The 84,601-nt window shown below is 49.7% G+C and carries 60 protein-coding genes and 2 tRNA genes; 33 read left to right on the top strand and 29 right to left on the bottom strand.

The genetic code is table 11. From position 1 onward, the window contains the following. Positions 1-710 precede the first annotated feature (710 nt). The 4 genes from ACTS3T_RS10985 to ACTS3T_RS10970 all read left to right on the top strand — a co-directional run bounded on the left by ACTS3T_RS10985 (position 711) and on the right by ACTS3T_RS10970 (position 6,059). Entirely contained in the window at positions 711-1,697 is a 987-nt protein-coding gene (locus ACTS3T_RS10985; protein WP_377967187.1) for an AAA family ATPase, read from the top strand. Positions 1,698-1,743: 46 nt separating this feature from the next. Beyond that, entirely contained in the window at positions 1,744-4,251 is a 2,508-nt protein-coding gene (locus tag ACTS3T_RS10980; protein WP_377967184.1) for a S8 family peptidase, read from the top strand. Positions 4,252-4,979: 728 nt separating this feature from the next. Further along, a complete protein-coding gene (locus tag ACTS3T_RS10975) occupies positions 4,980-5,198 on the top strand; it encodes a hypothetical protein (protein ID WP_377967182.1) in 219 nt (72 codons plus the stop codon). Positions 5,199-5,546: 348 nt separating this feature from the next. Then, positions 5,547-6,059, top strand: coding sequence for a DUF1993 domain-containing protein (locus ACTS3T_RS10970; RefSeq protein ID WP_377967180.1), 513 nt, complete (start codon positions 5,547-5,549; stop codon positions 6,057-6,059). 82 nt (positions 6,060-6,141) lie between these two features. Here the strand turns inward: ACTS3T_RS10970 and ACTS3T_RS10965 are convergent, their stop codons facing one another. Then, positions 6,142-8,232 (bottom strand): cation:proton antiporter domain-containing protein, encoded by a 2,091-nt coding sequence (locus tag ACTS3T_RS10965; protein ID WP_377967195.1) that lies wholly within the window; start codon positions 8,230-8,232, stop codon positions 6,142-6,144. A 428-nt stretch (positions 8,233-8,660) separates the two neighbouring features. On the opposite strand from ACTS3T_RS10965, the gene ACTS3T_RS10960 reads away from it, so the two are divergent. The 7 genes from ACTS3T_RS10960 to ACTS3T_RS10930 all read left to right on the top strand — a co-directional run bounded on the left by ACTS3T_RS10960 (position 8,661) and on the right by ACTS3T_RS10930 (position 16,909). Continuing rightward, positions 8,661-8,864, top strand: coding sequence for a hypothetical protein (locus ACTS3T_RS10960; RefSeq protein ID WP_377967178.1), 204 nt, complete (start codon positions 8,661-8,663; stop codon positions 8,862-8,864). A 516-nt stretch (positions 8,865-9,380) separates the two neighbouring features. Then, a complete protein-coding gene (gene dps / locus ACTS3T_RS10955) occupies positions 9,381-9,914 on the top strand; it encodes a DNA starvation/stationary phase protection protein Dps (protein WP_377967176.1) in 534 nt (177 codons plus the stop codon). 171 nt (positions 9,915-10,085) lie between these two features. Beyond that, complete coding sequence (locus ACTS3T_RS10950) at positions 10,086-11,111, top strand: glycosyl hydrolase (RefSeq protein ID WP_377967174.1); 1,026 nt, start codon at positions 10,086-10,088, stop codon at positions 11,109-11,111. Between the two features lie 88 nt (positions 11,112-11,199). Beyond that, complete coding sequence (locus ACTS3T_RS10945; RefSeq protein WP_377967172.1) at positions 11,200-11,640, top strand: response regulator; 441 nt, start codon at positions 11,200-11,202, stop codon at positions 11,638-11,640. A 559-nt stretch (positions 11,641-12,199) separates the two neighbouring features. After that, positions 12,200-14,506, top strand: coding sequence for an ATP-binding protein (locus tag ACTS3T_RS10940; protein WP_377967170.1), 2,307 nt, complete (start codon positions 12,200-12,202; stop codon positions 14,504-14,506). Further along, on the top strand, positions 14,460-14,903 hold the full coding sequence (locus ACTS3T_RS10935) for a response regulator (RefSeq protein ID WP_377967167.1): 444 nt from the start codon (positions 14,460-14,462) through the stop codon (positions 14,901-14,903). Before ACTS3T_RS10940 ends, ACTS3T_RS10935 begins: the two co-directional genes overlap by 47 nt. After that, on the top strand, positions 14,867-16,909 hold the full coding sequence (locus ACTS3T_RS10930) for an ATP-binding response regulator (protein ID WP_377967165.1): 2,043 nt from the start codon (positions 14,867-14,869) through the stop codon (positions 16,907-16,909). Before ACTS3T_RS10935 ends, ACTS3T_RS10930 begins: the two co-directional genes overlap by 37 nt. Here the strand turns inward: ACTS3T_RS10930 and ACTS3T_RS10925 are convergent. After that, positions 16,901-18,523 (bottom strand): hypothetical protein, encoded by a 1,623-nt coding sequence (locus ACTS3T_RS10925; protein WP_377967163.1) that lies wholly within the window; start codon positions 18,521-18,523, stop codon positions 16,901-16,903. The genes ACTS3T_RS10930 and ACTS3T_RS10925 overlap by 9 nt on opposite strands. A 436-nt stretch (positions 18,524-18,959) precedes the next feature. Here ACTS3T_RS10925 and ACTS3T_RS10920 point away from each other — a divergent pair, with 436 nt between their 5' ends. Further along, positions 18,960-21,098: a glycoside hydrolase family 9 protein gene (locus tag ACTS3T_RS10920; protein ID WP_377967161.1), complete on the top strand. Its 2,139-nt coding sequence runs from the start codon at positions 18,960-18,962 to the stop codon at positions 21,096-21,098. A 132-nt stretch (positions 21,099-21,230) separates the two neighbouring features. Here the strand turns inward: ACTS3T_RS10920 and ACTS3T_RS10915 are convergent, their stop codons facing one another. Continuing rightward, on the bottom strand, positions 21,231-22,058 hold the full coding sequence (locus ACTS3T_RS10915; protein WP_377967159.1) for an SDR family NAD(P)-dependent oxidoreductase: 828 nt from the start codon (positions 22,056-22,058) through the stop codon (positions 21,231-21,233). A gap of 279 nt (positions 22,059-22,337) precedes the next feature. Here ACTS3T_RS10915 and ACTS3T_RS10910 point away from each other — a divergent pair, with 279 nt between their 5' ends. Next, on the top strand, positions 22,338-22,565 hold the full coding sequence (locus ACTS3T_RS10910) for a hypothetical protein (protein WP_377967157.1): 228 nt from the start codon (positions 22,338-22,340) through the stop codon (positions 22,563-22,565). 59 nt (positions 22,566-22,624) lie between these two features. Here ACTS3T_RS10910 and ACTS3T_RS10905 read toward each other — a convergent pair whose 3' ends face one another. Then, positions 22,625-23,377 (bottom strand): class I SAM-dependent methyltransferase, encoded by a 753-nt coding sequence (locus tag ACTS3T_RS10905; RefSeq protein WP_377967154.1) that lies wholly within the window; start codon positions 23,375-23,377, stop codon positions 22,625-22,627. 337 nt (positions 23,378-23,714) lie between these two features. On the opposite strand from ACTS3T_RS10905, the gene ACTS3T_RS10900 reads away from it, so the two are divergent. Further along, complete coding sequence (locus ACTS3T_RS10900) at positions 23,715-24,233, top strand: CAP domain-containing protein (RefSeq protein WP_377967152.1); 519 nt, start codon at positions 23,715-23,717, stop codon at positions 24,231-24,233. A 213-nt stretch (positions 24,234-24,446) separates the two neighbouring features. On the opposite strand, the gene ACTS3T_RS10895 is transcribed toward ACTS3T_RS10900, so the two are convergent. From ACTS3T_RS10895 to ACTS3T_RS10860, 8 genes are all read right to left on the bottom strand, one after another. After that, positions 24,447-24,517 (bottom strand) — tRNA-Cys (locus tag ACTS3T_RS10895). A gap of 79 nt (positions 24,518-24,596) precedes the next feature. Beyond that, the gene (locus ACTS3T_RS10890; protein WP_377967150.1) at positions 24,597-25,886 is read right to left on the bottom strand and encodes a DUF389 domain-containing protein; all 1,290 of its coding nucleotides are present in this window, start codon (positions 25,884-25,886) and stop codon (positions 24,597-24,599) included. Between the two features lie 90 nt (positions 25,887-25,976). After that, positions 25,977-27,242, bottom strand: coding sequence for a glucosylglycerol 3-phosphatase (gene stpA, locus ACTS3T_RS10885; protein WP_377967148.1), 1,266 nt, complete (start codon positions 27,240-27,242; stop codon positions 25,977-25,979). A gap of 89 nt (positions 27,243-27,331) precedes the next feature. Then, complete coding sequence (locus ACTS3T_RS10880; protein ID WP_462934940.1) at positions 27,332-28,891, bottom strand: glycosyltransferase family 39 protein; 1,560 nt, start codon at positions 28,889-28,891, stop codon at positions 27,332-27,334. Beyond that, the gene (locus tag ACTS3T_RS10875; RefSeq protein WP_377967144.1) at positions 28,878-29,021 is read right to left on the bottom strand and encodes a hypothetical protein; all 144 of its coding nucleotides are present in this window, start codon (positions 29,019-29,021) and stop codon (positions 28,878-28,880) included. The genes ACTS3T_RS10880 and ACTS3T_RS10875 overlap by 14 nt, the downstream gene beginning before the upstream one ends. Then, positions 29,014-30,099 carry an aromatic ring-hydroxylating dioxygenase subunit alpha gene (locus ACTS3T_RS10870; RefSeq protein WP_377967142.1) on the bottom strand — a complete coding sequence of 362 codons (1,086 nt, stop codon included), beginning with the start codon at positions 30,097-30,099 and terminating at the stop codon, positions 29,014-29,016. The genes ACTS3T_RS10875 and ACTS3T_RS10870 overlap by 8 nt, the downstream gene beginning before the upstream one ends. Before the next feature lie 10 nt (positions 30,100-30,109). Beyond that, entirely contained in the window at positions 30,110-32,065 is a 1,956-nt protein-coding gene (locus tag ACTS3T_RS10865) for an FAD-dependent oxidoreductase (RefSeq protein ID WP_377967140.1), read from the bottom strand. 424 nt (positions 32,066-32,489) lie between these two features. After that, positions 32,490-33,902 carry an aromatic ring-hydroxylating dioxygenase subunit alpha gene (locus ACTS3T_RS10860; RefSeq protein ID WP_377967138.1) on the bottom strand — a complete coding sequence of 471 codons (1,413 nt, stop codon included), beginning with the start codon at positions 33,900-33,902 and terminating at the stop codon, positions 32,490-32,492. Positions 33,903-34,311: 409 nt separating this feature from the next. On the opposite strand from ACTS3T_RS10860, the gene ACTS3T_RS10855 reads away from it, so the two are divergent. Next, positions 34,312-37,008 (top strand): ATP-binding protein, encoded by a 2,697-nt coding sequence (locus ACTS3T_RS10855; RefSeq protein ID WP_377967136.1) that lies wholly within the window; start codon positions 34,312-34,314, stop codon positions 37,006-37,008. 16 nt (positions 37,009-37,024) lie between these two features. Here the strand turns inward: ACTS3T_RS10855 and ACTS3T_RS10850 are convergent, their stop codons facing one another. Continuing rightward, a complete protein-coding gene (locus tag ACTS3T_RS10850) occupies positions 37,025-37,951 on the bottom strand; it encodes an FTR1 family iron permease (protein ID WP_462934939.1) in 927 nt (308 codons plus the stop codon). Between the two features lie 203 nt (positions 37,952-38,154). Between ACTS3T_RS10850 and glgP the strand changes: the two genes are divergently transcribed. Beyond that, positions 38,155-40,800: an alpha-glucan family phosphorylase gene (glgP, locus tag ACTS3T_RS10845; RefSeq protein ID WP_377967132.1), complete on the top strand. Its 2,646-nt coding sequence runs from the start codon at positions 38,155-38,157 to the stop codon at positions 40,798-40,800. A gap of 150 nt (positions 40,801-40,950) precedes the next feature. Here glgP and ACTS3T_RS10840 read toward each other — a convergent pair. Continuing rightward, positions 40,951-41,023 (bottom strand) — tRNA-His (locus tag ACTS3T_RS10840). 163 nt (positions 41,024-41,186) lie between these two features. On the opposite strand from ACTS3T_RS10840, the gene ACTS3T_RS10835 reads away from it, so the two are divergent. The 5 genes from ACTS3T_RS10835 to ACTS3T_RS10815 all read left to right on the top strand — a co-directional run bounded on the left by ACTS3T_RS10835 (position 41,187) and on the right by ACTS3T_RS10815 (position 45,796). Further along, the gene (locus ACTS3T_RS10835; protein WP_377967130.1) at positions 41,187-41,582 is read left to right on the top strand and encodes a DUF4359 domain-containing protein; all 396 of its coding nucleotides are present in this window, start codon (positions 41,187-41,189) and stop codon (positions 41,580-41,582) included. Between the two features lie 135 nt (positions 41,583-41,717). Further along, on the top strand, positions 41,718-42,602 hold the full coding sequence (locus ACTS3T_RS10830) for a sirohydrochlorin chelatase (RefSeq protein WP_377967128.1): 885 nt from the start codon (positions 41,718-41,720) through the stop codon (positions 42,600-42,602). An 11-nt stretch (positions 42,603-42,613) separates the two neighbouring features. Further along, complete coding sequence (cobA, locus tag ACTS3T_RS10825; protein ID WP_377967126.1) at positions 42,614-43,447, top strand: uroporphyrinogen-III C-methyltransferase; 834 nt, start codon at positions 42,614-42,616, stop codon at positions 43,445-43,447. A gap of 51 nt (positions 43,448-43,498) precedes the next feature. Continuing rightward, the gene (locus ACTS3T_RS10820) at positions 43,499-44,413 is read left to right on the top strand and encodes an RluA family pseudouridine synthase (protein WP_377967124.1); all 915 of its coding nucleotides are present in this window, start codon (positions 43,499-43,501) and stop codon (positions 44,411-44,413) included. Positions 44,414-44,677: 264 nt separating this feature from the next. Then, on the top strand, positions 44,678-45,796 hold the full coding sequence (locus ACTS3T_RS10815) for a TPM domain-containing protein (protein ID WP_377967122.1): 1,119 nt from the start codon (positions 44,678-44,680) through the stop codon (positions 45,794-45,796). 27 nt (positions 45,797-45,823) lie between these two features. Here the strand turns inward: ACTS3T_RS10815 and ACTS3T_RS10810 are convergent, their stop codons facing one another. Then, positions 45,824-46,561 (bottom strand): HAD family hydrolase, encoded by a 738-nt coding sequence (locus ACTS3T_RS10810; RefSeq protein WP_377967120.1) that lies wholly within the window; start codon positions 46,559-46,561, stop codon positions 45,824-45,826. Positions 46,562-46,655: 94 nt separating this feature from the next. Here ACTS3T_RS10810 and ACTS3T_RS10805 point away from each other — a divergent pair, with 94 nt between their 5' ends. Continuing rightward, positions 46,656-48,311 carry a peptidase M15A gene (locus ACTS3T_RS10805; protein WP_377967118.1) on the top strand — a complete coding sequence of 552 codons (1,656 nt, stop codon included), beginning with the start codon at positions 46,656-46,658 and terminating at the stop codon, positions 48,309-48,311. A gap of 101 nt (positions 48,312-48,412) precedes the next feature. Further along, on the top strand, positions 48,413-49,168 hold the full coding sequence (locus tag ACTS3T_RS10800) for a hypothetical protein (protein WP_377967116.1): 756 nt from the start codon (positions 48,413-48,415) through the stop codon (positions 49,166-49,168). 69 nt (positions 49,169-49,237) lie between these two features. On the opposite strand, the gene ACTS3T_RS10795 is transcribed toward ACTS3T_RS10800, so the two are convergent. Both ACTS3T_RS10795 and ACTS3T_RS10790 read right to left on the bottom strand, forming a co-directional pair. Beyond that, positions 49,238-50,518 carry a glycosyltransferase family protein gene (locus ACTS3T_RS10795; protein ID WP_377967114.1) on the bottom strand — a complete coding sequence of 427 codons (1,281 nt, stop codon included), beginning with the start codon at positions 50,516-50,518 and terminating at the stop codon, positions 49,238-49,240. A gap of 169 nt (positions 50,519-50,687) precedes the next feature. Then, positions 50,688-51,839, bottom strand: a complete 1,152-nt coding sequence (locus tag ACTS3T_RS10790) for an RpoD/SigA family RNA polymerase sigma factor (protein ID WP_377967111.1) — start codon at positions 51,837-51,839, stop codon at positions 50,688-50,690. A 548-nt stretch (positions 51,840-52,387) separates the two neighbouring features. Here ACTS3T_RS10790 and priA point away from each other — a divergent pair. From priA to ACTS3T_RS10765, 5 genes are all read left to right on the top strand, one after another. Continuing rightward, a complete protein-coding gene (priA, locus tag ACTS3T_RS10785; RefSeq protein ID WP_377967109.1) occupies positions 52,388-54,955 on the top strand; it encodes a primosomal protein N' in 2,568 nt (855 codons plus the stop codon). Between the two features lie 60 nt (positions 54,956-55,015). Then, on the top strand, positions 55,016-56,494 hold the full coding sequence (gene glcD / locus ACTS3T_RS10780; protein WP_377967107.1) for a glycolate oxidase subunit GlcD: 1,479 nt from the start codon (positions 55,016-55,018) through the stop codon (positions 56,492-56,494). 78 nt (positions 56,495-56,572) lie between these two features. Next, positions 56,573-58,159 carry a glycosyltransferase family 39 protein gene (locus ACTS3T_RS10775; protein WP_377967105.1) on the top strand — a complete coding sequence of 529 codons (1,587 nt, stop codon included), beginning with the start codon at positions 56,573-56,575 and terminating at the stop codon, positions 58,157-58,159. A 138-nt stretch (positions 58,160-58,297) separates the two neighbouring features. Then, positions 58,298-58,852, top strand: a complete 555-nt coding sequence (locus tag ACTS3T_RS10770; RefSeq protein ID WP_377967103.1) for a type IV pilin-like G/H family protein — start codon at positions 58,298-58,300, stop codon at positions 58,850-58,852. Positions 58,853-58,989: 137 nt separating this feature from the next. Further along, positions 58,990-59,775: a hypothetical protein gene (locus tag ACTS3T_RS10765; protein ID WP_377967100.1), complete on the top strand. Its 786-nt coding sequence runs from the start codon at positions 58,990-58,992 to the stop codon at positions 59,773-59,775. A gap of 4 nt (positions 59,776-59,779) precedes the next feature. Here ACTS3T_RS10765 and ACTS3T_RS10760 read toward each other — a convergent pair whose 3' ends face one another. From ACTS3T_RS10760 to ACTS3T_RS10750, 3 genes are read right to left on the bottom strand one after another with little or no spacing between them, the layout of a single operon-like run. Further along, positions 59,780-62,365, bottom strand: a complete 2,586-nt coding sequence (locus ACTS3T_RS10760) for an O-antigen ligase family protein (protein ID WP_462934938.1) — start codon at positions 62,363-62,365, stop codon at positions 59,780-59,782. An 8-nt stretch (positions 62,366-62,373) separates the two neighbouring features. Beyond that, positions 62,374-64,992, bottom strand: a complete 2,619-nt coding sequence (locus tag ACTS3T_RS10755; RefSeq protein ID WP_462934937.1) for an O-antigen ligase family protein — start codon at positions 64,990-64,992, stop codon at positions 62,374-62,376. Positions 64,993-64,997: 5 nt separating this feature from the next. Further along, positions 64,998-66,443 (bottom strand): sugar transferase, encoded by a 1,446-nt coding sequence (locus ACTS3T_RS10750; protein ID WP_377967094.1) that lies wholly within the window; start codon positions 66,441-66,443, stop codon positions 64,998-65,000. A 142-nt stretch (positions 66,444-66,585) separates the two neighbouring features. Between ACTS3T_RS10750 and ACTS3T_RS10745 the strand changes: the two genes are divergently transcribed. After that, complete coding sequence (locus ACTS3T_RS10745; protein ID WP_377967092.1) at positions 66,586-67,392, top strand: WecB/TagA/CpsF family glycosyltransferase; 807 nt, start codon at positions 66,586-66,588, stop codon at positions 67,390-67,392. Between the two features lie 45 nt (positions 67,393-67,437). On the opposite strand, the gene ACTS3T_RS10740 is transcribed toward ACTS3T_RS10745, so the two are convergent. The 6 genes from ACTS3T_RS10740 to ACTS3T_RS10715 all read right to left on the bottom strand — a co-directional run bounded on the left by ACTS3T_RS10740 (position 67,438) and on the right by ACTS3T_RS10715 (position 74,080). After that, entirely contained in the window at positions 67,438-68,616 is a 1,179-nt protein-coding gene (locus ACTS3T_RS10740) for a glycosyltransferase (RefSeq protein WP_377967090.1), read from the bottom strand. Positions 68,617-68,711: 95 nt separating this feature from the next. Further along, positions 68,712-69,386, bottom strand: a complete 675-nt coding sequence (locus ACTS3T_RS10735; protein WP_377967088.1) for a class I SAM-dependent methyltransferase — start codon at positions 69,384-69,386, stop codon at positions 68,712-68,714. A gap of 54 nt (positions 69,387-69,440) precedes the next feature. Further along, a complete protein-coding gene (locus ACTS3T_RS10730) occupies positions 69,441-70,403 on the bottom strand; it encodes a glycosyltransferase family 2 protein (RefSeq protein WP_377967086.1) in 963 nt (320 codons plus the stop codon). A gap of 23 nt (positions 70,404-70,426) precedes the next feature. Further along, positions 70,427-71,602, bottom strand: coding sequence for a polysaccharide pyruvyl transferase family protein (locus tag ACTS3T_RS10725; protein WP_377967084.1), 1,176 nt, complete (start codon positions 71,600-71,602; stop codon positions 70,427-70,429). Beyond that, positions 71,603-72,697, bottom strand: coding sequence for a nitroreductase family protein (locus ACTS3T_RS10720; RefSeq protein WP_377967082.1), 1,095 nt, complete (start codon positions 72,695-72,697; stop codon positions 71,603-71,605). Between the two features lie 33 nt (positions 72,698-72,730). After that, entirely contained in the window at positions 72,731-74,080 is a 1,350-nt protein-coding gene (locus tag ACTS3T_RS10715) for a flippase (RefSeq protein ID WP_377967080.1), read from the bottom strand. A gap of 796 nt (positions 74,081-74,876) precedes the next feature. On the opposite strand from ACTS3T_RS10715, the gene ACTS3T_RS10710 reads away from it, so the two are divergent. After that, positions 74,877-77,444: a GH116 family glycosyl hydrolase gene (locus tag ACTS3T_RS10710; RefSeq protein WP_377967078.1), complete on the top strand. Its 2,568-nt coding sequence runs from the start codon at positions 74,877-74,879 to the stop codon at positions 77,442-77,444. Between the two features lie 82 nt (positions 77,445-77,526). Further along, on the top strand, positions 77,527-78,729 hold the full coding sequence (locus tag ACTS3T_RS10705; RefSeq protein WP_377967076.1) for an NYN domain-containing protein: 1,203 nt from the start codon (positions 77,527-77,529) through the stop codon (positions 78,727-78,729). A 55-nt stretch (positions 78,730-78,784) separates the two neighbouring features. On the opposite strand, the gene arsN2 is transcribed toward ACTS3T_RS10705, so the two are convergent. The 3 genes from arsN2 to ACTS3T_RS10690 form a co-directional block, all read right to left on the bottom strand. Beyond that, complete coding sequence (gene arsN2 / locus ACTS3T_RS10700; protein ID WP_377967074.1) at positions 78,785-79,234, bottom strand: arsenic resistance N-acetyltransferase ArsN2; 450 nt, start codon at positions 79,232-79,234, stop codon at positions 78,785-78,787. 352 nt (positions 79,235-79,586) lie between these two features. Beyond that, on the bottom strand, positions 79,587-80,699 hold the full coding sequence (locus ACTS3T_RS10695) for an L-dopachrome tautomerase-related protein (RefSeq protein WP_377967071.1): 1,113 nt from the start codon (positions 80,697-80,699) through the stop codon (positions 79,587-79,589). Positions 80,700-80,803: 104 nt separating this feature from the next. Then, positions 80,804-82,213: an NCS2 family permease gene (locus ACTS3T_RS10690; protein ID WP_377967069.1), complete on the bottom strand. Its 1,410-nt coding sequence runs from the start codon at positions 82,211-82,213 to the stop codon at positions 80,804-80,806. 245 nt (positions 82,214-82,458) lie between these two features. Here ACTS3T_RS10690 and ACTS3T_RS10685 point away from each other — a divergent pair, with 245 nt between their 5' ends. Together ACTS3T_RS10685 and ACTS3T_RS10680 are read left to right on the top strand one after the other, a co-directional pair. Then, a complete protein-coding gene (locus ACTS3T_RS10685) occupies positions 82,459-83,730 on the top strand; it encodes a GTP cyclohydrolase II (protein WP_377967067.1) in 1,272 nt (423 codons plus the stop codon). Positions 83,731-83,747: 17 nt separating this feature from the next. Next, complete coding sequence (locus ACTS3T_RS10680) at positions 83,748-84,374, top strand: class I SAM-dependent methyltransferase (RefSeq protein WP_377967065.1); 627 nt, start codon at positions 83,748-83,750, stop codon at positions 84,372-84,374. Positions 84,375-84,601: the final 227 nt, after the last annotated feature.

Here is an 84,601-nt window from a genome sequence, read left to right as displayed (position 1 = left end):
CGCGTCAACTGGTTTGAGCGATCGCTTTTTTAATGTGAAGAAAAAGGGCGATCGCTTTTCTTGAAAATGGCATTACGCACGCAGCCAAGCTGACTTTTAGGACGAAATTTTGGTTGCAAAAGACGGCTTTTCTATAGAAATAATCAACAAACCTTAGCTAACCTAGGCAGCTAACTAAAAGGCTGGTTATACTGAGTCATTCCACCTAATTACCCCTCTAAAAAAGTTAAGCTGACACAGTTCTACCTAACTAAATATAGAAGATAGGTGAAAAGCTTTTCTCTAAATTAATAGCCAAATCGATGGCGAATTCAAAGGTTACTTGTACAAAAAACATATTGGCTATCTGTTAGCGCTTGAGAATCCTAAAAGAGGAATCTCTGCCCCAACCCAAAAACTCGCTGTAGCCGACAAACGCTGTTAGCCTAACGACACTGAATCAACAGCGTTCGCGGCTCAACTCAATCTTATACGGCTGTAGAGGTGGAGTTGGGCACCACTCAACAATGCTCCAATGTTGTAGTGCAAAACGCCTCACTTAGCAATCTCGGCTGTTTGCAGTCATTGTCCAAACAAGACAGCAATTAATGGAGCAAGTTCCTACAATCTCTATAGAGCCTTAGCTAATTATTTGTTACATTTTTTAACCGAGAGAGCCTTTCTAGGGCATCATTTAGAGAAAGGTTCTATTCAGGCGCTCATTCTACACCATGTCCACTGCTCGTCAAGTCATCGCTCTTTTGAAGAGCCATATAGAAGGTGAAGAACAGCAGTTTTTTACTGTTGCGATGCAGGTTGCTGCTCATGAAGCACGGCAAGGACATGGAAAAGTTGCTGAGGAGATTCGGAATTTAGTCGATCAAGCGAAAGACCAAAGATCTCGGTTTGTCAACAAGCAAGGTGGGCCAGTCCCTCTAATCCAGCCGAAGGGCGATTTACTTAACCTGCTGTCTGCCCGATATTCGGATTTGCGTCTAGCGGACATGGTACTTTCTGAGAAATTGTATGAAAGGTTGATGAGGGTCGTAACTGAACAAGCAAACTCAAACCTCTTGAAAGAACATAATCTGCCCCCCCGTCGTAAGCTGCTTTTGGTAGGGGCACCGGGAACAGGTAAATCGATGACAGCCGCAGCAATCGCTGGAGAACTGAAGCTCCCTCTCTTTACAGTGCTATATGAGGGACTATTCACAAGGTTCATGGGTGAAACAGCAACTCAACTAAAGCTAATCTTTGAGGCAATGTCGTCTACTCGCGGGGTTTATTTCTTCGATGAGTTTGATGCACTTGGATCACAGCGTTCTAGCAAAAACGATGTTGGTGAGATTCGACGTGTTTTAAACTCTTTTTTGCAATTTTTGGAGAATGATGATAGCGACAGTCTAATTATTGCTGCGACCAATCATCCTGATCTTTTAGATAAGGCTTTATATAGACGCTTTGATGATGTAATTCAATACGATTTGCCTAGTCCTGAAGTTACCAGAAAATTAGTTCAATCGCGTCTTATGACCTTTCGGTTGGACTGGAAAATTTGGGATGACATTCTGGCATCTGCAGCAGGTTTAAGTCAAGCCGAAATTATTCGAGCGAGTACAGAAGTCGCAAAGAATGCAGTTCTAGAAAAGAGGAAAGCGATTTTGGAAGATGAGCTAATTGCATCAATTGTAGAGCGTAAATCGATGACTGACTGGTAAATCAACTTATTGCTTGGAGTCAAAAAATCGACCTTTTCCCTTAGCTATGTCCGAATCGCCGCGTGACTTGTCTCATCTGAGGCTTCCTCATCATCCCTCTATTACAAGTAGACAAGCTTATACGTATCCTAAACCAATAGGTAGTGATCGAAGTAATCCTCCGCGAAATCGGGGAAGTCATGCCAGTAAACTTCGTTCTGATCTGAGTAACGTTCTTGGGGCTTTGGAACAGGAGAGAAATTCATCTGCTTCCGAAGTGGATGTAGTAGGTGAGCCTGGATTCTATTTGGATGTAGAGTTTAGCGTTTCAGAGAAGGACAAGGTGCTTCAAAGCATAGAAAATCTTAGGGGTAAGGCTAAGATTGAGTTGATGTCAGTTAGCGTTTCTCCAAATAGCAATGAATATTTAGAGGCTACACTATTTGTTCCTGATAGTAAGAAGAATGATTTTACGAAAAAAATTACTGCCTATGAGAATGAGGAAACAAAAACTGGCAAACCAAAAAATGAAACTCTAGTTAGCCGAATAGAGTCCTTTTTCTTAAGTTCTGTTACTTCATTGTTTACCGACGAGAAGTCACTATTTCCGCAGGATCAAAGTGTGTTAGTTTGGTGGGAGGTCTGGCTCAGAGGTGATCGAAAGGAGAGCTTTGATGAGATCACTGAGCGGCTAGATGTTCGGGTTCAGCCACATTCTGTTAAATTTGTCGAACGTGAAGTGGTTTTAGCGCTGGCTAATGTTGTTCAGCTTGGGCAAATTATCCGTAAGTGTGATGCGATCGCAGAACTCAGAATTGCGAAGGATCTGCCATCATTCTTTTTTGAGAATAACGAGCTTGAACAACAGGAGTGGATGAATGATCTACTGAATAAATGTGTATTTGAGAAATCTCCGAGTGTCTCTGTATGTTTGTTGGATGGTGGTGTGATGAGAACTCATCCATTGCTAGAACCTAGCCTCAGCGAAGATGATATGCATAGCTATGAGCCAATATGGGGGACTCACGACACTCGTGAAGGGCATGGCACAAATATGTCTGGGCTGTTGATCTACGGAGAACTATGTGAAGCTCTGGTTAGTAATCAAAAAATCGAGATTTCGCACTGCTTAGAATCAGTAAAAATACTTCCCCCGCAAGGAGAAAATGATCCTAATCTGTATGGATGGATCATGCAGCAAGGTATTAGCCGTGCTGAGATACAAGCTCCATTCCGAACACGAGTGATTTGTATGCCAGTGACCAGTGAGGGAGCAAATCGAGGAACGCCTTCCTCTTGGTCTGCGGCAATCGATGATCTATGCTTTGGTCGAGATAAAATCTCTGATGAACTGGTTCAACGGTTAATAATTTTGCCAGTTGGTAATATTCGTGATGCGATCAATCGTGAGGATTATATTGCCAATAATGATAGTGCATCCGCTGAGAATCCGGCACAGTCTTGGAATGCGTTAGTCGTTGGGGCTTTTACTGACAAGGTAAATATAGTTGATTCTAAATATCGTCATTGGAAGCCGATCGCGCCTGCTGGTGATCTGTCACCTCGAAGTAGAACGTCTTGTATCTGGAGCCGACATTGGCCTAATCGTCCGGATGTTGTATTTGAAGGGGGAAATCTTGCGACAGATGGATCTTGTGCAGGTGAAGTTTTGGATGATTTGAGCTTGCTTACAGTTCATCACAAAGTTAATCAACGCCTATTTACGCTATTTAGTGATACCAGTGCAGCGACTGCTTTCGCAGGATGTTTTGCGGCACAAATTCTGGTTCAAAATCCTGACTTTTGGCCTGAGACAGTGCGAGCTTTGATTGTTCACTCAGCGACTTGGACAGCAGCGATGCGAAAGCATTTGCCTGCTGCACCACAGCAAAAGGACAAAAGCATTCTGTTGAGGCGTTATGGGTATGGCGTGCCGAGTTTAGAAAAGGCACTTTGGAGTGCGAAGAATGATTTGACAATGATTGTTGAGGATGGGTTTCAGCCTTTTCAGAAGAAAGAAAATCAGTCCAACGTGACAACGAAGGATATGAATCTTCATACTCTTCCCTGGCCGAAAAAAGAACTGGAAGCTTTGGGTGAGAGGGATGTTGAGATGAGGGTGACACTTTCATACTTTATTGAGGCGAATCCAGGAGAACGAGGTTGGGTTCGCCGCTATTCTTATCCTTCCTATGGGCTAAGATTTGCCACTAAAGATGCAACTGAGACACTTTCAGCTTTCAAGAAACGGATTACTAAAGATGCTCATGAGGAAGGGGAAACAGTTTCCTTTAAAAAAGATAAAGGGTGGTTTTTAGGTACCGAATTGCGTAACCGAGGTTCCTTGCATTCAGACATTTGGACGGGAACTGCTGCGGATTTGGCAGCCAAGGATGCAATCGGTGTTCATCCAGTGGGAGGATGGTGGAAAGAGCGCCCTACACATAATCGATGGAATGAACAGATTAGGTATGCGCTGATTGTTTCGATTCGGGTAACAGGGGAAGGAGCTGATATTTATACACCTGTTAAAACGTTGGTTAAGCAAACGCTGGCGATCGAGCTTAAAACTTAAGTACCAGAGAGAGTAGATTGGGCAATGCCCACAACAATCATTCAGAGTTCCTAACCCAACTGGAAGTTAGGGAGCAATAAACTGCTATTGGGCAGTGGTGAGGTTACTGAGATAGGATTTGAAGGTAGCTTTCATGCGACTGTCTAGTGCTTTCTGTACTGATAGTCTATGTCATGGAAGCTTTTCTTGTTTTTCAAATGCCCTCTGAAGAACTTTAAAGTGGTGGGCTATTGCTGGAAAAACATAATCGATGTCTCACATATTCTAATGCAACCGAATATGTGAGCTATGGCAACCTACAAAATAGTAAAACTATTTTAGTGTAAATTTTTCAAGTTCATTGTAATGCTGTTCCAGTGCGCTTGCAGAGTACCCTTTGCTTTCTGCAATTTGATGGGTAAAGAAAGAAGGGATTTAGACCAAAAACCAGTTTGCGGACAGCAAGAGAGGTAATTCTTAAAGATGAGCCATTGGGTCTGTCATAGAAACTTTCACACGAATAACGAATAACAATTACCTGATCAGACTTGCTCATTAGGTCAGACAATTTTATTTTTGCTAGCCTACGCTTCTGTAATTTGTTCCAAGCTTCACTCATTGAAGAACCCGCAATACAAGCTTATTATCGACCAAAGCAAATTAGAGAGTATTTGAAAAACCAATGGTTGTGATTTTGGGCACTCATCGATTCCCCTAGCCACCCTCAAAAAGTAGGGCTAGTTCATTGTATGAGAGTAAAATCTTGTCGAGCCGATTGGCAAAATATGGAAGCTTTGTCAGAGTACACTATAGAAGAAAACCAAACAAATAGTTTTCAAGATGAAGAAAAAAGTGAAAAATATTCCATATGGAATTTGAAACGCTTTTCAATTTATGGGACTCCAATGCCAAACGAATTTTATATAGCGCTTCTCGCAGAAGTAGTCCCTCATTACAAACACAATTAAACAAGTCTAAATTCAAGGCAAAATCAAAAAGCCTTGGGGTAGTCCACTCAAGTAAAGAGCAGAGGAATAAAACTTATCCACTATTTGCAGAAGCAGAATAGTGATGGCAACAGAAATGCCCTGCTCCCCCTGCCGCTCTTAAGGCCTCTCAGAGAGCGGGACAAGGCGCGGGGCAAGCAAACCTAAAGTGCCGATTATCGGTAAGCAATGATAGCCTTCAAGAAGATGAAAAGTTTGAGGCGATCGCTGATCGTTTAGCTAACGAATTCTATAGGTATTTTGGAGCCACCGTACCTTTCGTGTCCGATTATTCTATTAGTCACGCGGAAATTTATAGGGAATCACCCAATGCTAAGTCAAAACATCGGCTCAATCCAAACCCTGTTTCAAACTCGTTTGACCACGCTTGAGCACCTTTTAAAAGTAGCTCAGACTCATTTTTCAGAAGATGAATCCTTTCTGGAAAAACGCATTGCCGCTGACATGCTTCCCTTCGGAACCCAGATTGCTTTCACCTGCAATCAACCCCGCAACTTTGCTTTGTGGTGTGCCGATCAACCTGCCAACAACCTCGATCCAACCGTCACCTCACTTGCCCAAGCAAACGAATACATCACCAACACCCAAGAGCTGCTTGCCAATATTGACGCCGCAGACGAAAAGTTTGCCGAAGTAACGCGGATTGATCTCGGCCAGAGCCTTTATTTAGAGTTGCCTGGTAGTGCTTACGTCAATGACTTTTTAATCCCCAACTTCTACTTTCATCTAGTAACGGCTTACGATATTTTGCGCATGGCTGGTGTTCCCATTGGCAAACAAGATTACATGATGTACCTAGCGCCGTTGGTGAAAAAGGCATAAAGCCAAGCAGGGCGATCGCTGCTGGCCGTGTGTTTGCCTGCGGTGGTGTTTGTAGGCATGGGTACGGTATTCAGGGCAAAGCCTAAAGGGGTAAGGGGTTTTGGGCTTCGGGGGTAACGGATGCGGCCGATTTTTCCGGCTCAGCGGGTTTGTAACCATAGGAGCCACTGACGCCGACAGGGGTGTAAACCACAATCATGGATGACTCCCAATGTTTATGGGCGATCGCCTCTGGCTCTCGATGCATAATCCACTTACCCTGTCGCTGCCGCCGTCGAGCAGGCAAAATCAGCAAATCCTTTTCAGAAAACGTCTCCGATACCTGACGCACAAAATTGCCCTGCCCTTCTTTAACCACAGCCGTTTCGGGCAGGCGATCGCGCCACTCCATCGACGGCTGGCGAGTTTGTGGCCCGCTTAGCACCAGCAAAATTTCCAGCGGTGCCTTTAATTCTTCAGCAAGCTGCTGAGCCACCACAATCGCAAGCTGACTCGCCGCCGAGAGCTTTCGCCTTGCCGGAACCGCTAGCAAAATGCGCTGTACAGTTTCGAGCGGCTGGGGAAACCGGGCAATCAGCACAGGCACCGCCGCATGGTTGATCACCTTATCAATCACATCGCCAAACAAACTATCGCGATAGGTGGAATACCCTTTCCAACCGCAAATAATCAAACTGGCCTGTCGTTCAGCCGCTGTGCGCAGCACCCCGCGATCGATACTGTCATCGACTCGGCCAATTGTCTCCACTGCCACCACCGCACCGTGGGCTAAATTTTCGGCAGTGGCCAATAGCTGTTGCTGTTTTAGCTGCTCTGCTGCCGAAATCGTGCCATAGCGGTCAGATAGCACATGCAAGGGCAGCAGCGTCCCCTTCATCCGTTTAGACAGCAAAATAGCCAAATTGAGCAAATTGTCTTCGGTACTGGGGTTGGCAACAGGAACCAAAATCCGCTTGCCCCATTCCAGCGCCTCTTGTCCTTGGCTAGTAGTTTCGGGGGCTACAGGCTGCACCTGACTGCCCCAGCGCTCCGTAATCCAGGGAGAAGCCACACAGCTCACCAAAATCATCGCAATGATGCCATTGACAGTGGCTTCGTCCACAATCTCCAGATTGAAAGCTACCGTAATAGCGGCCAGCGTCGAAGCAGCCTGCGCCACCGATAGGCCAAAAACCGTCATGCTACCCGGAAACGACCAGTTGAACAGTTTGCCCGATCCCCAAGCGGCTAAAAACTTGCTCAGCAACTCAGCCGCAATGATCACCGAGGCCACCAGCAGCGACTTCGGTTCTCGAAACAAAATCAGCGGGTCTACCAGCATCCCAACTGAAATGAGAAAAAACGGCACAAAGAGCGTATTGCCAATAAACTGAATCCGGTTCATCAGCGGGCTAAGGGTTGGAATTTGCTGCGTAATCGCCACCCCCACCAAAAAAGCGCCTACAATTGGCTCTACTTCAATCAACCCGGCAATATAAGAAACCACAAACAGCGCCGCTAGCACAAAGACAAACTCAGCCCCCTCATCGTGGCCAAATTTGCGGAAAAACCAGCGCCCCAAACGCGGCACACCCCACAGCGTTGTAAAGGTAAAAACCGCCAGCGATGGAATTAAAAATAGCCAAAAACTCAAGGTTAAGTCGCCTTCTTGAGCCTTTACAACCACCGCCAGCACAAGCAGAGCTAAAACGTTGGTAATTAACGTGCCGCCCAGCGTGGCTGTAATGGCGGGTAGCCGCATAATGCCGAGTTTGCTCAAAATCGGCAGCGAAACCAGCGTGTGAGAAGCCAAACACGATGCCACCAGTACAGCGGCTAAAGCGCCATACCCCATCAGCATCAGTGCCCCGGTGCCCATAGCCATGGGCACCAAAAAAGTTGCTAGCCCAAAGCCAATTGCAGGTTTAGCGTTGCGCTTAAGGTCATCTAGGCTGGTTTCTAAGCCACCTAAAAACATCAGAAACAGCAGGCCAACCGTACCCAAAAGCACAATCGTCTCATCGCGCTCTAGCAAATTTAGGCCATGAGGCCCAACAACCACCCCCGCCAGAATCAAACCAACAATTCCCGGTAGCCGCAATCGTTCAAAAATCAACGGTGCCACCAGCATAATGCCAACGATCACCAGAAAAACCGTGACCGGGTCTTGAATCGGCTGATTGAGAACGCCCAAAGCGGTTCCACTTCCTAAAGCGTAACGAAGTGACCAGCCGACAACCGCGTTCAAAGAAAGCAAAAGCACCACGATAAACCTCTACTAACGCATAAAACCATCGACGGACAAAGCTGGGATGCACTCAGGCATCAGTGCTTACCGAGTGAGGTAAGCGCCAGGGCGATCGCGGTTTTCCTTTGACTAAGCGAACCGCAGCAATCTGATTGCCAGCGGTCGGTCAGCTAGATAACGGCTCAGATGTCAGTCTAATCCTGAATCTTAAAGAAAAATGAACCCTCTATTCACTCTTTCTCGCGACATATCTGTTTTTAACCTATATAAAACAGCGTTAAAGTTTTTAACGCTAATAGAGTGACAACTTAAAAACTTGGGAGAATTGGGATAGGAGAAGGCACAGGTGCAAAGCACCGGAGCGGGAGGCAGCTATGAACGCTAGATGTATTGTGTTTTGTAGTGTGATGACCTGTTTAGTGGGTGCCATGCTGGGTTTAGGATTAGCAGAAATCAATCGCGGTAGCCACGAAACGGAACGGCATATTCAGTACGCGATCGTAGGGGCTGCGGGTGGCTTGCTTGTCGGTGCGGCTCAAGAGGCTCTGCGGCAAAAGGCTCACCAAGAGCTAGAATGAGCCGTTTCTATTTTGTTGCAAAGGCTACCTTTTTTAGCTTGAGAGAGCCGCCAAAAGCCTCAAGCCCGACAAAATATTAAACGCTGAGCCATCCAAAAAATTATCCCAAGACTGATAGCCTAGAAACCGTTGAGCAGGGCTGCGATCGCAGCGGTTACGGTATCCGGCTACAGATAGATGTTGCCAAGCGGCAAAAGTTTCAAATTTAGCTCATTGGCTCGCTGCTGTTGCCTATGATTAATACCAATTCTTCAAAAGCAGGGTACAGATGAGAATGACGAAACGCCTGCAGAGCCAAGACTGTTCAATTCAAAATCGAAAATCCAAAATCGAGAATTGATATAAGGCAAGCAAGCAGCGAATGAAAAGCGTTTATGAGTATTGACAAAGCGAACTCATAACGACTATGATTTAGAAGTTGGTTATGAAGCCGCAGTCGCCTCTTGAGAAAATGAGTCAGCACAGCTTCACGACTATTCGATATTGTTGACACAGCTATATGTAGGAGAACGCTTCATGGTTGCGACCCCAGCCCGCGAATCCAAAACCTCTCGCCGCTTTTATCCCACCCGAATTGACCTATCTGCAGACATTCGGGCGCAGGTGGTTGATGTTCTCAATCAAACCCTAGCGGCCACCCTCGATCTGAAAACCCAGACCAAACAAGCCCACTGGAATGTCAAGGGCATGGACTTCTATCAGCTACACGAGCTATTTGATGAAATGGCAGGTGAGCTAGAAGGATATGTCGATATGGTAGCTGAGCGAGCGACCGCCTTAGGCGGAACAGCAATGGGCACGGCTCGCATGGCTGCTAGCGGTTCAATTTTGCCGGAATATCCGGTTGATGCCATTCTGGGTGAGGAACATGTAACGGCTTTAGCAGAGCGCTATGCCGCCTATGCCAAGCATGTTCGCGAAGCCATTGATGCCACCGATGAAATGGGCGATGCCGATACCGCTGATCTGTATACCGAAATTTCTCGTACGGTAGATATGCGTCTGTGGTTCTTAGAAGCGCACCTGGTTAAAAAGTCTGATGTAAGTTAGTCACTGGCTGTCTCTCTAAGGCAAGGCTATCTCAGCGTCACGGCGCTTAGGTAAGCGCTCCGTCATTGATCAACTCCTTCCTGTTTAGGGAGGAGTTTTTTAGTCAGTTGGCGGAACAGTTGGTTTGGCTAGCAGGGGAAAACTGGGAAGGTTGTAAAATTCACGAGTCGAATGTCTAAAGTCTGGCGTGATGGCTGGTACCGCTGTTTGGCGGCGTTTTGGTCGGGTTTGCTGCTGGTGGTGGGGTTAGCATCCGGGCAGCCCGGTTTATCCGCTACGGCTGATCCCTCGCCCTCAATGGCATTGGGCATTTATACCTCAGGATTTGTGGGCGATCGCGCGGTGATGGCTCAATCGGTTTTAGCCTTAGATCGCTGGTCAGGCAAGCCGCTGTCGCTGGTTGGCCTGTTTTTGGATCTAGAATCTGCCAATCCGGCCTATGACATTCCAACTGCGCTCGAAAGGCTGTGGCAAGAGGGCAAAGTCGGCTTTGTTAACCTCAATACCACCCAATCGGCGACAGCAATTGCCACCGGTCGCCTAGACGCATCGCTGCGGCGGCTGGCGCGTGCCTATGCAGACTGGGTAGCGCAAGGGGAAAACCGCTTCGCCTTTGTTGCTCCCCTACCGGAAATGAACGGAGCCTGGGAACCTTACAGCCAATCGCCTGCCATCTTCCAGCAAGCTTACACTCGTTTGCAGCAGCATTTCGCTGCGGCTGGGGTAACGGCTGAGGCCATTCGCTGGGTATTTGCCCCTAATGGCTGGAGCGATCGCGATCGCGAGTTTGAGCGCTACTATCCTGGATCCGAGCAAGTCGATGTGGTGGCTTTTAGTGGTTATAACTGGGGCTACTGCGATCGCGCTGCTTGGCCGCAATGGCAGTCTCCGGCAGAGGTGTTTGGCCCCTATCTCGATCGGCTGCGGGCAATGGCTCCTGAAAAACCGATTTTTATTGCCCAAACCGCTTCTACCAGCATGCTAGCTCAGGGTTCTAGCCCCACCGCCAAGGCTCAGTGGCTAATGGATAGCTATGCTTATCTGGCTGAGGCAGGAGTCAAAGCCGTTCTTTACTTTAACCTAGACAAAGAATGTGATTGGGCTATTTTTCGGCCTGAGGGAGAATCGGTAGTCGCTTACCGTCAGGCGATCGCCCCTGATTCAATCGGTTATTTGCCACCCGCACAACTGCGGTAGGCGGCTGATCTTTATTTAATTAGCGGTTTCTGCGCAAAGGAGAGCGGCCTCATTAGGATAGAATCGCACTCCATTTTTGCAGCAACCAATGGACAGCCTGACTCCTAAGCGGCTCATTTTAGTCGTCGAAAACAATCCAGATCATCAGCGACTCATTGCTGCCGCTTTTCAAGACAGCCCGGTACAGCACGAAATTGTGGCGATCGCAGATGGTGAGCAAGCGCTGGACTTTCTCTATCGACGGGGTCGTTTTGCAACGGCTACCCGACCTGACCTGATTTTGCTAGATCTTGATCTGCCTTCTAAAGCAGGCCCCGACCTTTTGGCCGAAATTAAAGCGCAACCTCAGCTTAAGCGCATTCCCATTGTGATTTTGACGCTGCGCGATCGCCCGGAAGAAGTCTTAAGAGCCTATACCTTGCAAGGAAATTGCTACGTGCTCAAGTCGGCTGACTTTGATCAACTATTTCAAATTATTAAACGAATTGAAGAATTTTGGTTGGGAGTTGTGACGTTGCCACTGGAGTAAAGCTCCGGCAAAAGTAACCTTTCATAGACATAACCAGACTTTTGTAACCAAAAAAGAATATTTAAAGGGCGATCGCGCCCTCAAAATCGCCAACCTCAGGTTTCTAAAATTTTTAGCTTCTTTTAACAAAGGCTGAGAGTGACTTAATTTTCTCCGGCTGGTCGTCGGCACAAATAATAATTGTCCACGACAGCAAGCTCAGCACTTCAAGTTGCGAAATATAAAGCGGAACAGACTTTTTCTATTTAATGTTGCTTTCCTTAAAGCGCCATCCAAATGCAGCAATCGGTATAAGACCTGTCAAACTCAGACTCAAAAGCTCTGCTCTATAGTTGACTAAGCAAGCTGATAGTAATTAGGCGGTAGCCCGCTCATGCCTAACCGCTGCCCCTGATTGCTAACTTTGAGGATTTGCCAAATTCAATCAGTTTTTCCAGATTCATTGATACTTGCCAACAACGCTGGTTGCGATCCCAAAACTTGAAATTCCTATGCTGCGTTTAATTGTGTTTAGCTATTTGTTCTGTGAACTCTTCTTTCTGGTATACGGAGGTCAGTCATGAGTGAGCTTTTAGAAAATCAAGCCATTAACTTAAACCGCCTGAAGCAGCCTGAAATTCATACGCTCGCTCAAGTCCAACCCCACGGTATTTTGCTGGTTTTGCAAGAGCCTGACCTCAGCATTTTGCAGGTAAGCCGCAATGCTACAACCGCCTTTGGCCTAGCATTAGACGCCATCTTGCAAAAAAACCTGGAAGACCTGTTGGATCCCTTCCAGGTCGATCGCTTCAAAGCCGGATTAGCTTACGACAACTTAGAACTCATCAACCCCACTAAGGTTTGGGTACGCCGAGAAGGTGACGACTACCGGGTTTTTGATGCCATCTTTCACCGCAATGCCGATGGCTTTTTAATTCTGGAGTTAGAGCCAGCGCTCACCCAAGAAAACATTCCCTTCCTCAGCTTCTATCACCTCGCCAGAGCCTCAATCAATCAGCTAGCCGAAACCTCTAGCCTGCAAGATTTTTGTCAGGTGATCGTCCGCGAAGTCCGCAACGTCACTGGCTTCGATCGCGTCATGCTTTACAAGTTTGATCACGATGGGCACGGCGAAGTGATTGCTGAAGATCGCCACGCTGAGATGGAATCTTACCTGGGGCTGCATTACCCTGAGTCAGACATTCCCCAGGTGGCGCGGCAAATGTTTTTGTCTAACTGGATTCGCGTCATTCCTGATGCCACCGCCGAACCAACGGCTCTGTATCCGCAGCAGAACCCAGTGACCCAGCAGCCCACGGATCTGATGCTGTCAATTTTGCGCAGTGCCTATTCCTGCCACCTAGAATACTTGCACAACATGAAGGTGGGAGCCTCGCTAACCATTTCGCTGATGAAAGATGGGCAGCTTTGGGGGCTAATTGCCTGCCACCACCGCACACCTAAGCAAGTTCCCTACGAGCTACGCAAAGCTTGTGAATTTTTGGGTCGAGTTATCTTTGCTGAAATCTCTACCCGTGAAGAAGAAGCCGACTACGCCTATCGAATGAAGCTGGCTCAAGTACAGTCTGCCCTGATTGAGCGCATGTCAGAAGACGAGCACTTTATCAATGGCTTAGTTCACTATCAGCCGAATTTGCTAGCGCTGGCGGGCGCTCAAGGGGCGGCTATTTGCTTCAACGGTCAGTGGACGACCCTGGGTCGCACACCTGCTGAAGAAGAACTTAACTACCTGGTGCAGTGGTTAGCCAAAAACGTGGACGAAGAAGTGTTTTACACCGATTCTCTGCCGCTGGTTTACTCTGACGCTGAACGTTTTAAGGATGTAGCCAGCGGCTTATTGGCGATTCCCTTTTCCAAACGTAGCTATGTGCTGTGGTTCCGCCCTGAAGTTTTGCAGACTGTCAATTGGGGGGGTGATCCTAACAACGCCTACGAGCTAAAAAATGACGCTGGCAATCTGCGCCTCTGTCCGCGCCAGTCGTTTGAACTGTGGAAAGAAACCGTGCGGCTGAAGTCGCTACCCTGGAAGCCAGTAGAAATTAAAGCGACGCTAGAACTTCGCAAGGCCATTGTCAACATTGTGTTGCGGCAAGCTGAAGAACTGGCATTGTTAACCCAAGACCTAGAGCGCTCTAACGCCGAACTGAAGAAGTTTGCCTATGTAGCGTCTCATGACTTGCAAGAGCCGCTCAACCAGGTAGCTAACTTTGTGCAACTGTTAGAAATGCGCTACGACGCCGCTCTAGACCAGGATGCGAAAGAGTTTATTGGCTTTGCGGTTGAAGGGGTGAGCCTGATGCAAACGCTGATTGATGATGTGTTGGCTTACTCAAAGGTTGACCTCAAAGGCATTGAGTGGCAGTTAACTAACGTAGAAGAGCCGCTCCAGCAGGCGCTCAACAATTTACGCCGCCGCATTGTAGAGACGGAAGCTGAAATCATCTTTGAGGCGATGCCAACGATTGTGGCTGACAGTACGCAGCTTATGCAGATTTTTCAAAATCTGATTGGCAATGCTATCAAGTTTAAGCAGCCCGATCAGCCGCCGCGCATTCATATCAACGCTCAACGTCAAGAAGATGCCTGGTTGTTTTCGGTCAAAGACAATGGCATTGGCATTGATCCCCAGTTTGCCGATCGCATTTTTGTCATTTTCCAGCGTTTGCATACGCGCGATGAATATCCTGGCTCTGGTATGGGGTTAGCTATTTGCAAGAAAATTGCTGAGTGCCACCGAGGTCAAATCTGGGTCGATTCAGCGCTGGGGCAAGGCGCTACCTTCTATTTCACCATCCCTGTAGGAGGCCGCGATCGCCATCATGGCAACGGACACAAATCAGCCAACTATCTTTTTAATCGAAGATAATCGGGGAGATATTCGCCTGATTCAAGAAGCGCTCAAAAGCACATCCTTGCAGTGTCAGGTCGTCGTGGCCCGCGACGGGATTGAGGCAATGGAGTATCTACGGCAGGATGGGGATCACGCTGGCGCAGTCCGTCCCGATCTCATCCTGCTCGATTTGAACTTGCCGCGAAAAGATGGCCGGGAGGTCTTGGCCGAAATCAAGACCGATCCGGCTCTCAAGCATATTCCTATCATTGTGCTAACCACTTCACGCAACGAGGAGGACATCTTTAAAAGCTACGATCTACACGTCAATTGCTACATCTCAAAGTCGCGCAATCTGGCACAGCTATTCAAAATTGTTCGGGGGATTGAGGAATTTTGGTTGGAGACTGCCACGCTACCACCCGACCTTTAGAGAGCCAGTCGGTTGTTAATCTGCTGCTGGTAGAAGACAATCTAGCAGAAGCCAGACTTTTACAAGAACTGCTCAAAGGCTCTTTGTTTAGCCGCTTTCAGCTTACTCATGTCAAGCGGCTATCTGAGGCGATCGCCCAGTTGCAGTCAGGCTGTTTCAACGGTATTTTGCTAGATTTGACCCTGCCCGATAGTACTGGGCTGGCTTCTCTAGAGGCTTTGGTGCAGCAGGCTCCCAATTTGCCGATTGTGGTGCTAACCAACACCAACGACAATGAGTTAGCCGTAGAAGCCGTGCGGCGTGGCGCTCAAGACTATTTGTTTAAGCGCCAGATGAACCAAGACAGTCTGGTGCGATCGCTGCGCTATGCGATCGAGCGCAAGCAATCTGCCCAGGCTTTGCAAGCTGCCAACGAAATTTTGGAGTTGCGCGTACAAGAGCGCACCGCTGAACTCAAAGCCGCCAACGAGCAGCTCCAGCGAGAGGTGACCCAACGCCAGCAAATTCAAGAACGCCTAGTTTTAGCTCAGCAAGCGGCCAAAATTGGCACATTTGAGTGGCATATTCGCTCTAATGCCATCACCTGGAGCGCTGAACTAGAAGAATTGTACGGCCTGACGGCTCAGCACTATGACGATTGGCTGGCAGCACTTCATCCTGACGATCGCGCCACGGTTGAGTCAGCCATCTGGCAAGCCGTCAGTCGCGGCCATGGTTTAGATATTGAGTTTCGCATTAGCTCAGTGCCCAACGAAACCCGCTGGATAACCGTCAAAAGCAGTCTACTGCGGGATGCCAGTGGCTTGCCGCAGCGGCTGATTGGCATTCACATGGACATTACAGAGAAAAAGCAGCTAGAGGCGCAGTTTTTGCGAGCGCAGCGCCTAGAAAGTCTGGGGACGCTAGCAGGCGGTATTGCCCACGACCTCAACAACATTTTGACCCCCATTTTGGGGGTGGTAAAGCTGCTGCCTCTCAAGATCACTAACCTGGATGAGCAGTCACAAGATCTGCTCAAAACCTTAGACAATAGCGCCCAGCGAGGAGCCGACCTGGTTAAGCAGATTTTGTCTTTTGCCAGAGGCGTAGAGGGCAAACGCGGCTATTTGCAGCTTAAACACCTGCTGCTAGAAGTGAAACGCATTATCCAGCAGACGGTGCCCAAGTCGATTCAGGTTTGCCTGGATGTACCGACCCATCTTTGGGCTGTTTCCGGTGATGCGACCCAGCTACATCAGGTGTTTGTTAACCTTTGCGTCAACGCTCGCGATGCCATGCCGACAGGCGGCGAACTGTTGATCCGAGCTGAGAATCACCTGATTGACCAAGCAGCGTCTAGACGATATTTGGAGGCTAAACCCGGTGCTTATGTGGTAGTGAGTGTGAGCGATACGGGAACGGGCATGTCAGAAGCGGTGATTCAGCGTATTTTTGATCCGTTCTTTACCACAAAGGCCATTGGCCAGGGTACGGGGTTGGGGCTTTCGGCAGTCTTGGGCATTGTCAAAAGCCACGGCGGCTTTTTGGATGTTCAGAGCCAGGTTGATCAGGGCAGCCAGTTTCAAATCTTTTTGCCCGCTAGTCAGGCTGCGATCGCGCCGCCTGTTGCCCCCGGTGCCGAGCTTCCGGTTGGGCAGCAGCAGCTGGTGCTGGTGGTAGATGACGAGTTGGCCATTTGCGAAATTACCAAAGCAACGCTAGAAACCTATCACTACCAGGTGCTGACTGCCAGCGATGGCATGGAGGCGATCACCCTTTTTGCTGACCACAAAGACAAAATTGCCGTAGTGCTGATGGATTTAATGATGCCTGTGATGGATGGGTTAGCCGCAATTACGATAATGAACCGCTTAAAGCCTGATGTCTGCGCGATCGCCATGAGTGGCCTGACCTCTAAAGAAGCCGTTGCCAGAGCCAAGGCGCTGGGGTTTCAGCAATTTTTGGCCAAACCGTTTACCACCGAAGACCTGCTGCAAATGCTACACCAACGGCTCAATTCAGTCTGAAGCGGATAGATAGGGCTGAATCGGTAGCGGTTGCCCTTGAGCATCAAACGTTTGTAGCCAGAACTGGCGTTCTAAGTAGTAGTCTAAAAGCTGCCGATTGGCTTCATCTCCCAAATCGTTGGCAAAAATAATGGTGGCACTGTCAATATCGGCAGGGTTATAAACCCAAGCCTCTTTATAAGAAGTTTGAGGATTGAAGCGGACGATAACCACGTCTTTACCCGGTAACGCCGTGAGCACTTCTACCAGACGAGCACGAGGCGTTTCGGAAACGCCACCGTTGATAAAGCCGGGGTTGGCATACTTATAGGGCAGCTTGAGCAAAAGGTAGAGCAAAAAGGCGATCAACAAAACTTGCTGCCAAGACGGCCAGCGACTTTTTTGCTTTGAGCGCTGCGCGGCCGCCTGCACCAGCTTTTGGACACAGGCGGTCATCAGTAAGGCGATCGCAATTGTGCCCGGTGCTAGCTGATCAGGCCGATTCGGCAAAATCAAATAGCGTGTAGACAGCAGCAACAGCAGTGAGATAAAAGCTAGCTGTAACCACGGCTGCCGAATCCAGGCTGAATAAACCAGCGGTATAATCAGCAAAAATATCCAAAACCAGGCATTGGCGGCGTCAAACAGCAGATCTTCAGTTCGCAGGGTTAAGATACGCCAGAGGGGCTTTTGCCGCATACGCTCAAAGCGCTCAGCTTGCCAGTCGCTATATTTCTGCAACTGCTGGTTGGGAAAGTCGGGGACAGGGCGGTAGTCTTGCCACAAAAAAGCAGGCACAACCGTATACTGCTGCTCGTAGACTGAATAGGGAAATTTCAGCGGGTTGCCCGTCACGGCTTTGTTGTAGGCCATCGTCAAGCTGCTCACCAGCACCAAAGCCACCAGCAACGGCAGGCCACCGCGCTGCCAGCGTCGCTTCAGCATAGGGCGATTAGGAGCCTGTAGCAGCCAGCCAGCTAGCACCACTGCCGTTGGTAGGGCAAAAAAAAGCCCTTCTAGCGGTCGGGTATTGGCTAATAGACCCAGGCCAATAGCTAGCAAAATGGCATTCACCGCTTTTGGCCTGCGGATCAGGCGGATCAGCCCCCCCCACATCAGCGCCCCTGCCAGCACGGCCACCATCGCCCCTCGATAAGACTGCGACCAGTGGTGCAAAATGCCAATATCTAAAAAGATTAAACCCGTTCCCCCCAGCGCCCACGGCGATTTAAAGTAACCCCACAGCGCCCAGTACACAGCGCTGGTAGCGATCGCCGTGGTTAGCCAAATACCCCACACCGGATCCCCCCCCAATCGCTGACCCAGCCCCAAAAAAAGTCCGGCTCCTGGCGGTAGCTTGGCCGCATAGCTAGGCTGTTGCAAAATATGTATGCTTTCAAAAAAAGCAAAAAGGGGATGGGTAGGATTGGCGAAACGGCCAGAGGCAATTGTGTCTGCCGTGAGCAAATGAGCAAACTCGTTGTGAATAAGCGGCACTGGCCAGTGCAGCGAACCCATGCTGGCCGTAACCAGAAACGAAAGCCCAAAAACCAAGGCGATCGCCCTATGAGGAGAGTTGGCCAGCACTCGCCAAAACTGGGTGGGCTGGTTTGGCTGAGAAATGTTGCGATCCATGGCTGGGGGACAAGGTACGGTCGGGTGGTAGAGCTAACGCATAAGGGTAAGGGCAGCGGGCAGGCGGCTTTTTGTTAGGGGGTTGCCGCTATTTGAGTGGCTCAAATCTGGTAGCGATCGCTGTTGTTTGGTCGGCGGCTCTAGTTTAGAGCCTGAGTTATCCGGTTAACGAGCCATTGACCGGAACTCGTTGGTCAATTCTGGGTCTATTACAACCGAAGCCCTCCCCTAGTTTCTAAATACCCGTTCTGGAGCTGGTTTTGTTTAGCTCGTCTACGGGACTACCGCCTTCTCAAACCGATTTCGGCATCTACCCGGGTGCAGGATAAGCGTCATGGATTGATGCGATCGCCTTGGCCGCAAACAGACTGGTTAGCGGTGGCTTGAGGCTGTCAATCGGGCGCGATCGCCTAGACATATCTTAAATCTGCAAGTGATGAATAAAGTAGAATTCAACCTTCTCAATGATTGGGGCACAGGCTTTACTGCCGAAATCATAATCACCAACACGGGTACCCAAGCGATCGATCAATGGCAGGTAGCCTTTGAAGCGCCGTTTACAATTGCGCACCTTTGGAATGGCAACCTCAACCAAACGGGCAATACTTACAGCGTCTCTAATCTCAGTTGGAACCGCTCGATTGCCCCCGGAGAGAGTGTTCGCTTTGGCTTTAACGGTCAAAAGCCTGAAGGCAGCTCTAACCAGCCGACCCGCCTGCGCCTGCTAGAGGCCGACCCGCCGATCGTTGCCTCGCCAACGCCCCCACCGCCGCCTACAGTAACCATTAGCGATGCCACAGCAACCGAAGGCAGCAACCTCAACTTTACGGTGTCGCTTTCTCAGGCAAGTGCTACCCCGGTTACGCTCGACTACACCACTGAAAACGGTAGCGCCCAGGCTTCGCAAGACTTTCAGCCAACAGGCGGTCAACTCACCTTTGCCCCCGGTGAAACCCAAAAGACAATCTCAGTGCCCACTGTAGACGACACCCAAGTAGAGCCGTCAGAAACGTTAACCCTAAAGCTGAGCAATGCCAGCGGCGCTCGCCTAACGGACAACCAAGGCAGTGGCAGCATTGTAGATAATGACGTGGCTGCTATACCTGCTCCTGTGCCGCCACCTGTCGCCCCGCCGCCCCCAACCCCGCTGCCCCCGCCTGCCAATTCAGGAACGGGTGCTTTTAACTATGGAGAAGCCCTGCAAAAATCTTTTCTGTTTTATGAAGCCCAGCGATCGGGAGCATTGCCAGCCGACCATCGGATTGAATGGCGAGGAGACTCAGCCCTTGCCGACGGAGCAGCGGTGGGCGTTGACCTCACAGGCGGCTACTACGACGCAGGCGATCACGTCAAATTTGGCCTGCCGATGGCCGCTTCAATGACGCTGCTGAGCTGGGGGGTTCAGGCGTATGGTGACGCCTATAGCCAGATGGGGCAGCTAGATGAGGCACTAGCGGCAATCAAGTGGGGCACTGACTATCTGCTGAAAGCCCATGTGACCGATAGCCAGGGCACTCAAGCCTTTTGGGGGCAGGTAGGTGATGGCAATGTCGATCACAGCTACTGGGGTGCCCCCGAAGAAATGACCATGCCCCGTCCGGCGTTCAAAATCGATCGCGACCATCCCGGTTCAGATCTGGCGGCTGAGGCGGCAGCGGCGCTGGCAGCGGCTTCTATTGTGTTTCGGCCTAGCGATGCGGCTTATGCAGATGAGCTATTGCAAAATGCTGAACAGCTTTATACCTTTGCCGATACCTATCGCGGCAGTTATTCTAATTCGATTCCCAACAGCGCTCAGTTTTATAACTCTTGGAGTGGCTACCAGGATGAGTTAGCTTGGGGAGCCATCTGGCTGCACGAAGCGCTAGAAGCGAGCGGTCAGTCAGATGTTACCTACCTGAATAAGGCTGAGTCGGCCTATACCAGCATTGGCCCCGGCTGGACGCAAAGCTGGGATAACAAATCCTACGGCACAGCCGTGATGTTGGCGCAAGAAACAGGCGCGGCTCGTTACCGGAATCAGGTAGAAACCTGGCTCAATAGCTGGTTACCGGGGGGGAGCGTTGCCTACACCGAAGGAGGGCTAGCTTGGCTAGATCAGTGGGGTTCCCTGCGCTATAGTGCCAACACGGCTTTTCTGGCGGGCATCTACAGCGATACGGTGAATGACCCCGGTGGCCAATACAGCCACTTTGCAACGCAGCAGATTGACTATATTTTGGGCGACAACCCGCGACAGTTTAGCTACATGGTGGGTTTTGGCGAAAGTTATGCGCTCAATCCGCATCACCGAGCCGCTTCAGGGACGACAAATATTTCAGATCCGGCGGTCAACGACCATATTCTCTATGGGGCATTGGTTGGTGGCCCTAAGTCGGCCAGCGACTTTGCCTACGAAGATGCCCGCACAGACTATATCTCTAACGAGGTAGCTCTAGACTACAACGCCGCTTTTACCGGGGCTTTGGCGCGGTTAGCAGGGCGATATGGTGGCGAGCCACTGAGTGGAGCTGAGCTGAACGCGCTACCGGGTATTGCCGTTGCGGATGGGGCTTTGGCGGTGGCGGCAGCATAGCCGTCTTCTATCAAACGGGGGGCAGAGCTTGACGGCTCGTAGGCCAAATCGCCGAATTTACGTCGTTTTGGCCTAGATCCCCAAAAGAGGATAGGGTTTGCCGCCCTCTGAGAGGGCGGCGGCTATCAGGCTTTATAAACCTTCTTGATAAAGCGGGGTTGAGAATCTTTTTGGCGATCGCTCAGCCCGTTTTATCCGCGGAGAAGTCACCCGCAACATCCAGTTCAAAAACCAAGGTGCTAGGCGATCGCACCACAGAGCTAAGCGCCCCTGCCAACCCACTACAATTTCTGACTTGCCTTGTTGCAACCCCCGCATCAAGGCTTGGGCTACTTGCTGCGGGGTCATTGGCACCACTCCTCGAAACCAGTCAAAGTGGCGCACCATGTCGGTATCGGTCAGAGACGGTAACAGCGCCACCACCTCGACGTTATGACCTGCTAGCTCATGGCGCAGGGCTTGGCTAAAGCCCAAAATGGCAAATTTCGTGGCTGAGTAGGTAGCCATTGTTGGCGCGGCGACCTTCCCCATCAGGCTAGAGACATTGACAATGCACCCCTCTCGTTGCGTCGCCATGCGACGGGCAACCAGACGCGTTACCGTGTATAGGCCAATCAAGTTTGTATCAATTTCGGCCTGCACCTGCGGCAATCGGGTTTTCAAAAACGGAGCTTGGTGAGCCACTCCAGCGCAGTTGACTAGTAGATGAATGGGGCCGTGGCTCTTCCAAGCTTGGGCAATGGCAATGCTCACCTCTTGAGGTCGGGTCAAATCACAGCAGAGGGGCACAACTTCTACCCCCAACGCCGCAATTTCAGTGGCAACCTCAGCTAACTTTTGGCGGTTACGGGCACTTAAAATAATCCGGCGGATGCCTTGGTGAGCCAGTTCTAGCGCGATCGCTCGGCCAATGCCGCGCGAGGCTCCGGTCACCAGAGCCGTCTTTCCTTGAATGTTCATGACAAATCTCCTAAAGTCGGTGATTCACAAGCTGCCTATTGCTCCCACGAGCAGCTTTGCGGTTCAGACAGTTGTGAAATTGCAAACAGAATTAGGGCTATGCCCACGGTTGGGCCTACCTGCGCTAATTCCTCACCCAGTTGAAGCGGATGCAGTTCATAGAAAGTAGCCTCCTAAAAGGTTGGATCAATGTTAGAAGCAACTGCATTCACAAGCTAGCAAGCAGATCAAGAAGCTGCAACATTTATTTATAAAGGCTGGTTTTTTTGGTATTGCTTAATGCTTCTTTCAGGATCACGCCGACTCATAAACCCCAGTCAGGCCAACTCAACCTTTTCTGTAGACCCGATTGGGCGGCAACAGCAGCGACTAACCCCAGAACGCATTTATGAGAATTGGCGATCGCCTGTTACCTTCATTCTCATGTTTTTGGCTTTTAATGAGCCTGATTTTAGCCAGCAAAAAATAGCGATCGCCTGCCTCAAACTCAACTACATCAGTGTTTAGACGGTTGGCGATCGCAATTATGCTACTGCAAGTTAAAAAACTGACACCTTAAAACAGCGTTAGGAAATCTTACTGGCTGCTTTAAAGCCAACCGCAATAAGATTTTTGCCGCGTACCACCTCGGTCGTTAAATGCATGGTGTTTTTGAGAAAAGCTTGAAAAGCGTTCCAAACAATCTGGTCATACCAAAGGCGCTTCCAGCGATTGGCGTGTTCTGAAAACTCGCCGTGGACAGTTTCGACCTGAAACCCAGCCACCTGAAACACCTGCTGCAGGCTACTTTGAGTAAAGCCAGTCTCGTGGGTAAAATCGCCAAACTGGGTTTTGAGATTGAACGGATTGCTCAAATTCGGCACCCGAACAATCAGCTTACCCCCCGGCTTGAGGTGTTGAAAAATGGCCTTTAGCGTTTGAATGACCTCTGGCTTGCTCAGATGTTCTAGCACATCGCTCATGACAACGCAGTCTAGGCTGTCTGTCTGCGTCGTAAAGTAGCTGTTAATATCGGCACAAACAACTTGCTGAAAGCCTTTTTGGTGGCAAATTTCAACTTGCTCAGGCGAAATATCAATTGCCTTTACCTGGCTATAGCCGTGCTGTTGGCAGCACAGCAAAAACGAGCCATCGCCACACCCAACTTCTAAAATATGGGCTGCTTTATCGGCGGGTAGATAAGGCCCAAAATATCGACTATATTGCTTGGCTCGATACAGAGAGAGTTTGTCTGTTAGTCCGGCGGCGGGGGCGTAGTGGGTCGTAGCGTAGCGCTCATACAAACTGGATCGATAGGCAGACTGAGGCGATTCAGACATCTTAACGAGATCTCACTGATTTGCAGGCCGAGGGGAGTGTACCCATTCGCGATCGGGCATTAACTGTAATGTTACGGAGTATAGCTAAAGGCAAAAACAGCAGGCTACAGGCCGAATACAAAGTTTCTGCCAGCGGCTTTAGTCATTTAAGTGCCTGAGCGCTAGTTGCCATAGCGTCACCCGGTTTTACCACCGGAGAGATTAGCGGCAGGGGGCTAAAAAATTGAGGGATGTCAGCAGATTTTCTATCGTTTTCAAGAGGTGGTCTGACGCTTTTTGCGGCCTAATAGAAAAACTGTTTCCCCAAACTATACTTGTGAACCCCATACTGGTTTCTTTGACACTAGCAACAGCCTTGCTCTCGGCGGGGTGTACGGTAAGTCCGGCAGAGCTTTCGGCTGCTTCTACCCCAACTTCTACTCCCACTACAGCGGCCACGCCCCCGACGGCGGCTACCCCGCCAGCGGCCAATTTTCCTGACATGGTTCAAACCATTCATCAGCAGGTAAACGAATTTCGGCGATCGCAAGGACTTGCACCTTTAAGCCTGCAGCCGCTAATGTCGGCTGAAGCTCGTCAGCATAGCGAAGCAATGGCGCAAGCTGGCGGACTTAGCCACGACGGCTTTTCCCAGCGGGTGGCGGCTATTCGCCAAACGTTGCCGCTACGCTCAGCCGCAGAAAATGTGGCGTTTAATTCGGGGTTTGAAGATCCGGCAGCGCAAGCGGTAGAAGGCTGGAAGCAAAGCCCTGGGCATCGGCAAAACATGCTGGGAGACTTCAGCCAGACAGGCATTGGCATTGCCCAAGACGCCCAAGGGCAGTATTATTTCACCCAGCTTTTTGGCGAACTCTAAAACGACGAGGCGATGGCTCAAACTGAGATCAACCCTTGATTTCTCGTCGGCTCAAATGACGTAAATTCGTCATTTTTTGGAGACTGACCAAAGCAGGGTGATGGCTGTAGCCGTTAGCGTTGAAACACTTAAACAGCTAAAAGCCCTGACAAAGAACTTTTCATTCTGCCCGCTGCCTTTAGCCGTCAACCTTTAACGAGCGTTAATCCTCAAAGGCGGCACCCAGATTCGAACTGGGGATAAAGGATTTGCAATCCTCTGCCTTACCACTTGGCCATGCCGCCATTCCGAAACCTTAATATAGCAAATTTTGTGAACAAGGTTAACGCTGGGTGGAGAGAATCACCCATAGCAGTGAAGGCTTCAAGACCCACTGGCCGCAGGGGGGCTGAGGACGATGACGTTAATGAGAGGGGTGACGTTGAATCCCTGTGCAAGCAAATCTTGTTGAATTTGGCGACTCAGCCGTTCGCTTAAGGTCTGATCGCTCAGCGATGTCTGCGCCTGAGGCTGAACATAGATCACCCCTAGCAGCGTGTTTTGTCCTGGAATGCTGGCTCGTGTGAAGCGAACATTTGCTTCAACTAGATAAACCGTATCGTCTTGCTGGAGCGTATTTTGAATAACCTCGACGGCTGATTGCACCCGGCTCGATCGCTGTAGGTTGGGCGGTTGGCTGAATTGCCAGGTCAGCAATCCCGCTAAAATAGTGCCTGTCAAAGCTAGGACGACGGGGAAGACAATGCGATCGCCGCGTTTGTAGCGTGCGCCTTGCGGTGACAGCCCATACAGGCGAAAGACAGCCGCTCCCGCCAGATTAATGCCTGCTAGCTGTAGAATCAGCAAAAAAGCGCCACTTTTAGCCATATCCCACTCGCCCAAAGCTAGCGACATGCCCACTAGCCCCGCTGGCGGAGCCAAAGACGCAGCGACCAGCATACCTACGGCGGCTCCAGAAACCAAACTACTGCGCTCAGACTGCACTAATTGCAGCGCTCCGGCAGCGCCTGCCGTCAGCGGTAGTAAGACGGCTACTACAGATATCTGACTGTTGGCCACCATTGCGTTTGTCGCGTTTTGCTGGTTAAAAACCAGGCTGAGTAAGGCGGCTGTCGCGATGGTGACGGCCAAAGCACAGAAGTAACGCAGCAAGCTCCGGCGCAGCAGGCGGCGATCGCCTCTTGCAGTACCAATAGCCACGTTCATGGCTGGGCCAGCAAAAGGAGCAATCAGCATGGCAGCAACCAGCAAAAAGCTACTGTTGGTAAATAAGCCGATCCAGACAATCACGCCAGCGATCGCGGCAAAGGCTAAAAAGCTAGACCACGACCCAATACTTTGCAACCCTGCCAAAAAAATCTCAATGGGGCTGCGAGCCTGCACATTAGTCACCTGCTGCGGCGCTTCGTCTGCGGGTGGCTGTAGCGGCATCATCCCGCTGGGTACGAGGGTGACTTTAACCGCTGGTAACGCCTCTAAATCATCCAGCAACTTTTCTACCTGGCGATTGGGGAGGTAAGCAATGACCAGATCTATGACTCTGTCGGGTTCTTTAGCCTCTAACTGCGCTAAATTGGCACCCTGGTGCTTTTGAGCAAGCGATAATACCTGCGCTCCTTGCCCACGCGGCACCTGAATTAGCAGTTGACGCATTGCAATCCTCTGGTTAGCGCTTTGGCCTCAGCTTAGGAGAAAGCGGGGTTGAATTGGCCTATCGCAGGAAAGATTCTGTGAAGGCGTTCTTCAGGTCTGCCGTCGTTTAGCTGCTGTTTTGAAAGCCGCGCAGTATTGCTGGTAGCCGCCGGGAAAAACCAAATTCAACTTCAGCGGATCGGTGGTATCGCGCGGATCGCACGGCCCTTGAACAACCTCAGGTTTACCATTGACCGCTGCCACCTGAATGGCCTGACGATTTTTTAGCTCACCGCCGCTGCTGTCAATATAAACAACCAGATTGCCTTTACCAAAATGCAGGTTAATGTCTTGAATCAGCTGCAAAAAGTTGCGATCGCTGCCGCCTCGTTTAGCCTGTAGCTCGCCGTTTTCTTCTACCATCTTGCTGGTGACGGTGTCACCTACCCCTACTATCAGCGGCATGGTAGCCGGGTCAAAGTTTTCTTGCACCCGTTGCAGCAGCATTTGGTGATCGTGAGGAGCTTGCCGAGAGTTAAAGGCCGCCCCCAGGGGATAGGTACCTGTGCGCTGATGATAGTAGCGGTTAAGAATCGCTAACACGCCTGCTTCCTTCACCGCACCCCGTAGCATGAACTGAAAGTCTGTTGTACCTGACTCGTTGCCTTGGCTAAACCAGACAATTTCTGTGCCGCTGGTATCACGCCCTAGATTCGGCGCGTAGTGGACAAAGAAAGAATCGCTCAAGCCTTTTTGAGCAGCCTCTGCCAGCAACTCGCGCATTAGTGCCTGCATTTCGTGCTGCAAAGCGATGTAGATTTCATGGCCGTTGCCCAGAGCCTCATAAAACGTATTGAGGTTGGCCGTTGGCGAGGCTTTGTTATCGAGCGCTGAGGCTTCAATGCAAAATTCGAGCTGTTCTGGCGTCAGGTCGGTGGGGCGATCGCTAAAGAACTGACGTAGACGCTGCTGAATGCGATCGGGAATGGCTGTCAAAAAGCTTAATTCTTCATCGCTAACCCCAGGGTGCAGCACTTCACCGCTGCGATCTTGCCACTGTACGCCGCCTGCCGCTAACCCTGGCAAATAAGAAATAGGATGGTTTGCATAGGCGCGTTCGACAATGCCGTTAACCCCGCGCTGACCAATATGTTCGCCATTGGTTAAAACAAAAAAATGACCGTCAAAGGCTTGAGTGGCTTCCACATAAGCGGGGTCAATCTGGCGGTGCAGCGGATCTTTAACTAGCCCCATACAGACGCCGTCGAGGTCTTGAATGATTAATAAGTTTTCAGTGGTGGCGAGTAAATCAATCAGAGCTTCGTGCTGCAGCGAGTAGGTTTGCTGATGCAGCGGCAAGCCAGTAAAGGAAGTCATGGGTTTAATTGAGTGCAGCCAAAGTTAGAATCACCTCTTCTAACCTATCAGCCATCTGTAAAAAGGCCGAATTACAAGCGGCGATCGCATCAGCGCATATCGTAGAGCAAGCCGATTGATTCTGGAGCGCTGACAATGTCTAAACGCTGGCCGAGATGGTGATCTAAGTCGGTGATTAAAGCGCCTGCGGTGCCTAAGCGATCGCGGGCGAGCAATAGCCAAACTCGCGGTTGCCCTCGCAACGGTTCGAGTTCTAGCAGCAAGCGATCCATTGCCACTCGATAAGCCGCTAAAGATTCAGTATTGAATTCATCAAGCTGGGGTAGACGGGCTTCAAAGCTGGCAACTTCGTAATCTGCAGCCGCAAACCCATAGCGTTGGCTGTAGTAAATAAACTGGCTTTTAGCCTTAGAAAAAACAAAAAGGCGATCGCTCGGTTGCCAGTTCGCTCGAATATGCTCAATGACCGGACGCACATGCTGAAACAAAAACTGTTCCGGATGGAGTAGCTTTTGGGTCGCAGCACTGACTGGGGTAAACACCAGCAAAATCAGCATCAATAAGCCCACCCAGCCAACCCCATAGCGCCGCCGCTGTAGCTGAGCAGTTAACCCCACTATCCCCACCGCAATCAGCACCAGCGGAAAAGGAACCAAAAACACAACTAGCCGCTCCCAAAAGGGATACTGGTGCAGATAGCCTGCCAGCAGCGTCACCAGCAGCGGTGCAATTAAATAGGCAAGCAGGCGATGACTGCGGCGATAGAGCCAAACGCCCCCTAGCCCAAAGGCGATCAAAGCGGCTCCATCGCCATAGCTTGCAAAGCCCAATGGTTCATGAAAAAAGCGGCCTAATGAGTCAAAGATCCAGCCGATGTCCAGCCAAGAATTGGGAAAGCGACTGTCCCAGTTATCGACCAAATCCGTTTTGGTGCGCTCGATAATTAAAACGTAAAACGCCCCAAAGCTGCTCAGCCATAGGCCATACATAACAGCGCGATCGCGCAAAACGGTTTTTAGCTGTTTAGGCGGCACCTGTAGCAGCGTGACGCTCTCCATCGCTGCCAGCATAAAAACGCTGGGATACGACAACCAGATACAAACTGCGCCCAAACTTCCTAGCTGCAAGCTTTTCTGACGGCTGAGCGGACTCTGAGCAGCCCAAAGCGCCAAAAACAACACCAGCGCGATCGCAATATCCACCCCATAGGATTTGACCTCAGCCGCAAAATAAATGACATGAGGTGAGGCAGCAAATAGGGCGATCGCAACTGGCGTTACCCAGCCCTGGCTGACCCGATCAGCCAGACGATAAAACAACCCCATAGCTACCAAGCTGGCAACCAAGGGCAGCAAGCGCAGGCTATATTCTGAATTGCCCAAAAGCTGCACACATAGTTTTTCTAGCCATAGAAAAAGCGGCGGGGAAACCTGCTCATAATCCAGCCTAGAAAGCAGCTCCCCGTAAGAGCGATTGAGAATATTGGCAGCTAGAAATGACTCGTCAATCCATAGCGAACGATTGCTGCCGTAGTGCGCCAGCCGTACCGCCATGCCAAACAGTACAAACACCAGCGAAAGCCGCCGCTGCAACTTGCCAGCGTTCCCCTGTTCCGCTAGCGGCAAAGCCTCACTCTCAGTCACGACCATCTTGTTCCCCCCGACCCTGCCAGCCATACGCTAAAGTTAGCCGAGCGCGCCAACGGCAAATACCCCCAGACGGGTGTTCAAACCCACGGGTATGGTTCTCTGGCTGCGGCGATCGCTTGCGGCTACTCACCCGCCTGCGCCTGCTGCCGAATCAAGCGCTGCACGCTGAGTAAAGCGCGGTTGAGTTCTGGCCCCCGCCGCTGCGGGTTTTGCAAGTAAGACTGTTGCTCTTCTTCAATCATCACCACATCTTGTTCAACCAGGCCATCTAGCAATTTTTGGGCTGAGCCAAACAAGCTATCTCGCACCCAGCGCCGGAACCACACAGGCAGCTTGTGAAGGCGGTGAAAGGCATTGAGCGAAGTGAAGTGAATTAAAAAAGCACGGGTGCGGGTTGGCCCTTGGGGGCAAAACAGGCAACAAATGACAAAATCTTGGCCTAAGGTCGATCGCCAGTTGGGGTAAAGATAGCTGACATCTAGTGGCTCAGGATGCAGTCGGCGCAGGGCTGGAAAAAAGAGCTGGGAAACCGACCAAATTTTGTCAATTTTGTAATAGCTTTGGGCGGCGTAGTGGGCATGAACCGCCTCGCTGGTTGCCGCTAAGTCTTGCAAAACCGGATCTGCCCAAGCCTGATAGCTGTCGTGCAGATGCCCGTGGTACATGTCCATCAGGTTTTCGATTAAGAAGGAATAGTGGGCTTCCGCTTCGATAATGGCCACGGTCGCAATGTAGTTGAGGTGATCCCATTCTGGCAGCGGCAGGGGCGCTTTGGCGGTAGCGGCGGTATCGTCACCCGGAAAGACCCAAATAAAGCCGTTTTGCTCTTGCACCGGATAGACCCGAATTTTGCAGGTGGGCAGCTTTTGGTTGTCGGCTAAATAGGGAACGTGGGTACAAGTGCCTGCTTGGCCGAAGCGCCAGCCGTGATAGGCACACTCCATCTCTCCGTTGACGACTTGACCGTGGCTGAGCTTGACCTGGCGATGGGGGCAACGATCTTCGAGCGCTTGTACCTGCCCCTGGCGATCGCGGTACAGCACAATAGCCTGCTGCCAAAGGGTGACGGCTAAAGGAGTATGGGTCAGATCGCGGCTGCGGGCGACCGCATACCAGTGGTTAAAGTTAATGCCAAGTTGACGAAGATCAGCAGCGATCGCGGTTTGAGAAGAGGCTAAGGCTTGGGGGGCTAGTTGCGTCGTGTCCATCTGCTCGCTCTTAGATTTTTAACAGACCTTCTGGATTGACCGACATAAGCGGTCGTCGTTGAACCCCTTCTTGCTGGCAAATGGCGTTGGCTGCAAGTAAGCCGCTGCTGACCGCCCGCTCCATTAGCCCACAGGGGAAGGGCATTTTTACCCAGTCGCCTGCAAATAGAAGGTTTGGGGTTGCTGTGACGGTTTCAGGGCGATCAGGATAGCTACCGGGCGGAAATCCGGCGAAGTTCTTTTGGTTGACCAGTTGGCGATGCAGCATTTTAGCTTCGCGCAGGGAGGGAACAATTTCAAACAACTCAGCTTGAAAGGTATTGAGTAAGTCTTGCTGGGTGGGAAATTCTTTTTCTTTGTAGCAGTAAGCGTGTAGCTCAACCACGCTGCCGCCAGTTTTGCTAGCCCAGTCAATATAGTCGGTTTGAATGCGGTGATAGAGGGTGATGCTATCGGTAAGGCGATAGCCTGAAAGCGAGGTGAACCAGCTATGCTCCCAGTCAAAGTCGCGATCGAACCAGAAGCGACCTACCGCAAAGGGGTCAGCAACGGCTAGCTTTTCAACCTGGGCGGTTACGGTGGCGTCAGGCGTGCCCTCTGAAAGATTAAAAAGATGTTTTACGCCCGGAATATCGGCTGCCAGAATGTAATAGTCCGCTTCTAGCGCTTCTTCGGTCAGCGGCACCTCGGCGTTGGCGATCGCCACTAGCTGCACCTGATTTTCGCTTCTGTCGATTACCTTAAACTGAGCTAAGTTGCGCTGGGCAGGGCCGCTGAGCACTTCACCGCTGGCACTATAAGCCGCTCCGTGACAGGGGCAATAAAATCCGCTCTCTGCCGCTGCCACCTCTTGATGGACGCTACAGCCTTGGTGTGTGCAGGTGAGCGACAAGGCTCGATCGCTCCCTGGTTGACAGGCAAACAGGCGATCGCCAGCGCCGTAATAGTTCATTGCCTCGCTGCTGAGTAGGGGATTGCGATCGACCCAAAAAGGTACGTTACTGCTATTGCGATCGCCTTGCTGAAAAGTCAGCCCGGTTAGCTGACCGTCTTGCCAGCTCAGCCGACTCACCGTAGCTTCAGTAACAATGCGTCCCCCGTTGGCCTGAATCGCTTCTGCAATCGGCTGTACCAAACTGCGCCCCATATCCTGGCAGGTGCCGTTAAAGGCCAGCCCCTCTGGATTGCCGAAAAAATAAAAGTGGAAGAACTGCATCAGTTCTCCCGCACTCATCACGTCGGGAGCATTCAAACTGGATTTAGCAAAAGGCAAAAAGTACAGGTCATACAACCCCCGGGGAAAATCGTCTTTGACCCACTCCGCCACCGAAATGTTGTCTAAGCGCTCAAAGCTTTGAGGGACGCGAAAGCCTGTAATTTCTCGAAAAACTTCTAAATGCTTGATCTTGGCGAGGTTAATACCCCACTTCAGCCGATTGGGTGAAGAAACGGCCAAATCGACAATATTCCAGGGAAAAGCCGAGTGGCTAGGTCGAAAAACCTCCGGCTCATAGCGCTCTTTATAAACAACCGAATAAAAGTTTAGAGATTTAAAATTTTGCTGAATGCTAAGTTCATCCACCAAGCCAAATAGATTGTAATACTGGGGGAAAAAGCCGTGAAAGCCATGCTCCATCATCAGCGGCTCTCCGTTGACTTCGATCGCCCAGCTAGCAATTTTGCCACCTAACTGCGGCGATCGCTCTAGCAGCGTTACCTCAACCCCGCGCTGGCTCAGTTCATAGGCAGCGGCTAAACCTGCTAGCCCGCCCCCCACGACGGCTACCTTCACTGGGCGGCTGATCTGACGCGGCAACGAGAGGGCGTCTTGCTGGTGAATCGTGGGTTGGGGTTTGGCTAAGCGACTGTACCCTAACGCGCTTCCCGCAGCGCCCACACCAAAAAGCTTAAGCACAGCCCGCCGAGATAAGGGCTGAAGCAAGAGTGAATCGAACAACCGACCCATATAGAAAAATGCCTATTGTGGACAACGACTAGCTGACAAGCAGTACCTTTGGGCACTGAGTGGCACTAAGCCTAGAGAGAGATTGTCTACACCTGGCAGTTTAGAAGAAAACAGCTACCTGACAGGCGGTTCATCTATGTGAGTCTACATGTTTACAAGCATTACTTAATGCGGCTAATGGCACTCAACGGTATAAGGATTGTTTGTAATATTAGACCAGCTTTACAGTTGCCACAATCACAAGCCCCAGAATTTACCGATACGCGGCGCAAATTCGGGCATTTATGAAAGCTGACGCCTGCAAGAGCCTGCTTGCGCCCAAATGATTCTTGTTTGAGCCAAACAGCCGCTGCCTAGAGACGTTAGCGGGCGGCTAGCGCTCTGGTATCGCTCTATACGATATCAACCCAGCTTTGACGCAGGGCTAGGCTTTGCTGAGGTTGCGCGGCGGTACAGAACGTCCTTCATAAAAGCGCCGCTCTAGCCGACCCAACCCATACCAGCTAGCACCTGCTAGCAGCGCTAAAGTGGTCAGCCCTGTTCCCAGCCCGCTGCCTAAGGCGATCGCCGCTAATGGTGTCAAACTCAAAGATAAAAACGCCACCCCAGCAGCAACTCGACGCCAGCGTTGAATGTTCGCCAGCGCCGGAGCGCAGCTACCGCAGTGCTGGGTATGAGAGTGATAGCGATCGAGCAAGGCAGATCTAGACCATTCAGACGGCAGGCGCTGGCCGACAAACGGATCGGCCTCAAAGTCGCGCACCCATTGCCGAAACGCCAGCACATAGCGATCTGCTTGCGTAGGCAAATAGCAAGCCTGGGCGTAGCGCTTATTGCCTGCTTTTTCTAGCTGCCGTTCTTGCAGATGTAGAAAAATCTGGTCGTCTTCTAAAACGCCGTTATTGCCAATGTGACTGTACCAACGCGGCGTTAGCTGAATGAACCACCCAGGGAGTTTTGCAGAAAACTTAAACGGAAAACGGGCAAACAGCCGACACTCGCCCTTGCGCGTGGGGACAGCATAGACCACCGTGAGGGTACGGCCAAACTGTTGGGAGGTCAAGTCGTGATACATCAGCGCCGGAGCCACAAAGCGCGTATGCTGAGTACCCAATTTGCCTTTGCGGGGGCCTTCTGGCCAGATGCCGCGAAATCCCTGTTTATCAGCCGCCAGTACCTCCATAGCCATAGGCGCTGCGTTTTCTCGTTTGCCTACCGTTTTGTGGTGGGTAAAGGGAATGTGGCTGGCGTCTAAGACGTTTTCCAGCAGGGTGAGGGCATCGTAGGGTAAATCTCGAAAGGTGTTGAGCACGACCCAACCCTCTGGATCGTCTATCAGCGGCTCAATAACTGGCACAGGCACCTGAGCCGCGTGGGCGGCGTTGCCGGGGTAGACAAACAATAGATCTTGGCAAATAGTCGTTGGTAGCGAGGTGGCACACGCCCGCGCCGAAAGGTGAGCTTGAAGCGTCTCTGGCTGTTGGGGAATATGCTCACAAACCCCTTCGCCGGAAAAGGCCCAGCCATGATAGGGGCACTCTAGCTGTCCGGCCTCGTTTACTCGCCCTTCTGAAAGCGGTGCTAGCCGATGTGGACACTTATCGGCAAAGACGCGCCAGGTTTCGGTGGTCGGTTCCCACCAGATCACCAAAGGGTTATCTAGCAGCACAAAGCGAGTGAGCTGATTTTTTTTGAGGTCACTGATGTAAGCGATCGGATACCAGGCTTCCTGCCAATCAAAGCGATTGGGGTCAGACCCGCCAGCAGGTAGAGGGCTACCCTGGAGAGAGGAGGCCGATAAAGCAGAATCAAGGGTTGCAGGGGAGGTTTGAACCATTGCCAGTTAGGGCGATCGCCTGAATTAAAAATAATGTCTCAACACCGTCAGCGCACAGCCAACTTCACTACCTGGGCTATCCTGAGCCGAGGTTTCTCTATTGTAAATAAAACTTAACATTCTGGTTCCGGGGAGCGATCGCAAACTGCCTAAGATGTTTTAGACCCGATCGCTACGACTGCCAGTAGCTTACCTGCCAACCTCAACAGACTAGCTATGATGCTTGCAAAAAGCTTCCCCTCAGAACCGGCTTCTCTAGCGCCGACTATGAAAAGTCAAAGAATATTCCCGGCTTAGCTTTCTCTGAGCTGAGCCAATCGATCAAAATTATGCAATAGCTGTAGCATTCCTCACGCCATACGGAGACACTGAGGAAAATAGAGCTTCTAGAGTAGGTAGCTTTGCAGACATGGCAGTAGATTTTAGCGATTTGTCGCAGTACAGTGATGAACCAGCTCATTTGATTGGGCACATCCAGCCCCACGGGGCGCTGCTGGTTTTGCAAGCGCCCAGCTTAGAGATTGTTCAAGTTAGCAGCAATATAGCAACCTATTGTGGGCACTCCCCGCCCGCCTTGCTGCATCAGCCGCTAGAGTCTGTTTTGCAACCAGCCGTGGCTGAGGCCATTCGGCAGATGTTGGCGCAAAATCCGGCTGGGCCATTTCCGCCGTTGCGGGGCACTGTCCCAACGCGACCCGACACCCCCTATCTGCTAACGCTCTATCGTTCAGGCAGCTATGTTGTTTTAGAACTAGAGCCTTTTTCCCAACTGCTGCTAGATTTACGTGACCTGGATTACCCGCTACGGCAAACAATTGTAGAAATTAAGCAAGCCCAGTCTCTGGCAGAGTCTTGCCAAAAAGTGGTGCAAGTGGTGCAGCAACTGACCGATTTTGATCGGGTGATGGTCTATCGCTTTGATTTTGATGACAGTGGCGTGGTAGTGGCTGAAGCCCGTCGAGACGGTTTAGAGCCGTATTTGGGGTTGCGCTATCCGGCTGTTGATATTCCACCAACGGCACGGCGTATTTTTGCGCAAAAATGGCTACGCAGCATTCCTGATTTGGACTATCAGCCCGTCGATTTGCTGGCCGCGACGGTACCTGAGCCTATTAACTTGACCGCGTCAGACTTGCGGGGGGTTTCTTTGTGTCACCGCACCTATTTGCGCAATATGGGCGTCAAAGCCTCGCTGACGATTCCCCTAGTCGATAGGCAAAATTTGTGGGGCTTAATTGCCTGCCATCACCAGGTTCCTAAGGCGATCGCCTACACTACGCGCAAAGTCTGCGAACTGCTGGGTCAACTGATATCAGTAGAGTTGGTTTTACAGCAAGAGCGAGAGTTTAAGCACTATCGCGAACAGATCCAGCAAATTGAGCGGGCTTTTCGGCAGGCGCTTTCACGCCAGCCGAACCAAATTGAAAAAGTGCTCAAAAATAATCAAGCAACGCTGCTTAACCTGGTTCAGGCTAGCGGTATGGCGATCGCTTTAGGTGATCAGGTTTTGCTGGTCGGCCAAACGCCAACCCTGCCCGAAGTGGCCGATCTGCTGCAATGGTTGATGACGCAGGCAGCGCAAGAAAGCTATCACACCGACAACCTCGCCGCTTACTATCGGGCGGCTCAGACCTTTGCTTATCCGGTACGCGGACTGCTGTCTATTTCGGTGCAGGTGAGCCATACCGCTTACCACCTGGTTTGGTTTCGCCCGCAGCAAAGCTACACCATTGAGTGGGGCGGCAATCCTAGCGAGGCGGTTGCCGTTGATGAAGCGGGCAGCGTCCGTTTGCGGCCACGCGGCTCGTTTCAGGTATGGAAAGAGCAAGTGGGCGATCGCTCTTTGCCCTGGCTACCCCTGGAGGTTGAGGCGGCTCAAGAACTGCGGCATAGCCTGCTGGTAGCAGCGCTAGAAAGTTCCCAAACGGCGTTAGAGCGGGTTGTGGCGGAAGCGCTGCAAGCTAATCAGGCCAAAAGTGAATTTTTAGCCAACATGAGCCACGAAATTCGTACGCCGATGAATGCAATTATCGGCTTTGCTCAACTGCTAGAAACGACCCCCCTCGACGAGCAGCAGCGTTCGTATCTCAAGTCCATTACCCACAGTGGCGAAGATCTACTCGCCATTATTAATGACATTCTCGATCTGTCTAAACTAGAAGCTGGTGAGCTAAAGCTCTACTCAACGACCTTTGATCTAGCCAGTACGGTTGAAGAGTTGATCGAACGGTTTCAACCGCAGGCAACTCAAAAAGGGCTACGGCTGCAAGCGGCGATCGCGGCGGAAGTGCCTCAATACTTAGAAGGGCCAGTTAAGCGACTGCGCCAGGTTTTGACTAATTTAATCAACAATGCCATTAAATTTACGGCGAGCGGCGAAATTGAAGTCAGCGTTCAGCGGCTAGCTGAGGTTGAAGCGGCGTCAGCGGTGAAATTGGGCTTCAGCGTTCGCGACACAGGAATCGGGATCGCCCCAGCCGACCAAGCCCGTATTTTTGCACCCTTTACTCAAGTTGAAGCTTCGGCTTCCCGCCAGTATGAGGGCACAGGCTTAGGGTTGGCCATCTGTCGCAAAATCGTTTACTTAATGAACGGCGAAATTGGGGTTAACAGCCATCCAGGCATAGGGTCTACCTTTTGGTTTCAAGTTGCTTTAACACCAGCACCAAAACCGATAGACAGTGATTCAACTCCGCCTTTAAGCCCCACCCGTTCTGCTGCCACAGCCCGAATTTTAGTGGTTGAAGATGTCTTAGTTAACCAAAAGCTGATGCTAAAAGCCTTAGAACGCCTGGGTTATCAGGCAGATGCAGTAGACAACGGCAACGATGCCCTCCAACAGGTGACTGAGCAGACCTACGACCTCATCCTGATGGATTGCCAAATGCCAGAACTCGATGGCTACGAGACAACGCGCCGACTGCGGCAACTAGACGAAGTGGCAAAACCGATGCCCGTTATTGGCGTCACCGCTCATGCAATGGTAGGCGATCGCGAAAAGTGCTTAGAAGCCGGAATGGACGACTACCTTAGCAAACCCGTACGGCTAAACGATTTGAAAGTCATGCTGGAAAAATGGCTGATTACCCCCTCAGCCGATGCTTGAACAAAAGGTCACTAGATTATTGGCTAGCGCTAGCTTCTGGCGTTTTGCCAGCGGGTTGCCCGTTCAAGCTGCGAAAATAACGCCTGCCCACCCCCCCCAAAAAGGCGGCATAGGCAACAAGCTGAACTAGATAAATATGATCTCGGTAGCCCAACAGCGTTTTGAGCAAAATTCCGGGAAACTGCTGGTCGGGTAGAATGCCGCTGGCATCCCAAACTAGCGGCCCCAGCACACAAGACTGGCGCGAAAAACACAGGTCAGAAATGCGTACATCTAGCTGGCTAATGGCGGCAAAAACCGCATCTAAATTTTTACAAGCCGAAACAACCAGCCCCGCGACAATCAGCAGCAACAGCGTTCCCATCACCTGAAAAAATTGCCGTATGTCGATCTGCAAGCCCCAGCGAAATAGGGCCAACCCAACGGCTACGGCGGCTAACAACCCCACACCCGCCCCAACAATCGGCTCGACACCAGGTTGCAGGCTGGTAAACAAAAAGATCACGGTTTCAAAGCCTTCGCGTAGCACAGCCACACACACCAAACTAAAAATACTGACCCCTGCCACCGAAGAACCACTCAAGGCGCTTTGCACATCGTCTTGAATAGCCGTTTTGAGCGATCGCGCCTGCTGCGTCATCCAAACCAGCATCCAGCTCAGCATAATAATTGCGATCGCCCCTAGCAAACTCTTCAGCAGAGGTTCAATCAAATAGTTGAGCGTTGGCAGCAAGCTGCGCATTTGAGCAATCCCCAACCCCAACAACAGGCCAATCAAAAGGCTACCGACCAAACCCGCTGCTACTCCCCCATAGACCCAAACATTGAGCTGAGTTTGTTTAGCCTTGCTGAGGCAAGCCAAAACAATGCCGACCACTAGGGCCGCTTCTACCCCTTCCCGCAGCGTAATGACAAAAGGTGCTAGCGCCGACGTTAATTCCATGAGTTGTTCCGCAATTCCACCCATGATTCAGTGTAGCGATTGGCTGCAAAAGCCGCTTACTAAGCTGCCAAAATGAGCCAAACGCCAGCCATTAACCCAGCTCAATCTAGTCGCTAACTCAAAGACAGTCTTAAGAGAAGCTGCCTGACAGCCAATTCACAGGCAGAATAACCATAGCTCGAACATAGTCATTCAGTAATAATATGCGCCCTATTCGTACCTTTAACGTTACCCCTTCGCTGCCTGCTCGCCTGGAGCCGCTGCGAAAGCTGGCTTATAACTTACAGTGGGACTGGGACTTTGGCACAACCGACTTGTTTCGACGGCTTGATCCAGATCTGTGGGAATCTAGTCGCTACAATCCAGTCATGCTACTGGGCACAATCAATCAAAATCGCCTGCAGGAAGTAGCTGAAGACGAGGGTTTTCTCGCCCAAATGGATCGAGCGGCTCAACGGCTAGAAGACTACTTAAAAGAACGTACCTGGTACAAAAAGCATCGCAAAGAGCCGACACCTGACGAATGCTACGCCTACTTTTCGATGGAGTTTGGTCTGACTTCTTGTATGCCTGTCTACTCCGGCGGCTTAGGAGTTTTAGCAGGCGATCATCTCAAATCAGCTAGCGACCTGGGTTTGCCCTTAGTAGCAGTTGGGCTGCTTTATCAAGAAGGCTACTTTGCTCAATACCTCAATGCCGATGGCTGGCAGCAAGAGCGCTACCCCATCAATGATTTTTACAACATGCCGCTACACCTAGAGCGCAATCCTGATGGTTCGGAACTGCGCATTGGCGTAGACTATCCAGGACGAACCGTATATGCCCGTATCTGGCGAGTGCAGGTGGGCACGGTGCCGCTTTACCTGCTAGATACCAATATTGAACCCAACAATCAGTATGACCAGGATATCTGCGATCGCCTTTATGGCGGTGACATTGATATGCGCATCCATCAAGAGATCATGCTGGGTATTGGCGGGGTGCGAATGCTCAGAGCCTTAGGGCTAGCACCGACGGTCTATCACATGAACGAAGGACACTCGGCGTTTTTAGCGCTAGAGCGCATTCGCATGCTAATGGCTGAAACCAGCCTGACTTTTTCAGAAGCTTTTTACCTGGCTCAATCAGGGCAAATGTTCACCACACATACCCCTGTCCCGGCTGGCATCGATCTGTTTCCCCCGGATAAGGTGCTTTACTACTTGGGTAGCTATGCTGGGCATTTTGGCCTATCCAACGAAGAATTTTTGGCGCTAGGCCGGGAAAATACAGGTGACCTGTCAGCTCCCTTTAGCATGGCCGTCTTAGCCATTAAAACCGCCGCTTTTGTCAACGGGGTAAGTGCTTTGCATGGCGAAGTCTCCCGCCACATGTTTTGCGGTTTGTGGCCGCAACTGCCCATCAGTGAGGTGCCCATTACCTCCATTACCAATGGCGTTCATGCCCGTAGCTGTGTCGCTAAACCTACCCAAGAACTTTACGATCGCTACTTAGGGCCAAGCTGGTCGCAGGCCAGCCCGATTAACCCGCTGTGGAAAAGAGTGGACGCCATTCCTGATGAAGAACTGTGGCGTAACCATGAGCTGTGCCGTTCGCAGATGATTGTGTCTGTGCGCGAACATTTAGAAAAGAGCTTGCTAGATCGCGCGGCCTCGCCACTTGAGCTGGCGAAAGCCAAAGAAGTTCTAGACCCTAAAGTATTGACTATTGGCTTTGCCCGTCGTTTTGCCACCTATAAACGCGCCGCCTTGTTTTTGCGCGATATCGATCGCATTCATGAAATTATTGAAGGCAATGGTACTGGCCGTCGTGTGCAGTTCGTCATTGCGGGTAAAGCCCATCCCAAAGATGCACCCGGTAAAGAATTGATTCGTCAAATCATTCACTTTACCCGCGATGAAGGCTTAGATCGCTCAATTGTCTTTGTCCCCAACTACGACATTCATGTAGCGCGGGTGATGGTTGCTGGCTGTGATGTGTGGCTCAACAATCCCCGGCGACCCCGTGAAGCCTCTGGCACCAGCGGCATGAAAGCCGCTATGAACGGTTTACCTAACCTCAGCGTTTTGGATGGCTGGTGGGACGAGGCCGATTATGTCGCGACTGGGTGGCCCATTGGTTCGGGTGAAGACTACGAAGATCCTGAATATCAGGATGAGGTAGAGGCCAATGCCCTCTATGACCTGCTAGAAAAAGAAGTCGTGCCGCTGTTTTACAACCGCGACCCAGAAGATATTCCAAGAGGCTGGGTGGCCAAAATGAAAGACGCGATTCGCCTCAACACGCCTATGTTTAACACAGCGCGAATGTTAAAAGACTATGCAACTCGCGCCTACTTTACCTGCAGCGATCGCGCCTATCGTCTGATTCAGAGCAATTTTGCCCCCGCTAAGACCCTGGCTCAGTGGGAAAGCCATCTAGCAGAACACTGGTACGAAATGAAAATTGAAGAGGTTCGCATCTCAGAACCCGCTAACTTGCAAGTCAACCAGCAGTTCAAAGTTGAAGCGTTGATCCGACTCGGTGCCTTGCAGCCTCAAGATGTGCAGGTAGAACTCTATCAAGGCAAGGTAGATATTGATGGCGAAATTCATACTGGGGTTCCCAGCGTCATGGTCTGCCAGGGCACAGATGAGCGGGGTCGTAGCTGCTACGCCATTGAAGTCACTTATACAGTCAGTGGTTTACAAGGGTTATCGCTGCGTATTTTGCCAAAGCATGAAAATCTCAGCAGTCCCTATGCGCCAAGGTTGATTCTCTGGGCAGAACCCGAAGATGTGCAAATCAACGTCGGTGCTGAGGTGCTGGAAAAAGCGCCAGTGGCTGAGGCGATCGCCATGACGTCTTAACCCTCGCCAGACGGGTTGGAACGAGTAAGGCTCATAGATAGTCTGTGAGCCTTACTGCAAAGCAGATTGAGCTTTAGCCGCCAGCCGTCAAGCTTGACGAAACCTGGCTCTATGACCCAGCCTTTAGAGCTACAAAAAAATCTAATTAAGGGCGAACGACGGGATTCGAACCCGCGAGTGGTGGAACCACAATCCACTGCCTTAACCCCTTGGCTACGCTCGCCATCGCGCGTTGTTGATTTTAGCATTTAGCTGAGCGAGTTAGCCACTTGTTTGGTTGATTTTTGCGAGGATTTAATTCCGGTTTGAGAAACTCTCGATTACAGTTGAGTTAGTAAGAGCAGCTGCCACAACTGAGTGTCGAACTGTACGAGGGCAAGATCGCTGTGGACTTCTTAAAAACATCCACAATCGTTGGGAGCGTGCTACTGGTCGGTGTGGGAAGTGCCTTGGCGCTGACCAATCCCAACCGAGAAGCCTACGAAGCTTATGCGACTGAAACCCTCACTCAGTATTTGCAAGAAGACATTTGCCCCAAAGCCCCCTCTGTTTTACCAGGGTTGGCCGATGTTTTAGCAGATCAGTGTGCCAACCTGATAGAAAGCAACCAAGTGCCGATCCAGCAGCTTGTAGCTAGCAACACCACCCGAAACAACTACATCTTCTTTAGCACTTACCACACCCAACTAGCGGTGCCCGAAATTACCCAACTGCCTGCTTACGAATTCGAAACCTTGGGAATCCTACAAAAGTTCTACACGTTTCGAGCCGAGCAACGTTAGGCTGCATAAAAGCCCGATCGATCCTGCTAAATGCCACGCTCGATACAGTCTCTTCGGATGAAAATCCGATAAAGTGGGTCAATTGGCTGTTGCTAACAGTCCTGAAATGTGTTTTGTCGTGTTGTGTATCTACCTGTGACTAAAGCCTCTACGCCTAGCTACTTGCTCGTGTCGCACGGCAGCCGAGATCCGCGTTCTCAAGCCATGATGAAGCGACTTGCTCAGTTGGTGCAGCAGCGCTTGAGTTTGTTGGCGATCGCTCAACAAGCTTACGTACCTTCATCGCAGCCTGTATTTGCCGCTCAAGCAGCGACGGCGACTCAGTCTGCTACCCATGCTTGGCAGCCCAGTCCTCGTGCTTACGCAGCGACCCAATCGCGCGGCCTAGCAGCTCAGATAACAGCAGCACCGTTAGTAGAAACTGCCTGTTTAGAATTAGGTTCCACCGCTCTGCACACTCAAATTTGCCAATTTGCTGAGCGCACCCAAGCCGCTGGCAAAGCCGAAATGAGGATTGTGCCGCTGTTTTTGCTAGCAGGCGTACATGTGATGGAAGATGTGCCGACTGAAGTTGAAGCGGCGCGTCAGCAACTGTCCGATACCTGCCAAATTAGCCTGTGTCCCCATTTGGGTAGCCACGCCGGATTGGCTCATCTGATTGCCGAAAAGGCAGGACAAACTGCTACCCAAGCCTCTTTGCTGGTCGCTCATGGCAGTCGTCGCGCTGGCAGCAACAAGCAGGTGGAGGCGATCGCCAAACGACTCAAGGCCGCAGTGGCCTATTGGTCTAACCCGCCTAGCTTAGAAGATCAAGCCATTGACTTGATGCAGCAAGGTTATCAACGTATCGCGATTTTGCCTTATTTCTTGTTTGCAGGTAGCCTGACTGATGCGATTATGCAACGGACTGAGGAGTTAGCAGAGCGATTTCCCAAAACAGCTTTTCGGCTAATGCCCCCCTTAGGGGCAACGCGTGAGTTGGCAGGTTTAGTGGCAGAATTAGGCCAGCAACGCCTTTAATCTCTGAATGAATGAATGAGTTTATGCGCGATCGCCATTCGTCTGATCTAGCGGCGATGACACAGCCAGGAACGGTTTATTTAGTGGGAGCTGGCCCCGGTGATCCGGGGCTGTTTACCCTCAAAGGTAAAGCCTTGCTAGAATGCGCCGACGTAGTCATCTACGATGCCCTGGTCAGTCCCCAGATTTTGGCGATGGTCAACCCTCAAGCAGAGCAGATCAACGCTGGCAAGCGGCGCGGCGCTCACTCTATGCTGCAACCAGAGATTACGCAACTGCTGATTGCCAAAGCTCAATTGGCAGCTGTCGTGGTGCGGCTAAAGGGAGGAGATCCCTTTGTGTTTGGGCGAGGTGGCGAAGAAATGGCGGGCTTGATTGCTGCGGGTGTTCCGGTAGAGGTGGTGCCCGGAATTACAGCCGGGGTAGCTGTGCCTGCCTATGCTGGCATTCCCATTACTCACCGGGACTGTAGTTCTTCAGTCACCTTTGTAACCGGGCACGAAGCGGCTGGCAAATATCAGCCAGAAGTAAACTGGCAGGCGATCGCCCACGGATCCAAAACAATTGTTATCTATATGGGCATTCACAACATGGCTCATATTGTTGAAGCGCTGGTTTCTGCGGGGCTAAGTCCTCAAACGCCTATTGCCTTGATCCGCTGGGGCACTCGCCCTGAACAAGAAGAATTGATCAGCACTTTGGCAACAGTCGTAGCGGATATGGCAGCCGCTCAGTTTCAGCCGCCCGCGATCGCTGTAATTGGTGAAGTTGTCAATCTGCATACTTGGCTGTCGGCGGGGCGACCGCAGCCACTAGCCATCGTCACCGATTACCCGGCACAATAGAGCTATTGAGTTCAGCCTGACTCCATCTCTGAACAAATCTTTGAATTAACCGTGGTGTCTTCCCAGCCAGAGCGTCTAGATCGCTGGCTGGCCAATCAGTTAAGCGATTTCTCGCGCAGCCGCATTCAAAAGCTGATTGAGCAAAACTGTGTAGTGGTGAATGCTCAGCCCTGCACGACTAAAAAAGCAACCCTACAAGCAGGCGACTTCGTCCAGGTTTATCTGCCCGCTAGCCAGCCTTTAGAATTGCTACCAGAGGCCATGCCGCTGGATATTTTGTATGAAGACGACCATTTGCTGATTCTCAATAAACCTGCTGATATGGTGGTACATCCGGCAGCAGGCCACGCGACAGGCACTTTGGTCAATGCTGTTTTGGCCTATTGTGGCGATACTTTAGCAGGTATTGGGGGGGTTCAACGTCCCGGCATTGTTCATCGCCTAGACAAAGATACAACCGGAGCCATTATGATTGCCAAAACCGATCTGGCTCATCAGCGACTTCAGGCTCAGCTCAAAGCTAAAACAGCCGGTCGTGAATATTTGGCGATCGCCTATGGCGCACCCAAAGCCGAACAAGGCACCATCAACTTACCCATCGGACGGCATCCGGTTGAGCGCAAAAAGCAAGCCATATTACCCGAAGAAAAAGGTGGGCGAGTAGCGATTACCCACTGGCAGGTGTATGAACGCTTGGGCAACTACACGCTATTTCAGTTTCGCCTGGAAACAGGCCGGACGCATCAGATTCGCGTCCACAGTGCCCATATCGGCCATCCGATTGTGGGCGATCCGCTCTATGGGGCGGGTCGGTCAATCGGCGTCAATTTACCAGGGCAAGCACTCCATGCTTGGAAGCTACGGCTAAAGCATCCGATTTCGGGAGAAGACTTAGAAGCGATCGCGCCTTTGCCGCCTACGTTTACCAAACTGCTCACCGTGTTGCGACGGCGAGCGGCTGGGTAAGTCTAAAACTGAGTCATAACCAGTCTGGCAGACTGCTTTGAGGCGGCAGTGCCGCTCGCTGAGTTTGGTAGCTGCAGCCCCTAAGGCTAAACCCCTCAGACTGACAGCCACCAGCGTTGAGCCGCTTAAGCTGAAGCCGCTGCCAAAAACGCTTTCCTGCTGCTTCCTGCCTTTAGCCAGATGCGCCTATGGCAAACGTTTGCAGACATCTGAAATTCAGGTCGTCAGCCGTGTAGCCAAAAACAGCCCAAAAACACTCTATCTATGATCACAGTCAAGCCGCAGGTTTCAACTCGGTGGATACAGTCAGGCATACTTGCTATTCTGGCCGCGATCGCAACCCTGGTTATGTCGCTTTTGCCTGTCACTGCCCAGACGAACTATCCCATTGCAGGCGATGCCTATGTTAATGACTATGCCCAACTGCTGACGCCAGAAGATGCTGCTAGCATTCGCCAGTCTTTTGCCCAGCTTGAAGCTCAACAGGGGATCGAAGCCGTGGTTGTTACCATTGAGTCTATTCAAGCCTATGCCACTGACGACAAAACGGTAGAGTCTTTTGCCACCCACCTGTTTAATACCTGGGGGATTGGCCATGCGGAAAAAAACAATGGCATTCTCGTTTTGGTGGCTGTAGGCGATCGCGCTGTCAGAATTGAAGCTGGCGCTGGCTACGGCACCTCCCTAGATTCGCCCCTGAAAAAAATCATCGATCAGGCTATGGTGCCGCGTTTTAAACAGGGTGATTACAGTAGCGGTATTCGCAGTGGCGCTGAGGCCATCATTGCCTACCTGAGCCAACCGGAAGCAACCACCGTGCCGGCTACCCCAACTTCGCCGCAATTTCCCCCTTCGTCAACGGTTTCGCCCTTTGTCGAGAATCCTGGCTGGTTGATTGGGGCTGGAGGGGTTGGTTTGGGCGCTTCCCTAATAGCTCTGAGAACCTATTTTCGCTATCGTCATCGCCGTTGTGCTGACTGCGGTACGCTGATGGTGCGTTTGGACGAAGTCACTGACGATCAGTATCTCGACGCTGGGCAAATCGCCGAAGAACACCTGCAATCCGTCGACTACGATGTTTGGCACTGCCCCAACTGCCAACAGCATAGCGTCAATCGCTATAACAGCCTTTTTTCGAGTTATGGAATGTGCCCAGCCTGTCATTGCAAAACCTTGAAGTCTAGCCGTCACACGCTTGTCAGTCCAACTTATTCGTCTAGCGGTACTGCTAGGGTCACGAAAGCCTGCCAGTACTGTGCTTACCAGGATGCTTACACCGTAACCCTGCCGCGCCTAGAGCGCAGTAGCAGCCGTTCATCCGGCGGTGGCGGTTCTTTTGGCGGCGGCAGTTCATCCGGCGGCGGCGCAAGTGGGTCGTGGTGAGGGCTGCGGTTTGCTGAGGTAGCTTCGCTAGTGGCGGCTGGCTAAAAGCTTTTCAACCAGTTGGCTAAAGCCTGCAACTTCAGCCGCTGGGGTGACATAGCGAGGCAGGTGTTGCAGGCGATCGCGGTAGTGAACCACATTAGCGACCCCGACTGAGTGAGCAAATTGGCTGGGATCAAACAGACTTTCATCATTGGGGCTATCCCCAACAGTCAGCACGGTTCCCGGCGAAATAGATGGGAAATAAGTTTCTAGCACTGTCTCCAAGGCAGGTGCTTTGTCTTGTTGCGGCAACCGAATATGACACTGCACGGTACTGTAAGTAAATCCCCAGCCTGCAGACTGACACGCTTGCTGTAGCCAGTCTAGCTCTGCCAGCGATAAGCCGCTGACCTCAAACGTCCAGTCTGTCAAGCGAAAGCGATTGTCAAAAGATTCTTGTAGCTGTGGCAGCTTAGTTTTAAGCTGGGCAAACACCTTTGCCAGTTCTTCTCGGTGGCTGGCCCAGTCAGCGATTGGCGCTAAAAGCTTTGCTTCGGGCTGAGTTTTGCTAAAGAAAAGGCCGCCGTTTTCGGCGATCGCGCCAGCGACAGGCAAATAATGCACTAAGCCATTCACCCAGCCCGCTGCCCGTCCTGTCACAATCAGCACCCTGAAGCCAGCCGCTTGCAACTGTTGCAGCTTGGTCAGCAGCAATGGGGTAAACTGCTCGTGCTGAGTCAGCGTTCCGTCGAGATCAGTAGCAATCAACCTAATCGTTGGCAAAAGATTTGCAAAAGAATCAGAGTCTATTGCCTGAAAAGCAGAGATTGACGTCATAATCTTGGTGTTTATTCTAAGGGAATGCTTCTGCTCAGCTATGGCAAAGCTTTCGGATCCACAGCGTAACGACTATTATCTGATTGAAGCAGCTCGCGTCGGTATCCACAAACCCATCTTGGGGGCACTCTACCAGGTTCATCAAAGCCCGCAGTTAGCCGAAGGGGAAACTGGCTTAGGCGTTGCCCCTGCCAATCGAATTGCGGTTGATCAGGTGAGTACCTTTGCGCAGCAGGTTCGCTATGCAGCAAATACCATTCGCAGTCTGACGGACAGCTTAACCGCCCAAGGTTGGAGTAGCCGTGACCTTTGGAATATTCCCCAAGGACGCTACAGCGATCGCTTGATTCAAACCCTGGCAGAAGGCTATGCCCCTGCTAGCAGCGATTGGCAAGCAGCTCGTTTAGAAGCTACCGATCCAGAACGGCTGCTGACGACTTATCAAAGCTTAGCAACCCAAGACCTCAAACCCCTCACACCTGATCAGAGTCTAAGTCAGCTCGAAAATGCCCTTATCGCCTTTGTAACGCCGTTGCCCACCCGTTACAGTCGCTTGGGTTTCGAACGCCATGCTTTGCTAGAAATGGTACGTACCTGGCGGAAACTGGATGATCCTGAAGCAGCGATCGCTGCCCTCAACGTACCAACACAGGCAGGGGTACCCGATATCTTGAGTTTAGATACTGCCTTGATTCAGTTCTTGCAGCAGGTACCTAAGCTCTACAGCGGCTATCCCCATCAGCGAGAAGCCTTGCTACGGCTAGCTCAGCTCTGGCACCAGTTGGGTTCTAGAACGGCCACAATTAACCAGATGCTGACCACTCAGTTAGGCAGTCTCCCATCGCCGCAACTGATTGACCCGGCGCTCATTGCTTTTGTGCAAAAAGTTCCCGATCGCTATCAAGGCCAGGGAGACTATCGCCTAGCGTTGACAGAAGCCTTTCGCCTCTGGCATCAGCTAGCCTCTCGAACCGCCGCTTTAGAAAAACTAGGCGTCAGTGCCGATTACCTCAAACTCAACGCTGAGGATACGCAAGCCCTAACCCAAGCCGCAATCCAGGTTGACCAAGGCTTGCGACAATTTATTCAACAAGTTCCTCAGCAGTATCAGGCCAACGAAGTGCAGCGCGAAGCTTTGCTGCAGCTTGTTCAACACTGGCGCAAGCTAGAGAACCGCCCCAGCACTTTGCAATCTATCTTAGATGATTTGAGGTATTTAGAAGCCTCCCACCGGGCGGCGGAGAGTGCCCCCCCGCCTGTTCCGGCTTTACCCTCGCCTCGTCCCGATCGCTGGCAGGTGAACAATCTACAACTGGCCGCCCCCATTTTGCCCAATGGCAGCTTTACCTGGGCTGAGGCCACCCAAGGCGGGCTACATCTACCGATTAACCAGGCCGCCATCGAAAGTATTGTGCGACTGGCTCATTTATTGCAGCCAGCCCGCGATCGCATTGGCCACCCTTTTCAGGTGGTGCAGTGGTATGACCCCACAGACCGTCCGCCGCTTGCCCCCGCTATCATAAATGAGCGTCGGGCTATTGGAGACGCGCTGGTGTTTTACTGCGAAGGATTGACCAGTCGCCAGGTTTACTGGGCTTTAGCGCCCTGGTGGCCGGGGGGACTGGGTCGCTACAGCGAATTTCCGGCCTTAGTTCAGCTAGATGCCCGTCGCTACCGAGCGCGCTGGCAAGTGTAGTCGGTAACATTTGCTGCTTAAAAATTGGAATTTTCCCTGTCGTCTCCTGAAATGGAAAGGGAATGCTGAAGTTATAGATACCTCTGTCAATACAAAGCCTTATGCCGACTCCTGCTGTGTCAGTTAATTCGCTCTGGGTTGCCCAAACATCTGCACCTCAGTCGCCTCTACAGTCTGGACAGATGTGGCAAATGACTTCAGGCGGTTTGTTAATTTTACTGGTTGGCTTAGGCATCTTTTCTAAATTTCAGTATGACAAGCTTTCTAAGCGTTTGCGGTTTGAAGAGTATAAAAACCGCGAAATGCAAAAAAAAGTTAAGTTAGCGCTCAGTACCATTACTAAAATGGAGCGCAATCCAGATTTAATTCACTCGCGGGAATTTAACCTGGATTATTTGCGGATGCGGATGGCTGAAGAGCTTTTCCACTTTTCTATTCTCAATCAGCTCAAGGTCAAGGTTAAGCAAAAGGTGTCAGTAGCGCTGCGGCCTCGTCAGGCCGACCAAGGCTTAATCGGCGTAGCCAGCAAGCCGCGCCAGGTCGATGAAGTTTTTGATGTAGAGTACAAAACCAGCGAAGAGTTGGGAGCGAGAACGCGAGTTTTGTTTCGGATTCAGATTCGGCTGGCTAAAATTCCTACCCAGCCGACTTCAGCTACAATTAGCCAAATTATCGACTGTATTGAAACCTTTCTCAGCCCCGACGCCGATCATCGCACCTGGCAGCCGACGATTCAGGGTCGCATTGCTTACATGCATTGGGATCAAAAGGCTAAACCGACGCCGCTGTTAGTTTTAGAGCAGTCTACTGAAGGGGTTAACGTGACCTTCCGCAGCGATTCTCGGCGGGTGAGTTAGCGGTCGCAGCTAAGGGGCTAAGGGATTAAATTTTTTCAAAAAGCGACACCCGTACCCAGCGCTGATCTATCAATTGGAGGCTGATAGGCTTCCTGTTAAACTTTGAAGCTGGGGTACGGGTTGAAATTGAAACCCTGCTGAAGCTCTTGCTTCGGCCATATCGGCAGAAACAACTTCTCGCAACTGCTCTCTTAAATTGGGCATAACTGCGATCGCTCGTGTCCAGTCGGGAATTTGAGTACCTGTCGGGTCTTCTAAATACTGCTGTCCTGCTTGTAAAATCACCTGTTCAAAGCATTCCAGCGTAATTTCTTCTTTGTGGCGATCGTAAAGTAAATCATTAAACCGGGCATCGACAAAATACTGACGGGTCAAATTTTGAGCTTCACGCCGAAACTTCACCCGCAAAGCTTGGATGTGATCGGCAGTTAGCACCACTTGCTCAGTTTCGGTCAATGTGCGCAGCACCGACAAGAGAATGTCTCGACACATTTTCTGCAAGCCTTTGTTTGCCGCCGTCCCTAAAGGCTGGTGTTTATGTTCGAACACGCCTAAATCAATCTGAGCAATTCGCTTGAGGGCGACATTGCGATAAACCTCTGCCAGTAAGCCGACTTCTAACCCCCAGTTAGCCGGAATTCGGGTGTTTAAGGCTAAATCGCTACTAAGGGCAAACTCACCTGAGAGCGGATAGCGATAGGCATTGAGATAACGCAAATAGTCGCGATAGCCAAACAGCTCCATCAAAGACGTGATCAAAGGAGCGACGAATAGCCGGGTCACGCGACCGTGCATACTGCGAGGATTGTTCCCAATGCGGGCGTAATAGGCTTTGCTAAAAGCAATGCCAAATTCTTTTTCGAGCAGCGGAAACAGGAGCTTCAGGGGATAAGAGCGATCGTAGGTAGTAATATCGGCATCATGCAGGGCGATCGCATCAGCCATTAAAGAAGCCACCCCCAAACCTAGCCAAACTGCCCGTCCCTTACCGCGATAGTGCAGCAAATCTAAACCGCGATCGCGCAGCGTTTCTAAAATACCCGTTACCCGTGGGCCATTTTCCCAAAGAATCAGGGTGGGCTGGGGCAAAGATTCAAAAAACTGGACGGCACGGGTGTATTTGTCTTGAGTGTCTGCGTAGAGGCAAATGATAACGTGATTGACAAAGGCACACTGCTTCAGGTGATCTCGAATAGAAGCTAACGCCGGACGCTCTAATTCTTCATAAAGGGAAGGAATGATAACGGCAGTTGGCGATGTTTGACTGAGCTGAATCAAATGTCCTTCTAAACGGCTCAAATCGCAATTGAGATCGTGAATGGTGGTAATCAATTCCTGCTTGTAGTCCATCAAACACCTTCTCCTAACTGCACTCCAATCATAAGAATTTTGTAGCACAGCGCAGTGTCTGAGAAGACAGACATGCCTTGAATTTGGCTGCCCCCTCAAGTTTTAACGAAAGATTAATCGATAGATCATCTCGTAGCCCCCATTTGACAAAGCTTTGGGGCCGAGTTACTTAGCGCAACCACCCCTTCAGCCGGGAAGCGACTTGAGGCCGTCTGAGTTTTCGCATAGCCTTTGTTTGAATCTGCCGTACCCGTTCCCGCGAAAGGTTAAAAATACCGCCAACCTCCTCTAGGGTATGCGGTTCTCCAGTGGTCAAACCGTAGCGCAAAGAAATAATATCTTTTTCGCGTTCACTCAAAACTTCGGCCAAGACATTGCAAATCTCCTGGCGCATCATATTTTCGCTAATTTTAGATTCTGGCGACTGGGTATTGCCGTCTTCTAAAAGCTCCATTAGCTCGGTATCTTCGCCTTTGCCAACGCGATGATTAAGAGACAGCGATCGCCGTCGTACTTGCTGTAAACCTCTTAATTGCTCAGGGGTAATTTCTAAAGCTTCGGCAAGTTCTGCTTCAGACGGGTTGCGCTGAAGTTCTTTGCGCAGTTCCCGGTGCGCCTTTTTAAGTTTGTTGAGCTTTTCAACAATGTGAATGGGCAGGCGGATGGTTCGAGCATCGTTGGCAATGGTACGGGTAATACCTTGCCGAATCCACCAGTACGCGTAGGTCGAAAACTTGTAACCTTTGTCAGGATCAAACTTCTCGGCGGCGCGGTTAAGACCTAACGCGCCTTCTTGAATCAAATCGAGAAACGGTACGCCGCGATTCAGGTAGCGCTTGGCAATAGAAACGACCAACCTTAAGTTAGAGCGAATCATGCGGCGTTTTGCCGTTCTTCCTAAATGGAGTCGCTGCTTTAGCTGCGCTTCTGTTAGCGATAAAGCCGTAGCCACTTCGGCTTGGGTAGGCGATCGGCCTAGCTCATCGGCGAGATTTTGGTAGAGATCTTCAACTTGGCTAGAAAAGTGGACTTGTCGAGCCAATTCAATTTCTTCATCGGCTCGTAACAGGGGGTAGCGGGCCATCTCTTTAAAGAAAGCACCCACTGCGTCATCTGCTAAGGATTTGTTGTAAGGAGCGGCTGGCGTTTCTTGTTCTCCAGAGAAGTGGACAAGAACTTCATCATCACTATTCCAATCGGTTGCAGCCATTTGTGTTGACTCATCATTATTGTCAGAATGAGTACCCGACTGCAGAGCCATCTCACTATCAGGGGCTTGTTTTGTAGACAAATCAGAATGAGAATTTAGTGAGGCTGTCATACGTAAAACTTTTATTATTTTTCTTAGTTCAGGAACAATGACCTAATTTGACTACACTATAGCAATTTCAGAAAGTCTGGCTGTCTCCTCAAAGCGGTCATAACGCTTACATTTCAAGGCTTTGATCGCCCGACATGACTATGTAACGTTTCTTTGTTTTCTTTGCGTTGTGTAACACATTACCAAACAGGTTAAGGTCAATGGCTGTTTGTTCGCTGGCTCAAAAATAGCCTAATTCAGAGCCGACTTTCGTAGCTACAAGCAATGTTTTATATGAAACGGCTTAAGAATGCAAATGAATATCATTTATTAAAGCCGTAAGATGCTTTTCTAGCCTGTTATATGGTTAAAAATACAGACCTTAGAGGGTGCATTTGGCACTTGATCCAAACCAGATTGTACTCATAACCTGAGCGATTGCTGGTTTTGCCTGCTTAAAAACGCCGATGCTTAGAGCTGGTACATCCGCTCTAAACTAGAAGTAGTCATCTGGCTCAGCTAAGGAGATAGAGATCATCGCCGCACGACCAAAAACCTGGGTCGAAGTTTTGGTAGATTGCCCAGGCGCGACAGGGCTTTATACTTATCAGCTAGCTGAGCACCTCAAGGTAAAGCCAGGAGACGTTCTCAGTGTGCCGTTTGGTTCGCAGCAGTTGGGCGCGATCGCAGTTCGCTTATTGTCTGAACAACCTGATCAACTGCAGTCTGCCCAAATTCGAACAGTAGACACTTTAATTAGCGCTGGTTTCTTTACCGCTAGCTATTGGCAGTTACTAGAGCGGCTAGCCGCCCATTACCAAACGCCGCTGATTCAGGTAATTCGCACGGCATTGCCCCCAGGGCTGTTGGCCAAATCTAAGCGTCGTATTCGCCTCGCTTCCCAACCGGATTCATCTCGTCTCAGCCAGTTGACTGATTCAGCGCAACAGTTGCTTTCACGGCTGCAGCAATCTCCAACAGCAGACTATTCTTGGCGATATCTGCAGAAGCAAAGCCGCACAGCTTACCGCGATTTGCAGCAGCTATTACAGCAAGGTTGGGTAGAGAGCTACTTGGCAACGCCGCGACCGCCGCGTCCTAAGCAGCAGCAGGCAGTTAGTCTGGTGGCTCATGACCCTTGCTTAGCGGATTTAACTCGTCGTCAGCAAGAAATTTTGGCCGTTCTGCAGCGGCATGGCGGCGACTGCTGGCTGAGTGAAGCGTTGCAGCTTTGCCGGACGACGGCTACAACGCTCAAAGGGTTGGCGGCAAAAGGCTGTTTGATTATCGAGTCTCGTGAAGTTTTGAGGACGACTCATGGTGCCCAAGGCGATCGCGATCGCCCTAAAACCTTAACTTCACATCAGCAAGCCGCGCTGGCGGCCATTAACCCGCTTTCAGGGTTTGCATCGGTTTTGCTCCATGGTGTGACTGGTTCTGGCAAAACAGAAGTCTATCTACAGGCGATCGCCCCCATTTTGCAGGCTGGCTGCTCAGCGCTAGTGCTAGTGCCCGAAATTGGTCTGACGCCTCAGCTGACCGATCGCTTTCAAGCCCGTTTTGGAGATCAGGTTTGCGTTTACCACAGTGCTTTAGCAGATGGTGAACGCTACGACACCTGGCGGCAAATGCTCAGTGGCCATCCCCAAGTGGTTATTGGTACCCGCTCTGCGGTTTTTGCCCCGTTGCCCAAGCTGGGCTTAATTGTTTTAGACGAAGAACACGACAGCAGTTTTAAGCAAGACCAGCCCATCCCCTGCTACCATGCCCGGACGGTTGCTCGTTGGCGAGCCGAGTTAGAAAACTGTCCACTCATTCTAGGTTCGGCGACGCCATCGCTGGAGAGCTGGTTACAGGTGAAAGGAGCGGAGGCAGAGGAGACGAGTAGAGGTGGGGAAGCGGAGAGAGAACCAGCAGAAAAATCTAGCGAGAGCGACGAAAGGCAAGGGGGACAAAAGATTACCGACCCAAAAGCGACAACCCCGCCAGCAACAGGTTCCCCTTCACAACTTCCACGTTCTCCCCTTCCGCACTCCCTCTATCTCTCTCTGCCCCAACGAATTCACACGCGGCCTTCGCCCCCCATTGAAATTGTCGATATGCGGCGAGAGTTGGGGGTTGGCAACCGCTCAATTTTTAGTCGAACGCTACAGCGATCGCTACAAGCTATGCAGGATGCGGGTAACCAGGGTATTTTGTTTATCCATCGGCGGGGACACAGCAGCTTTGTCTCTTGTCGCAGTTGCGGCTATGTGATTGAGTGCCCGCGCTGTGATGTGTCTCTGGCGTATCATCAGCCCCACAGTCAGGCACGACCGACGCTAAAGTGCCACTATTGCGGACACGCTCAGGGTCACCCAGCAGCTTGCCCTGAATGTGGATCGCCCTATCTCAAGCGTTTTGGCAGCGGCACCCAGCGGGTGGTGAGTGAATTGGCCAAGCAACTGCCCGATCTGCGCTGCATTCGCTTTGACAGCGACACCACCCGCACAAAAGGTTCGCATCGAGCTTTGTTATCTCGTTTTGCCCAAAAGGAAGCGGATTTGCTGGTAGGTACCCAAATGCTGACCAAAGGCATTGACCTGCCGCAGGTTACGCTGGTAGCCGTGATGGCGGCAGACGGATTGCTCTATATGAGTGACTATTGGGCGGCAGAGCGAACTTATCAGACAATTACGCAGGTAGCTGGCCGAGCAGGACGAGGAGATCAGCCCGGTCGGGTGATTGTGCAAACCTATACCCCTGAGGAACCAACAATAGTTGCTATTGAGAAACAAGACTATGCTGCATTTGCCTCGGCAGAGCTAGCGCAAAGAAAGGCATTGGGCTATCCACCCTATGGTCGTTTGGTTTTGCTACGACTCAGTAGTCTAGATGCGATCGCCGTAGAACACACGGCTGAAAAAGTAGCGATCGCCCTTGAAAAAGACTATCTTTCTGAACTTGTCTCAGAGCGTGACTATACAATTTTGGGGCCAGCCCCAGCGCCAATTTTGCGAGTAGCCCAGCGCTATCGATGGCAAATTTTGCTAAAGCTGACTTTGGGTGTAGCCTTACCTGATATAGCTTCTCTACGACAACATTGTCCCGATCGCGTCAGTTTTGCCATTGATGTGGATGTGTTGAATTTGTTCTAGCGCTGTCATCGACAGACACTTTTAGCGACAATAACAGTAGGCAAGCAAGAAGAGTCCCCCATGACGACAACGCTAAACCTGCCCAAACAGACCGACTGGCAGCCCCTGATCAAAGCTTTAGAAAAAGCGATCGGCAAGGCAAATGTCATTCGCCGTAAAGAAGAACTGCTGGTCTATGAGTGTGACGGTTTGACCAGCTATCGTCAGCGACCTGCGGTGGTGGTACTGCCGCGCACAACCGCAGAAGTAGCGGCAGCCGTAAAAATATGCGATCGCTTTGCCGTACCCTTTGTGGCGAGAGGTGCCGGAACCGGGTTATCTGGCGGAGCGCTACCGCTAGAAAACTGTGTGCTGATTGTCTTGGCTCGCATGAACCAAATTTTGGCAGTGGATTTGGAGAATCAGCAGGTGGTCGTGCAGCCAGGGGTGATCAATAACTGGGTGACACAGGCCGTCAGCGGCGCGGGGTTTTACTATGCCCCAGATCCCTCTAGCCAAAGCGTTTGCTCGGTGGGTGGCAACATTGCTGAAAACTCCGGTGGCGTACACTGCCTCAAGTATGGGGTGACAACAAACCATGTGCTGGGCCTCAAGCTGGTGTTACCCAATGGCGAAGTGGTAGAAGTGGGCGGAGCCATGCCCGAAATGCCCGGATATGACCTGACAGGCGTGGTGGTTGGTTCTGAAGGGACACTGGGTATTGCGACAGAAATCAGGCTGCGAATTCTCAAAGCGCCTGAGGCCGTGCAGGTGCTACTAGCAGATTTTACGAGCGTTGAAGCCGCTGGAGAAACGGTATCCGATGTGATCAGTGCGGGTATTGTTCCGGCTGGTATGGAAATGATGGACAACTTTAGCATCAATGCAGTGGAAGATGTGGTCTTGCTAGATTGCTATCCTCGCGATGCGACGGCAATTTTACTCATTGAAATTGACGGACTCACAGCAGAAGTGGAGGCCATGAGCGATCGCATTCAAGCGCTGTGCCGTCAAAATGGTGCCCGCCATATTGCGATCGCCACGGATGCCGCCGCCCGCCTGCGCCTGTGGAAAGGTCGCAAAGCTGCCTTTGCAGCAATGGGCAAACTCAGCCCTGACTACTACGTGCAAGACGGGGTCATTCCCCGTACTCAGCTACCCTATGTGCTGCAAGAAATCGAAGCCTTAGGCAACAAACACGGTTACCGCGTTGCTAACGTCTTTCACGCTGGCGATGGTAATCTGCATCCGCTAATTCTGTATGACAACTCAGTACCGGGTCAGCTTGAAGCCGTAGAGGCGCTCGGTGGCGACATTCTCAAGTTATGTGTCAAAGTGGGCGGCAGCATTTCTGGTGAGCATGGCATCGGCGCAGATAAGCGTTGCTATATGCCGGATATGTTTAGCGCTGCGGATCTAGAAACTATGCAGTGGGTACGCCAGACCTTCAATCCTAAAGGACTGGCTAACCCCACTAAGATTTTCCCCACGCCTCGTACTTGTGGAGAAGCCGCTAGGGCACAAGCTCCTGAAAAATTTGCTGAGGTTGAGCGTTTTTAGCGATCGCGCCTTCCCGGCGAGGCTTCTCAATTAGCAGCCGCATTGGTACGCTTTGATTAGCTTATAGAGCCTAAATCTATGCGTCGGCTGCTTGCCTTTGCTGTCATCGCCTTACTGGTAGCGGGTTTTATTTTCCGCTTCGGGCAGCTAGAACACAAAGTTTTTTGGATTGACGAAACTTTCACTGCTTTAAGAGTTTCGGGCTATGACGAAAGCGAGGTAGTCGCTTACTTTCAGGCTCATCCTTTGCTAACCGCCGCAGACCTACAGCAGTTTCAAACTTACAGTGCTGACAACGGAGCAAGCGATACGATTCAGGGTTTGGCTCGGTACGAACCTCATCTTCCTCCGGCTTATTTTCTCTTAGTTAGAGAATGGGCTCACTGGTTTGGTAGCTCACCCGGCGTAATCAGGAGCTTTTCTGCCGTCGTTGGCCTTTTGTCTTTACTAGGAATCTATTTGCTAGCCGTTGAACTTTTCAAAAATAAGCGAGCAGGCTGGATCGCAGCTACTTTAATGGCTATTTCTCCGTTCCATGTTTTATATAGCCAGGAAGCTAGACCCTACAGCCTTTGGACTTTGACGCTTCTAGGCTCTAGCTGGCTATTTTTGAGGGCTGTACGCTTGAATCGTCTGCGGGAGTGGTGGCTGTATGCCATTGCAGTTACGTTGGCTCTTTATACCTTTTTGTTTTCAATCTTTTTTGTTTTGGGCAATACGCTATACCTCTTGGTGCAAACCCGAAATCGCCGTATTTATCGTCGCTATTTGATTTTTACCAGCATTGCGATCGCCAGTTTTATCCCCTGGCTTTTAATTATTTGGCAATATCGACAGCAGAGTTTTCAGGTCGTAGAGTGGGCGTTAAAAAGCTCTGCGACAAGCAGGTGGGGACAACTTTTGGCTTGGGGGTTGCACTTTACGAGAGCGTTTGTCGATTTTGAGCAAACCTACCCGTTTAATAGCACTCATTTATGGCCATATTTGCTGGTTGTGCTCAGTATATGGGGGTTAGTGGGGTATGCCTGCTACGACCTGTGGTACCACGCCGAACCGAGGGCTTGGCAGTGGCTTGTTTGCTTGATAGCGACTCCCGCCGTGGGCTTGATTCTTTTAGATCTCTGGGTCGGTGGAGAGTTTGGGCGTACCACTCGCTACGTCGTTCCCTGTTTGATTGGCGCAGAACTGGCGGTAGCCTTTTGTCTGGCTAATCAAACTAGCCCGCTGCGCTCTCAAGAGCGCCGTAAAGTATGGATGTGGATACTCGTTGGTGTATATAGCTTAGGCACGCTCTCATGTGCTAGTGGAGTTTTCGCCGTTAGTGGATGGCATAAAAGCGGTGGCTATATTCCTTATGTGGCTGCGGCTATTAACCAAACCCCTCAACCGCTGGTAATCAGTGACTTTGATTTGTGGATTTTATCCCTTTCCCACTATCTCAAGCCAACCACTGTCGTTGAAATGTTTGACAGCACGCGGGCACTGCCGCCCGTGCCAGAAGGCTTTAGTCACTACTTTTTGGTGAACGCTCCCCCCGGCTTCGTACAGACTTGGGCTACCCAAAGTGACTACCAGTTTTTGCCGTTTGAGCAACTCGATCAGGTGCCTGCTTGGTGTATGCAGATAGCGTCTCAGCCTAAAACCTGTCCTCCCTTCTCTTCTTAAATACCTGCCAACCGGAAAATCATCCCAATTTTCGCAGAAACTTTTTGATGCCGTGTGATATCTGTCTCCTTTGGGCTGGGTAGCATAGCTCCAGGAGCTAGACAACCCCGATTCAAGCACCTTAAGGAGACACTTAACATGAAGACTGATCTTAAAGCTAAGCTGATCCAGCACCTGCTCAAGAAAAAAGGCAATGAAGGTTTCACCCTGATTGAGCTGCTGGTTGTAATCATCATTATTGGTATTCTCGCTGCGATCGCGCTACCCGCCTTCCTCAACCAAGCTAACCGCGCTCGTCAAACTGAAGCTCAAACCTATGTAGGTTCTGTCAACCGCGCTCAGCAAGCCTATCGTCTAGAGCAATCTAGCTTCGCTGACGAAATTCCCAAACTTGGTCTAGGAATTCAAAACGAAACCGAGTTTTACGTCTATGGCGATGAAGGCGGTGATGCAGGTGTGACTGAGCCTGTTGCAGACGGACTTGGCTCAGGAGCCATGATCTTTTCCGATCCGAAAGACGTTGCTCTCTTAGGTTATGCAGGTGCGACTTATCTACTATTAGATGATGGTGGCAACGTAACGACAACCGCAGTTCTCTGCAAATCCAGCACGGCTGGAGAAGCGCCCACTCTAGATGTTGACAATGCTGCCCAGGAAGACGCAGAAGCGTCCTCTGATGGTGACTGCGGCTAAACGTGGTTATTGCTTTACTCACCAGTAATAATTACTGGTGCAAAGTATTGCTGTAAGACCCCTGTTCCCGAAAAGGTTCTTCTAAAACCTTTTCGGGAAATTTGTATATTTCAACGTTATTTCATAGGCTTGCTCAGGTGTTAACCCTCAAAAAAAGCAGTCTTTTGCTCAGCTTGATTGGCTTGACTGCTGGTGTAGCGCTTTTACAATTGTCTCGTTTGAACGCTATCCTCACTTCAGGCAATTCATTGGCTGCGGTAGAAGTTTCTACAGCCCAAGAAACTTCTGAACGTCTCAGACTCGCAGTTTTGCGGCAACTGCCTAGCTTCGGTTTTAATAATTTAGTTGCAGACTGGGCTTTCCTCAATTTTCTGCAATATTTTGGTGATGATGCTGTTAGAGAACAGGTGGGTTATACCATCAGCCCTTATTATTTTGAAGTCATCGTTGAGAAAGATCCGCGCTTCATTGAACCTTATCTTTACTTGAGCAATAGTGTCTCAATGTATGCGGCTCAACCCAATGTTGCAGTGGCTTTGATGGATAAAGGGCTACCGTTTCTTAAGCCCCAAGTACCCCCTAAGTCTTATTTGGTGTGGCGTTATAAGGGTATTGACGAACTGTTGTTTTTAGGTGATGGCGAAGCTGCTCAAAAATCTTTTGCCTTGGCTGCTGACTGGGCCGAAGCATCTTCTGATCCGCAAAGCAACGCCGTTGCTGAAGCATCGCGTAATACCGCAGAGTTTTTGGCGAGAAATCCGAGTAGTAAAGCAGCTCAAGTTAGTGCTTGGGCTAGCATTTTGGTAAGAGCAGTAGACGATCGCACACGAGCGATCGCGATTAGAAACATTGAGTCACTAGGGGGTACCATTACCGCTGATCAGCAGGGGAGAGTGACTGTCGATTTTCGCCTAGATGACTAATTTCTTATTCAGACTGCTGAATGGATTGAATGAGAGCGATTTGCCGTTTTTGTAACTCTAGATCTAAGGGGGGCATAAAGTTAAGAGAAGGCATGAGTTCGCTTAAAAATAGCGTCATTGGTATATTTTCAATTCTGGGCAGAAAATCAGCCGGAATTGGGCCATCGATATGGCGGCTCAAAGCTCCGAAGCCCAATCGCTGACTGCGAGGTTGCCAAGAAGGTGCGTTTTCTGTTAGCCACTGTCGCAAGGTATTAGATTGGTTCATACTTTGCAAAAGCTCTGCGATCGCTGTGGCGGGTGGGACACTTTCAGCTAACGAGGCATCTCGTTTCGACAATGCCCAGGCTTGTTCTAAGCGCTGCTGCCGCACCGAGGCCGAGGGATTGAGCCAAGCTTGCAAAATCAGCTGAGCAGGGCTGTAAGACAAGCGCTCGACGGCTGACTCAAAAGATTGGCGATCGGGGGTTTGCAGAATAGTTTGTCCTAGTTGGCTGTTGGCAGCGCTCCAGTCTGCTTGGGCTTCTGCTAAATCGCCTATCCACCAACGAACCGCTCCCCGGTTTTGATGCAGAAAGCGACTGATGTCTGGCTGGGCTGCAAAAGTATTGAGGAGTTCTTGATAAGTTTGCAGCAGGTTTTCCAGTAGTTGCGGATAGATAGCCGCGAACTGGTCTATCCGCCAAATCGGACTGGTGATGAGCGAAGGTTGCCGCAAAAGCTCTAAGACCAGTGCTGGGATAGCTAAGTCTGGCTGATTTTGCCCTAACAAGCTAAAGCCTAATCCCAAAAAAACGCCTCGCTTGTTGGGAATTAAATTAGCCGATTGCATAAAGGCTTGAGCAGCTTCTTGGGGAGCTTGATTGACCAGCAACCAGCCTAAATTTGAGTAACCAAACTCTTGGTAGGGCGAAATGGCATTTGCCGTTTTGAACCAGCTGATAGCGGCTTCACGGGTCTGTTGGGAGGCTGAATTTTCAGTCTGAAAGCTGAGATTCCCTAAATTCCAGGCTAGCTGGTAGGGATAATAGGGTTCCCAAGGAGCCAGTCTAGAGGCACGCGCAACGTTTTGAACAAAGCGATCGAACTGGTTTTGAGCTAAGGCTTCAAAACCAGTATGCGAAAGTGCCCAAGCCCGATGAACGGGAATCAGCCAAAGCTGAACTATGACAAAAAAGCCTAAGCCCATAACGACCAGCGATCGCCGCAAAGGCTTTTGGCTAGAGGCGTCAGCATTCACAGTTGGGATTTGCCTGAGCTGGTAAGCCAGCGCAGCTAAAAAAATGATGAGTACGCCGCTAATGCAAAGGTTGTCTAACTGATAATCTGTTAGGCTCAGCGTGGCATAGCCTAGTAAGCCTCCTAGCAAAGCTCCCGTCAAAATGGCAGCGTCGCTGGTCTGGTTCACCAAACGCTGCCAGCGAATGATTCCCCCCATTAGCACAACGCCCCCTGCTAGCGGAATTAAAAATCCCCAAATTCCCATCTCTGCCCACAACTGGGCAGGTGTGCTATGGAGTTGAAAAGCCAGTTCCGCTTCCCGTCCTGCCCAGACCGGACGATACTTTTGATAAGTAATCGGTACACCGCCTAAGCCAATTCCTGACCCAAAATGACTCAGCCCCATGTGCCAGCCAATGGTATTGGTAATGGCTCGATAGGCCAGTTCACCCCCCTCACTGCCAGTTAAAACACTTTCAAACAGCGATCGCAACCGATTGTTCGTGCCAATGAGCAAGATCAGTAGGCTCAAAAAACCGCACCCTATCAGTCCTAGCCATAGCCGGGGCAGTTTGCTTTTGAGCAATAAAAGCGCCAGCGTTACCCCGCCTGTGACTGCCAAGCTCAAAAAGCCGCCTCTAGAGCTAGTCGTATACAGAGCAACTAAACCCAGTCCCACGCCCGTCCACCAAAGCCAACGCCAGTGTCCCTTTTGCACAATCCCTAGCCCGACCAAAAGCGGTAACTCTAAAACGAGGTAACCAGCAACATAGTTTTGATGGCCAATGGGGTGCCAATTACGCAAGCTGACAATATTAAAGTCGAAGTTAGCCGCCACACCATACTGGGCTAAAACCTGCAACCGTTCTAATTCGGGTAAATAAGTTTGGCTGAGCCATAGCCCTAAGCTCAACACAATAAATCCTAAGCTCAGCCCCCCCTGCAACACCAGCAGTTTTCGCCATCGTTGGGGATTATTGATCCAGCCATTGACTGCATAAAGCGCTGCTAAACCACACAGCGCTGCCCATCCATACCAGCGAGCCTGATTGGGAAACTCGGCAAAGAAAGTCGAAACTAAAATGCCAGTAGCCGCCAAGGCAGCTATTCCATCAAGCTGGTTACCTAAAGCCAATGCAGATAGCGGCTTATGCCAGATCTGCCAAAACAACCAGAGAACAGGCAAAGTTAGGGCAACTTGCCAAATAAACACCCAAGGCCACACAACCATCATGCTATTGCTACCAGGCAACAGCGTGAAGACCGTGTATAACAGCATTGTCAACAAGCCAAGTAACGGCCCATCTGCTTGCTGATAAAAGGATTGGTTTTTGGGGTCGCGGGTCTGCATTTTATCAAGCAAGGTCACTCATTCAGCTATTGCCTAGAGAGGGGTCTGGTAATTTGGAAGTGGTTTTGAGTCGGGTGCGGTAAGCTGAGTTCTGCAGATCGCCGAGATTCCAAAAAGCGATCTAGCGCCGGAAACTCGCGGGGATAGAGACTAAACAAGCTCAGCAAATCGACCAATGCATGGTCAATAATGCTCTCAGACCCCAACATCGTTTTAATTTTTTGGGCTGACTGATTACGATAGGCCATTGCTAGCTGAAAGCGGCTGTGTTTTGTGGCTTCACTGGGTAAAGAAGCAAGCCATTGGCGAATATCTCGATATTGATAGACATGCCTTTTTGCAGCCGCTCTCTCGACTTCAGGCGTTTGTACCTGATCGAGATAGGCATCAAAATAAGTATCTGGCTGCAGCCAAGCTCTCAGAAGGGCTAGCTCTGAAGCTTCAGGATTGTCTGCAATTGCCTGGTTGAGAATTTGCAACGACTGTTGCGGTTGCTGGTCGATCTCAAGCAGGGCTTGTAGCAAAGGGCGCAGATGGGGTTGAGGACTGGGCGGCGCAAAAGGAAGGCCAAACCACCAGTGAACCAAAGCGGCGTTTTCATAGAAAGGCTGATAGCCTGATGCTTCAGGAGAGACTTGCCCTAAAAGCGCTAAACTCCAGGCTGAAAATTTTTCTAAGACGGCTGGTCGGATGCTAGCAAGCGGCGCGGCCTCCCAGTTGGCGAAGGTGAGCGACTGAGGATTAGTCAATCCTTCTAGAGCAAAAGCGGAGACTGCTTGATCAAGTTTGCCTTGAGCCAGATAGACTTGCCCTAGCAGATAGTAGGTGTAGTTTTTGTTGCGCGGTAGCAGTTGCGCTGTGCGGGACAGGTAGTATTCGGCAGCATCTAAATCACCTTGTTGAAAGTGCAGAACAGCAAGATTTTGATTGAACCAGACATCGTAGGGGGCAGCTTCAAAAGCGGCTTGAAAATGGTCTAGGGTAGCGGCTTGAAGCGTCTCTTGGTCAGTAGGATCTTCTACGAGATCTTGCAACGGTAAGAGCTGCTGGCCTGCTAAGGCTCCATAGGTAGGATCCCAAGGAACGAGATTGGCTGCCATTGTCCAGCGATAATTAGCTTCTACAAAGTCAGCAGCACTGGCTTCTTGGACGCCTAAATTGCTAAGGGCAAGCGCTACATCCATCGGGGCCCATAAGCGAAAAGCTACAGCCAACCCAGCTAGACTGCCCAGACTCACAATTCGGCGGAGGCGACGGGATATTTGCTTGAGCGGCTGTAGGTAGGAACTGGCTAAGCTCGCTAGCAAAACGACGTTGATGACAAGGGTTGCGGCAATACCGATATTTTCTAGCTGATAGTCGGTCAGGCTGGAAATGCCATAGGCGAGAAAACTACCGCCAACGCCATAGAGCAGCAGGCGATCGCGTGGTTCTAAATTTTTACTAACTAATCTGAGCCATAGCCCCCCCAACGCGACCAGCCAGCCGACGTAGAGGCTAAGACCCACTAAGCCCAGTTCGCCAGCAAGCTGTACTGGAGTATTGTGCAATTGCTGCACATGATCCAGACCAGTTCCAGTTTCGATCGGGCGGTATAGATTAGAAACACGAGCCATATTACCGGGGCCAACGCCCAATAAGGGGCGATCGCGCCAGATATTGCGGGCTGTTTGCAGCATAAAGTAGCGATCTTGAGTCGGGCCGTCAGCTACCGTAATGACCTGGTTAGACGAATTGCTGGCGTTGATGTGAATCCCACCGATCAGATCGCGAATGCGAGGATTGCTGCCGATGCCAGCTACGATCACTATCAGCCCTACCAAACTAGCCACAATCCATCTTTGGCGCTGGGGGCCACGACTGCGCCAAAGAGTTACCCCCATGGCCGCGATCGCCCAGACTAAAAACCCTAAATAGGCTCCCCGTGAGCCACTTACATAGAGCGCACAAAGAACAATTAAAGCGGCCAACAGCCCTACCCAGCGACGCCAGCCCCTTTGAGCCAAGGCGAAGGTGGTCACCAGTGGCAAGACTAAAACAAAATAACCGCCGACAAAATTGTGATGGCCGAACGGTGCTGCGTTGCGAATAGCTGCACTAAAGTCCCCTGTTTGCCACATGCTAGCGCTCGGCTGCCAGCGAAATAGGCTGATTAAGCTGGTGATGATGCTGGTCAAGGCCAGTCCGCCCCACAGCAGATATCGCTTGGGGGTAGATTCGGCAATGTAATTTACCCAGCCATACAACAAAAGGCCATAGCCCAAAACCAGCGCGATGTTCCAAGCGGCTACTGTGGGGAAGTCGCTCAGACTCGCTGACAGGACAAGCCCCAAAGCGGTTAGACCCACTAGCCAGTCTAGGCCATAGCCCAGCGGTCGAAAGGGAATAGCAAACTGTCGCAGCATCCAAATTACCCAGATGCCCATCGCCAAAAAGCCCAACTGCCAAATCAAAATCCAGGGCCAGCCCACCATACGAAAGTAGCTAGCTGGCAACCAGGTAAAAAAGATTAAAGCGGCTAAGCAAAACCAGCCCAGTGCTTGGCCGCGCCAGCGAGGCGAGGTTTCTGCCTGAATAGGCTCAGAAAAATCTCTGAGCAAAAAATGACTGAGTGCAGGTCGTACCTTATGCCAGTAGGCCATCATGGACGTTAGTAGGCTCCCTTGCCAAAAATTACGATCCGAACAGTTTCAATCAAAATTTCGAGATCAAGGTTGAGTGACCAGTTGTCGATGTAGTGCAAGTCTAAGCGAGCGGCATCGTCAAAACACTCAATATCTGATCGCCCAGAGACTTGCCATAGCCCAGTAATACCGGGCAACACCTGATGCCGAATATGATGCCAGGGGTTGAACTGAGCAATATCTCTCAACGGTAACGGACGTGGCCCAACTAAACTCATTTGCCCCAGTAGAACGTTGAAGAGTTGGGGCAACTCATCTAGACTGGTGCGTCGCAAAAATCGGCCTACTGAGGTGACGCGTGGATCGTTCTTGATTTTAAACAAAATGCCATCTTTATTTTCGTTTTGACTTTCTAGTGCTCTTTGCAAAGCAGCGGCATTGGCAGTCATGGTGCGAAACTTCCAAACCTGAAAGACTTTGCCGTGTAACCCCATGCGCTCTTGACAAAAGAAAACTGGGCCAGGTGAGCTAAGTTTGATGGCGATCGCGACTGCCAAAAACACAGGAGACAGCAACAATAAACCCAAGCTAGCACCCAAAAAATCTATAGTGCGCTTGATGTGATAGTCTAACCCATCGATTAGAGGTGCTTCTAACCGTAGCGTTGGCAACCCAGCAAATACCTCAGGCACCCCGCGCCGATAGAGCATTTCGCGGCTAGAGGGAATGAGTTTAAGGGCAATTCCGGCTCGCTTCAGTTGCCAGTACAAGCTAGAAGCAAGCTCAACGTTGGGTAAATCTTCAATCAAGACTTCTTGGGCTTTAGACGCCAGGATGGCTTGGTGCGTCGCGTGCGTGTGAGCCATGGAAGACAGCGCTGCCCCGACGACTTGATAGTGCGATCGCCGCTTGAGGGCATCAGATAATTTTTTCAGCCGATGCGCCGGAGCAATAATGAAAACTGCAGATTGGGTATGGGTTAGCTCCACTCGCCGCAAAACTGCTGTGAGGATGAGCCGCAAAAGAATAATCAAGACTACACTACTGGCCCAAGCAGCTAAAAAGAGCGATCGCGGCGGATCGAGCTTTGGATCGTAAAAGTATCCCAGCGCTAGCGACATGAGATAAACAATGCTAACCAATTTGCCAGCGCGGAGATAATTACTAACTTGCGTAGAACTACCATATAGGCCACTCTGGGCAAATAAGAGTAATGTGGCCGCCACAAAAATCCAGAAAAGACTGGGCAATCCTAGCCAAACCCACCAAACTAGCTCAGAAGGAATGGGCGAATAGAATTGATTAAGGTAGCGGGCTACTTGCCAAGCTACGGCAAAGGCCAAGATATCTCCCAGCAACAGCACTAACACCCGCTGCCAGCGCCAAGACAAGATATGGCTCAACCTGATCTGTCGAGGCGTGCGAATATCTAAAATAGGCTCTGGGAGGAGAGGACGTTGCTGTTTGGTCATCTGAAAGGAGGCAAGATGATTACAGTCCACAAGCGTTAACGGGGGTAGCTTTGCAAAAACTTAGCTTAAGTTAGAGATGTGTAAATTCAGTGTTCCGCAGATGGCAAGCTAAGCCTTCACTCCGGTTCAAATTATTACAAGCATGATTGATCAGGGTAAACATAGCGTCCTAGGCATTCAAGTCAACGCAATTGACTACGAGGCGGCGGTAGCTCAGATCATAGAAGCAGCTCGACAAGATCGGCCGCTAACCGTCTCGGCACTGGCAGTGCATGGCGTGATGACAGGAGTTTTAGATCCAGAGCAGAGCTATCGCTTGAACCATCTGGATCTAGTTGTTCCCGATGGGCAGCCTGTCCGCTGGGCGTTGAACTGGCTTTACCGAACGCAACTCAGCGATCGCGTCTATGGGCCTAATTTAATGCTGCAGGTATGCGATCGCGCTGCCCAGGCTAGTATCCCGGTTTACTTCTACGGTAGTCGTTCGGATGTGCTGGATGCTCTCATGCAAAATTTGCGAACTCGCTTTCCCGGCCTAGCAATAGCGGGAAGCCAACCTTCGCGCTTTCGCCGTATTTCGGCGGCAGAGATGGCAGACATTGCCGCTACCATACAAACCAGTGGAGCCAAAATCGTCTTTGTGGGGCTGGGCTGTCCGCGTCAAGAAGTTTGGGCTTATGAATATCGCGATCGCCTGTCTATGCCAATTCTGGCAATTGGTGCGGCTTTTGACTTTCACGCTGGGCTTTTGCCTCAAGCTCCTAGCTGGATGCAAAAGCGAGGCTTAGAGTGGCTGTTCCGTCTGATTCAAGAACCCAGTCGGCTGTGGCAGCGTTATTTGTTGCTCAATCCGCTCTATTTAGGGTTATTACTGCTACAGTTTTTGGGCTTGTATCGTCTGGTTCAGCCGGATGAAACCCATCCTCAGCAGGAAATACGCTACGGATAAGCACTTTTTAAGCTGCTTCGTACTTCTAGGTAAAGTTTAAAGTCTTTAAGGAACGCGACTAACCGAACCCAAAACCCGCTGATAAATTTGCATCAGCATTTGGTAATTTTGCTCAGCTGTGTAATTAAGTTCATAGTTGCTCCGAGCAGCTTGCCGCATTTCTGACCAAGCTTGAGGATGATCCAGCATCCAGAAAACCTGCTCTATCAAAGCATCTGAATTACCTACTTGAAAATGTAACCCCGTTTTCTGATGTTCAATCATCGTCACCATTGCGCCTAAATAAGAAGCAATGACAGGAGTTCCTTTAGCAAACGCTTCGATAATTACTCGCGGCATACCTTCATACCAGAGAGATGGGAAGATCAAAGCTGTTGCTTGTCCGATCAAATCGTAGACATCAGCTAAAGATTGCCGTCCCAAATACTGAATTCCGGCAGTATTGACAGCCGCCGCTTCAACATCAGACTGTAAAGGCCCTTCGCCCACAATCTTAAGTTGAGTACGCTTGCCTAAAACCTCCCAGGCACGTAACAAAACAGAAATGCCCTTTTCAGCAGATAGCCTACCAACAAATAAAACGAAACCGCCATCCCCTCTTCCAGCTTTCGGATCAGGATCAACAAAATTCGGCTTTATAAAAACTTTTTCAGCAGGAATACCATTATGGATATACTTTTGCTTTGCAAATTCGGTCAGAACGATAAAAGCGTCAACTTGAGTTTGATAGGTTTTCAGCAAACGGTGTGTCGAAATTGAGGCCGTAACTACTGTAGAACCCAAACGACTATTCCGGTAGCATTTGTGAACCACTCCAGGCAAAGGAATGCTTTTTCCTAAGCAATCTTCGCAAACCTTTTGTTCCCTAAATAAATAAGAATTTAAACAGTATAAACGATAGTTTCTAAGTGATTGAACAACTGGAATTCCTTCGTGCTTAGCCGCATAATAGGCTGATGGAGAAACTAAAGGAAAATGATTTTGAATATGAGCAAGATCAACTCTCTCTTTTTGAATCAAGCCTCGAATGCTTCTATAGTCAGATCTGCTCCAAATTGTTCTCAAACCAACTTGCCATAAAGGCAATTCATCAATGATTTTATTGTCTTTGATATATCTAATTACTTGATGACCATTTTTTTCCAACAATGAAGTTTCCAAATCAAAAGATTCATCTTCGCCACCACGGATCTGATAGCGATTGTGAATGGCTAATATTTTCATAAAGCAAAAAATATTTAAACAATAAATTTCTCACTCAAAAACGAACTTAATTTTCAATGAACTTGTTGCATTCACCTGAGCTTGTAACCTTATTCCTATCCTTGACTATCTTGTTTCATGACTGCCAAACATCCCTCTGCTTGCCAAGGAAAACAAACAGTCGCAATTCTTTCCAAAAAAGCGCTTAAATAAACAATCCATCTTTTGTCGCGAACTTCAAATTGATACCAAGACATTTCGACAATCTTCAGATCAAACCTTTTAGCTAAAGTTTCTAAAGTTCCTGAACTGTAATAAGAAATATGGTCTGGATGTACTTGTTCATATCTAAAAAAAGTTTTCAGAAATCGAATTATGCCAAAAGCGTTTGGAACGGTTACGATGATTTTTCCATCTTTTTTCAGGAGTTTAACAGATTCTTGAAAAACTAAACCTGGATTAGGAATATGCTCGATGACATCTGCTAACAAAACAACGTCAAACAAATTATTTTGAAAAAATTCAGACATTTTCTGAGCATCAACTTGATAAACCTCGTAGCCCAGTGTTTTCATTGTGTCAATTTCAGCTTGTGAAATGTCGATGCCGACAGTTTTTTCGCTAACATCGACCACTTTTTTGTGTAGAAAATATTCGCTTTTTGAGTTTTCAATAAAAAAGGGATAATCTGTGCAGCCAACATGTAATACTGATTTTTTTGAGCAATGCTCCAAAATAAACTTGTCACGAGGAAACGTTTTTTGGCCTTGTATCGCTTTACCAATTCCCATAGGTATTTACACTAAAGTTAACAAAGAGCTGGTCGGTTAATACTGTTTATTTAGCTAAACTTGCTTTGCCCTAAACCATTTACCTAATAACAAATCGCGCAAGCGATACCTAACTTTCGCTGGAAATGCCCAAAGCATGAAAAATATAACAAGCTGAACAAAGGTTGGTTGCCCTAGCGAAAAAGCTTCTCTTCCAATTACCTGGATTGCCCGCCAGTCGCCCTCTTTAGCAGCTAAAGCAGCAACGGCAGATGTTACAAAACCGGAATAAGCCCTTGGTGTAATCAAGGAGTAGTTTTTTTTAATCCACTCTAAAGAATAGCGCCAATCTCCAGTCGTACTTACTCTTTCAAGCCGATAGGAAACATTTAAAATTCCGAGAGGTTCATCTAAAAAATTAAGCTTGGCATAGCTTTTGGCTAAAACTTTGAGTAGCCAATCTGCTTCTTGATGTCGTCTTAAATCAGTTTTAAAAGGATACTTTAACATCAGGTTTCGAGGTACAAAAAGCATAGATGTCGCTATGCTACCTTCTCCTCGAAGCAAGCTATTTCTGGCAAACAAATATTCGCTAATGTGCTCACCTGCATAGGGCAATCTTCTAGGGGTTAAATAAGACGATGTGGGAGTTCGAGTAATATATCGACACGTAATAATTGAACAAGGGTTTTCTAGACTTCTGGCAAGTTTGAGCTGTTTTTCTAATTTTTCAGGCAGCCATTCGTCATCATCGTCAAGAAAAGCAACCCAGTCAGCCTGCGCGTGCTTAACCCCGTAATTTCTAGCGGTAGGCGCGCCAGCATTGCTAGAAAGATGTAAGACGGTAAGACGTTCGTCTGATAACTCTTCACTTAATTTTTTTAGGCTTAGAGTAGTTGCTTCGTCTTCACCATCTATGATAGTCATTACTTCGATCTCTTTAAGCGTTTGTGACAGGGCAGACTTTACTGCTCTAATCACCAGTTGAGGTCGATTACAGGTAGGAATCACTACGCTTACTAAAGGCTTTGTTTTCATAGATTTGTCTTTTCGTTTCAAATCTAAAAATCATTTTTGCTTTTTGAACGAATTGTTTGATGGATCTCTTGCCACATTTGATTTGTTTGTTGCAATTGAACATGACAAGCTTTGTTCAGCTTTTGTATGATCAGAGAACGACTTTCTGCGTTTATAACCAGGTTTAATTTTTCTAAGATTAAAGCTGATGAATCTGTTACTTCGATCAAACACTCCTGGCAATCGTAGTCTTCTAACAAAGCTAAGTACTTATGGTTCCAGCCTGTTGCTATACTAGGAACTTTTTGAGATAAAGAATTAACTAACCCGTGAAAGCGAGAGCTAATAACGGCATAGCAGCTACCTATCATTCCTTTGATATAAAGAGCATTACTTTCTTGTATAACAGGTATAGATGCTTTCAAATCATTTTTTATTTGAAGATATAGCTCAATATCTTTTTTAGACTCATGGATTAAAATAAACGGTTTTAAGCCAGCGTCGATCAAATGATTTATACACTTAGTTAAAAAAAGTGGATAAATTGCTTTGACAGCAGCATCTGTTCTATCAAGCATCCGATAGTTTGGAATAATACAAACTTGGTTAGAACTTAACTCGAACTCAGGCAGAATTTCTCCGGAGATCAGATTTGTAAAGTCTGGAGAAACTTTAATCTTAGTGCTGTCATTGACTAAATCTTGCAAGCAAGTATAGGAAATACGATCTCTTGGATAGACTAAGTCAGCATTTTTAACAATATTGGACAAAGCCACTCTTAGTTTTTTGTTTTGAAGAGGGCCAAAAGCTTGAGGCATTAATATAAAAGTCTTTCCTTTTTTTCTCCATTCATTGGAAAGCCGAGAAGTAAGTTGAGCATAGTCATCAGCTCGATAAATTTGATCGCTATAGGCCAAACCCGAAGCATCTAAGATAACGTCTATTTCATCTGCCAAAACGATGTGTAAGGCTCTGCGTATTTGTTTAGGTAATAGTTTTAATAAAATATTAATAATAAGATCAGCCAATTTGAAGTTGAGTGAGTTGGTGCGGGCAAGATGGTACAAACCAAGTGTTGTTCGCTGCCTATACGTTCCTATTCGAAAACCAATCGCAAACTTGGCATTAGAATCATAAGCACTATACTGCTGAACTATTGCTCGAAGCATTAGCTCAGCCCCTTTATTGAAAAAATTAACTCCTCTAACTTCAATAAACATTTAGTTATAAGTCCTAAGATCTTGCAAACTTTTCTTCTGCGAAAAAGCAACCATACCATTAGGATCAGGATAGCCAACTGCAATTAGCATGATTACCCGTTCATCCTCTTCTAAGTTTAATAGTTTTTCCATTTTTTTTTCGCGAGACTCTACATCTGGCCAGTTAATGGGACATGAGCTTAGCCCTAACGTTTCTAGGGCTAGCATAAAACTCATTGCCGCTAAAGAGGCGTCAATATAAATGACATGGCGATCGCGACTGCTCAGAAAATGCCGAAGTTGACCAACAATGACAACAATTGCTGGAAAATTTTGGCTGAATCCATTCGTGCCAACGGGTAACGAAGCTACTTGAGAAACATACTCAGCTTGATCAAAAATTCGAAACTTAAAGGGTTGCCGATTACAGGCACTGGGAGAGAAACTAGCTGCGATGAGGGCTTTGTCTATTAAATCTCTAGGAACTGAACGAGGTAAGTACCAGCGCACAGATCGACGTCTTATGGTGAGGCTTAAAAAGTCTTCATAGCTAACTGATGCGGGTGTGTTTAAGTTTCTTAAATATGGAACCGCTCGTTCTTTAGTTTCTAGGCTGCTTTTCAAAATATTTTCTGCTTTTGGTTTTAAGCTTCTAAATATTTCTTTGCTTTTATCAATCTGTGGTTGTGATTCAACAACAGAAAAATAATCTGTCAAAACATCATAAGCCCATTTTAGTTCGCTTTTTCGCTCTTCTATTTGAGATGAGCATTCAAGATTGTTTTTGAATGCTGTTACTGTTTCACAAATATACGCAGTCGCAAAAATGGACTTGCGAGGCTTCATAAGTAAGCCTTTTTCTAGCCGATGAACATTTCTTCTGAGCAAGCTACGGTTAAGCAAATGATTCTGATCACCCAGCAGATAGTTTAGACGCCCTTTTAAAACAGCGTTTTTCTCTCTGATAAAAGCTTTCTCTGAAAGAAAAAAAAGTGAACTTAAAGCTCTGTTTTGCGTAAAAATTTTTAACCAAAAAATATTGATCTTTTTGGTGGCGCTTTTGGCAAAGTATAAAAGTTCGTCGGGAACACTATTTTTAATAACTTTTTTTAGCATAATTGCCTAACTAATCTTCTAGAGTTTCTGCCTTTATTGATTTTTCTTTAGCCAATAAAGTGGCATAAAAATTGCTTGAGTCATCATCGTTCCAGCAATTCGCGTTCTAGAATCTAGAAAACAAGCGCCATAGGTTGCTACACCATAAGACAGAACAGTGGCTATGGCTGCACCTAAAATTCCGTAGGCAGGAATGAAAAATAAATTTAACAGCAAATTCATGCAAGCTCCAGCTCCATGCCTTGTCAAAGAAAAGAATATTAACTCTTCACTGATAAGCCACTTACTTAAAACGGCACCTAAAAAGATAAACAAACTAGATGTTAAGTGAATTGAGAGTATTAGCCCAGCTTCTTGATAATCTTCCCCATAAAGGAGTGAAACAAGAATGTTTGAAGAAAAGATACCTAGTATGATAATTGCATATGCAATAGCGGCCATCAAGTTGTAGCTTTTTTGAAAGTTTTGGATATAGGCTGATTCACTGATATGTTTGCTTTGTAAAATAGAGGGAAAAAGCGAAGCCATAACTAGTCCGGGAAGGAAATAACACGACTCTGATAAGCGAACTGCTGCTGAGTAAATACCTACACTTTCTAAGTTTAAAAAGTTTTGAATCATAATTTGATCTACTTTGAAGTAAATCACTACACCCATTTGAGAAATAATGAGCGGCCATGATTGGCTCAAAAGCGATTTCGCCGTTTTAAGATTGAATTTCCACTGAAATAACTGTTTTTCATTGGCTTGATAAATAAGAGCTAATCCTAAGGCTGTGAAAGCAAACTCTCCTGATGCAATTGCTGCAAAGGCTAATACCGAGGCATTCAAAGCGATTAAAGCTATTTTAACAATGCTACTAACGGCAATAATGATTACTTTAATAATGACTGTATATTTAGAGCGAATTTTAGATTGAAAATAAAGATCAATGGTGTCAAATGCTTGGAAAGTAAGGCTTAGAGAAAGTATGCTCAAGGCAAGCTTGACTACGACAGTTTGAAAATTAGCTACACTAGCAAAAATCAGGATTGCTAAAGTTCCAATCAAGCCAGCCACTATTTTCAAAAATAAAGTGCTGCCTAAAATCTCTAACTCTCTTTGCTGGTTGCGAACTAAGTCTCTAACAACAATTCCACTCAAACCTAAATTGGTAAAAGCACTGAACAAACTAATTATGGCTAGAGAATAGTTATAAACACCAAAGTTCTGGGGGCCTAGATATCTAGCCATCCAGGTGCCAACTCCCAGTTCCGCTATAACTTTTAGACCCCGTTCTGACAGTAACCAAGTTAAATTTTTGAGAATCTTTTTTCTTTCAGAGCTTTTTTCTAAATAAAGACTGATTGAAGAGAATAAATTGGTGATTCTTTGAATAAACATGCCCTAACCCAATCCAAAGATAAATGATTGGTTAAACGATATTTGGCTTGAGCCAATACATAGCGTGTGTTGCCAAACAGCAGGTGTAGAAGGACAGGCTATTTCATAAGGAATTTTTGTGATGCGACTTGATAATTCCTTTACCAGCACGTAGCCCTAAAGTATTGCGTTTGTTTAGAAGACAGAAGAGTCTGTCATATAACAGATCTCGCCAATACGGGGCTTCAGTGTGCCCTGCTTCGATAATAATGTCTGGAGGGGAGGCATTCTCCATGCTGGGTGAGGTTTAGAAACTAGATTGAACCACCTCTCTATACTGCCCATGAAGTTTTGAAGAACGATCAGTCGTTACGGTTGACACTCACGTAGAGCCGAGTATGGATGCTCTAGATTAGAGATTAAGGGTGCAGACAATTGACTGAGAATTATAGTTAAAGGCAAAAGGCCGGACGGAAAGCTTTTCTGCTAGCGGCTTTCAGCAGGCTAAGTGTCGCAACCTGAGGAGCTAAAGCGATCGCCAAAAGCAGAGGGTCAAAAGGCAGAACAGCAATACTGGCAAGCTGAATTGATTAAAGCTAAAAAGTAAGCCACCGCTCTCAGGGTGGCTGTTAGCTTAGAGTAAAAAGGCAGCCTGTTATCCCTGAGAAAGCTATGCAATCTGTCCGTACCTTGTTAAACGTGGCAATTAGTCTGATTTTGATTAGCTTTATCGGTCTTAGTTTGTTTCGCTTAGCAGCCTTCTTTCTCGCTGCCCAACATCTGATTTAAACCCACCATCCCTTTGTAAAATCAGGGGATGACAAATTCTACTGTGTTTCCTCAAATTCCGCCTTGTGCCTGGAGCCGTCCCTTAGGTCAAGGCTGGCCCACTCACTACGTCGTTCGCTATGCCAGCAATTTAGACGACGGGCCTTGGCACGGTGTCCCTTTGGGAGGGCTAGGAGCTGGTTGCATTGGGCGATCGCCGCGAGGTGACTTTAACCTCTGGCATTTGGATGGCGGTGAGCATGTTTTTCAAACGTTTGCAGCCTGTCAGTTTAGCGTTTTTGAGCAGACAGCAGCCGGGGCTAGACAAGCTTATGCCCTCTGTACCGAAGCACCCCAGTCAGAACTGTCAGCTTGGCAGTGGTATCCACAAGAAGCTGCTCCTAAAGCGACTCAGGTAGATAGCCCCACCCCCACTACGCAACCAACAGGCGCTTATCATGCCCTGTATCCACGTAGCTGGTTTACTTATGAAAATGTTTTGCAGGCTCAGTTGACCTGCGAACAGTTTTCGCCCATCTGGGCAGGCAACTATCAAGAAGCCAGTTACCCAGTGGCGCTATTTGAATGGACAGCACACAACCCCACCGATCAGCCGCTGACGCTGAGTATTTTGCTGAGTTGGCAGAATATGGTGGGTTGGTTTACTAATGCCAACCCATCGCCGCAGGTGCAGCAACGAGATGACGGCAGCCCTTTTTATGACTATGTTCCCCGGATTGGCCAAAGTACGGGAAATTTTAATCGCTCAGTGCAGCGGGCAGATAGCGTGGGTTGCTTAATGGCCGGAGCTGGGTCTACCCAGGCTGAGGCAGCGTTACCCGCTGAAGGTGACGGGCAGTGGGCGATCGCTACGTTGCCCCACCCTGAGCGCGAAGTTTTTGTCCATAGCCGCTGGAACCCAGCCGCAGACGGTAGTGATTTGTGGTCAACTTTTGAGCAATCAGGGGCTTTAGCAGCTTGCCAAGATGAAACCGCCGCTGCTGAGGGAGAACAAATTGGTTGCGCGATCGCAGTTCGCTTCACCCTACCGCCCGGAGAAACTTGCCAAATCCCCTTTGTGCTGGTCTGGGATTTGCCTGTGACGGCGTTTGCCGCTGGGATTTCTGCCTACCGACGCTATACCGATTTTTGGGGTCAATCGGGGCAAAATGCCTGGGCGATCGCCCAGAGCGCCCTCCAGCACTACAAGACCTGGCAGCAACAGATTATAGACTGGCAGCAACCTATTCTAGAGCAGGCAAATCTCCCTAACTGGTTCAAGATGGCTCTCTTGAACGAACTGTACGACCTTGCCAGTGGTGGCACCCTCTGGACAGCCGCTACGGCAGCCGACCCGGTGGGGCAATTTGCGGTGCTAGAGTGCTTCGACTATCGCTGGTATGAAAGCCTGGATGTACGCCTGTATGGCGGCTTCGGGGTTCTCATGCTGTGGCCAGAATTGGAAAAAGCGATTGTGCGTGCCTTTGCCCGCGCCATTCCCACGGCAGATGAAACGCCGCGCATCGTCGGCTATTACTATACCCTCGGCGTTGAAAGTCCTCTGGCAAAGCGTAAAGTAAAAGGCGCGACTCCGCATGATTTAGGTGCGCCCAACGAGCATCCTTTTGTCGCCACGAACTACACCAGCTATCAGGACTGCAACCAGTGGAAAGACCTTTCCAGCGATTTTGTTTTGCAGGTGTACCGCGCCTTTAAGCTGTCTGGCGCATCTGATACTGATTTTTTGGTTGACTGTTGGCCCGCGATCGCTGAAACGCTCAAATACCTGAAGCAATTTGATACCGATGGTGACGGCCTGCCTGAAAATGGCGGTGCCCCCGATCAAACCTTTGATGACTGGCAGCTCAAAGGCGTCAGTGCCTATTGCGGCGGGTTGTGGTTAGCTGCCCTTGAAGCGGCGATCGCCATTGGCGAACATTTAAGCACTCATCACCGAGACGCTGGCAATCTGCCGATTTTGCTAGCCCAATATCGACGTTGGTTAACCCAAGGGCGATCGGTCTATCATCAAAAACTTTGGAATGGCCAGCACTATCGCCTCGATTCTGAAAGTGGTTCTGAAGTGGTCATGGCAGATCAGCTTTGCGGGCAGTTCTTTGCGCGGTTGCTAGGGCTGCCTGATATTGTTTCAGCCGAGTTTATTCCACCCACGTTAGAGGCAATCTACACTGCTTGCTTCGTTCGTTTTAATCAATATGCAGCCAAACAAGCGACTCCTCAAAACCAAAAATTTGCCGGGGCGCAAATCGGTAACTTTAGTGCGGCTCGTTTAGGCATCAAAATAGGAGCCGCCAACGGTGTACTGCCCGATGGTTCGCCAGAAGATCCCGACGGCACTCACCAGCTCGAAGTTTGGACGGGCATCAACTTCGGCTTAGCCGCCTTCCTGGCTCAAATGGGAATGACAGACCGAGCCTTAGAAATTACCGAAGCCATCGTGCGTCAAATCTACGAACAGGGTCTGCAGTTTCGTACCCCAGAAGCTATAACCACGGTTGGCACCTTCCGCGCCTGTCACTATTTGCGACCGATGGCCATTTGGGGGGTTTACGGCATTCTGAGCGGCTGTTTCATGCCTCAAGCTGAGTCTGATTAGACGGCCTGCTGTTTTACCTCTATGGCGATCGCCGAAGTCAGGCTAAAATTCAACTGAACCCAGACACGTTCTCTGGTGCTAAATGTCAGAAAAAGTTGCCGTTTTTCTAGACGTTGAAAATCTATCAGGCTGGCTAAAGGCAGATGGCGGCGAGGCGCTTTTGGAGCGCTCTAGCGAGTTAGGGCGTGTCGTCGTCCGCAGAGCCTATGGCGACTTTAGCCGCTCTAGCGTCAGCGTGCGGCAGGCAGAACTCAGTCTGCTAGGGTTTGAGTTTGTCCATGTTTACCATTCCGTTAAAGGTAAGAACTCCGCCGACATTCAAATTGTTGTCGATGTGATGGAATATTTAGCACGGATTCCAGATTTAGAATGGTTTGTGCTGGCGACAGGCGATTCTGATTTTTCACCTCTTTTCAGACGATTGAGAGAACTAGGCAAATCTGTAGTAGGCGTTGGCCCCCGCTCAGCGCTGAGCGAAGCCGTCAAAAAATCCTGTAACCGCTTCATCTACATCGACGAAAAAAACCGTTCTCACATTTTTCCCGACGCTTCTAGCGAATCGCAACTTCGCGAAGACGCCCTAGATTTGTTAGAACGAGTGCTGGCAAGATTTCCGGATGGCACTAATTTGTCAGTGCTGAAAAATGCCATGCTAGAGATTGACTCTTCCTTTGATGAACGCACTCTCGGCTTCAGTGGCTTTATGAAGTTTTTGGAAAGTGCGCCAGAAACCGTTACTGTCTACAAAGTCAAGCAAGTTTGGCATGCCAAAGCTTTGGAGGTTCAAAACGAAACGGAAATTGCTTTAGAAAACAATTTTTCAGCAGAAACCGTTGTAGAACCTTCGACTGATTTATACAAACGCCTGCTACGCAAAAGCGGTTGGCGCTCTTGTAGTTCACTGTTTTTGTGGACAATTTTGACCAATTTACAGCAGCAATTTCCGGAGGGATTTACCCGCAGCCAAGAATTTGAATACCTTGTAGAAAGTTTTGGCGATAGTCACACGCGCGGCGAAATTAGAGCAGCCATCTACATTCTCTATAAAGGAAAATGTGTGGTTCAAATCAACAAAAATCCAAGTGATGAACCTGTTTTTAAGGTTTTATTGCCCGCTTCCTTGCAAGCTATGGCTAAAAATATTGATGTTTTCTTAGTTTTTAGACTTTTTAAGATTTGTCAATCTAACAACGTTCGCTTTAGTTTTGAGTTGCTGTCGCCGCTTCTAACAGAAAGCTATACAGAAAAACAGTTGAAAGGACTCATTAAAGATATTCAGGAGTAAAGCCAGCCAATCAGTTTGCGCTAGACCCTAGCAGGTTCTAGCGCTTGACGGTAGATCAGCGATCGTCTAAAGCTTTAACCAAACAAGCGGCTGAGTCGGGGCAAAAATGACGAAACTCTGTTGTTTCTGCAATGGCTGGGGGCACTTGCTGGCGATCGCAGTTGTGATAACCGAGCTGACGAAAATAATCGGCGGCGGTGGTGGTCAGCAAATACAGAGTTTTAACACCTTGCTGCTGGGCGTAAGCTTCAATTTTTTCAACTAGCCGCTTACCTAAATTTTGCCGACGATGGGGTTGGGAAATAGCTAGCGATCGCAGTAGCCCAACCTGACCATAACATTCCACCCCAACGACGCCAATCACATGCTGCTCAATATGTGACTTGGCCACAATAAAATGTGATAAGTGATGGGGCTTTAGGTCTGTATGAGGCAGCGCCGCCTCGCTTAGCAACTGTTTAATGCTAGCCTCATCAACCGGATGCGCTGGTTTAATGTCAGCCATTCAAGAAACGATCACTAAAAGCAGAAGGAAAGGTTTTTCTGGTAGCAGTTTTCAGCAATTGACGTGTCTGAACTTTGATGGCTATTGCTATAGCATCTTTATTGAAACTGGAACTGGGTCAAAGCTTGATGCTTCGTAGGCCAAAATCGCGTAAATACGTTCAAATTTACTAGAGTCTTTGAAGCTTGATGAGCCACCAAACAATGGTTTTGTAATTTGCTTTAACTCAATGAGGATTTGTTTTCATTTTAGCAATTGCTATTGGGTAAAGCTCTGCAAGGCTACAGCTTCAGATAATTTGTCCCATCCATTTTGCGATCTATTAATCGCTGCTGCCGCCTCAAATACTGGTTTACCGACCAACAACACCTGCTTCTAGCGAGGGAAAGCGCATCAGATAGTAAGGCGGAGTTGAGGCATTTTCGCCGCCGTTGAGAGCGGGGGAGCGGTGCAGTTCGTTCACGGTGACATAGATGTAATTGTTGGGGCCAAAGCCGAAACCATCTGTCCAGTTAAGCTGCTCATCGTCTTGATAAAGGATTTCATAGGATCCAGTAGGCCGCACTACGCCGATTGCATTGGCCGTAATATCGGTGACGTACACATTTCCACCTGCATCAATCGTAATGCCGTCGCTGATAGGCTTATCGCCAAAGCGCTCAATTCGGGCCGCTAGCTGCTGGGGAGAGAGGTCAGTATTGAGCAAATCTGTCGTTCGAATGCGGTAGAGCGATCGCCCAGACAGGGGCCCATAGTAGACCCACTCATTACCAGGATCGAGGGTAATCGAATCAACGCCGATGCGAGCAGGCTCCCCCCCCATAGTGACCAGATTGCCATCCACAACGATGTCGATGTCTTCAGCTTGCATCGAAGCATGACCTTGCAATACCCGACGGGCATAGCCTGTATTCAGGTCAACGACGATCAGTGCCGCGCGATCGCCTGCCGCTGTATCCGCGATATAAATGGCATCGTGATAGAGATCAACAGCAAAGTCATTCAAAAACGTATTTTCAGGAATCACCGGAGCCGCCAGATAAATTACCCGGTGTAAGCTGTCTGTGCGCGTATCCCAACCCACCAAGCGCCCACTGCCACTTTCGCCAGGATTGTCCAACATCCAAACAATGCCGTTACCATCGGCGCGAACCCCTAAAACGTCATTTAAGCCAATGCCATTAGCATCCGGTGCCGATGACCACACCGCGTTAGGAAACGGACGCACCGAGCCATCTGGCAACACTTCCACCACCTTATACTCAGTGCCATAAAACTGGTGCTGACTCATAATCAGCCGTCCATCCGGCGTTACCGCAATATTGCCGGGAGGATGCGCCGCCGAAAATTCTGCCACAATTTCTATACCCGCTGGCGCTGAAACCGACTCCTGAGCTAAAGCTGAAGAAATACCCATAGGGGCAAAGGCAGCAAAGAAGGCGATCGCTAAACTTCGGCGCATCATAATAGCAGCTTCCTAAACAGACGCCCCTATTCTAAGCCGATCTCCCCCCCTATCTCCCCATCTCCCCATCCCCCCATCCCCCTATCTCCCCATCCCCCCTTTCCCTACGCAATCCCCAACCCCATCAGCACAAACCGCAGCACAAACACAGCCGCCAAAATCCAAACCGCAACCCCCACCTCATGGGTTTTCCCCTGAAAGGCTTTGACCAGCGGATAGGCGATAAAACCTACAGCCAGACCTTCTGCGATCGAAAACGTCAGCGGCATCAGCAAAATCGTCAAAAAGCAAGGAATTGACTCTGCCGGATCGCTCCAGTTAATGCCAGTGACATTGCCTGCCATCAGCACCCCTACAACTACCAAAGCCGCCGCCGTAGCATAGGCCGGAATGGCGGTCAGCAGCGGAATAAAGAAAATCGACAGCACAAACAAGCCCGCTACCACTACTGCTGTAAATCCAGAGCGCCCCCCTTCAGAAACCCCCGCCGCCGACTCAATGTAGCTGGTCACAGTTGAGGTGCCGAGCAGTGCCCCTGCCGTGGTGCCAACCGCGTCGGCTAGCAACGCCTGATTGGCTCGTGGCAATTCTCCCTGCTCGTTAATAAAGCCTGCTTGAATACCAACACCCGAAAGGGTGCCAATGGTGTCAAACAAATCAACAAACAGAAAAACAAACAAAATAGCGATAAAGTTGCCCCAGTTAGTACCAATTTGGCTCAAGCCTCCTACGGCTTGCCCGATCAAATCACCGGGCCAAACCGGAATATCAACAATGCCGCTCGGCCAAGGGGTAACGCCAACAATCCAGCCCAGTAGCGCTGTTGCCAAAATTCCCCAAAGCAAGGCTCCCTTAATTCGGCGAGCCACAAAAGCTGAGGTAATTATCAAGCCAACAAGCGCCATCAAAGTTTCTGGCTGAGCCAAATTTCCCAGGGCTGTTTTAGTCGCTTCATTGGCCACAATGATGCCTGCCCCGCCCGTAGCCGGATCGCCTGCCAGGGCAATGTAAGCAATAAAAAAGCCAATTCCTACAGCAGTCGCCCGCTTGAGGCATTCGGGTATGGCGGTGATGATGGCGCTGCGCAGATTGCTGAGGGTAAGGATGATAAAGATAATGCCTTCTACCAAAACCGCCGCTAGCGCTACTCGCCAGTCAATGCCTAAACCCAGCACCACTGAAAAAGCAAAAAAAGCATTCAGCCCCATACCCGGTGCCAAGGCGATTGGATAGTTGGCTAGCAATCCCATAATCAGGGTGGCGATCGCGCCGGAAAGAGCCGTAGCCACTACCAGTTGCGGAAACAAATCGCCGCTTTCACTCAAAAAGATAGCGCTAGAGAGAATCCCCGGATTCACCACCAGAATGTAGGCCATTGTGATGAACGTGGTGATGCCAGCAACGGTTTCAGTTCTGAAGTTAGTTTGTAGGGCTTCAAAGTTGAAAAATTGGGCGATCGCCCCTGGCTTTTGTTGCGGAGGCAAAGTTTCGGGAGGGGTAGAGTTCTGAGTCATGATGGCAAACAGTCATTTTGCAGGCCATCATAATACGGATTTTGAATCAGCAATTGTGTTCAAAACGGTCAGAAAAAGCAGTCCGCCGTTGGAGCCAGCTTGTTGTCGCAGCGCTTGATTAATCGACACCGCCAATCCGCTGCCGAAACCCCTTAACCCACTATTCGCCTTCTAGAAGACAACAAAGCGTACCAGAATTGCCTAAGATCTTATTTTCCAGTCGTTATGACTTAATGAAGGCATCTATGACGGAGCAAACCGCTAAGGGAAACGGGCGATCGCGCCACATTATTTTGACCTCTCATCCCAGCCGCTTTGGTTCTCAAGCATTACCGATTGAGTGGGGAGCTACAGACCCGCTCAAACGCGGCCCCATTGTCGCCAGCCTCAGCGACCCTGAACATCGCAACGTCATTGGTACTCATTCTGGCGCTTATGCTATCTATCGAGCGCTTGCCGTTGCCAGTGGTTCGCTGCAGGCCGATCACCGTCCTGACCTAACCGATACTTCACCCGTTACCTCCATCGGCCCTCATCCTAGTTGGGTCGGTGCTGACAAAATCGTCTCGCTTGATCCGTTTGGAGCCTTAGTCGGGGAGGTTTATCAGCCCTTAATTCAGCAGGGCTACGACATTCGCCCCACCATTGCCGTCACGCAAGCACACATTCAAATGCCCGAATTGCAAGAAGCAGTGCAGAAAGGACGCATTGCCGAAGACGGCAAAATCATGAAGCCGGGGGGAGATTTAGTCGTCACCAAAGCCGCGATTGAGCCAGTTTGGTATTTACCGGGGGTAGCCCAGCGCTTAGGCATTACCGAAGCCGATTTGCGCTATGCCTTGTTTGAGCAAACAGGGGGAATGTTTCCCGAACTGGTGACGCGGCCTGATATTCAGGTCTTTTTGCCACCTATTGGTGGCATTACTGTTTATATGCTGGGCGATCTCAATGCCATCACCCACCCCGATCGCCCCTTAGCTGTTCGCGTCCATGACGAATGCAACGGCTCCGATGTTTTTGGCTCCGATATTTGCACCTGTCGGCCTTATTTGGTTCACGGCATTGAAGCGTGTATTCAAACGGCTCAAGCGGGTGGAGCAGGGGTGATTGTTTACTTCCGTAAAGAAGGCCGAGCCTTGGGGGAAGTGACCAAGTTTTTGGTATACAACGCCCGTAAACGGCAGGCCGGGGGCGATCGCGCTGATGCCTATTTCACCCGAACAGAATGCGTAGCCGGGGTGCAAGACGTTCGTTTTCAAGAACTGATGCCAGATGTGCTGCATTGGTTAGGCATCAGCCGCATTGATCGCTTTGTCTCCATGAGCGATATGAAATACAACGCCATCACCCATGCGGGTATTGAAATTGTTGAGCGGGTGCCCATTCCTGACGAACTGGTTCCGGCTGACGCTAAGGTAGAAATTGAAGCTAAAAAAGCGGCGGGATATTTTAGCGGCAGCGCTGGCGCTCTAACGGCAGAAGCGTTAGCCCGCATCCAGGGGCGCGACTTAATTTAGCAATCCTAAACAGACAAATGGCAACCTTTCTTAGACCGCTCAGTTACCGCTATCAGTGGCTTTATGATGCTATCTCTGGCGCAGCCGCCCTCAGCGTTGGTGGCGAAAAGCGGTTTCGTCACCTGGCACTGCAAGGCTTAGCCATACAGCCAGAAAGCCGGGTACTAGACTTGTGCTGTGGCAGCGGCCAAACCACCCAGTTTTTAGTAAGCCTATCTAACCATGTTACGGGGTTAGATGCTTCGCCGCGATCGCTAGAACGAGCCAAAAACAATGTGCCTGAAGCCGACTACGTAGAGGCGTGGGCAGAAGAAATGCCGTTTGCTGAGAGCTACTTTGACTGGGTGCATACCAGTGTGGCGATGCATGAGATGCAGCCAAAACAGCGGCAACAGATTTTTCAAGAAGTCTACCGGGTGCTAAAACCGGGCGGTGTGTTTGCCCTGATCGACTTTCACCGCCCTACCAACCCTGTTATGTGGCCGGGGCTAGCACTCTTTCTCTGGCTATTTGAAACCGAAACTGCCTGGGAGTTGCTGCAGTCTGACCTGCCAGCCCAGTTACAGCAGGTAGGCTTTCAAACGCCTGAACCAAAACTCTATGCGGGCGGCAGTTTGCAAGTGATTCAGGCTCAAAAAGTGTAGGTAACTGGTCTAGCTAAAGGCGATCGCTTGCTGGCAACCGTTTGAGTTTCAGCGCAACTTAATTGATGCCCAAAATTTAAGAATCAGCAGTGATTATGATGTTGACGCAGACTTTGCGGCGGCTGATGCAAAAAGCCAAATTATTTGCGCCGCGGACTTTATAAGCTGGCGTTTCAGCTTCCAAAACCAGTTCAATAGCGTTTATGCGGGTTAGAAGGTTGTGAAAA

The sequence above is a fragment of the Almyronema sp. genome (genome assembly GCF_052168255.1).
GTDB lineage: Bacteria > Cyanobacteriota > Cyanobacteriia > Phormidesmidales > Phormidesmidaceae > Sphaerothrix > Sphaerothrix epifaneia.
Note: the sequence above shows the minus strand (reverse complement) of the source record. Positions and strands in the feature narration are given on the sequence as shown.

Coding starts and splice junctions, on each gene's coding strand:
- ACTS3T_RS10985 (WP_377967187.1), top strand. CDS start 711: ATGTCCACTGCTCGTCAAGTCATCGCTCTTTTGAAGAGCCATATAGAA.
- ACTS3T_RS10980 (WP_377967184.1), top strand. CDS start 1,744: ATGTCCGAATCGCCGCGTGACTTGTCTCATCTGAGGCTTCCTCATCAT.
- ACTS3T_RS10975 (WP_377967182.1), top strand. CDS start 4,980: ATGAGAGTAAAATCTTGTCGAGCCGATTGGCAAAATATGGAAGCTTTG.
- ACTS3T_RS10970 (WP_377967180.1), top strand. CDS start 5,547: ATGCTAAGTCAAAACATCGGCTCAATCCAAACCCTGTTTCAAACTCGT.
- ACTS3T_RS10960 (WP_377967178.1), top strand. CDS start 8,661: ATGAACGCTAGATGTATTGTGTTTTGTAGTGTGATGACCTGTTTAGTG.
- dps (WP_377967176.1), top strand. CDS start 9,381: ATGGTTGCGACCCCAGCCCGCGAATCCAAAACCTCTCGCCGCTTTTAT.
- ACTS3T_RS10950 (WP_377967174.1), top strand. CDS start 10,086: ATGTCTAAAGTCTGGCGTGATGGCTGGTACCGCTGTTTGGCGGCGTTT.
- ACTS3T_RS10945 (WP_377967172.1), top strand. CDS start 11,200: ATGGACAGCCTGACTCCTAAGCGGCTCATTTTAGTCGTCGAAAACAAT.
- ACTS3T_RS10940 (WP_377967170.1), top strand. CDS start 12,200: ATGAGTGAGCTTTTAGAAAATCAAGCCATTAACTTAAACCGCCTGAAG.
- ACTS3T_RS10935 (WP_377967167.1), top strand. CDS start 14,460: ATGGCAACGGACACAAATCAGCCAACTATCTTTTTAATCGAAGATAAT.
- ACTS3T_RS10925 (WP_377967163.1), bottom strand. CDS start 18,523: ATGGATCGCAACATTTCTCAGCCAAACCAGCCCACCCAGTTTTGGCGA.
- ACTS3T_RS10920 (WP_377967161.1), top strand. CDS start 18,960: ATGAATAAAGTAGAATTCAACCTTCTCAATGATTGGGGCACAGGCTTT.
- ACTS3T_RS10915 (WP_377967159.1), bottom strand. CDS start 22,058: ATGAACATTCAAGGAAAGACGGCTCTGGTGACCGGAGCCTCGCGCGGC.
- ACTS3T_RS10910 (WP_377967157.1), top strand. CDS start 22,338: ATGCTTCTTTCAGGATCACGCCGACTCATAAACCCCAGTCAGGCCAAC.
- ACTS3T_RS10905 (WP_377967154.1), bottom strand. CDS start 23,377: ATGTCTGAATCGCCTCAGTCTGCCTATCGATCCAGTTTGTATGAGCGC.
- ACTS3T_RS10890 (WP_377967150.1), bottom strand. CDS start 25,886: ATGCGTCAACTGCTAATTCAGGTGCCGCGTGGGCAAGGAGCGCAGGTA.
- stpA (WP_377967148.1), bottom strand. CDS start 27,242: ATGACTTCCTTTACTGGCTTGCCGCTGCATCAGCAAACCTACTCGCTG.
- ACTS3T_RS10880 (WP_462934940.1), bottom strand. CDS start 28,891: ATGGTCGTGACTGAGAGTGAGGCTTTGCCGCTAGCGGAACAGGGGAAC.
- ACTS3T_RS10870 (WP_377967142.1), bottom strand. CDS start 30,099: ATGGACACGACGCAACTAGCCCCCCAAGCCTTAGCCTCTTCTCAAACC.
- ACTS3T_RS10865 (WP_377967140.1), bottom strand. CDS start 32,065: ATGGGTCGGTTGTTCGATTCACTCTTGCTTCAGCCCTTATCTCGGCGG.
- ACTS3T_RS10860 (WP_377967138.1), bottom strand. CDS start 33,902: ATGGTTCAAACCTCCCCTGCAACCCTTGATTCTGCTTTATCGGCCTCC.
- ACTS3T_RS10855 (WP_377967136.1), top strand. CDS start 34,312: ATGGCAGTAGATTTTAGCGATTTGTCGCAGTACAGTGATGAACCAGCT.
- ACTS3T_RS10850 (WP_462934939.1), bottom strand. CDS start 37,951: ATGGAATTAACGTCGGCGCTAGCACCTTTTGTCATTACGCTGCGGGAA.
- glgP (WP_377967132.1), top strand. CDS start 38,155: ATGCGCCCTATTCGTACCTTTAACGTTACCCCTTCGCTGCCTGCTCGC.
- cobA (WP_377967126.1), top strand. CDS start 42,614: ATGAATGAGTTTATGCGCGATCGCCATTCGTCTGATCTAGCGGCGATG.
- ACTS3T_RS10815 (WP_377967122.1), top strand. CDS start 44,678: ATGATCACAGTCAAGCCGCAGGTTTCAACTCGGTGGATACAGTCAGGC.
- ACTS3T_RS10805 (WP_377967118.1), top strand. CDS start 46,656: ATGGCAAAGCTTTCGGATCCACAGCGTAACGACTATTATCTGATTGAA.
- ACTS3T_RS10800 (WP_377967116.1), top strand. CDS start 48,413: ATGCCGACTCCTGCTGTGTCAGTTAATTCGCTCTGGGTTGCCCAAACA.
- ACTS3T_RS10795 (WP_377967114.1), bottom strand. CDS start 50,518: ATGGACTACAAGCAGGAATTGATTACCACCATTCACGATCTCAATTGC.
- ACTS3T_RS10790 (WP_377967111.1), bottom strand. CDS start 51,839: ATGACAGCCTCACTAAATTCTCATTCTGATTTGTCTACAAAACAAGCC.
- glcD (WP_377967107.1), top strand. CDS start 55,016: ATGACGACAACGCTAAACCTGCCCAAACAGACCGACTGGCAGCCCCTG.
- ACTS3T_RS10775 (WP_377967105.1), top strand. CDS start 56,573: ATGCGTCGGCTGCTTGCCTTTGCTGTCATCGCCTTACTGGTAGCGGGT.
- ACTS3T_RS10770 (WP_377967103.1), top strand. CDS start 58,298: ATGAAGACTGATCTTAAAGCTAAGCTGATCCAGCACCTGCTCAAGAAA.
- ACTS3T_RS10755 (WP_462934937.1), bottom strand. CDS start 64,992: ATGATGGCCTACTGGCATAAGGTACGACCTGCACTCAGTCATTTTTTG.
- ACTS3T_RS10750 (WP_377967094.1), bottom strand. CDS start 66,443: ATGACCAAACAGCAACGTCCTCTCCTCCCAGAGCCTATTTTAGATATT.
- ACTS3T_RS10745 (WP_377967092.1), top strand. CDS start 66,586: ATGATTGATCAGGGTAAACATAGCGTCCTAGGCATTCAAGTCAACGCA.
- ACTS3T_RS10740 (WP_377967090.1), bottom strand. CDS start 68,616: ATGAAAATATTAGCCATTCACAATCGCTATCAGATCCGTGGTGGCGAA.
- ACTS3T_RS10735 (WP_377967088.1), bottom strand. CDS start 69,386: ATGGGAATTGGTAAAGCGATACAAGGCCAAAAAACGTTTCCTCGTGAC.
- ACTS3T_RS10730 (WP_377967086.1), bottom strand. CDS start 70,403: ATGAAAACAAAGCCTTTAGTAAGCGTAGTGATTCCTACCTGTAATCGA.
- ACTS3T_RS10725 (WP_377967084.1), bottom strand. CDS start 71,602: ATGTTTATTGAAGTTAGAGGAGTTAATTTTTTCAATAAAGGGGCTGAG.
- ACTS3T_RS10720 (WP_377967082.1), bottom strand. CDS start 72,697: ATGCTAAAAAAAGTTATTAAAAATAGTGTTCCCGACGAACTTTTATAC.
- ACTS3T_RS10715 (WP_377967080.1), bottom strand. CDS start 74,080: ATGTTTATTCAAAGAATCACCAATTTATTCTCTTCAATCAGTCTTTAT.
- ACTS3T_RS10710 (WP_377967078.1), top strand. CDS start 74,877: ATGACAAATTCTACTGTGTTTCCTCAAATTCCGCCTTGTGCCTGGAGC.
- ACTS3T_RS10705 (WP_377967076.1), top strand. CDS start 77,527: ATGTCAGAAAAAGTTGCCGTTTTTCTAGACGTTGAAAATCTATCAGGC.
- arsN2 (WP_377967074.1), bottom strand. CDS start 79,234: ATGGCTGACATTAAACCAGCGCATCCGGTTGATGAGGCTAGCATTAAA.
- ACTS3T_RS10695 (WP_377967071.1), bottom strand. CDS start 80,699: ATGATGCGCCGAAGTTTAGCGATCGCCTTCTTTGCTGCCTTTGCCCCT.
- ACTS3T_RS10690 (WP_377967069.1), bottom strand. CDS start 82,213: ATGACTCAGAACTCTACCCCTCCCGAAACTTTGCCTCCGCAACAAAAG.
- ACTS3T_RS10685 (WP_377967067.1), top strand. CDS start 82,459: ATGACGGAGCAAACCGCTAAGGGAAACGGGCGATCGCGCCACATTATT.
- ACTS3T_RS10680 (WP_377967065.1), top strand. CDS start 83,748: ATGGCAACCTTTCTTAGACCGCTCAGTTACCGCTATCAGTGGCTTTAT.